Origin of the sequence: Paenalcaligenes niemegkensis (genome assembly GCF_022230885.1) — a bacterium.
GTDB classification, from domain to species: Bacteria; Pseudomonadota; Gammaproteobacteria; order Burkholderiales; family Burkholderiaceae_B; genus Paenalcaligenes; species Paenalcaligenes niemegkensis.
In genome coordinates this window covers 57672-173014 of sequence record NZ_JAKGCT010000002.1, presented here as the reverse complement: position 1 = coordinate 173014, position 115343 = coordinate 57672, and the positions used below count along the sequence as shown (strand labels likewise).

Here is a 115343-nt window from a genome sequence, read left to right as displayed (position 1 = left end):
TACAATAATGCGAAATACATTTCTGGAGTTTGAGCAGCCACTAGCGGAACTCGAAAATAAAATCGAAGAGCTACGCTATGTTCAAACCGACTCTGCTGTCGATATCTCAGAAGAGGTCAATCGTTTACAGCAAAAAAGCCAGACCCTGGCAAGAAGCATCTATTCGAAGCTAACTCCGTGGCAAACGGCGTTAGTGGCCCGCCATCCCCAGCGCCCCTACACCTTCGATTACATCAGGGAAATCTTCACCGACTTCCACGAGCTGCACGGTGATCGCATGTACGCGGACGATCTGGCCATTGTTGGCGGACTGGCGCGCTTTAATGGCGTTCCTTGTATGGTTATCGGGCATCAAAAAGGCCGTGATACCAAAGAGCGCGCCAAGCGTAATTTTGGTATGCCACGTCCAGAGGGATATCGTAAGGCCTTGCGCCTGATGCGTTTGGCCGAAAAGTTCAATGTGCCGGTTTTTACTTTTGTCGACACACCGGGAGCCTATCCGGGCATAGGTGCCGAAGAGCGGGGCCAGTCAGAAGCCATTGGTCATAATCTCTACGCCATGTCCGAGCTTAAAGTGCCTATTATCAGCACGATTATTGGCGAAGGCGGTTCGGGCGGCGCATTGGCCATTGCTGTCGCGGACAGCGTACTGATGCTGCAATATGCTACCTATGCCGTAATTTCCCCCGAGGGATGCGCATCCATCTTATGGCGTAGCGCGGACAAAGCTTCGACTGCGGCAGAGGCACTTGCCATCACAGCAGACCGTCTAAAAGACTTTGGTCTCATCGACCGCGTCGTCAACGAACCTGTCGGAGGCGCACATCGTGACCCCACTACCATGGCGCGTCAATTAAGTCGTGCATTAGCTGATTCATTGCGTCAATTATCCGGGCTCAGCGTGGAACAGCTTCGGGCACAGCGGCTCGAGCGCCTGTTATCTTATGGACGATATCAAGAAGCCAAAGCCTGATTGTCCTGTGGTTCAGGCGGATAATTCGTTGCTGTCTGGCCTGTGTGATGCTGGCCTGCTTCAACTGATTCACGATCATTATCAAAATTTAGGCTCCTCTCCTGCCCAAGTGGCGGTAGCCCTAAGCGGCGGGGTAGACTCTGCCGTATTAGCCCTGCATCTCTCGGTATGGGCCAGGCAGCACAAGGTATTGCTGCATTGCTTTCACGTTCATCACGGGTTGCAGGCTGTTGCTGATACTTGGCAGTCGCATGTGCATGCCTTGGCCTCTTTGTTAGGTACGCAGAGCCACAGCCTGCAAGTCGATGTTGATTTGGGGCAGGGCGATGGTATGGAGTCTGCAGCGCGCAATGCGCGCTACTCCGCCTTTAAACAGATGGCCGGGCAGACCGGCGTCGAGCACATCTTCTTAGGCCATCATCAAGATGATCAGGCCGAAACGGTACTGCTACGGTTGTTGCGTGGGGCGGGGCCTACAGGCCTGGGGGCAATGGCACCGCAGAGTCAGCGCGATGGCATCGTATACCTGCGGCCCTGGCTCCAGGTGGCACGCTCCCGGCTGCTTGCTGTAGGCGAACAAATGGGCCGACGGCTACATTGGCATGCGGTCAGTGACGCCACCAACTACAGCGACGATTACACCCGCGGGGCTGTGCGGGAGCGTCTAACACCGCAGCTCAATGAGCGTTGGGTGGGATGGCAAAAGGTATTGGTGCGCCATGCGCAATTAAGCCGTGAGGCTGGCGAGGTATTGGCTGAGGCCGCCCAGAGTGATTTGTCCACGCTTGATTACTGCGTTACTGATACGAGTTTTAGCTTAAAGCATTGGCGCGAACTATCCACGGCGAGGCAGGCACTTGTTATTCGATACTGGCTGGGGCAGGCCGGCTTGAAGATGCCTACAGAGGCACGACTGAATGATTTGATGCGGCAGATGCGTCAATTACACGCCTTGGGCTTTGACCGAAAAATGAAGGTCAAGCACGGTAGTCATTTTGTGGTTTGCACGCGCGGACGTGTGTATTTGCAGCATCATAATGAAACTGTTTCTGCATCCCGCCAAACCTAAACTCAGAAAATCGTTAGAATAGTGTGTTTTCCTTCGGGTTCAGACACCATTCCTTTTGATATTTGAGTAATAAGATGTCCCTGATCGTACAGAAATATGGCGGCACGTCGATGGGCTCTGTCGAGCGCATTCGCAACGTGGCGCAACGCGTGGCCAAGTGGCATGCTGCCGGTCACCAGGTTGTCGTAGTGCCTTCTGCAATGTCAGGAGAAACTAATCGGCTCTTGGGTTTGGCCAAAGAAATCACTCCCCACCCCGATTCGCGCGAGCAAGATATGCTGGCTGCAACTGGCGAGCAGGCCAGCAGTGCCTTGCTGGCCATGACCTTAATAGCCAAGGGCGTACCAGCCCGTAGCTATACAGGCTGGCAGGTTCCGGTTCGCACTGACTCCGCCTTTACCAAAGCCCGCATCAAATCCATTGACGACGAACGCATACGTAACGATTTAGATGCTGGACGGGTTGTTATCGTCACGGGTTTTCAGGGTATAGACGAAGAGGGCAACATTACGACGCTTGGTCGTGGTGGCTCTGATACGTCGGCTGTAGCGGTAGCTGCTGCCATGAAGGCAGACGAATGTCTGATCTTCACCGATGTCGACGGCGTATACACTACTGATCCACGTGTGGTTCCCGAGGCGCGCCGCATGGGCGTAGTTTCTTTCGAGGAAATGCTCGAGCTGGCTTCGCTAGGTTCAAAAATTTTGCAGATTCGCTCTGTTGAGTTTGCAGGTAAGTATCAAGTACCTGTGCGTGTGCTTTCTTCGCTTACCGACCCCTTCATTCCGCTCGAAGAAGAAATGGCTTCGGGCACGCTGATTACATTCGAGGAAGATCATAAAATGGAAGCCGCTGTAGTTTCAGGCATTGCCTTCAGTCGTGATGAGGCTAAATTCACGTTACGTGCCGTTCCGGATACTCCAGGTGTGGCTTACTCGATTTTAGGCCCCATTGCGGCTGCCAATATCGATGTAGACATGATCCTTCAGAACTTGTCTGTTCAGGGTACAACCGACTTTTCATTTACGGTTAATCGTAATGACGCTGATCGCACCAACGAATTGCTCAGCAAGCAAATTGGGCCGGCGGTCGGAGCGGGCGAAATCGTATACGACAGCAAAGTTGCCAAGGTGTCTATTGTGGGCATTGGCATGCGTAGCCATGCGGGTGTGGCGAGCACGATGTTCCGTGCATTATCGCAAGAAGGCATTAATATTCAAATGATTAGCACCAGCGAAATCAAGACCTCCGTCATTATTGATGACAAGTACATGGAACTCGCGGTTCGCTCTTTGCATAAGGCCTTTGAACTTGATCAAGATAAAACGCAAAGTGCTGGCTAGTTTCTAAAATTCTATGCTAGAATAACGCTTTGCTTTTGGGGACGTGGCCGAGAGGTTGAAGGTACTCCCCTGCTAAGGGAGCATGCGGCTTATACCCGCATCGAGGGTTCGAATCCCTCCGTCCCCGCCAAAAGCATAGTAAACAACTAAGCCCTTGATTATTCAAGGGCTTTTTTGTTGGTGAGCCGATAAGCCCCCTAACCTACTGTTGGATGGTGATCGAGATTTTTACGGTGGTTCCATTAGGGACCACCGTTTTCTTTTTGTGGGTCTGGCAAACAGGGGAAAACCGAGGAGATGCTAATCAGCACGAGCTGTACCTCGTCTCAGAGTCAGGTCTACATTAGGGATTGCACGGATGTATATACAATTAAGTTCGAGTAAAGTGAACGCGTAACAAAGATCATAAAAACGCCGTAGAGAAGAAGTTGTTGAGCGCTGCTATCCCGTTTTACTGTATGCAATCAATCCCGGCATTTTCTGAACAGAAAATCCAAAATGTTTTTGGAGGTGTAACATGACGATCATTGATCGCTGGCGGGTATCCGATACCGACGTCGAGACGTTTCAACGAGATGGTGTTGTGGTTTTACGTAACGTTTTTACGGATTGGGTGGAACCGTTACGCGAAGGCATCAGGAAGTTAATGACTGACCCAAGCCCAATGGAGCGCTCAGTAGTACCGCAGGACGGATCCGCTCCGTTTTTTCAGGATTTATGCAACTGGCAGCGTATCCCGGAATTTACTCAATTTGTTTTGCACTCAAACGCAGGGGCGCTGGGAGCTGGGCTCATGCGTTCGAACAGCGCCCGTTTTTTTCATGACCATGTTTTGGTAAAGCAGCCCGGAGGCACCACCGTAACTCCCTGGCACCAAGATCAGCCCTATTATTGTGTGGATGGAAAACAGAGCGTCAGTTTCTGGATTCCGCTTGACCCGGTCGCTCGAAATGTGGTGATGGAATGCGTCCGGGGTTCCCACCTGTGGGGCGAGGATTTCCGTCCGATGCGTTTTGATGGGACCCCTTTATACGAGAACGACAATTACGAGGGCTTGCCGGATATCAACGCCCACCGCGATGAGTTCGATATCGCGGGCTGGGATATGCAGCCAGGCGACGCCATTGCGTTTAATTTTCGCACTGTGCACGGGGCTCCAGGCAACCCTTCCAATATAGCTCGCCGAGTATTCTCTGCCCGTTGGGTTGGGGATGATGCTGTCTATGTGGATCGCGACGGCAAAGGATCTCCACCTATTAAAGGCCTGCCCCTTCGTGATGGCGAAGCCTTCGATGCACCCATTTTTCCGGTTGTCTGGCGTGATGGCGCTCAAGTTTCATAATGCTGTAGCTCTCGATTGAGCATCGCTAAGGCGGTGCTCCTTAAACTCTTCTTAGGTGTTAGCAGTTTAAAACAGGATTCAGCCATGACCATAATGAAACATACCCTAATTAGCCTTTCTCTCGCCATTGGCCTGGCCGGAACCGCTCAGGCGCAGGAGACCAAGGTAGCCATTGGAATATCGGGCTGGACAGGATACGCTCCTCTGGTGCTAGCCCTGGAAACAGGAATTTTCAAACAGAACGGACTGGATGTTTCGATTCGCAAGATTCCCCAAAAGGAACGCCATCTGGCCATTGCTTCGGGTGATATTCAATGTGCAGCGACATCGACGGAAACCTGGATTGTCTGGAATGCGAACGGCGTTCCCACAATTCAGATCTTCAAGATGGATCAGGGTATGGGGGCCGACGGCATTGTGGCCCGGCCTGGCATTGAAAAAGTTACAGACCTGAAAGGAAAAACGGTGGGTGTTTCGGCGCCGGGTACCAATCCTTATTTTTCTCTTGCCTGGATTCTGAAGAAAAACGGCTTATCGCTCAAAGACGTAAAAACTGTCACGCTGGAACCCGCCCAAGCAGCCAATACCTTTATTACGGGAAGGAGCGGCCTGGATGCCGCCGTTACTTACGAGCCATACCTTGGGATGGTGCGCCAGAAGCCGGATGCTGGCAAGCTTATCGCCGATTCCGAAGAGTACAAGATGGTGTTTGATACTTTCGGCTGTACCCCTGAGTTTCTCAAGGAACACCCTGAGGCTGCCAAGGGTCTTACAGAAAGTTTTTTCCAGGCGCTGGAGCTTATGGAAACAGACAAGACACGCGCGTTCACCATTATGGGCAAGGACGTGAAACAAACTGCTGAGCAGTTCGAAGAGTCGCAGTCCAAGATCAAATGGGCTGATCGTGAGGATAATCGGAAGTTCTTTAATGGTGAACTCCAGGCTTTCAATAAAGAAGCCGCCGTATTGCTGCACGAAGTCGGCGTGATCCGGGCAATACCAAACGACTTGGATAGTCTGTATGACGGACAGTTTCTGGAGGACTAAGCCATGCAAGCTGGCCGCACAGTTACTTCTAAGAGGGTGGTAGCGCCGCCTATCGAAAATCGCGACAGGAGACGTCGAAAAATGAAGCTTCTGCAGCCCATCGATTCAAGATTGCGCATTGCCTTGGGGGTGTCCTTCTTTGCCTTGTTTCTTGCGTTCTGGACAATTCTGACGGTTACCGGCATGGTCTCGCCGTACTTTCTCGCGTCGCCTGTGCAAACCATCAAGGCCGGCTGGATTCTATTCGCTGAATTCGATTTTATTCATGATGTAGGAATGACTGTGTGGCGAGTGTTAGGGGGCTTTTTTATTGCTTCTGTCATTGCTGTGCCCTTAGGCATTCTGATGGGCGCCTATAAGCCAATCGAAGCAGTTTTCGAACCATTTGTTTCCTTTGCCCGTTACTTGCCCGCCTCTGCTTTTATTCCCTTGCTTATCGTGTGGGTGGGTATAGGAGAAGCACAAAAACTGTCAATTATTTTTCTTGGCTGCTTTTTTCAGCTGACCTTGATGGTGATGATGATTGTTAGCAATGCCCGACGGGATTTGGTCGAGGCAGCCTACACGCTCGGTTCCACCGATTCAGGAGTGGTGCGCCGGGTTTTGCTGCCTGGAGCAGCTCCCGAGATAGCAGAGGCACTGCGTCAAGTACTCGGACTAGGATGGACCTATGTGGTGGTGGCCGAATTAATCGCGGCGGCGTCTGGCATAGGCCACATGATTATGGACAGCCAGGCGCTGATGGCAACAGATAATATCATTGCTGGTATTGTGCTAATTGGGATTATCGGTCTGACATCCGATGTACTTTTTAAAAAGCTCAACCAGACCTTGTTTCCGTGGAGTTTGATGCGATGAGCCATTTATCTATCCGAAGCGTAACGAAAATTTTCGCTGGCACTCGCGGCGCACAACCAACGACGGCATTGCAGCCAACGAGCCTGGAAGTCGCCGAACAAGACTTTATTACTGTCCTGGGTCCGTCGGGGTGCGGCAAATCTACCCTGTTGCGCTTGGTGGCAGGTCTGGAAACTCCGACTGAAGGTGAAATTTTGCTCGATGGTGCACGCGTTGAAGGGCCGGGGGCTGATCGTGGGGTGGTATTTCAGAACTACACGCTGTTTCCCTGGTTGACCGTACGGCAAAACATTTGCTTTGGCTTACGTGAAAAAGGCTTATCCGCCACTGAGCAGAAAGAAATCAGCGAGAGCTATATAGAAAGTGTTGGTCTGAGGGGTTTTGAATCGCATTATCCCAAGCAGTTGTCAGGCGGTATGCAACAGCGAGTCGCCATCGCGCGGGCGATGGCTAATGATCCAAAAATCTTGCTGCTGGATGAGCCCTTTGGGGCACTGGATAACCAAACCAGAGTCATCATGCAGGAGTTGTTGCTTGGGGTATGGGAGAAACACCGTAAGACGGTTATTTTCGTGACGCATGACATAGACGAATCGATCTTCATGGCCAACCGGGTAGCCGTCTTTACGGCGCGCCCAGGGCGTATCAAAGCTGATATTGCCGTCGAATTACCTTATCCCCGCCATTACACCGTTAAGACATCGCCTGAATTCACAGAGTTGAAGGCGCGGCTGACAGAGGAAATACGAGCAGAGTCGCTGGCTGCTGCTGCGTATTGAGGTTACATCCTTTGGTATCCCAGCATAAACTTAGCGCCTGATATCAAGGCGCTTTTTTTGCGGCGGAGCTGATAGGCGTATGCGCTGAGAATGTTATAGACGAGGTATGGGTGACTTTGCCAGTACAATCAAGGCAGAGAGTCTTGCCATCCGGATTTCCTGATGGATAGCTTTAGTGCAACAGAGTGTTTGCGCCGTAATTTGTAGGGGACTGCCATGCGTATTGTTTTATTTTTGATTGGGGCCATTGCCGCCACTTATCTTATTGTAAAAGGCTTCAGGCAAGTACTGGAAGAAAGCAGGCAACAGCGCGAAAATGAACAAGGCACGACGATTGAGCACGACTCTGACCAGGACGATGACCGACGCTAAGCGGAGCGGTTCAAAAATATGACGCATTGTTATGGCATAGTAAGGATACTCATTCTGGAGCACAGACTTTTTGAGAAATGGCTCCGCAGCAGGAGATCTACTGTATGACATTGTTAGATATCAATATCCCAGGGCAACGCGTAATTCAGTTTACAGGCGTCACTAATTTTCGGGATATAGGCGGTTACGCAGCCGCTGACAACAGCCAGGTGAAGTGGGAGCAGGTATACCGTTCAGCCCATTTATGCGAACTTGATTCGGACGATCTGCAAAAGCTTCACGAACTTGGCGTGCGACAGTCTATTGATTTACGGGGCAAGCGGGAAAGCCAGCGTAATGCCTACACTTATGATTTTATCGAACGCCAGGTTTGCATGATCGAGCCCGAGGTTGCGCGGCTGGTCAACGAGACCATCAGCACGAAAGGCGCTATCAGTGTGAGTGATGCCCATCGCTTTATGCAAGATATGTACCGCACATTTTATTCCACCTATGTGAATCAGTTTGCGTCATTCTTCAGGCATGTTATTGACGCATCTACTCCTGTCGTTGTGCACTGCACTGCGGGGAAAGATCGCACCGGTTTTGCTTGCGCCATGCTGCTTGCTTCGCTGGGGGTGCATAACGACGATATATACGATGACTATCTGTTAACCCAACAGTGTTACAGCGTTGATTTACAGCCGCGCGAAGGCGTGGATTTAGCGGCCATGAAAGTGCTGTGGGGGGTTAGTGCCGAGTATCTGGCTACGACACTGGAAGAAATTAGCCATGAATTTGGAAGCATTCCCCGGTTTCTAGATCGGGCCTTGGGCATAGACTCCACTCAGGTCGCGTTGCTACGCGGTAAATTGCTGGCATAAAGCAGCGATTGGCGTGTAGCAATGGCTACTGTGTGTAAGTCCCTGGAAGCGGGGCTTTTCTTTCGCCGGGCGCAGTTCACGAGGCTCATTGGCTGCTTAGGCATAAGCCAATGAGCCTCTTATTTTCATGGATATATTTCCTGCGTGGCTTTCTTGTCGTGCTGCTTAGATAAAACTGGTAACAGGGCGGCGTCGCAAAAGTTATATTCTGGGCTTTCCAGGTAAACCCAGGAGAACATCATGGGCACGTCATGGTTAAGCGCAGAACAGTCAAATCGCAAGTTAATGGTGGCTCTGCCCACGCGTGAGCTTGCCGAGCACACGCAATCGCAGTTGGTTCAGCTATTTGGGCAGGGGGCGGCAGCGTTTCCCTGATTGAGCCGGATGATCCCAAGATCGACAGAAAGCTAGAGCCAGAGCCGCGGCGTATTGCGTTGACCGCTTTGAGGTCACACGGAGTGCTGGGCGCAACAGGCGTTATTGTGGGGCTGCTGATCTGGGGAGTTTCTTACTTTGCCGGGCTGGCGCTTATTGTCAGTTCGCCCCTGGTTTCGGGCATAGCTATCGTCCTGATTACTACGCTGTTGGGTTTGTTGGCTGGCGGAGTGATTACTTTTCGTCCGGATCATAACGCGGTGATCATGCCAGCTAAAGACGCCAGTGCCACAGGGAAATGGGTAGTGGTGGCGCATCCTACCACTTCTGCAGAAGCACAAAGTGCTGAAGATTATTTACGGCGTGTAGACGAAGAGACTTTTGCTCAAACCTTGGGGTGAATCGTTTGACACGGGGCTCAATGCCTATTGGTGGGCTTGAGCTTTAACCCGCTGATTAGCGGGTAACCCGTGATAGCTTCATCAGACGTGCGCCACGATCAATAACCACGGTTAATAAGATCATTACAATTAAGTAAGTGCCTGCACGCTCAAATCGAAACCATTCAAAGTTAAAGCTGAACTGGAAGCCTAGCCCGCCCACGCCAATCAAACCCAGTACTACGGCAGCACGTACATTACTTTCAAACTGAAAGAAGGCGTAGGTCATCCAGTCGCGCCAGACCAGTGGCACGGCAATAACGGCATAGGTTACTGGACGTGATGCTCCACAAGTGGGTTCGAAGCGCTGAAGCGGCTGGTTATCGACGGCTTCGCCGAACACGCGTGTCATTACCCCTAAAGTATGCACAGCAATAGCTAAGGTGCCGGCCACCAGCCCTGGTCCGAAGAAGGCAATGAATAAAAAGGCCCACATAACTTCCGGGATGCCTCGGGATATCATGGCAGTTAGCCGAGCTGTGGTTAATTGTAGAGTTCGCCACGCCCGGCACCAGCATGATGGCGTTTCACCGCTGAAGCGCTCTGAGCGCAACTGAAAAGTGGACGAATGGGCGTAGGTTAATAGAATGGTAGCCACTACACCTAGCGTCGTGCCGACAATAGCGATGGCTAAGGGGATTGCGGCTGACTCTATCGCCCGCCATACAAATGCGGGTTCAAGCTCAGGCGATAGCAAACGACTAAAGAACTCTAAGTTATTCCAGGCTTTGCCAGTTAATAGTTCAGCGGCAGGGGCTAAATGGTTACGAGGTGCCCCACCTTCTCCGGCCTGGTTTCCCCAGCCCATAAACCAGACTGACCAAACGAGCACGACAGTGATGAAGGCGGCTGCATACCAGGGCCTTAGGGGCGGGCGTGTAACGGGGGCCGCCCTGGAATGGCATTGTCTTTTTGTGATAGACGACTGGTGGCACAGCTCGCATCGTTGCCTAATAGGCCTCGGATGTAATTGCTGGCTAAGTCAGCTGTTAATGTGAGTAGCAGAGTGAACAAAATCAGCGTGCTGACCTTATCCCATGCACCAAAACGAATTTGATACCAGATTTCAGAGCCCAGACCTCCACCACCTACCGCTCCGATGACCGCGGCATTGCGGATGGCGCATTCGGCCCTCATCAAGGTAAATGACAGAATATTGCGCGAAGCTAAGGGCCGAATCCCATAGAAGAACGTGGCCAGGCGCCCGCCACCTAAACTGCTGACTTGCGCATAGCGCGATTCGTCTACACCGTCCCATAGCTCGCTGTAAACTTTTCCTAATATTCCGGTGATATTCAAGGCGAGAGCCAATGCGCCGGTTAATGGACCAAGCCCAATCATGGCGACGAGAATAATTGCCCATACGAAATCAGGCACAGCTCGCAAGATGTCTTGTAGCAGGCGACAGAGAGCGCACAAAAGAGCGGTAGGTGAGCGCAGCGGAAAGTAACGCCAGACGCCACGAGAAAAGCGGCTGGATTCCTCACCTACGCATATTGCCCGGCTTGCTCCCATTGCCAAGGGCCAGGCCAGTATGATTGCAATGGCCGTACCTAACATTGCGGCAGAGAGCGTTTGTAGTGTCAGATCCCAGGCATGCCAAAGAAACTCGACTGACAGATCTGGCCTTAAAAAGGCGATTAGCCACCTGCCCATTCTTGTCGCTGCCTGGTCTCGCCGTTCTGCATCGACCAGTGCGGCCCAATCCCAATCGACGGCAAAGCAAGCAGCCAGTAGTGCCAAGATTAAAGCCAGCAGGGCAGCAACGTGTTTTAGAGGACGCCGAGTCAGTTGTGTGGCGGGTAGATGCACCCGTGTCATGTCGGTAATTCTATTTCTTCTAAGTGCAGAGCACGATATTCAGCCCCATACAGTTCGCGCAATAGTTGCTGATTGATCTCTGCCGGTATGCCTTGCCAGAATAGTTGGCCTGAGCGCAGGGCAATGACACGATCAAAGTTTCCCTGAAGCAGGTCAAGCGTGTGAAGGTTGACGAGCAGGGTTACGCTATCGCGTATGGCAAGTTCGGACAGTAGAGCGATAATTTCTTGTCCCAAACGTAGATCTAGCGCACTGACTGGTTCATCTGCCAGCACCAGGCGAGGCTGTTGCACCATTAACCTGGCAATAGCAACACGCTGTTGTTGACCGCCAGATAGCTCATCAGGAAGCGCCCAAAGCCTCTCAGCCAGCTCAACCCGAGATAATGCCGTTGCTGCAAGCTGCAGTTCTTGAGGCCATAGCAACGACCACACTGCGCGAGGCAAGCACCAGTGGCCTAACCTTCCCATTAATACGTTATGGGCCACTCGTAATTGAGGAATTAAATTGTCTTGCTGGTGCAGGAAGCCAACTTCTCGACGCAGTTTTGCCAAACGTCTGCCAGACAGTTTTGACGTATCGTGGCCCAGCGTTATGACGCTGCCCTCTATGGGTTTGATTAAGCCAGCCAGTAAGCGAAAGAGGGTGCTTTTACCTGCTCCGGATGGGCCGATGACAGCAACTCGTTCACCTGCCCGCACTGAGAGATTGATCTGTGTCAGGACTCGGTGATGGTTATAGGCGACCGCAGCTTGTTCCACAAAAACAGTAGCTGGCGCTGATCCCAAATTACCTTGATTCATCTAGACTTATCCGCGAAGTATTACCAGGGCTGCCGTACTGAGCATACGGCAGTGAGCACAGCAGGCATATCAGCCGCCGATGTCTATACCCGACTGCAGCAGATCTACGTAGCCTTGCCACTCGGAAATATTCGCGTCGACAAATTTTTCAGCTTTTAGGTACTGCAGTATTTGGGCGCCATTTTCGTTACTTGTGTCCACAGCCAATAACGCGGTACTTAACTGGTCTAGCAGCTCGGGACCGAGGTCGGTTCGCGCTGTGAGAGCATAGTTAGTGTAGGGTGGGGTTTTGTAAATGACAGGTGCCTGACTCTGCAAATCCTCGGGGGCTTTATCCCAAGAGGCGTAGTTGAGTGCACCTATATCGTGGGTGCCATTAGCGACCATTTGCATGACCACATCATGACTACCAGAGTAGGCGACGGTACGGAACACTTTTTCGGGTGTGGTGCCGCTTTGATCCATGAAATACTTGCGCGGCATCAGGTGGCCAGAGGTGCTGCTTTTACTTCCAAAAGTGAAGGTCCAGGACTGTTCTTCAGCATTTTTAGCAAGTTCTGCCAGGTCAGAGACTGTGTCTAAGCCAGTTGACGGATTCGTGATGAAGTAGCTGACGAAACCTTTATCTATGTCGCGAGAACCCAGAACGGTGATAGCTTCACCCATTTGCATACGAGCTTGAGCCGTCGTTACTGCGCCAAGCCAAGCGATGTGTGCACGACCCGTTGCCAAGGCTGTTACGCTGGCGGCATAGTTTTCTACGTGCATGTATTCCACTGGGATACCCACAGCCTCGCCCAGATAAGTGGCGAGAGCACCGAAGTTCTCACGCATGCGGTCGGCGTCGCCATCATCAGGGATGGCAGTGATAATAAGTTTGCTTGGGGTGTTTTGTGCTGTGGCGGGGGAGCCAAGAAAAAGAGTAGAGCTTAGGGATAGAGTCAGGGCTGTAAAAGCCAGTAGATACTTCCTGCGCACGGCAGAGAATGTATTCATGATTGTCTTCCAAGGAGGGATGAAGGTGAAGTGACATCGAGGCAGGTAGTGGCCTATCCCGACGGACAGTCGCCCTGATGCTAGCATCAGAGCTACGGCACTGTCGAGCCTTTGGCGGATGCCTTTGCTCTACGACTAACGATTTTGACATTGGCGGGGTGCGTGTGCGCCCGTAGTCCTTGCTGGTTTCAATTATCAGCATCAATAACCGTATAAATTTTTGTTTTGCTCGTCTAAATTCGGTATATAAAGGCTAAGAGCTACAGATATCCAGAAAGAAAAATAGTTATCAGGTCGCTTTGGTGTGCAGTCCAGAAAATAAAATCCGGAGGCTACAAAACAGATGACTTTTCAGCAGCTTGAGGCCGTATATTGGGTAAGTAGTCTAGGCAGTTTTTCAGCGGCATCGGATCGTTTGTTCGTAACGCAGTCTACTATTTCCATGCGAATCCGAAAGCTGGAGAAAGAGTTGGGTGTCGATTTGTTCGACCGTTCCAGCAATACAATTCAGCTTACCCTCAGTGGTCTCGAGTTTATGCAGTACGCACGGCGTATTCTCGACTTGCGTACAGAGCTTGTACAGAATGTGGCTTCCTCTGATGCCTTCTCGGGTCAGGTCCGGTTAGGCGTGGCCGAGGTGGTGTCGTCTACTTGGTTGCCTAAGCTGATCGAGTCGATTTCCGCACAGTATCCCAAAGTACGGCTTGAAATAGAGATGGCATTAACTGAAGAGTTAGTTGAAGCCTTGAAGCGGGGCACCTTAGATCTCATATTGGCACCGGGAAAGGTACCCACAACCGGACTCACCACTGTTACGCTGGGTGCGGTCGAGTTTTCATGGATGGCCAGTCCGGTACTTGGCCTGGGACACGTTATGCGTACTGCTCGCGAGCTGGCGCAATGGCCGCTTGTGGGGCTGAGCCAGCAGTCCTATCACCATGCTGTCATCGAGCATTGGTTTAGACGCAGTAACGTTCGATGCCATTACCAGATACGCTGCAAAAGTATTGCCGTTGCGGCATCCATGGTGGTGGCCGGCGCCGGAATTGCCTATTTACCCATACGTTGTTTCCAACGTGAGCTGGACGCCGGCCAGCTCGAACTTGTTGAAACATCGGCAATTAAAAATGTTGAGTTTATGGCGGCTATGACGGCTGATGAAATTAATCCCCTTTCTATGCGTATTTCGGATCTGGCAAGACAGGTTAGCGATTTTCAGCAGATCGACTGGCACTGATACGGGTTTATAAGTACATCGTCAATGCCATCGTCAGACCAAAAATGATCATCCCTACAAACATCACAATGACGGTGTAGCCGAGCACATCTTTAGCTTTTAAACCGGTCAGCCCCAACAAGGGAAGCGCCCAGAAAGGCTGGATCATGTTGGTAACCTGATCCCCGTACTGGTGAGCCATGATCGTCACCCCTACAGGCACATCCAGTGCTCTGCCTGCCTCCAGCAGAATCGGGCCCTGAATCGCCCATTGTCCGCCGGCTGAGGGAACAAACAGATTAACAATGGCAGCGCTGATAAAAGCGAGAAAAGGAAAGGTGTATTGCGTGGACATCATGATCATCCCGTTAGCCAGGACTTCGATTAGCCCTGATAAGCTCATCATGCCAAGAATGCCGGCATAAAAAGGAAATTGCAGGATGATGCCGCTTGCCGATGCCGCTGCCTTTCCCATGGCTTTGACATAGGCTCCGGGCGTTTTATATAAAAACATCCCGGCGATCAAAAATATGAAGTTGATGAAGTTGATATTGAGGTCAAAGCCCCGAGTCGAGAAGAAGTAGACGATATAAATGACTCCCGGCACCACGACCAGAGCCATTAGTATCACGCTGTTCTCAAGGCGCTGAGCAAGGGGAACTTTACCATCGGTATAGCCCAATATCTCAGCGTCATTGCTAACTTCCGCTTCGCTGTCCAGCTCCTCTTTTAAATGAATTTCCTGCACGTTTTCATCTGAAGGGTGCATGGCTTTAATGACAAAAGGCACAACAATAAGATAGACAGCAACAGCGATAAGGTTCCAGGGCTGCAATACTGTGTCGGCAAAAGGTATGCGCCCGATCATATCGAAAAGAAAATGATCATCGGTATTGGATATCAGTGGAGCCGTTGAGGAAAATCCAGCGGAGTGAATGCTCAAGCCCAGATAGCCTGCTGCTGCGGCCAAGGGGAAGTGAAGTTTTATTCCTCTTGATTTCAAGTCTCTGGCCACTGTGATGGCCATAACAGCACCCACAACCAGACCGAGACCCCAGTTGATGAAACCCGCTACCAAGGTAACAGCGGAAATAAGCAGCAGCCCCTGACCGGCATTTTTTGGAGCTTTGGCCATTCTGTTCATACATCGACGGGCCGGTCCTGACTGAGCCAGTACATAGCCTGTAAGCAAAATGAATACCATCTGCATTGAGAAGCCGAGAAAATTCCAGAATCCATCGTACCAATGGAAAATCATGTCAAGTGGGCCGCTGGGTGTTAACCAGATTCCCATAAAATAACAGATAACGCTAAGAATAATAGCGAAAATAAAAGCATCGGGAATAAGGTGAACAGCACACTTTTGCGTGAACTCGCCTATTTTTTTAGCATTTTTGTCTCCTGTGGACGTGTTTTTTTCACGCCTGTTTGGATATTTATTTTTTAATATAAATATAGTTTGATACTAAATAAAATCTATATCGAGTTTTGCTGCCATTTTTTTAAGTAAGCATAAAACCTCCTTTTTATAATATTCAAGGGAATGGTTTAGCTGTTTTTAATTTTTAATAATGGTATTTTTGAATGGCTGTTTTTATTTAATGCGTTCCGGTTTGTTTTTATTTGTCTATGTTTAATAAAATCTACTTTCTGTTATTTGCAATCGATTTTGCTTCCAGCCAGTATTTCTGTACTCGCTGCCTGAAATCAGGCGTCGCAACAGAGGTTGCCAGCAGGCCCATATCTGTTACGCCCTGTTGACGATCAAGCTGAAGGATGCTGGCCATCGTTTCTGGTGATACGCCACTCACTTTTTTACATAGCGCTGAGATCAGTTCTTCTTGCTGCTTCGGGTCGATCAGCGTATGAATAAACCCGCAGGCAATGGCTTCATTGAGTTCCAGTTTCTGCTGTTCCAAAAGGATGGCATACGCTTTCTGACTAATAATGTCGCGCAGGCGATTGGTGCCTAGCAGCACGCCAAACCTGACCCCCGGAAACCGGAAGGTGGCGTCAGAGATGACGACGCGCTTTTTGCATGCGGCGACCAGATCTGCACCGGCACCAGTGACGGCGCCGTGTGCCAATGCCAAAGTGTAAATAGGTGCATAGTGAACTTTTTGTAATAACAGTTCCAGACGCAGAAAACGGTAGGCCAATGTCGCATCGGTTTCAGATTCAATCTCCCTCAGGTCAAAGCCGCCACAGAAGCTATTGCCAGAACCTTTAAAAACGATTAAACGGGCAGGGCTGTTAAAGGCCTCATCAAGAGCCGTAATCAGTGACTCAACCAAGTCGGAATTTAATGCGTTGGCATAACGTGGACGGTCTAAGCTGATACAGACGATAGAGCCGTCAGCAGTGCGAGTTGTTTGTACTAGCATTGGTTTTACCTTTTTTAATTTTCTGAATGCACGACATTGTTTTCTGCCCACTCGGCTACGACTTCTTCATTATGCTCACCCAACCTTGGTGGCCTGTAACGTATTTCAAATTCATAGTCACTGATCTTTATTGGAAAGGCGGTGGTCTGGGTTTTTACTCCGTTTGCTAAACAAAGGTCTTTTACAATACCCATATGTCCTACATGTTCATCAATGACGACGTCGGAGTAATCATTAATGGGGCTGGCAGGAACGCCCCTCCTGTTAAACTCGGTCAACCAATAGGCAGCGGTTTCTTTAGCGAAATAAGCCTCCAGCGTCTCAGCTAACTGCTTTTGGTTCTTTGCTCGGGACGACTGTTCTATATAGTCTGGATGCTCAGCCAGCGAGGCTTGCCCAACGGCCTCACAGACTTCGCGCCACAGTTTGTCAGTTCCGGCTGCGATTACAAAATAGCCATCTTTGGCCTTAAAGGCCTGATAAGGTGCATTACGTGGATGAGCAGAGCCCAGACGTCCCCCGAGGCGCCGGTACCGAAGTACTCGCTGGTCTGCAAAGCCGATACGCCAATCAGACTGCCTAGCATCGAACAATCGATGTAGGCTCCCGTTCCTGTTCTTTGCCGCCGTAAAACAGCCGCCAGAATGCTGTAGGCGGCGTAGAGTCCGGCACTGAAGTCGCCAATAGGTACACCACACTTAACCGGGCCGCTGGCTGCCTCACCGGTCACGCTCATCAATCCGCTCATGGCTTGAACAGTGACGTCGAAGGCGCCGCGACTTGCATAAGGGCCAGTCTGTCCGTAGCCACTAATTGAGCACATGATCAGTCTCGGGTTTAGGGCTCTTAAGGCTTCATAACCTAAATCAAGTCGCGCTAAGACACCTGGCCTATAGTTTTCGATAAGGATATCCGCTGATGCACATAATGTTTTTAATGTTTGTATATCGTCCGGGTCTTTGAGGTTCAAGCTGACGCTGCGTTTATTGCGATTCAGTGATGCAAAGTTTTCGCTATAGGCATCTTGTCCCGTTTCAGTTTTTGTTAATGGCGGCCATTGACGCATACCGTCGCCGTTATTGGGGTTTTCAATTTTGACGACGTCGGCACCCAGGTCGGCCAGAAGCGACCCTGTAAAAGGGCCTGCAGCAATTTGCCCCAATTCAAGCACTCGCAGGCCGTCCAATGGACTTTGATCAGTCATGGTTAAACTCCTCTCTTTACTAGGCAGAAAACACTGGACGATTGGAACGGCACACAGCGGTATGCCGTTCGAGGGTAGGGGAAGCAAGCGGCCTCGTGCTTAGGCAACTGCTTTGTCGAGTGATTCGTGCTGAGCTTCGGGGGCTTTGCGTTCTTCCCGTTGCATGGCCATCATGATTTGCCGCGCACGTCGTAATGCCATGTCTGAAGTCAGAAATAACTCCGAATAACCGTCATCAGGATAGGCGAACATTTTCTGCTGCCGTTCGAGTGCCCATTCGTCCTCTGCAACAACGGCGGGGAACATTTCGGCAATGACTTCCGGTGTGGAGCGGGTGGCATCATTAAGCGGTGTATGGCCTTTTTTACAGGAAATTGCTATGCGCCAGACTAGATTTTCTTTATCGACGGGATAGTGCAAATGCAATAGGGTATAACCGCGTTCTGCCTCGGTGCCGAGTTCTCCGGGTGGGGCGACACGCATGACTACACGGGTAAGCCCGGGCGTCACCATGGCGTGAGTGTGAACCCTATCGATAATTTCATAGTGAAACCATTCACGCAGGAATGGCGGCTGCTGGTAGTTTTGTACCTCTCGAATGGTTTTTACATAGGCAAAACCATCCACTTCGCCTTCTTCCAGTTGCACGGGAATTTCACTGTTAGCTTTATCGCCAATGTTTCCGTCGTGCAGAGGATAGAAATGACTGATATCCAGCAGGTTTTCGATAAGTAGTAAGTAGTTTGAAGGCGACTTAACTATTTGGGGAAGTGGCACCGATGTGAGGTCTTCGTCAACAATTTCCGACGTTCTGGGTGGCTTTACTCCTGTAGCCTTTTCAATGTCACCTGGCCATAGCCATACCATGCCGTCCTGCTCACAGACCGGGATTCCATGTAAACGAGCCTTTTCAGGAATAGGGCGATCAGGCTGGGATGGGATTTCTACGCATTTTCCGGTCGAGTCATACTGCAGACCATGGTAGGCGCACTCGACGTTACCGCTATCGAGCATTTTGCTTTGGGAGATAGGGAAACGCTTGTGACAGCAACGATCGTCAAAGGCCACGACCTCACCTTCTTCGGTTCTCCATACTACAATTGGTTTATCCACTATTTTTAAACCGTTTAGCTTTTTCTTTTCGAATTCTTTTGAAAAGCCAATTGGATACCAACAATTTTTTATATACTCGAATTCTAGCATTAGCTCTCTCCGGTTTTATGTAATGATTTTGTATTTAAATCTATTTTTGAGATTTATATAAAAAGTAATAGAAATATAAAACTCAATTTTTCACAGCTACTGGTTTGAATAATGGATAGATGGTTAAACGAAATTGATTTCGATTTAAATAATTAATATCTGACTTTTTTATAGATCTAATACCAAAGTTTCTCCTTCAGACCTGGCACAGCAAGCCATCAAATAGTTTTTACGCCCAGCGTCATCCAGCACGCTATCCCTGTGTTCTGGAGTGCCTTCTAAGTAACGAGTCATGCAGGTTCCGCAATAGCCTTCCGTACAGGAAACGTCGATGACAATGCCGTTGCGTTTTAGTGTTTCAACAATGGTTTCGTCCGCGCCCACGGTATAGGTTTGACCGCTACGGGCCAGCTGGATTTGAAAGGAGCTGTTTACAGTCGGTCCAGTTGTGGCCGCATCGGCAACAGGTGCATTGAAGCGCTCGTATTGAACGGTGCCTGCAGGCCAGTGTGCGGTGGCACGGTCCATCGCATCCATAAAGCCGGCGGGACCGCAGTAGTAAATATGTTCGCCGGATTTTACGGTTTCAAACAGGAGGTCCAGAGAAGGACAAGTGCCTTCGCTATCGTAATAAATGCTTGCCTTACCGGCCTCGATTACAGGACGCAATTGATCGATAAAAGCGCCACGCTCTGGCGAACGTACGAAATAGTGCAAATGAAAGTCGTCACTACGCCATTGGGCTTCTCGGAGCATTGACATCAAAGGAGTAATTCCTATACCCCCGCCCACAAAATTGTGTTTTTTTGCTTTATTGTTCAGCGGAAAGAAGTTTCTGGGAGACGAAATGAGTAACTCGCTTCCCTCTGTAATTTGATCATGTATATATTGTGATCCACCTCTGCCATTTACCTCACGTAATATAGCAATTACATATCTATTTTTTTCATGAGGATCATTGCATAAAGAGTACTGACGTATTAGGTCTTCCTGTATATGCACGTCAATATGAGATCCTGCACTAAAAGGAGGCAAACCTTCTGCCACAAGCTCATAGCTTTTAATACCATTGGCCAACACCTTAATGGTGCGTACCGATACAGAAAGTAGACCTTTAGCTTGTGCGATGGCGGCTGGTTCCATTGTCACGGTTTCCATGGTTGCTCCTTACGATGCAGTTCTATTTCATATTTTTATTTTTTATATTTGTTTTCAATTGCAGTATAGGGAGCAGAAATTCTAAGCCTCAAGCAATATATTTTAGAGTCGGCCATCAAAATAATTGATATCCAATATAAAACAATGACTTATGCTGAGTTGTCATGGATGCGCAGACTAGAAAGTCAGGGGTTTTCTTGATGAGTGAAGGGGCGAGCAGGAAGCAGGAAGTAGTCGCTCTTTGTTTTTTATGTTTTTGAGCGACGTTGATTTTTTCCGCAACGAAAGGCTGCCAGCACATTGACCCGAGCTAGAGCTGAGGGCCCGCTACCGGTCAGTCTCCGGCTCAGAAAGCGTCTGTCAGGCTTTTTAAACTGCCAGCTATTAGCCCCAAACCGATGAGCACCAAGGTGAGAAAAGTAATACGGCGCATAGTGGTTGCGCTAATGGCAGGGGGTGGCGCTGTGCCCAGAGGGTAACGAGGGCAACACACGGTATGGCCATTGCAGAAATGACCAGGGTGTCTCTGGCGAGTCCAACCGTGATTACTTCATAAAAAGTGCGTGAAAAAGCGGTACAGGCAAACATCAACAGCAACATGTTCCGTATCACAGGAATTTCCATGGGCTGCCTGTACATAAGGAAAATGATCGGAGGGCCGGGCATCCCGAACAAACCTCCGCATAAGCCTGAAATAAAGCCGACCATAAAAAAGGTTCTCAGGCTTGATTCTGCTGAACGTTGCTTGGGCCGCAATGCAAAACTGATACCGCTATACACGATAACGGCCCCCAGTAAAAACTCCAGAATACTCGTGGCCTGACTATTAAGAAAATTTAGTAGCACTACCCCAATAATGCTGGATGGCACGATCCCCAACAAGGTTGTATTTGCAATACGCCAGTCTATGTGATGAAGATGCCGAGGCAGGGCCACGGCGCTATTGACCAAACTGATCAGGCTAACCACTGTTGCAATAAACGGTACGCTGGTTAGTTCCATACCACTACTGATACCGATCACGATCATGGCCAGACCGAAACCCGTGACCGTCTGAAAGTAGGTACCTATTGCAATAACGGCAATCAATAAGGCAATTGTGCTAAAGCTCATGAACGGTGCCTGGTCTGAGCCTGCAATGAGGTGATGGCAATAACGTAAAAAACATCTTCTGTGCTGCAACCTCTGGACAGATCATTAGCGGGTTTATCAAGGCCTTGCAGTAACGGACCAATGGCTGTGACGCCACCGAGCCGTTCGGCTATTTTATAGCCAATATTGCCAGCTTCCAGGTTGGGGAAGATAAATACATTTGCCAGCCCATTAACGGCTGAGTTCTTCAGTTTCCTGGCTGCAATCTCAGGAATGATCGCAGCATCAAACTGTACGTCTTCGTCAATTGCCAAGGTGGGAATGGCCGCTTTGACTCGTTGTGCAGCACGCACTACCTTGGTTACAGCAGGGTGTGTTGCGCTGTTCGAGGTGGAAAAGCTGAGCATGGCAACGCGAGGCTCCGTCTGTAATAGCAAGCGTGCGCTTTGCACGGCCGCTATAGCAATGGCAGCAAGCTCTTCTTCCGAGGGGTCGACAACCAGGCCGCAGTCGCTGAATATAATGCCTTTTTGTATAGGATGATGTTCTTTATTCAGGAGCATGAGAAAAAAGCTGGACACCAAGGTAACGCCGGGCGCTTTTCCTATGAGCTGTAACGCAGATCGTACTACATCGGCCGTGCTATAGACGGCACCAGCAACAGAGCCGTCGGCATATTCGCAATGAACCAGCATGGTAGCGAAGCATAGGGGATCATTAAGAGCTGCCTGGGCTTTTTCTTCGTTCATGCCTTTTGAAGCTCGTCTCTTTACTAAAGCTCTGGCTAGCTCTGGCCTTTTTTCAGATAGCGCCGGGTCTTCAATACTGAGATCATGTATATCTAATTGCAGGCGCCTGGCGGTTTCCTGGATGCGGGACGTGTCGCCCACCAGAATCATTTTGGCGATACCTTGCTGATTTGCCAGATGAGCGGCAGCCAGAATACGGGCATCGTCAGCCTCACAGACTACAATACGCGCAGGAGATTTTTTAACCAGGTCAATCAGTTGATCAAGTAGTTGCATGAACCACATCCTAATATGTCTCGTTTATCGATATTTATAGTTTCGTTTATTGTTATTTATCCAATTTAACGATAATTTATCTCTTGGTCAATGATTTGACACGTTTTTTGGTATCATTGATTTTAAATAATGGATTTATTGGTGGCGTAAATGAATGAGAAACAGAGTTTGGCCGACGATGGACTGATCAAGATTGCGGGTGACACCCCCACCATGCGGCTTTTTAGTCTTTTGGAATTAATAGCTACGCAAGACAAGCAGTTTTCCTTGCAGGATCTGGTCGACAGTACCGATCTTCCTAAGCCGACCGTACACAGAATGCTGCAGCAGCTTGAAAGTTCAGATATGTTGATCCGCGACACAGACGGACGTCATTACTGTGTCGGAGGGCGGTTACGCCGTTTAGCCGAGGACTTGCTGTTTAACGATACAAAATATGGCGCACGCCATGCGGTATTACGCGCTCTTGGCAATGAGCTAGGAGAAAGCTGCAACCTCACAGCCCTGTCAGGAAACGAGGTTCTGTATTTGGATCGTGTCGAAACTGAGGCTCCTTTGCGTTTTTATTTACGCCCTGGCTCTAAGGTTCCCGTTCATTGCTCAGCAAGCGGCAAAGTTCTGTTAGCGCAGATGCCTCCTGCCCAGCGCAGGCGGTTATTGGAAAACGTGTCGTTTGAAATTTACACCAAAAACACGATTCAAACGCTTGAGGAGCTCGAGCTTGAGTTAGAAAAAGTGCGTGAGCAAGGCTATGCGTTTGATAACGAAGAATTCCTGCCTGGCCTGTTCTGTGTTGCCGTTCTCGTTCCCCGAACAACGGCAGGGCGTTCGAACATGGCGGTGGCAACACAGGCTCCTATTATGCGGATGACAGCCGATAAGGCACTTGCTGCCTTACCTGCCTTGCGCAGGGCGGCGCAGGCTCTGACTAAAATCGAATCGCAGCTTAATACAAATTAGCGCCGACGAACATGAAGGCTCTTGATGAAGTCATTAATAAAGTGGTTATCCAGTCCTTTATGTAAATCCGCTAGAAGTGAGTGCGGGTATAGCAGGCTCAAATCAAGGTTAATGCCGACGCCCCATATTTCTATGCCCTGTCTCTCGTATTGCAATAAAACCTGTTGCAAGTGAGACGTCAGGTAATTGTCATCGTTAGCCAGGTTTGTAGCGCTATCCATAGGGCTACCGTCGGAAATCACATATAGCAGCTTGCGTTGGGTGGGTTGCTCAAGCAGGCGGTGGCATGCCCATTGCACTGCTTCGCCATCAACGCCTTCTCGGTAAAGGTCCAGCTTCAGCAGAGCCATTATCGATTGGCTGGCCTGCCTCCAGGGTGTATGCGCATCCTTGAAAATGCGATGGTCTGTTTCGTTGAGCCGTCCGGGATGAGACTGTCGGCCTTTATTCACCCAGCGACGATAGGGACGTCCTCCATTCCAGGCGTGCGTGGAAAAGCCCAGTACCTCCGTAGTGGCTCCGCTGTGTTCAAGTGCCCGGCTTAACAAATCCACCATCATCGTTACGGTCTCCGCACTTTCCTTCATTGAGCCCGAGCAATCAATAAGAAAAGAAACACTGCTTTGGTTGATGTGCTGTGGTGTGGGGTAAGTAAATAGATGCCTGTCCATGGGGGAACTGATAAGTTGACTAAGGCGGCTACCATCGATCAGACCTTCCTCTTGATTTCCTATCCACTGCTCTGTCACCGAATTGTTGAGCGCCTGTCTTATACGATGCACAAGCAAGTTGAAGCTTAAATTCTGTGCCGCAATACGCTTATTGATTTGTTCGCGAAAGGAAATCAGCAATTCAGGACGAACTTGTTCCGCGATATGGCTCTGCGTGTCGAACTGAGTGTCAAAAATCTGATAGCGCTGATGTAAGGCTTCAAAGGTTTTGCTGAACTCCGACTGGGCTGCAGTAATCGTGCCTTCCTGTCCTGTATCCAGATCCAGGAGCAATGCGAAGGCATCCAGGGCCTTGTCGTCATCGTCAGGCTGAGTGTCGCGTTGTTCTTCTGCAGCATGCGTGATGCTTTCGCTAAGAAGCTCTGCGAGCTCGGCTGCGTAAGGCGCATAGCGGCGCTGCTCAGTGCGATGGCGGCGCAGAGCCGCCACCAGATGGCCGAGCTGAGTGCCAATGGATGCGCGTGTCCCTTCAATCAGATCTTCGGTCTCTTCATATACCGGCATACCGTTCAATCGGCTCCAGCACATTTGCACGGCTGTATACAGCAAAATGCCCAGCGCCGAATGGGTGTGGCCCGCTTGATGAAAGCCGGCTGACCAATGGTAAAACCGTCGATGCAGGTTTGCTTTAACACCTGGCAAGAAAGCAGGGGCAAGCGACTCTGTGCGCAGGCTTTCCAGCCAGTCGAAAACAAGACGGGCTATAGGCTGTTCAGGCAAAAGGGCCTGGTGCAATACGGCGTCGCTGTATAGCAGTCGCAAAGCCAGGCTGTCAGCGACTCCACGCAAGAACTCCAGCTTTTCTTCTTCATGTAAGCGCAAGTGTGGAGCGTAATTGGCAAGAGACTGGTTAGCCCTGAAAAATGCTGCTGACGTATGTGCACACTACGGTCGTTTGCCAAAGCCCGCGTTACTGATGCGCTGAGCTCTCGCAATAATCGCTGCTTGCGTAATAAATCTGAAGGTTCAGACATTTCTCACCTTAGTAGTAAAGTGCCAGTTGCCCGAGGGAGGCTTAGAGCGCAAGTTCTTCGTTAAAGCAGCGCTGGTAAAGTTCCGCGACGATCATGTGCTCAGACTCGTCGCATTTGTTCAGGAAAGAGACAACGAAAGCACGTTGCCTGTTTTTGAATATGGTGCAGTTTTCCGCCCAGGTGATGACAGTGCGTGGGGACATAAGCGTTGAAATGTCACCTGCAGCAAAGGCATTGCGCGTCAGGTTGGCCAACGCTACCATCGCCGCGATATCTTGGCGGCCTTGCCCGGTGTCTTTGGACGGAACCCGGCCCAGCACGATGGAAAGCTCCTGTGCTGGCTCCATGTAGTTAAGATTTGCCACGATATTCCAGCGATCCATCTGGGCGTGATTGAGGTGATGGGTGCCGCGGTAGAGTCCAGTACTGTCGCCCAGCCCCACTGTATTGGACGTGGCGAAAAGACGGAAGTAGGGATGAGGGGTCAGCACCCTGTTCTGGTCGAGCATTGTAAACCGCCCGTCCTGTTCCAGAATTTGCTGGATGACAAACATTACGTCAGGACGACCAGCATCATACTCATCAAAAATCAGAGCGATTGGCCGCTGCAGAGCCCAAGGGATTACACCCTCCTGGAAAGCAGTGACTTGCAAGCCATCTTTAAGCCGGATCGTATCTTTACCAACAAGGTCAAGTCGACTGATGTGGCCATCCAGGTTCACCCTCATGCATGGCCAATTCAGTCTGGCAGCGACTTGTTCTATGTGGGTGGATTTCCCCGTTCCGTGTCGTCCCTGAACCAGCACCCGCCGATTATTGTTGAAACCAGCCAACAGCGAAAGCGTGACGTCAGGGTCAAATTTATAGGCGTGGTCAATTTTGGGCACATAGTCAGTCGGCTCTGCAAAGGCCAGAGTTTCATGGCTGCTGTCAAAGCCGAAGGTTTCTTTAATTGAAACTTTACGTTCTGGAATTATGAGGTTATTCTCCATTTCCGGCTCCTAAATATGTTTTTCATGAGGATTTTTATAGGGGTTTACCTTGATTCTTTGGTTTTGAGTTAGGGTTAATCATATATTATTCATGAAAACGACACAAATCATATCGTTTTTTGTGTTAATTTAGTGCAAAGGCTGATTTTATCTCGAAAAGACTGTTGGAAAGTCTTGAAAAGATGGTTTTAGCAAGTGTGGCATGTATGCCAGTTCATATTTGGAGAATTAAGTCGATGAGCCAGGTAGCAGATAATCGCAAGGTTGTAACGGGGTTAACCACCATGACGCCCTCTGAGGCGTTTGTAGAGACGATGGTAGCCAATGGCGTTACCGATATCTTTGGCATTATGGGATCGGCATTTATGGATGCCATGGACATTTTTGCTCCTGCTGGCATTCGGCTGATCCCGGTTGTGCATGAGCAGGGCGCAGCGCATATGGCTGATGGCTATGCCCGCGTTTCGGGCCGCCACGGTATGGTTATTGGTCAAAACGGTCCGGGTATCAGCAACTGCGTGACAGGAATTGCGGCTGCCTACTGGGCTCATAGCCCAGTTGTGATTATCACGCCTGAGGCAGGTACCAACACGATAGGCTTGGGCGGCTTTCAAGAGTGCCAGCAACTCCCCATGTTCCAGGAGTTCACCAAGTATCAGGGGCATGTCACTAATCCGGCTCGTATGGCCGAATACACGGCGCGTTGTTTTGATCGTGCAATGAGTGAAATGGGACCCACTCAACTAAATATTCCACGTGATTATTTCTACGGCGAAATTACATGTGAAATCCCCGAACCACAAAAACTGGATCGTGGTCATGGTGGTGAGCGATCGCTAAATGAAGCAGTCGAACTGCTTCGTCATGCCAAGTTTCCTGTCATTATTTCAGGGGGCGGTGTGGTTATGGGGGATGCCGTGCAGGAATGCATTGAACTCGCCGAGCGCCTGGGCGCCCCGGTCGTGAACAGCTACCAGCATAACGATTCCTTTCCGGCAAGCCACCCCCAATGGTGCGGTCCTTTAGGCTATCAGGGCTCGAAGGCCGGAATGAAACTCATTGCCCAGGCTGATGTTGTTATTGCTTTGGGATCGCGCTTAGGCCCTTTTGGTACGTTGCCGCAATATGGTATGGATTACTGGCCTACGAAGGCCAAGATTATCCAGATCGATGCTGATAATAAAGCCCTGGGGCTGGTGAAGAAAATTTCTGTGGGTATTTGCGGTGATGCTAAGGCAGTGGCAGTAGAACTGAGCAAACGTTTGGCCGCAGAAGATCTCGCATGCGACGCTACAAAAGACGCGCGAGCCAAAACCATTGCTGATGAAAAGGCGGCGTGGGAAGAAGAACTGAATAACTGGACGCACGAAAAAGATGCATACAGTCTGGATGTGATTGCAGAAAACGCCAAAGAGAAAACCTTTAATGGCGGCGAGTATTTGCATCCTCGTCAGGTATTGCGTGAGCTGGAAAAAGCGATGCCTGAAGATGTGATGGTTTCCACAGATATTGGAAATATCAACTCGGTTGCTCACAGCTACCTGCGTTTTGAAAAGCCGCGGAGTTTCTTTGCTCCGATGAGCTTCGGTAACTGCGGCTATGCACTACCCACTATTATCGGGGCCAAAGCGGCTGCTCCTGGGCGTCCGGCGATTGCCTATGCGGGTGATGGGGCGTGGGCAATGAGCATGATGGAAATTATGACGGCTGTTCGTCATGACATTCCAGTGACGGCCATTGTGTTCCACAACCGCCAGTGGGGCGCGGAGAAGAAAAACCAGGTGGAGTTTTACAACCGTCGTTTTGTAGCAGGTGAGCTGGAAAGTCCATCTTTTGCTGACATCGCCAAATCCATGGGTGCTGAAGGCATTGTGGTGGATCGGCTTGAGGATGTGGGTCCGGCATTGAAACGTGCGGTCGATATGCAAATGAATGAAGGCAAAACTTGCGTGATTGAAATCATGTGCACACGCGAACTGGGCGACCCTTTCCGTCGCGATGCCTTGCGCAAACCCGTGCGTACGCTCGACAAGTATAAAGACTACGTTTAAACAACCTGGTCGAAGCATCAATCAGGGTGTGGTGGGGCGTGCCCCACCACAAGGCGAGCTAGAGGTAGTAGCAAAATGACAGCAGATTCTTTTACGTTAGCAGGTAAGACATATCAGTCCCGATTGCTTGTAGGTACCGGCAAGTACAAGGACTTTGAACAAACTCGTGCCGCCATTATCGAGAGCGGGGCAGAGATTGTCACCGTAGCGATTCGCCGCACCAATATCGGACAATCGCCAGATGAGGCTAGCTTGCTGGATTACGTCTCACCCAAGGAGTTTACGTATTTACCCAATACAGCCGGATGCTTTAGCGCCGTCGATGCTGTGCGCACATCCAGACTTGCCCGCGAGTTACTGGATGGACATGCGCTAGTCAAGCTGGAAATTTTTGGTAGTCCCACTAACTTGTATCCCAATATGCCTGAAACCTTGATCGCCGCTAAAGAGCTGGTGGCCGATGGCTTCGATGTCATGGTGTATTGTGCTGATGACCCTGTACAGGCACGGATGCTGGAAGACATCGGATGCATTGCTGTGATGCCTCTGGCCTCAATTATTGGCTCTGGCATGGGAGTTCTGAACCCCTGGAATGTACGGCTTATCGTCGATCAGATCTCTGTACCCGTATTGCTGGATGCAGGGGTAGGAACGGCTTCAGATGCAACGATTGCAATGGAGCTTGGGTGCGAGGCAGTATTAATGAATTCTGCTTTGGCCTACGCTGACGATCCTGTCCGGATGGCCCGGGCAATGCGCAGGGCGGTGCAGGCGGGGCGTGATGCCTACTTAGCCGGCCGCATGGCAAAAAAACACTATTTAGCCGAAGCTTCTTCGCCTACTGCCGGACTCATACACACCGAGTCGGCTCCGGCAGCACATTAAGATTTATTCAGAGGACATAATAATGAGCGATAGCAAACTGACAATTCTTAAGGCCTATACCCAAGCCTGGAATGACCATGATATTGACATCATCATGAGCATGATGGCAGATCAGTGCACTTTCTTTACGATAGCTGGGCCGGACGTCATGGGCACTGAACACACTGGTCGCGAGAAGGTACGCACCGCTTTTGAGGCTGCCTGGCAAAACTTCCCCGACGCGGCCTGGCTAGACGGCGAGTTTTATGTACTCAATGAAAATCAGGCGATGTCTACTTCGCGTTTCGAAGGAACAGACTTGAATGGCGCGAGGCATGAAGCGCAAATGGTTGATCTGTTTACTTTTGAGGGTGACAAAATTTCGGTAAAGAACGCTTTTCGTAAAAATCGCCCTGCTGTTAGTGGGAGCTGATGTCATGACGATAGCAGTAGAAGCAGCAGCCAGTCCTATTGAAGACACGTCAGACAAGATGGCAACGCCTGCTCAGCGTACTTATGATCCTGCCTATGATCCGCTCGTCGCTAAAAACCCGGGTATGGGAACTGACTATGCACCTACCTACTGGTTGGGAACGGCGGGCGAACCGCCTGCTGACGATGGCCCGATCACCCACGACATTGAAGTGGATGTAGCCATTATCGGTTCCGGCTTTACAGGCTTGACCACTGCTATTTATCTTGCCCAGGAACATGGCATTAAAGCGACTGTGCTTGAGGCCAATCGTACCGCTTGGGGCTGCAGTACGCGAAATGGAGGCCAGGCGCAATGTGCTTCCGGACGTTTGAAGCGTTCACAATGGATACAGCGCTGGGGTGTTGATGTAGCGCTGAAGATGCATCGCGAATGCGTGGAGGGCATGGAAAACTTTAAGGAACTTATTAAAGATATAGCTTGCGAACCGCAACCCGGAGGTCATCTATACATTGCTCATCGCAAGAGTGTCATGCCGGCCCTCGAGAAAGAGGCAGAGCTACTGCGCAACACCTTTGGCTATAACGCACGGATTCTGGATGCCGGGACGGTACGTAATGAATGGGTTAATGACCATGAGGCGCAGGGGGCAATGCATGAGCCTGAGGGAATCGGCATTCATGCTGGGAAACTGGCTTTTGGCTATCTGAAAAAAGCACGTGCACTAGGTGCAACAGTACATCCATCAAGTCCGGTACAAGGGTGGGAAACCCGCAATGGCTACCACTATTTGCGTACCCCCAGCGGCGTTGTCAAGGCGAAGTCGGTGGGTGTCGCCACGGGCGGCTACACCTCAAATGGGTTGCATAAAGAGTTTAGAAATCGATTGCTTCCTATTTTGTCCAATTCGGTGGTTACCCGGCCACTGACTGCCGATGAAATTCAGGCGTGTAAGTTCTATACCCATCAGGTGCTCACCGATACTCGCATATTGCGCAACTATTACCGCTTGCTACCCGATAATCGCCTGCAGATAGGAAGTCGAAGCGCTATCACGGGCAAGCATGCACCTGAAAAGAAATACGAGGATTTTCTTCGTATGGCATTACATCGAAAATTTCCTGAACTCACAGGTATCCAGCTGGATTATTCCTGGTGGGGGTGGGTTGATGTCAGCCATGACATGATGCCGCGCATTGTTCAGCCAGATCCTGCGCAACGTATTTTTTATGCCATGGGCTACGGTGGCAACGGTGTGATGTATTCGGCTCAGGCAGGAAAACGGATGGCTCAGTGGATTGCAGGCCAGGGGCAAGAGCTGGACCTGCCCATTTTCAAAGATCGTTTGCCTCATCCTAATGTTAAAGAGATGGTAGAGTCCGAAGCTTTCGCACCATTCAGACGCTTTGGTCAACGGTTCCTCTATCGTTGGTATCACTTGAAAGACGAGGTGCTGTAAAGCAGACAGGCATCAGTTTGTTGTCGTCTGGTATTTGTTAGGTCAATAACTAAACCTCTTAAAGAGGGTGGAGACTAGAAATGAAACTTAAAACCTTACTCAAGGGTTCCGTGGTGTTGGCAGCCAGTTTATTTGTTGCGGGGGTGGTAAGCGCAACCACATTTAAAGTCGCAATTGGCGATGCCGCTGGCGGCACGCAGCATGAACTGGGCAAAGCGTTCGCAGCGAGTCTGAACAAGAAAACAGACGGTAACGTGAAAGTAGACTTGTTTCCCAACAGCCAGCTAGGTGATGAGCAGGACACGGTAAATGACGCCGCAATGGGCTTGTTGGACTTTTCTATTTTAGCGATCAACAACGTCACGCCTTTTTCGCCCAGCGTGGCGGTGCTGACACTTCCTTATGTGATTCAAAGTGCAGAAGAAGCCAAGCAACTGACGCTGGGAGAAGTGGGTAAAGAGCTAACCGAAAATACGATACGTGATGCAGGCGTACGAATTGTCGGCTGGTCATACTCGGGTTTTCGTGTGCTGACAAATTCCAAGCGTCCCGTAAAGACATTGGCCGACTTAAAGGGCTTGGTGATTCGCGTGCCCAGAAATGAGCTGATGATTGCGACCTATAACTCTTGGGGTCTTAATCCGAGTCCTTTGGCGTGGACTGAAACATTTACGGCGCTGCAACAGCAAGTAGCGGATGGGCAAGACAACCCTTACATCACTATTTCCGCGATGAAATTTGAGGAGGTGCAGAAATACGTCACCAATATTCGTTATTTATTTTCTTTAGAGCCACTTGTTGTTAGCGAGTCGATTTTTCAACAGCAAACGCCAGAGTTACAGCAAGCCATTCTCGATGCGGGCATGGAGGCAACTGAGCACAGCTACGCCTATTTGGCGGAGACTGAAAATCGAATTAAAGATGAGTTAGTGGCTGCTGGAATGGAAATCAGTGACCCTGCAGACGATGAGAAAGAGTGGATAGAAGCCGCAACTGCCAAAGTCTGGCCTGCGTTCTACGATGCTATTGGTGGTAAAGAAAGGCTGGATAAAATCTTGGCTTCTTTAGGCCGTTAATCTTTCAACACCTGTTTTCCTCTGTCTGACTCTTGCCCGAGGCAGGAGTCAGAGAGGAGATATGACGCTCGTCTGGCAAATGTTTGCGGAGGCCTCTATGTCAATCAAAAAGGTGTTGTTGCACCTGCTTAATCATATTGAAGAGTATGTATGTGGTTTGCTACTTAGCTCCTTTGTTATTTTGTTATTTGCACAAATTATAGTGCGGCAATTTTTCTCCTATTCAATTCCTTGGGGAGATGAAGTTGCTACCTATATGTTTGTGTGGTTCGCCTATTTAGGAGCCGTAGTTGCAGCGAAGATGTCTGCTCATAATCGGGTTACTTTTCAGTTTGGTTTTTTTCCGCCTATTGTAAAAAAAGTCTCAGAAACATTTGCTGATCTTGTTTGGGTGATCTTTAACCTTTATTTTTCTTGGTTAAGTTACGATTTTGTTTTTAATCGTATGAATTTGTTTTGGAAATCTCAGACTACAGGCATTCCAATGAAATACTTTTTTATGGTTTTGCCTATTTCATTTTTTCTCATGTCATTGAGAATCTTATGGAATAACTATCTGATTTGGTTTAAATCCGTTGAAATTATTGATCCTGAAAGTCTGGAGCTGGAAAAAATAAAAAAAACAACCAAAATAATAAAAACCAGTATGGCTAAAGGAGCATAAAAATGGAACAGCAAATAGTCGGTCTGTTATTTGGCGGTTTTATTATATTGCTCTTGATCGGAGCGCCTATTACGGTGTCACTTGCTGGTGCCGCCATGGCTGCTTTTCTGGTGTTAGGCAAGAACCCAATTTCTTTTGTACAAATTGCCTTTACGTCGGTGGGAAGTTTTCCACTGATGGCGCTACCAGCCTTTATTTTGGCAGGTGCTCTTATGGAGGCAGCAGGGATCTCCAGGCGACTGGTAGATATTGCTGAAAGCCTGGCAGGTCCTATCACGGGGGAATGGGTGCAGCGACGATTCTGGCTTGCCTGTTTTTTAGCGCAATATCAGGTTCTGGTCCAGCGACAACGGCGGCGGTCGGAATGCTGATGATTCCGGCAATGACTAAGCGTAATTATGATCTTAGTTATGCGTCGGCAGTGACTGCATCGGCGGGTGGGCTAGGGATCATTACACCACCCTCAATTCCCTTGGTTATCTTTGGGATATCTGCTCTAGGGCTAAGACCGCCGCCCGAAGCGATCAGCATGCATGGGCCATTTTCCTCGGTTTCCATATCGAAGCTGTTTATTGCAGGCGTCATTCCCGGGTGTATTGTGGCCGGAAGCCTACTGGTAATGAACTATATTATTTCCAAGAAAAAGAATTACAAAGGTATGGAAGACGGGTGGAATAAAAGCCTGGTCTGGGTATCAGTGCGTCGTGGGTTTTGGTCAATTCTGGCACCAGTACTGATTTTAGGCGGTATTTATGCTGGATTTTTTACGCCTACCGAGTCGGCCGTGGTAGCTATTTTCTATACTCTATTTATAGGCATATTTGTACATAGAGAATTAAACTTCAAGAAAATCTTCTTTTCTTTGAGAACGACCACTTGGCTTTCTGGACGAGTACTGCTAATTCTATTCGCTGCTACTGTCTTTGGCCGTTTGCTGGTCGAGCAACGCATACCAGCGATGCTGGCAGAATCAATCATTAGCTGGACGGATAATATTTACATTATCTGGACAATTCTGATTTTATTCCTTTTGTTCGTCGGCATGTTCATGGAAACTCTAGCTGCCATTATGATTCTGGTGCCCGTTCTGTTACCTATAACTTATATGCTGGGCATAGATCCAACGCATGTAGGTATTGTAGTTATTTGTACCTTATCCGTTGGTTTCATTACACCGCCTTTGGGAGAAAATATATTTGTTGCGTCGGGAATCGGTGGAGCAACGGTTGAGCAAATTGTGATGAAATCGTTGCCGTTTGTATTGATCTTGGTATCGGCAATTTTCATCATCGCATTTTTCCCAGGCTTAGCATTGTGGCTGCCTGAGTTAATGGGATATTAATTATGCAAAATACAAGAAAAAATACGCGCAGATTGTATTCCGGCTTATTGGCGCGTGGCTTGGTTTTCGGTCTATTGAGTTCCGCTCTTTTGGCCGGCGGGGTTTCTGCTGGCGAAAGTCAAGCCAGGAACCAGCAAAGAGACACTGTTCTCAGTGACACTTTGGCAATAGAGAAGCGCGTACATAGCTTGCTTGATACCGCGGTAGAGCATATACAGAAAAACGGAATCACTGGGGTCAACGATTTCAATAGCGATCCCGGCTTTACTGACAATGAGTTGTATTTGTTTAGTCTGAGTCGCGGCGGTGTGCTGTTATCAAGCGGAGGGTGGTCAGCGGCATTGATTGGGCAAAATGTTTTGGATCTGACTGATGAAGAAGGTCATCCATTTTTCAAGCAGATGCTGGATAGTGCAAAAACGGCGAACGAGGGAAAGGTAGAGTATCTTTGGTTTAATCCAGCCGACGCAGGGGCGGACTCCAAGATTAGCTATTTTCGTGTGGTTGATAATATAGTCATTGCAGCAGGGTATTTTCCTGGATTCTCAACTGAGGAAAGTGCAAAGGACCTGCTGGACGTCGCGGTCAGTGAGTACTTTAAAAATCCGGTGTTGGCTTTACGCAAGTTCCGCAATAAGCAAAGCGGCTTTAGAAATCCTGACCAATACGTCTTTGTTCTGGATAAGGCCGAGCGAACTGTGCTCTGGACGCCTGTGACTCCAAGCTTAAATGACCAGCCGCTGGACCATGTCACCGATATTCAGGGCAAGCCTTTTTTGGCCGAAATACTCGATACAGCCAGTCCGAATAATATTCAGCAAATCGATTATCAATGGTTTAGCCCCGTTACAAAGCGCGTAGAGTCACGACGAGCTTTTTACCAGCAAGTTGGCGACAGTGTGCTTGCTGTCGGCACATTTGTTTTATCCGGCACCAATGGCTCTTAGCAATAAGGTGCCTTAAAAAACCTGACGGGTACTCAATCAAGGCAGGATTAGGGGAAGCACTGACCACGCGGTTTCTCCCTTCAGCCTTGACCTGGTAGAGCAGCCTGTCAGCGCTTAGCAGGGCGTCAGCGATAGGGGTCGCACTGTTAAATGTGGCAGCGCCCAGACTAATGGTGCATTTGAGGTCTATTTGGTCTTCAAGGAAAATAAACTCCTCGAAGTTTTTGCGCAGTCGCTCAGCCACCCTGTGGCCATCTTCCAGCGAGGTATCCGGCAAGAAAATAGCGAACTCTTCGCCTCCGATACGACCTGAAACGTCACCCGGTCTTATGCTTTTTTTAATTACGGCTGCGGTTTCAATCAGGACGGCATCGCCGATGGCATGTCCATAGCTATCGTTAACCGCCTTGAAACGATCAATATCGGCGGCAAGAATAGTGTAGTAATCGACACTGCTTGTCATACGCGCAGCGGTGTCGAAAAACCCTCGTCGGTTACGCAGGCCGGTCAAAGAGTCAGTCTCGCTTAAAACCCTGTGGGTAATAATGCGTTTTTGCATGATCGTCAGAATCAGGGAAAGGCCAAAGGCAATCGCAAAAACATAGATGGATAGTTGGGTGATCAGCCAGTAACTACTTGAGTCAAAGCCATAGCTGTGAGCCGGACGTGTGAGTGCTAGCAAGGTGCGTGGCGTATTGCTTAACGCCAACAGCAGAAATGATAAATAAAGCACTTTTTCGGAAGAACGGCCTTTGAGCAAATGACGAGCCAGGACCGAGCCATGAAGAAGAATCATAGTGACAGCAGCATGTAGCAGATAAAAGCGCAGCTGGGTATTATCGTCAAACAGTACAAAATAGAGTCGGCTTACCAGCATCAGGCTGACAACCACGATCGGAAACCAATAAGGGTAGGGGCGCCCTGATAGCGCAATTAACCCATGAGTAAGCAGAATCACAGCCACCATGTACAGGGGCCCGGTGAGCATTACATTGATTGCCTGTATGGATGGAATACCGGTTATCTGCAAAGTTACTGCTACGCTGTAGGCCAGATAGGCAACGCCAAGATAAAGCATATAACGGGGACGGCTTATATCGCTGTACCAGATGAGCAGGAGGGCGCTGCCCAGTAGCGCAACAACCAAGGGGTGGCTTAATGCCAGCCAGATCTCAGCGTTAGGCATGAGCGCTAATCTCCAGTGCGCTGACGCATCGGCTTGCCGTGCCAAATAGTGTTTTTTGCAATTATTTTGTTACTCGCCTGCTTAAAGAACCTTAGAGCTTAACCTTAAAAGACTATTGGACATTGTTGTGTTTTGTTAAGTCTAAAAGACACATACTTAGGCGTGTTTTTTCCGTTTGCCTCAGAGTCTTAGCGATAAGCCCGGCGAAGCGTAGTGGCAAAGCCGCCTTCTATTCGAGAAAAGGGTCGGGCGCTGGTGGTCACGCGAGGCAGGGCTGTCCAGGCAATAGAGGCGCCAGAATGTACGAGCTTATCGACCAGGGCCTGGTCTTCGCTGCATGCCAAAGCTTCAAAGCCTCCTATCTGCTCATAGACCGTAGCGTCTATGCCCAGATTAGCGCCATGCACGTGTCGATGGCCGTCCGCGTCTGTGTATTGAGCCAGAAATGAATTGCGTGCCAGTTCGGCTTGATCGCCATGGCAGGACCAGTCACTGACCTCTACGGTGCCGCATACCACCTGGGCACGCAGGGAGAGCTGGTGGAAAAGCCAGGCTTCGGAGACCACCGTATCCGCATCCGTAAACGCCAGCCATCGCGCTCCGGCCTGAATCAGGTACCGGGCGCCTGCAGCACGCGCCAATCCTACGTTGTGATAGGCAACGCTAAGGTTAATTACCGGCCAGGCTTGTGTATACAGTGCTGTACCATCTGTGCAGGCGTCATGAACCACAACAGTAAGCACCGTTTCTTTGGCAAGTGCTTCGCAGTTAGCCGCCTTCATGACAGAGGCGAGGCATAGGTTGATATAGCGCTCTTCGTTATGGGCAGGAATACATATGCCGATCATGCTTCACCTCGTTCGAGTTTTCTCCAGATATCCAGCCTGAAGCTGGCATCGCCATGTGAAACAAGATGATGTAAGCCGGGAAGCTCATCAACCCTATTGTGCATTTTTTCGGTATTCTGGCGGCGGTCATGAAATTGCTCAGTGTAGTGGCACATCAGCCAGTCTCCACCAGGTATCAGCGTTTGCAGACAGCGAGCCAGAAGTTTGTCGAGCTCCAAATCGCAAAAGTAGTAGAAGAGTTCGGAGGCTACAATCAGATCAGCCTGTTCAGTGAGTTCAGGCCAGGACGATGGAATGTGCATCATCTGTACATTCGCATTTGATATATGATCGCTGGCCAGGCGTTCGAGACACTGGCCTACTGCTGTTTCTGACGTATCCACCGCACAGACAGCATTACATCTGCTTGCCAGGAGCGTGGTGATGTCGCCTGTGCCACAGCCCAGTTCGAGCGCATAGCGATAACGCTCTCGGGGCAGACAGGCCATCAGCAACGAGCGTTTACGCCGCTCATACCAAGCCGTTTTCACTGACCACGGGTCGGGGGTCTGCCTGTAAAGGGTTTCAAAATCGGTCATCGTAATAGCACCTCGTAAGGACGTAGCAGTCTGGCCAATGCATAGTCCGGCAAAATAGCCGGTTTACCGGTTTCATGATCAGGTTGCAATTGACTCTGAAATGCCTGTATCGCCTTATATTTGACGCGTTGTTCTTCGGGGGTGAGCATAATGGCGACTGCACGATGCAAGGGGAAGTTGCCCATATATGGGTCGGCCCAGTGCCACCCCCATATCGGAATCTCCAGGAAACGGCATTGTCTCAGATCGGCTGCTCGCCGGCTGGCCCGTGAGACGGCTTCATGATCCGGATGCCCATCCAGATCCCAGGGGGCGAATACGATATCGCCCGGATTGAACGAGGCAGCCAATATAGAACCTAGTTCGTCTTCATACCGTGTGACGGCTCCATCCGGAATAGCCAATCGAGTGCGGCGGTATGCAGAACAGAGCATTGCCAAGGCCTGTTCACTCTCCTTTGTTCGCACCTTGGCCAGCACTTCTTTTGTCCAGCTTGGCGATTCCGCATGACTGGCTTCACCATCTGTGACTGCCCAGATGTAGACCGCACACCCCGATCGGCTTATTTGCTGGATGATTCCCGCACATCCCAGTACTTCGTCATCTGGGTGGGGGCGACGATATGAGCGGTGCTACCGCCGCCGACCACGCCAAGCAGGTCCTGCTGTCGCAGGGAGTTTTGTCCGAACCAGTTTTGCCAGTGCTGTTCAGAAGTTCCGCTGCCTTGAATCATTCGCGGCGGGGTTAGAGAGTCCATAGCCTTTCTTCCTCTAAGTGCAGAAGTCTGTGCCCATGAGCCGCCTGGTCGCGCTCGGCATGGCTTTGACGGATGAATACAGGAAGATCGGCTAGCTGCTGCGCCAAATGGCGATCTTTGCACATGGGACCCGCGCCTAGTGCTCTGGGCGTACGGTAAAGCACAGTTTCTGCGGCCGACTCTACCGCCAATCGCGTTCGTCTGACGACCAGTTCGCATGAGTCTTCGGGGTTTTTGTCTATTTCGGCTGCAGCGGCTCTAAGAAGGCAGGCTGCTTGAGAAAGGACGACATCCATTGCGCCCAGGTGAGCCGTGGCATGCTCGTTTTTGGACTGCTGCTTAAGGCGCTGATGGACATGCGAAGCAATGGATTGGGCTGCCCCGTACCAGCATGCGGCAATGCCAGCTGCGCCGTGATGAAATCCGGGTCTGGCTACATAACTGCCGGAAGTACCGACAACTGTCCCGATTGCTGCATTGAACTCAACGTCCACGCTGGCGGTAGCCGCCATACCCACTGCGTTCCACCCATCGTTGGTCACCCTGATTTCAGCCTGACTCATGTCGGCGGCTACCAGGCAGGGCTTGTTGTTAGTATCCCATGCACTCAGCAGGGCACGGTCGACTAGAGATGCGCCAGAACACCAGGCTTTTGTCCCATCGATCTGTACCATGGAGCCTGGTAGGGCAGGCGCAGAAATATGAACTTTTCGATTAGGGGGCTCAGCGCACCACACAGCCCAAATATCCTTGTCAGAGACCAGATGAGAATGACCCAGTTCACGCAGTATCGCCAAAGCGTCAGCGTGACTTTCATAGAATTTAGCGCAGCTGAGGTCGTATCCCGCAATATTAGCCAGGGCGCGCCAACGCTCTAGTGTGAATCCGGAACCCGGTAAGGGCAGGGGGGCGAGATCAATCAGTTGAAGCAGCAGGGTACGGGGACAACGAGCTTCCTCTTGCTGGATTGCTTTAGATAACAAAGCAGCAGACTCGTAGCAGAACGATGTGGACTGTGGGGCGTTCACGTGCATGGCCTCCCGATACTTTAATTTATTATCGCTGCGTATTTGGCGAGGGAGGCGTCGTTGAGATTCAACCATGGTGCGCCTTCAGTCTTAGAGCATATCTCCATGTTTAGACGCCGGAATTCGTTGTTACTATTGCACGGCAGGCCTGTTTGATCAAGGTCGGGGACTCACAGAAGAGTGTCCAATAGCAACTAAAGACTTCCTGTCCGCTTACAGTATGCAAGGCTTTCGACGATGGTCTTGCATCTGCAATGTGTTAAATTATGTGATCAGCGTACACATCTCAGGACTCAACTCTTTATCAAGCCCCTTTTTAAAGGAGGGCCTCATTATGGCCATTTTGATTTTCGGTCTCATTGTGTTTTTGGGGGTTCATTCGGTTCAGATTGCCATTCCAGGCATTCGTGCGCGGACGATCAAAAAAGGTGGGGGTGTCGGGGCATGGATGTGGCCTTATACTGGGCTTGCGATAATTGGACTCTTTTTGATTATCCTTGGTTACAGTCTGGCAAGGCATGAAGCCCCGGCTCTTTATTATCCCTCGACGACCATGCGGCATTTGGCGCTCCTAGTCATGCTTCCGGTGTTTCCTCTACTGCTGGCCACCTATATTAAAGGGCGGATTAAACAGCTGTTAGGCCATCCGATGCTTATAGCTACTATCCTTTGGGCGGTTGCCCATTTGCTGGCGAACGGTAGCCTCGCAGATCTTCTTTTGTTTGGAAGCTTTCTGGTGTGGGCTGTGCTGGACTGGCAGTCGCTTCTTAAGCGCGAGGGAACCACGACCTCAAAAAATGCGGTGCAGTGGTCCCGCACTGATGCAGCCGCCATTATGGGTGGCTTGTTGGTGTATGGGGTTTTTATTTCAGGACTTCATATGTGGCTGTTTGGTGTGTCGCCACTGTGAAAATAGTTGAGTTCGACACGAAATATTGATTCACCTGGTTTCCCATTGTCGGGAAGCTCCGTATGGTGACTACTTTTAATCGCCTAAAAGTTGGTAATCCATGGTTTTTAGAGTGGCGACTATTTTCATCAGCCGGCTTTCCTGATGTTCAATTTTGACCAATAGATAGTCGAGACTTGGGGCCACATAAAGTCGTGTTTGACGGCTTTTGTTTTCGCGTTCGCGCTCCACTACCAATGCCTCAAACTGGCCTAAACCGGTTTCAATCATTTCTGTACCTACTACTTTATAGCTGTGGGTTCTTTTTTTCCCTTATGTATTAGTGGGTAGGTAAATTCTGTCTGTCCCGCCATCAGGTCACAACGCGCTTCAAAAAAGAAACTGAGCGGGTCATATAAGGGAGAGTCTAAGTCGAAGATTTTTTGCTCACCTTCGCTGCTGTATTCGGCTTTTTTATGATCCCGGTCAAACGTCAATGTCTGGATGGTCTCATTTTTTAAGGGGCGCTTATTGGTGGAAATATATGAAATGGGGTGTACCTGGCATTGATCCATTTCAAAGGTGGCTTTTTGGCCGGAGGATAATAACCAGTGATCCAGCTCAAAATTAACCTCATATCGATTATGAGCTTGTTGAATCATTAAGCGGCTTTCGCCCTGAGTTGACTGGTTATTGTACTCTACGGAGAAGCTGGCATCGACATAGTCGATGTTTTGAGCTTGTACAGCATCAAAGCAGAATAATGCTGCACATAGCAAAGCATACTTCTTCAAAAATAGCTTTCGCGAACGTTGTTGACGCTGATTAAGAAAAGGTACGGTTATCAGGGAACGTAGCTGGTAAGTCATCGCGTTAAAACCTTGTTTTTTCCAAGAAAAGTGAATTCTGCACAATAAATAATAAGATAATTGTCGTACCCGTTCTGGGCATATGGTTTTCAGCGGACGGCTGCATATGGCTTTTCAGCAATAGCACTATTCATCTTTCTTAAGCAGTTTATTTCGCTCATATAGATCTTTGACTGCCACCAAGAGAGTCAGGAGCATGACAAAGGAGATCACACTGAAGCCCACCATTACGGCAGTTGCCCATGATGATGAGGCGTCAAGAGACGCAAAGGTGGCGGCGGTAATCATAGCGATGCCTATCGAGGTTCCGATACGCTGGCCAGTCTGCATAATGGCACCAGAGCTTCCCGCATAATCCAGCGGTACATCCGCCAGCGTCAGTGTTTGATTTGGGCTAATCACCGATCCTTGTGCCAGGCCAATGAATGACAGCGTCAGCATCAGCCACCAAACACTGACCATGCCTTTTTCGTACAGAAACGCAACCAGCATACTTAAAGCCAGGCCCAGCAGCGCAAGCAAAAGGCCACAGATGACGATTTTTCTGCCGTAGCGCATGACCCGTTTACCGGCCCAGGCAGCAGCATAAGCTGAAAGCAGTGCTGCGGGGATACCGAACAGCCCCGCTTCGAATGCCGTCTTGCCGGTGCCCATCTGTACGTATAGCGCCACCAGAACCCAGATGCTGGTCATGCCAAAAAAGTACAGGGTCATGATCAGGGTTCCGTTGGTGAAACTTGAGATAGAGAAAATACCCAAATCGACCATGGGACTACCTCCGTGGCGTGCGTAGCGACGCTCCCATTTGATCCATATATAGATCAGTGCAAGGCCTGCTGGCAATAATAGCCACAACAAGGGCGAGCTACGGGACTCCATGAAAGGAAAAAGCACAGCTAAGACCGCCAGACCGAGCAGAAGCGAGCCCACCGGGTCCAGCGAGCGCACAATACGATTTTTACGGCTTGACAGGGATTGACCAGGGCTTTCGGCATAGGCGATGAGGGGACGCGGAAACCAGAGCAAGCCCAAAACAATCGTCAGAAGTCCGATGGGAACGTTAACGAGAAAAGTCAGCCGCCAGCCGATGTCCGCTCCGCCCAGCTTGATCAGAAGCCCACCGAGCACTGGCCCGATTGCAACTGAGAAGCCTACCACCGTGCCTAGGTGGCCAAATGCCCGACCTCGTTCGGCACCTCGAAAATACTGTTGGATCATGCCGATACTCTGGGGGCTTAAGAGTCCCGACCCTAGTCCTTGCAAGAAACGGGCAACATTGAGCCAAGTGGCGTCCGAAGCCACACCTGCTGCAATTGAGGCAGCAGTAAAAATGCCGGTTCCTATAAGAAAGAGGCCCCCGCGTCCCAGGAGATCACCTGCTCGTCCGGCGCTGACCAAAACAATGCCAAAGGTCAGCGCATATCCCGAAAGTACCCATTGAATATCCGATTGTGATGCGTGGAGCCCATTTTGAATAGATGGAAGGGCGACATTCACGATGCTCACGCCAACGAGAGACATGAAAAGCGATGCCAACAGAACGATCAGGATCCGCCAGCGCGCTGGTTCCTGTTTATGGTTATTGTCTGAACTTTTCTTTGGAACAGTGGCAAGGTCTGCAGGTCGAGTCATTGATTGAATCCCGGTACATGATTTTTATGGGGCATTTGGCACCAGCCTGGCCCTTGGTTTAGCTTAAGCATAACTGTCTTTAAATATAAGCAGCTAATCAGTGGGATAAACGAGTGATGTCGTCCTGCGATTACTCTCCAGTATTCGGCGCTCCTTAAGAGGCTCACACAGGAGGAGTTAAGTTTGCCGCGTTCGTAAAAAGAAGTGAGCCGCCAAGCACGATCAGAGATACCCCGATGGCTCGATCAACAGCTCGCTGTTGTTTGATGATTAAGCGGCGCAATATATGATTTGAGAAAAACAGGGCAACCAAACTGAACCAGACCCAGTGTGCAAACGACATGAATGCGCCATATGACATATTGAGTACAAGTGAATTGTCAGGTTTCACTACTTGAGTAAAGGTGGCCACAACAAATAACATGGTTTTGGGATTAAATGCGTTGGTCAGAAACCCCATGCCGAAGGCTTGAAGTGCTGTGGGCTGGTTGTCAGCCGCCTCTTGCAGCGTGAGTGCCTTGGTGTTGAAGAATGATTGAATGCCTAGATAAATTAGATACATGGCTCCAGCCACTTTCATGATCAAAAATAACAAGAGTGATTGGGTAACGAGTAAAGCGACGCCGAACACGGCATAGAGCACGTGTACTTGCACGCCTACGGCAATGCCAAGCGCCGATACCATTCCTACACCTCTGCCAAAAGAATAGCTGTTACGCGTAACCATAGCGAAATCCGGGCCAGGGCTAATAACAGCCAAGATGGTGATGATCGCAAGAGCTAGAAGTTCATGCATTGTGTTTCTCGTAGTAACGGATAGTGTTAGTTTTTTCGGAAGGTGATGACAAGCATGTCACGATGACCTGGAAGCTCAGGATTCACCCAAAGAATGGGGGTGACTCCATGCATGATGTGGCGGTCATTCACAATTGCCGCTTCACCAGGGTGAGTGAATGTGTGGCTGCTTAGAATTTTCTTGTCCAGATCATAGATACGAGTCTCTCCATTAAGCACGTTGACGCGATTAATAAGCATCATGAAGACAAAGCACACACCATCCTGATGTATCCCTTCAGGTGTCGGTGACGCCCCATCGTCTTGTGCGTAAATACGAAACTGGTGAGCTTCGATGTGCCATCGATAAAAAGGAGCAAGGCTGCCAAAGATGCGAGCACATAGAGAAAGGGTAGCTAGAAATGCCTCGTTATTCAGTGTTGATTCTTCAAGGTGTGAAAAGCATCTGGCAATGCCGCCGTTCAAGGTGTTGTAGTCCAAGCTCTGGTAGTGCGGTTGAGCAGCTTCCAGCTTTGGTGGTGCAAACGGCTCTGCACTGAAGGTTGCATGGCGTCGAAAGCGGTACGTACCGCCGTCTTTCATAAACATGTCTAGCTCTAAGCGATCCCAGCTATTTTGAAATTGCTTCCACTCGTCCTCTGTGACATCAAGAAGGTTTCTTGTTTTTTGTTGTGTGAGCAGATGGAAATTCATCTGTGCAATATGTTTGCACAGATTGATGAGCTTATTCTTGTGTAAGCTATATGGAACATATTCTTTGCTAAACTTTTCATCATTGTGATTGCGGGTCATATCATTCTCCATTGAGTAAGGTATTTCGGCCCGTATCGAATGCATGTTCAATTATTATTGATGCAATCACCATGTATTAAAAGTGATGTTTAGTAGCATTTATCTGTGAGTATTCATTGAGGATAAAAATGAAGATTCCAACGCTTGCGGCGTTTCGATATTTTGATGTCGCGGCGCAGACTGAGAGTTTTGTAAAAACCGGTGGACGGCTTCATGTTACGCACAGTGCTGTCAGCCGACAGGTACGGGCGCTGGAGGAGGCGTTGGGGGTTAAACTGTTTGAGCGACGAAATCGAGCCGTGTTTCTGACGCCAGAGGGCAAGAAACTGCGCGTGGTCACAGCCTCTGTTTTTGAACAGTTGGAGAGTGTTGTGTACCGATTGCAGCGAGAAGCGCGGTCGAATGCGCTGGTTGTGTCGTGCGAGCCGACGATTGCCATGCGTTGGTTAATACCACGGTTAGGGAAGTTTTACGAGCGACATCCAGAGATTATGGTTCATCTGATGGCAGCAGGTGGCCCCATTGATTTCACTAAAACAGGGGTGGATTTAGCAATACGTCGCGATGATTTTCATTGGTCTGATACGGTCTATGGCAAGAAAATCTGCGACGAGTGGGTAGGGGCAGTTGGGCTTGCCGGGCACAAAATCAATGAAACTTCGTTATCTGGTACGAGACTGCTTCATACTATTTCGCGTCCTACTGCCTGGAAAAGATGGGCAAAACGTGCAGGTATCTCTATCGAAGGATGTGAGCGGCTGGATTATGAGCATTTTTATCTTTGTATCCAGGCAGCGTTAGCTGGCCTGGGTATGACGGTTTCTTCATATCTCATGGTCGAGACCGAGGTGGTGACCGGGCAGTTGGTGGCGCCGTACTCCTTCAGCAAGGACGGTTCTAGCTACTTTCTTTTATCACCTTATCCAATTGAAAGCGATATCCGTGCTACCAAGTTCCATGAATGGCTTTCGATCGAGGCAAATGCCTGTATCAGTGCATTGGTTTAGAGGTTATCGCAAAAAAACGCTGCTATTAATTAAAATCGTTGTGTCACTCTTCATTCTTTCAGGTTTGAGTTGGGTGATTAGAAGTATAGTTCCTGGCGAGTGGCGGCCTGCCGATTAAAAAACTCTTGACCATGTGCGGTTGACCGCGTGCCTCCCGACCTGCTAGAAGTCGATCGACCGTTACTATGGCTGTGGCGAATTCAGTCCTTGCAGAGCGTGGACCTCAGCGCATTCGCTTCAAATGGCTGGGTTATAGTGGGGCTCGGGCTTAGCCAGGCCGGCTTTACCAAGCTGCTTGGTAGCGTCTACCCGATGGTGGGTGTAGTGGGGCTGATACTGATCACTGCTATCGCCATTAACTGGCTGCGTACGCGCAAACCCACGGAACAGGAACTACTTACTGAGGCTAAAGATCGTATCAGGAAATAAAAATGGCAATGGACGCGATTTACGTCATCGCTTTGGGTGCGATGGTGGCAGGCTTTGTACAAGGACTTTCGGGATTTGCTTTCGGCATGGTTGCCATGTCATTTTGGGCCTGGGCCTTAGATCCTCGCTTAGCTGCTACGTTGGCAGTTTTTGGGGCTCTTACCGGTCAGATCATTGCGGCATTCTCTGTCCGTCGCGGTTTTGATATGCGTTTGCTATGGCCTTTTATCGCTGGCGGCCTGCTTGGTATCCCTATAGGGGTAGCAGTTCTGCCCCACTTGGACATGGATTTATTCAAGGCGGTGCTTGGAGGTCTGTTGGTGCTGTGGTGCCCGGCCATGTTATTTTCCAGACAGCTCCCCCGGGTTACGGCAGGAGGCCGCGTCGCCGATGCTATTGTGGGCGTGACTGGGGGGTGATGGGCGGCATAGGGGGATTCACGGGAACCTTGCCCACGCTTTGGTGTACGTTGCGGGGCTATGACAGACACGTTCAGCGCGCTGTGATTCAGAATTTTAATCTTTCAATGCTGCTCGTAACGATGGGAGCTTATCTGGCTACCGGTATTGTTACCCTGGAAGTGCTGCCAATGTTTGCCATCGTCCTTCCCGCCATGCTGCTGCCCACAGTACTCGGAACCCGTTTTTACAAGAAAATAAATGACGTAACCTTCCGCAAAATCGTGCTGACGCTTTTGACTGCTTCGGGAATTGCGCTTTTGATATCCTCAGTACCACGATTGGTGGAGCGTTTTTTCTAATTCTAAATTTTTTATAATTCTAAGTATGAAACGCTTGAAACCCAATAAAAAAGCCACTTCCGAAGAAGTGGCTTTTTTAAGAATAGTGGCGCGGCTGGCAGGATTCGAACCCACGACCCCTTGGTTCGTAGCCAAGTACTCTATCCAACTGAGCTACAGCCGCGCTAAAGAAGAAGAACTATAGCACGTTAATTTTGATGTTGTCAACAATTAAGTGCTGATTCATTCACTATTTGTTTTTAAAACAAAAAATTTCAAACATTGATTTGCTTAAAATCAGTGTGTTTAAAACAAGTGAATTCGTCTTCTGTGCTGCAAAGAACGGTATTCTAGCACCTTCCCAGAGAAAAGGGGAAAGTATTTAATTAAATACTATAACCAAGCATAGAATTTTATCGCTGATTGTGTCAGATACGTCGTAAAATCGGTGTTTGCTTGCCTTCGCAATATGATCTTGTTAGCTGCTTGGCAGCAAAACTCGAGTCCCGTGTTCATAACTTCGGGCCAAGGTCTGCGGGCGAAGTGCCTTTACGCTTTAGAGCTTGTAGAATACGTGCTTGCGTTGTTGCATGCACAACAGGAGATGCAGTGTGGAAGATTTATCAAAAGTAACGTGTACAGCTGATTTTCAGAAGCTTGCACGCAGACGCGTGCCGCGTATGTTTTATGATTACGCCGATTCCGGTTCGTGGACTGAGTCAACATACCGCTCGAATGAAAGTGATTTTCAACGTTTGCTCTTTAGACAGCGTGTAGCGGTAAATATTGAAAGCCGTAATTTGCAAACCACCATGCTGGGTGAGCCAGTGCGCATGCCGGTAGCCATTGCTCCCACGGGTTTAACAGGCATGCAGCACGCTGACGGAGAAATTCTCGCTGCTCGTGCTGCCCATAATTTTGGCGTGCCGTTTACCTTGTCCACCATGAGCGTGTGTTCATTAGAGGACATTGCGGAGCACACTAAGGCTCCGTTCTGGTTTCAGTTATATGTTATGCGCGACCGTGAATACATTGCAGCGCTTATCGAACGTGCCCGTGCGGCCAATTGCTCGGCTTTAGTGATTACGCTTGATCTGCAAGTGTTAGGTCAACGTCATAAAGATATTAAAAATGGCCTTTCTACGCCTCCTAAGCCTACATTGATGAACTTGCTCAACCTGGCTACAAAGCCGCGCTGGTGCAATGCAATGCGTAAGACCTCACGCCGCAGTTTTGGAAACATCGTGGGCCATGCCAAAGGCGTAAGCGACTTAACATCATTATCCACCTGGACTGCAGAGCAGTTTGACCCTAGCCTGTCCTGGGATGATCTCGAGTGGATTAAAGAGCGTTGGGGCGGCAAGATTATCCTGAAAGGCATTATGGAGGCCGATGATGCTCGTCGAGCTGTAGATGTGGGCGCGGATGCCATTATTGTGTCCAACCACGGTGGGCGACAGCTAGACGGTGCGCCATCTTCTATTTCTGCTGTTCCGCATATTGTGGATGCCGTGGGGAATCAGACAGAAGTATGGATGGATGGCGGCGTCCGTTCTGGCCAGGATATCTTGCGCGCAGTAGCGCTGGGGGCTCAGTCTACGTTTATTGGCCGCACCTTCCTGTATGCACTTGGCGCTGCTGGCGAGGCGGGCGTTACCCGGGCATTGCAGTTGTTGGAAAACGAATTGAGTATATCGATGGGCTTTTGTGGCCGTAGTGATATCAATAATGTTGATCGCAGCGTGCTGATTAATCCGGGTATTTTTGATCGATAACTGCTAAGTGCACGCACCGTGTCGCAGGATGGTACGCATCCTATAGACACAAGGTTCGTGTCTATTACATTGAGCTGACCCCAATAAGTTGGACATCAATCCAACCTTTTGGGGTTTTTTCTATGGCTAAGGAATCAAATTAATTTTGCTTTAGCCAAATAGCTTGATTGCGACTTCTGCAATATGCTGGCCTTGAAAGCGAGCGCCGTCGAGCTCGTTGGCGCTGGGCCGTCTGGACCCATCGCCTCCGGCAATAGTGGTTGCACCGTAGGGGCTGCCGCCCGTAACTTCATCGAGCCGGTTTTGCCCTTGAAAACTATAGGGTAGGCCCACCACAACCATACCGAAGTGCAATAGATTGGTTATGGCACTGAACAGCGTGGTTTCTTGTCCGCCGTGTTGCGTTGCAGTCGAGGTAAAGGCACCACCGACTTTACCATTCAGCGCCCCTTTAGCCCATAGGCCACCAGCCTGATCTAAAAAATTACCCATCTGAGACGCAATTCGGCCGAAGCGGGTACCTGTGCCAATAATAATGGCGTCATAATTCGCCAGTTCATCAATTTTGGCAATCGGTGCGGGCTGGTCCATTTTGTAATGTGCGGCAATGGCCACTGACTCGGGCACCAGTTCGGGCACCCGTTTAATATCAACCTGCGCTCCTGCCTTTTTTGCGCCTTCGGCCACGGCTTTGGCCATGGACTCTATGTGACCATACGACGAGTAATACAAGACAAGCACTTTAGCCATGGTTAATCTCCTGAAAAGCTAGGTAGCTGTGAAGAGTGAGTTCATAACCGCTGTAATGTTGATACTGCGAGGCGATTCAAATTATCTGTGAGCCTAAAGTAAAGCATAGGTGGTGCTGGCGTGCGCAACAATGTTGTCGTCGCTATCGTATAAAAAGATCTCACCAAAGGCGATAGATCGGCCTCGCCGCAAGACGGTGGCCACGACGCGCACATCGCCGGCACTGACAGGCCTGATGAAGTTAGTATTGAGGGAAATGGTGGTCATGGGTTTGAATTCGCCCAACACGTTACTAAGAGCGAGGACCATGGCCGTGTCGGCTGCCGCCATATAGACCTGCCCGCAAACTACACCAGCAACATGGGTAAGGTGTTCGCTAAATGGCAGGGTAAGTGTGACCGAGTCATTGTCCGCATGACTCACCTCAAGCTTGAGTTCACGAATCCAAGGCGCGAAAAGGGTAGTCAGGCACTGCTGAAGTTCTGCTGTTGTCATGGTTACCCACAATAGATATTGGCAATGCTGGCTGATTCGTCTAGTCGGATGTTGAGACGATTAGGGTCGTAATCGGTGGTGTAATGAGCATTATGCTTTAATACACGGCTACTTTGAGCGCCGGAGCGTTTCAGCAGGCTGCTGATCGTCGAGTCGTCGCCGGATTTGCCAATTGAGGTTTTTAAAGTGTCAGCATTGCAGCTTGTTGAGCCGCCTGAAGCCGAGTAGTCACGTGAGGGCGGCGAGCTGCCGTCGGTCGCGCTGCATGCACTTAAGCTTAGGACTGCTAAGATGGCAAATAAACAGCGTCTAAGGTGATGAAAGCTCATGATTTCAATCCTTTGTATATCAGCTTATTACTGCCTACATAGTACGTGCTGCACTTCTGAATGCAAAGCTTGCGATGCATAAACAGCACATCCATACCTTAGGTTCTTATCAGCCGGTAAATGGCGTGCTTCTCTTGGGAAGGGGCTTAGAGACATAAGTGTTGGGGCTAAGCAGAAAGCGTAGGGGTTTACTGGCCCAGTCGCCGGCGGAATCTACTCCGATGCGGGGCGCTCGCTGTATAGATTCGCTTGCGCGCAAGGCACTATCCGGGGAAGGGCAAAGGTAGAGATTCCCATCGCACAGGTCTTGGGTATTATGCATCAGGTTCAGGGATAAAGCCTTGCACAGACGCCCTGGTCCTGAAGCGTTCAGATCGAGATTGTGTACCGGTTCCAGTGCACGTATTAATACTGCCGTACCACTTCCTTCAGGTTCAGTGACTACGTTAAAGCAATGATACATACCGTAAATCAGGTAGACATAGGCATGCCCCGGAGGCCCAAACATTACCTGGGTTCGAGGTGTCACCCCGCGAGAGCTGTGGGCGGCCAAATCAATGGGACCTAAATAGGCTTCGGTCTCTACGACTCTTCCTACCTGAGTACAAGCAGGATGCTCAACAACTAAGTAACTGCCCAGCAGCGACTGCGCAACAGCGGTCGTTTCCTGTGCATAAAAATCGCGGCTATATCGAGGTAATAAGTTCATGGCGTTTTTTGTGTTAGCAGTTGATTGGCTACATTAATAGAAATGCAGAGCTGTCAGGCCGCCTGATGCGCTCTGACGAGTGACATCGCTACCCGGGGTTAGTTGGTGCTTGCCTGCTCTAGACGCGATAGCAGCGGAGCTTGCTCTGTTGGAGATAAAAATGAAGCTTCGATGCTGTTACGCGCCAAGGTGACGAGCTCGTCTTTGCTGAGGTTCAAGGCATGGGCACTCGCCAGATAGTTATCGAGTAAATATCCGCCAAAGTAAGAAGGGTCATCCGAGTTAAGGGTGATTCTCATGTCCTGGCGCAGCAAACGGGCAAGATTGTGCGTGCCCAGGTCATCAACCACACGAAGCTTCAGATTCGATAGAGGACAGACAGTCAGGGCGATTTTTTCGTCGATAAGGCGTTTGACCAGCTCAGGATCCTCTTCGCTGCGTACGCCATGATCGATACGTTCAACTTGAAGTATATCCAGCGCGCCTCTGACGTACTGAGCCGGGCCTTCTTCACCCGCGTGGGCTACGAGTCTGAACTCCAGTTCTTTGCATCGAGCATACACGCGCGCAAATTTCTCGGGCGGATTGCCGTTTTCGGCCGAGTCCAGACCAATGGCAATCCATAGGTCACTGTATTTGTTGCGAAGCGGCAGTGCAGCCTCAAGGGTCGCAAAGGCCTCAGCTTCGCTTAAATGTCGAAGGAAACTTAGAATCAGGTAGCTGCTGATTCCGAGCTGTATTCGAGCGTCACGACAGGCGCCGGCAATGCCCGCAAAGACAGTCTCTATGCTTATGCCGCGAGAAGTGTGCGTTTGCGGGTCAAACATGATTTCGGTATGAACAACGCCATCAGCGTGAATGCGCTTGAAGTAGGCCATTGTCATGGAGTAGAAGTCGGACTCAGTCACCAGTACCTGGGCCCCGGCATAGTACAGGTCTAAAAAGGACTGTAGGTCGGTGAACTCGTACGCGGCGCGTAATGCGTCGACTGAAGGGTAATCCAGCGCGATTTGATTGCGTTTGGCCAGTTCGAAAATAAGTTCTGGCTCAAGAGTGCCTTCAATGTGCAAATGCAGTTCGGCCTTTGGGAGCTGCTGAATAAAGCTTTTTAATGGGTGTGCGTGGTAGGGCAACGTGTCCTCCATGAAAGAGTTAGGCCAAGCCCTGCAGCCTTTAAATCAGCAGAGCTTGGCTTCGTTATTATTGTGATGCTGCTACTACGTGGATAGTAGCGCTGGATCATCTTGTCTTGGGGCGAGATAAAGCGGCAATCGTTACCAGCCCCCAGCCCGCTATCAACAATACACCACCTATAGGCGTGATGATGCCTATCCATGTAGTGTTAGTGAGTACTAAAGCGTACAGGCTAAAGCTGAATAGCAGCGTACCGAGCAATAAGGCGGGGCCCGCAAGGCGCGTACAACGGGGTTGCAGCAAGGGCGTAACAGCAGCCAGTGCCAGCAGACCCAAGCCGTGGATGAGCTGATACAGCACCGCAGTGTGCCAGACTGCCAGCATATTGATGTTCACAATATTGCGTAGTGCGTGCGAGCCGAACGCCCCCGCTGCCACACCTAGCATCAGTAATATTGCTGCGGCTCCGCATAATAGTCGAGGATGCATGATTTTTTGATCTGAAGAGTAAACCCCTACTTTAACAGCGGTCGGCCTAATTTATGCTGTAGTTACTGGATAGTGCTCACCTCATTTTTCTGAACCTGTAAAGCAGTCAGTCATGGAGGAAATCGCATGCAAGGCTATACATTGAATCAGGTGGAAGATCTTGAAGGCTACAACTTGTATAACACTGATCCCGTATTGAGGGAGGCGGTGCAGAAGTGGTCGTCCCCGCAGGCAGCCGGGCGGCTTGAGGCCTATGGGAAAACCTTGGGCACTGCCGAGGTGCTGAACTGGGGAAGTCTGGCGAATCGTCATCCGCCGCAACTGCAGCGTTACACGCGTCTGGGCGCTGAAAGCAATAGAGTGGATTTTCATGAGTCATGGCACAGCCTGATGAGAATGGCCATGCGTAACGGTTTGCACAGTCGGGCATGGCTGTCTGATCAAGACGGTGCACAGGTAGAGCGCGCTGCTGCCTTCTTTATGCACGGACAGGTGGAGGCAGGCAGCTTGTGCCCGTTGACGATGACCTCGGCAGCGCTGCCTGTGTTGATGCGCGAGTCGTGGTTCGCAAGCCTGGAGCCACATCTTCGTAGTCAGGAATACGATTCCCGGAATCTGCCTATACACCAAAAAAACGCTATTCTGATCGGTATGGGGCTGACAGAGCGCCAAGGTGGTTCAGACCTGCGCAATACACAGACGGTTGCCGAGGCTTTTACACACGGTGGACAGCTTGCCGGATACAAGCTGACCGGCGAAAAATGGTTTTACTCTGTTCCAACGGCTGATGCGCATCTGGTGTTAGCTCGCAGCTCCGCCGGATTATCGTGTTTTTTGTTCCTCGCATCAACGCCAGCGGGCAAGCCAATGCCATACATATACGCCGGCTTAAAGACAAGCTGGGCAATCGTTCAAGTGCCAGCGCAGAGGTCGAGTTTCATCAGGCAGAGGGAGTACTGGTCGGAGAAGAAGGGCGGGGCCTCGCTACGCTGATGCGCATGGCGGGCTTTACACGGCTTGACTGCGTGCTCGGCAGTGCGGCATTAATGCGCCAGGCGCTGGTGCAAGCCTTGCATCATGCGCAACGCCGTACTGCCTTTAATAAGCATCTGATTGAACACCCTCTGATGATGTCGGTTCTGGTGGCCATGGCTTTAGAAAGCGAGGCGGCTACCTTGTTGTCCATGCGGCTGGCTCATGCCCTGGAGCAAGCTCACCACTCACAAGCTCGGGATGCTGAGAAAAAGGCCAGTCTGGACGCCGCCCTTGTACGTGTGGTAATCCCGGCGGCCAAGTTTTGGGTGTGCAAGCGTGCCCAGCAAATAACGGCAGAATGCCTGGAGGTATGGGGCGGTAACGGATACATCGAAGATAGCGTGATGCCACGTCTTTATCGCGAAGCACCCGTGAATTCCATATGGGAAGGCTCGGCTAATATCATGTGCCTGGAGTCAATCAAGGCCATCGGGCGGGAGCCAGAGATGGGACGCAGACTTCTGGAGTATCTGGGCAGTAAATTCAGTCAGTCGGATGCGGCCGGCCAGGCTCTTGAACAGCTCCAGCAAATGATGACTGCCGATGAAATCGTGCCTGACTCAGGAGCCAGACGTTTTGCCCAGTTGCTGGTATTGCTGGTGCAAGCCGCTTTATTGCGAGAGAGCGCTCCTGAACTGGTTTCTCAAGGCTTCGAGGATGAGTTTTTTCGGTTATCAGGACAAGGCGCCTTTGGCTTAGCTGAGCTTAATCCACACGGCAATTTGATTCTCGAACGTTATTGGCCATATTAGGCTTCCCACTGCTAGACATCAGCCGTGCAAAACTTATAATCAACAAGCATTTTGAAATTCTTCGTACTGGATACTTGCTGATGTCTAAACGTCCCACGATTTTTCGCAACAACTCGAAATTAAGGCAGTATCTCACTATAGGCGTGTTTGTTGTTCTTGCCGTCAGTTCAGTATGGAAAAACAGCCAGGAAGGCCAGAGCAATAACAGCCCAGGAGCTTCAGGCGATTATGTGTTGTCAGCTCAGGTCCAGAAGGTCTCTGATGGAGATACATTTAATTTGCAGATTGACGGAAAGACGCATCGCATCCGCATGGCAAGCATTGATGCCCCTGAAACGCACAAAAGTGCCAGGCAGCCAGGCCAGCCACATGCACAGGCGTCACGTGACTTTCTGTCTTCATTGATTGCAGGAAAGCAGGTTGAGCTTCAGTGTTTCGAGCAAGATCTTCATGGTCGGGACGTCTGTGATGTTTATTTATCAGATGGTATGAAAGCCAACGAAGAGATGGTAGCGGCGGGCTATGCGTGGGCCAATACTGAAAAGAAAGGGCTTTTCTTGCGAGATAAACAATTGCTTGATATTCAGCAGCGCGCCCGTTCCGAGAAACGCGGCCTTTGGCAAGATGCCAGTGCTACAGAACCTTGGGTATGGCGGTATGAATGTTGGCAACAAGGGAAATGCTAATGCCTAGGTTATGGCGCTTGGCCGCAATGCTGATGGTGGTCGTTGTGGTAGCAGGTTGCGGCGAACGTCCAGTGAATAGCCCCTACCCCAAGGACGAAATAGCAGAGAATGTGTTTTACACTGCATTTACGCAGCGTTCTCCTAAATATCTGGATCCGGCCAGCAGTTACTCTACCGACGAAACGCCGTTCACCTACTCTATCTACGAGCCGCTGTACGGCTATCACTATCTGGCCCGGCCCTACACCTTGATTCCTCGTGTCGCCGAGCGACTGGTCGAACCGTATTACCTGGACGCACAGGGTAATCGTCTGCCTGACGACGTGGAGGGGGCCGACGTGGTCACCAGTGTCTACGATATCCCCATTAAAAAAGGTGTGTTGTTTCAACCGCATCCTGCTTTTGCCAGCAATGAAAAAATGAATACCGTTACTGGCCTATTTCGGCGAGCGATTTAGCAGGAAAATACGTATTAGGTGATTTCGAGCAGATTGATACGCGAGAATTGACTGCTGAGGATTACGTATATGCTTTCAGGCGCCTTGCAAGCCCGCGGGTGATATCGCCCATTTTTGCCACGATGTCCCAGCACGTGGAGGGCTTGCGTGAACTCGGCGATGCTCTGCGAGAAGCCGATGCAGACACAGATCGCGAGCAATGGCTAGATCTACGAGATATCGAATTCACGGGCGTTCAGGCGCTCGATGACCACACCTTGCGCATTCGGGTGATAGGAAAATACCCTCAGTTCAAATATTGGTTGGCTATGACCTTTGTCGCGCCCATTCCCTGGGAGGCTGAGCGTTTTTATCACCAGCCTGGCATGGCTGAGCAAGGCTTGAGTTTAAATACATGGCCCGTGGGCACTGGCCCTTATATGCTGACCGAGTCCATTCCTAATCGACGCCACGTCTTGACACGAAATCCAAACTTCAGAGGTGAACCGTATCCTTGTGAAGGAGAAGATGGTGACGCGGAGCAGGGCTTATTGGCCGATTGTGGCAAGACTACCCCCTTCATTGATCGTGCCGTGTTTAGCCTGGAAAAAGAAAGTGTGCCGTTGATGGGCAAGTTCCTGCAGGGCTATTACGACATTCCGCAAGTTGAGCGCGGTGAGTATGGCGTTGCCATGATTGTGGCGGCCGAGGACTCTGTCGAGAAAGCTGAACTGTACGAAGCGAGGGGCCTGCAGTTAAGCACATCTACGGAAGCACAGCTTTTTTATCTGGGTTTTAACTGGCTGGATCCTGTCGTCGGGCAGGGGGACTCGCCAGAGCAGGAACAGAAAAATCGCTACTTGCGACAGGCTGTCAGTATTGCCTTTAACTGGGAACAGTATGTTTCCATCTTTCAAAACGACCAGGCCGAGGTCGCTCATAGCCCCTTGCCCCCTGGTGTCAGTGGTTATCTGCCTCTGCCCGAGGGCGCGAACCCTACCGTGTATAACGTGAACGAGGGCAGGGTCGAGCGTAAGTCTCTGGAAGAAGCCAGGGCCTTGCTCGCCAAGGCAGGGTACCCCGACGGCAGGGACGAAAAAACGGGCGCGCCCCTTATCTTGCATTACGACTCGGCAGGGGGTATGGGTTCAAGCGCCATGCTGGACTGGATGCGCCGTCAACTCAGAGCTATTGGTGTGCAACTTGAAATACGCGCTACGGATTACAACCGTTTTCAGGACAAAATGAGACGAGGTTCGGCGCAACTCTTTATGTGGGGGTGGGTTGCTGACTATCCCGACGCCGAGAACTTTCTGTTTCTGCTGTATGGTCCGCGGGCTCAGGCACTGACCAGCGGTGAAAATGCCTCGAATTATCAAAATGATGAATATGATCGACTCTTTGAAGAAATGCGTTTTCTTGACGATGGCCCGGAAAAAGAAGCTGTTGTTCAGAAAATGATGCGTATTGTCCAGGAAGACGCGCCCTGGATGTTTGGATATTTTCCCAAAGCCGGAGGCGCCTACCATTCATGGGTGCATAATGCGAAACCAACACAAATGGTACGTAATACCCTGCAGTACCTGAGGGTCGAGCCTGACCAGCGCGTTGCTCTGCAAAAACAATGGAACGGGCCGCACTGGTGGCCTCTTTGGCTGGTGCTGGCCTTCATGTTGGCAGTGGCGGTCTATGTGTGGCGAAGTGCGGCCGCTCGCGAGAAGCAAACTGCCCGGGCGCAAAGCATGCACTCCGATAAGGAACAGCCATGATTCGATATATATTCCGGCGGCTGGCTTATGGAGTTTTAATTTTGCTGGGGGTTAACTTCTTAACCTTTGTGCTATTTTTTGCGGTCAATACTCCTGACGATATGGCGCACCTGGCCATTGGAAGTCAGCGTGTCAGCGTAGAAGCCATTGAGCAGTGGAAGCACGAACGAGGCTACGACAAGCCGTTGTTTTACAACGCTGAACAATCGGGAAGCCAGGCTTTTAGCGAAACGATATTCTTTGATCGGTCTATACCGCTATTACGTTTTGACTTCGGTTTCTCTGATTCAGGTCACGACATCACCCACGAAATCCGTAATCGGATGGGGCCCAGTCTGGCTTTGGCGCTCCCCACCTTCATTTTAGGCTTGGGCGTGTCAGTCGCTTTTGCCTTGCTGCTGACTTTTTTCAGAGGCACCCGCCTGGATTTCGCAGGGGTGGTGCTGTGTGTGGTTCTGCTGTCTATTTCAGGCTTGTTCTATATTATTGCGGGCCAGTGGCTCTTTGCCAAGGTATTGCGCTGGGTTCCTTATTCAGGATGGATAGACGGCTTTAGTAGCGTCAAGTTCTTGTTGCTGCCTGTGCTGGTGGGAATTATTTCCAGGTTGGGTGCCGAAAGCCGCTTCTACCGCAGTTTATTCCTTGAAGAAGTCAGCAAAGATTACATCCGTACAGCACGGGCTAAAGGCGTGTCAGAAAGGCTGGTACTGTTCAGGCATTTATTGCCCAATGCAATGCTTCCTATATTAACGGGAACCGTCTCGGCCATCCCTTTGCTGTTTATGGGAAGCCTGATCTCAGAGTCTTTTTTGGTATTCCAGGTCTGGGCAGCTACACCATCGATGCGATTAATGCACAAGATCTTTCTATTGTTCGCGCGATGGTTTTTCTGGGGTCGGCACTTTATATTGTTGGGCTGATTTTGGCTGATATCTCTTACACACTGGTGGATCCGCGTGTACGTTTTGACTGACGCACAAGCTTTATGCTTAAAAACACCCTTAAACTATTTTTTGCTGTGTGACGATCATGCCTAAGTTTGCTGTGCTTTGGACAGATGTTTTTATATGGCTCGCCGTCTTGGGAGGGATATTCTATGTGTGGCATGTGAGCCGGAACACAGCACTTAAAAATGCCTGGTCCAGTGTTTGGCGTACACCATCGGCTGCAGCAGCCGGCGTGATCTTAGGTGCTTTTTTGGTAGTGGGGCTGCTCGACTCCATTCATTATCGTCCCCAATTACCACCCTTGAACGGGAATGAACAGTCCGAGCCCAGATATGCACCAATTTCTCGCTCGGTGTTAGACGATGTATTAGTGGGCACAGGTCTGGCAAAGGTCGAGCGTACTTACTCATCGCCGCTGGCATTGCACTTGTTTTTCAAAGAATCGCAGATTATCGATGGTCAAGCCGTGCGTGATTTTCCGCCCCTTGAGCATGCTGCCTCAGGCATCGAGAACACAGAGCAACGCAGCGCCGACATTACCCGTCTTGTAGGTTATACGCTGTTGGCCGTCGTGGTGTGGACAGCGCTATCAGTAGGACTGCTGAATGTGCTGGCTCTGCGGCGTTTAAAAGCACAGGGCACTGCGGTAGGCTGGAGCACAGTCAGGCGGCATTGGTGGGCACGCGACAGTGAACTCTACGCCTGGAAAGCCGCCTGGTTTGCTGCCACGGCATTGGTGGCGTGCGGCAGTATTATTTTTGCCTTGAGCGGCAATTATTATGTGCTCGGAACGGATCGCTCGGGAAATGACGTAATCGCGCTTTCGTTAAAAAGCGTCAGGACGGCGCTGGTGATCGGTACCTTGACTACTTTTGCGATGTTACCACCCGCTTTGGGCTTTGGCATCGCGGCTGGCTATTTCAAGGGCTGGGTCGACGATATCATTCAATATATCTACACCACACTGACATCAATACCGGGGGTGTTGTTGATCGCTGCATGCGTATTAATGATGCAAGTCTATATAGACAATCATCCTAATCTGTTCGAGACGGTTGCTGCGCGAGCTGACTTGCGCTTATTCCTGTTATGCCTGATCTTAGGCTTTACAGGCTGGTCTGGTCTTTGCCGTTTACTGCGTGCCGAAACCCTGAAGCTGCGAGAGCTTGAATATGTTCAGGCAGCCAAAGCCTTTGGTGTCAGCCACTTTCGCATCATGCTTAAGCATATTTTGCCTAATCTCATGCATATTGTGCTGATTACGATGGTTCTGGAGTTTTCGGGCCTGGTGCTGTATGAGGCAGTGCTTTCCTATCTGGGTATAGGAGTCGATCCCAGCATGCCATCTTTTGGCACGATGATCGATGCCGCGCGTATCGAGATGTCGAGAGACCCCATGATCTGGTGGAACTTAAGTGCCGCGTTCGTATTTTTGCTGGCTTTGGTTCTATCGGCCAATATATTTGCCGACGCCGTGCAGCGAGCCTTTGATCCCAGAGTCCGACGTCTGCATATTCTGGTTCCACGTTTAAAAACAACGAAACTGGTGGCAAAAACCACCAAGGGCGAGTCGCTATGACTTCGATGCAAACGGCTTCCAAACTACTCTATGTAAATGGATTATCGGTTGATATTGCCTCAGAGAGCGGTATTAACCATGCAGTCAGGGCATTGAGCTTTAGTGTGATAAAAGGGCAGACGTTCGCTTTGGTCGGTGAGTCAGGCTCCGGCAAAAGTATGACGGCCCAGGCAATTTTACGCTTACTACCCGATGCAGCCTGGATCAGCCAAGGTAGTGCCACTATCGACGGTACCGAGGTCTTCGATCTTTCTGAAAGAGATATGCGTGGTCTTCGAGGTGGCAGGGTTGGTATTATCTTCCAGGAGCCTTCGACTAGCCTGAATCCTGTCATGACGGTGGGGCAGCAGGTTGCGGAAACATTGCGGCTCCATACGACGTATAGAGGACAGCTGCTTAACGAGCGCGTTATCGCTTGGTTAAGCCGGGTAGGTATCCCGGATGCTGAAAACCGTATTCATGATTATCCCTTTCAGTTCTCTGGCGGTCAGCGTCAGCGCATCATGATCGCCATGGCACTTGCTGCCGAGCCTCACTTGCTGATCGCAGACGAACCCACCACCGCACTGGATGTTACGGTACAGGCGCAGATTCTCGATTTGCTCGCTGACATTCAAGAGGAAATGGGCTTGGGTATTTTACTTATTACCCATGATCTGGCGGTGGTCCGGCGCATTGCCCATCATGTGGCCCTGATGCGGCACGGCGAAATAGTTGAAATCGCAGACGCTGATCAGTTTTTTGCCAAGCCTGATCACCCCTATGCGAAAGAGCTTTTGGCTGCTGTTCCCACTTATGAGCGCCGGGGTAAGCCGCTTAGTCCAGCTTCTGTTGACGATGGGCAGAACACTCCGGTCATTATCGCCCAGGGACCATCACAGGGGCAGCCCCAAACCTCGAGTCCGGAAAAGTCTCCAGCCGGGGCGTTAACGCTAGAGCTTAGCGGACTTTCGGTGGCGTATTCCCAGTCACGCGGGGTGTTTCGTGCTGCTGAGTTATTGCCTGTGGTCAAAAATGTCTCTTTCAACTTGCATCGTGGTGAAACCTTGGCGCTGTTAGGTGCTTCCGGTTGCGGCAAAAGCACAATTGCTAAAGCCTTGATGCGCTTGCTCGACGGGCAGGCCCAAGTTAGCGGCGTGGCCTTGCTTGAGGGGCGCAGCCTGCTTGATGCCAGACGCTCTACCTTGCACGAGCTGCGCCGCCGCATACAAATTGTGTTTCAGGATCCATTTGCGTCATTAAATCCACGCATGCTGGTAGGCGAGATACTGCATGAGGGTATGAAAGCGCTTAGACCTAATATGCCTAAAGTGCAGCGCGACGCAGATATTTTGCGTTTATTGGATCAGACTGGCTTGCCTAAAAACAGCGCCACGCGTTATCCACATGAGTTTTCAGGCGGCCAGCGCCAGCGAGTCGCTATTGCACGAGCCTTGGCAGTTGAGCCTGCTGTTCTTATTTGCGACGAACCCACCTCGGCCTTGGATGTATCAGTTCAGGCACAAATTCTAGACTTGCTAAATGAATTGCAGCGTGAAAGTGGGATGGCGTATTTATTTATTACGCATAATTTCGGCGTCGTCGAATATTTAGCCGACACTGTCGCTGTAATGCACGACGGAGCGATCGCCGAAATCGGCAGCGCTGAACAGGTGTTGCGGCATCCTCAGCACTCACAAACGCAAAGCCTGCTGGCGTCAGTGCCGCGTTTATAGGACAGACCGGACGCATTAAGCTCTAGGTCTATAATGGTTGAAACTGAGGTTGGCTAACTGAGCGGTCTTGTTTTATATCAGATTGCCCTCATTTGGAATAGTATGGGATTAAAAGTATTCGATTTGCAGTGTGATAACGGCCATATATTTGAAGGCTGGTTCAAATCACACGAAAACTATGAAGAGCAGCGTGGCTCCGGACTGTTGCGCTGTCCTGTGTGCGATTCCGCCGAGCTAAATAAAAAGCTCTCGGCCCCTCGCCTGAACATCAGTCATTTAAAAAACGAAAGTGGCTCTTCTGCGCCTGTCACGTCGCAAGAAAGCAGCAGCTCGGGTTCGGCAGCAGTGGCTGCTCCCGGTTCCGCAGACCTGGCCAAACTGCAGGCAGAGATGCTTCACAAGTTCAGGGACATCTTGCGTAAATCAGATGATGTGGGTGTACGCTTTGCCGACGAAGCCCGACGCATGCATAACGGCGAAGTCGAGGAGCGCTCCATTCGGGGCAGTGCTACACCTGATGAGTACGCTGAACTGGCAGAAGAAGGCATTGCGGTTATGCCCATCCCCGAGTTCCTGGATGACGACCGCTTGCAGTAAAGGGATGATGGCAACTTAAAAACAGCATCAAACCATATAAATACCAAAAAAAGCCCACCAATATATTTGGTGGGCTTTTTGCTTAGTGCTTTGACAGATAGCTGCTGCCTGCGGTTATTATTAATTAACGCGGCTGCGGTATTCGTTGGTACGGGTGTCAATTTCGATGTTGTCGCCAATTTCGCAAAATAGCGGAACAGGAATGCTGAAACCTGTGCTGATGGTTGCAGGCTTAAGCACTTTTCCAGATGTGTCGCCACGAACAGCGGGTTCAGTGTAAGTGATTTCGCGAACCACTACTGTTGGCAATTCTAGAGAAATCGCACGGCCGTCATAAAATACAACGTCGATGGCCATAGCATCTTCGAGGTAGTTCAAGGCATCACCCATGCTGTCTGCCTCGATTTCGTACTGATTGTATTCCTGGTCCATAAAGACGTACATAGGATCTGCGAAGTAGGAATACGTACACTCTTTTTTCTCGAGCAATACGACTTCAAACTTTTCGTCAGCTTTATGCACAGCTTCGCTGGGGCTACCAGTTAACAGATTTTTGAATTTGAGTTTGACGACGGCTGAGTTGCGGCCTGATTTGTTGTATTCAGTTTTTGAACAACTAAAGGCGCGCCGCCGATCATTACGACGTTACCGACGCGTACCTCTTGAGCGGTTTTCATAGATAGAAGAACTCCGATTAAGGATGGCTCCGCGCACATCGTTGTTAGCGGAGGTCTAAAAGAGTTATTTTAGCGCGATCGTAGCTCTTGAGTACAGAAGGCAATGAGACGTGTGCAGAGATCGCTCTGTTCGGCCAGTTGCGACTGCCATGCCCGGGCTTTTTGCGCCACTGCAGCCACTCTTTGGGCTGTCTGCAGTGTAAGTATTGCTCTGTAAATTTTGTCCCGTCGCCCGAAGCCCAATATAGCCACAATTTATGTATTGCGGTATCAAGAGGGCTAGAGTCGAGCAAGGCCTGAAGCTTGACCAGGTGCAGGTTCTCGTCTTGCACATAGGGTTGCCAGATCATTGGCTTGTCCGCCCACAGGGCGCGAAGCAAAGAGTCTTCGCCGCGCACAATATTAAGATCACTTACCCAGAGCAGGCGATCGAACTCTTGCTGATCAACAAAGTCAAAAGTATGCAGCACAACGTGCTCGCTAGCGAGAGCATATTGTGCGGGTGTGAATGCGTTGGGGCTAAGCACTAAGGCTGGCTGTTCTTCTTGCTGCAAGGCCAGAAGCAGGCTTTCTACAGGCGCGTCAGCGTAGTTGAACATCAGAATTTGCTGGCGGCGCGCATCAGCCAGTTCGGCCTGAATCTTAGGCGACAGGCCAATCTTCGTCCACAATGATCTGGGGTTTGCTGCCTGCGACTTCCAGGCAAGGCGCTGCTCAGGCAGCTTGTGTTCGCGTAGCAATCCCCCGGTTCGTTCATTGAAGCCCGGGAAATAAAAAACTTGTTTTGGCCTTCAGGCTGAGGCGAGCCCAGGCCATGAAACTCGTCGACCCAGGATTCTGCACTAAGGTATTCAAGATTTATCCAGACATGCAACGGCGTTATTTGTTTGGAGACGGACGCCGGCAGTTCGCAGGCAAAGGCCTCGATTACGATATCGTAGGGCGCAGGATAATCGCTGGCGTTCTCCACCCATTGACGCACATCGACATTGAATACGCTTTGCTGTGCTAGCGAAGGCTGCACACTTGGCTCAATCTTGCGAAAACTGTATAAGTCATCAACCCACAGCCGAACGAGGGCGTTGTTTGGGAAGGTGGCTAGCTGGCGTGCCAGTCGCCAGCACACCCCAATGTCGCCATAGTTATCAATGACGCGGCAAAAAATGTCAAAATGCAACACAATAACTTAATGCAGTTGAAGTGGATCCAGATTAATTTCTTCGGGAAGATCAGGGTGAACCAGTTCGCCTGCGCTGTTTGGAAACGAGGGGGCGCCGCAGTCGTCGCAAGTTTCAGGTAAATATATACCTGGTAAAAGGCGAATTTCATCCACGCCCAGCTCTTTTAGCAACGAGGCGATTTCACTGGGAGCATCCAGATATTCGGGGCTGTTGCTATCGATTTCTTCGGGGCTTAATATCGGCCAGATAGCGCCATAAATAACGCTGCTGTCCTTTTGCGTGTTAAAGCCGATGCGATATTCTTCTACCTGATCATCACCGCACTGGGCAATGATGGCGATAAGGTCAGAGGCAGGTATTTGAGCGGCTGTTTGCAACCATGTTACTGCGGCCTTAATGGTGAGGGGCCGCATGTGTTTGTCGGCTTCACGGTTATTGGCATAAAAGGCGTTTGGAAGCCAGTAGTTTGCCTGGCAGCCAGTGAACGCTTTGCCGAGTATTTGACTGCAAAGGTCTTGCCATACGTTCACTATCTGTACCTGCGTCTCGAACGGGTCGCTACCATCGAGTTGCCAGCTAAAGATGGCGTCGCCCTTGGGAACCATGACAGCCGCCAGAATAAAACGGGCATCTGCGAGCAGACCAAAGGACTCCTGATCTGATTTGGGCTTGATTTCGGCAAGCGATGTGCCTAGTTCGATCTTTAGCAAGTGATCAAGGAAGCTGCGAGTTTCTCCGAAGTTTGCCGGAAGCTGATCGAAGCTTAACAGATGGCCGAATAATGAAACTCTGGCCTCTGGATTCAATACATTTTCAAATAGGGCTTTCTTGATGGCATTGCTCTGAGCCGGATCAAGGGCACCGTGAGGCAGTTGGTAACGCGTCCAGGCGGTGATCGGCAGGCTGATCAGCAGCGCTTCATACTCTTGACCACTATGATCAAACTGCAGTGACTCGGCCATGCCTTCGACCATGCTCACCAGTATTTCGTAATGGGCATGCAGCTGTTGTTGACCTAAAAATTCGAATAACAGCTCTAGCGAACCTTGTTCTTTGCTGGTCAGGACTTTGTCGACAAGTCTGACCAGCCGGGCTTCCCAGAAGTCGTCTTCGGCTTTAGAGCCGGAGCGAGTCAGGGCATCCGCATAACGCAGTAAGTATTGAGTATCGCGATGTAGGTGCTGATGATCGGGTAGCGATTGTGCGGACATAGGAAGCTTATGTGTAGTAGGGGTGAATAGATCAAGTTTAACCTTGAAGCGGGGGCAGGTGGGCTTGATCTGAGACCTTGAGGTCTATTGGCGCAAATAGCAATAAAAAAGCCGAACTGCGTTAATGCAGTTCGGCTGTGGTTCATGTGCCTGACAGCTTAATAGAACTGGCGCTTGGTGACACGCCAGCATAAAAAGTTGCTTTAGACGCCTACGGAGTCAGCGATTTCCTTGAACTCTTCAATTTGGTCAAAGTTCATGTAACGGTAAATATTATCGCTGTCACTCTGCAAAACACCCATATCAGCAAGGTATTCTTCCTTGGTGGGAATACGCCCCAGACGTGAGCAAATAGCGGCAAGCTCGGCAGACCCCAGAAAGACGTTGGCGTTTTTGCCTAAGCGGTTCGGGAAATTCCGGGTACTGGTGGACATAACCGTGGCGCCTTCGCGCACCTGGGCCTGATTGCCCATGCACAGCGAGCAGCCCGGCATTTCCATGCGGGCTCCGGCTACACCGAGAACACCATAGTGGCCTTCCTGGCTCAGCTGGTCCTGGTCCATTTTGGTGGGAGGTGCCACCCATAGACGGGTAGGAATGTCTCGTTTGCCTTCGAGCAGCTTGGATGCAGCACGGAAGTGACCAATATTGGTCATGCAGCTACCGATAAAGACTTCATCAATGACGGTACCCGATACCTCGGACAAAGTTTTGACGTCATCAGGATCGTTAGGGCAGGCAACGATAGGTTCGTGAATATCAGCCAGATCAATTTCGATGATCTCAGCGTACTCGGCGTCTGCGTCAGGTTCAAGCAGATGGGGGTTGGCCAGCCACTCTTCCATACCCTGGATACGGCGGGTAAGTGTGCGCTCATCTTCGTAGCCGTTGGCAATCATCCACTTCATGAGTGTGATGTTGCTATTCAGATATTCAATAATAGGCTCTTTGTTCAAACGAACTGTACAAGCCGCGGCAGAGCGCTCGGCGGAGGCGTCTGAAAGTTCGAAAGCCTGTTCGATCTTCAGGTTTGGCAGCCCTTCAATCTCCAGGATACGACCTGAAAATGCGTTGATTTTTCCGGCTTTTTCGACGGTTAGCAGGCCTTGCTTAATGGCATATAGCGGAATGGCGTTGACCAGATCGCGTAGCGTGACGCCTGGCTGCATTTCACCTTTAAAGCGTACCAATACTGACTCGGGCATATCCAGGGGCATGACACCGGTTGCGGCCGCAAAAGCCACTAAACCGGAACCTGCCGGAAAGCTGATGCCAATGGGGAAGCGTGTGTGTGAGTCCCCACCGGTGCCCACAGTGTCGGGCAATAGCAGGCGGTTTAACCACGAGTGGATAATACCGTCGCCAGGGCGCAGGGAGACACCGCCTCGGGTGCTGATGAAATCAGGCAGCTCGTGGTGTGTCAGGACATCGACGGGTTTAGGGTAGGCAGCCGTGTGGCAGAATGACTGCATGACCAGATCTGAAGAAAAGCCAAGGCAGGCCAGATCTTTAAGTTCGTCGCGTGTCATGGGGCCGGTGGTGTCCTGGCTACCCACTGTTGTCATCCGCGGTTCGCAGTAAGTGCCTGGGCGCACGCCTTCGCCTTCGGGCAGGCCGCATGCGCGACCTACCATTTTTTGTGCGAGTGTGTAGCCTTTTCCGGAATCAATAGGAGACTTGGGTAAACGGAACAAGGTAGTCAGCGGCAATCCGAGAGCTTCACGAGCACGTGCAGTCAGACCACGCCCGATTATCAGCGGGATACGCCCGCCAGCGCGAACCTCGTCAAACAGTACATCAGATTTCACGCTGAATTCGGCCACGACTTCGCCGTTTTTTAGCGCTTTGCCTTCGTATGGACGCAGTTCGATAACGTCGCCCATATTCATTTGTGTGACATCAAGTTCGATAGGCAAGGCACCTGCATCTTCCATCGTGTTGTAGAAGATAGGGGCAATTTTGCTGCCTAAACACACACCGCCGAAGCGTTTGTTGGGCACGTAAGGAATGTCGTCACCGGTGAACCAAAGCACAGAGTTGGTGGCCGACTTGCGGGATGAACCCGTACCTACCACGTCGCCCACATAGGCGATCTGGTGGCCTTTGGCTTTTAGTGATTGTATGAATTTTATAGGGCCGGTCTTTCCTGGCTCGTCGGGTTCAATGCCATCACGCGGGTTTTTAAGCATCGCTAACGCGTGCAAGGGGATATCAGGCCGGCTCCAGGCGTCTGGTGCAGGTGATAAGTCGTCAGTGTTAGTCTCGCCAGTGACCTTGAATACCGTTACGGTCAGGCTTTCTGGTACTTCTGGACGACTGGTAAACCACTCGCCATCGGCCCAGCTTTGCAAGATTTCCTTGGCATAGCTGTTGCCTTGATCGGCTTTCTCTTTTACATCATGAAAAGAGTCAAACATCAGCAAGGTGTACTTCAGCGCCTTCGCGGCTACAGGAGCGAGTTCAGCGTCGTCGAGCAGTTGCAGCAACGGCGAAATGTTGTAGCCGCCGAGCATGGTGCCCAGCAATTCACAGGCTCGTGTGCGGTCAAACAGAGGGTTTGTTTCTGTGCCTAAAGCGACAGCAGCCAGATATGACGCTTTGACTTTAGCTGCATCGTCAACGCCAGCCGGTACGCGGTGAGTAAGAAGCTCTAGCAGAAACTCTTCTTCGCCAGCGGGAGGGTTTTTGATCAGTTCGATCAGATCAGCAGTTTGCTTCGCTGTCAGGGGTAAAGCAGGGATGCCTAACGCGGCGCGCTCGGCCACGTGTTGGCGATATGAATCCAGCATGTTGCAGGCCTATTAAGTAAATGTGAAATTAAAAAGGCGTATCTATTGCCTGTAATTGTATGTGTAAGCGCGTCGCTAAGCAAGAGTCTTATATCTTATATAAGACTTGGGGGTCTATTGTATTTACGTAGCTGTTTTTACGCCACCAGGTTTTTGTGTTCGGGGTGACGATTAATGTAGGCGGCGGTGTAACTACACTGCGGAATCACTTTAAGGTTATGGTTTTTTACGTATTCCAGTGCAGCGGCGGTCAAGTCCGCTGCAACTCCACGTCCGCCCACCACCTGCGGCACTCCGGTGTGGGTGACTGTTAAAACATTGTTGCTCAGGCGATAGTCGAGTACGCAAGTGACGTTATCTTCAAGTATTTCAAAGCGCTGCTGGTCTACGTTGTGGTGCACTGTTCGTGACATGGCTGTTCCTGAGAGTTAGATCACATAGAGGTCCATATATTCATTGACGGGCATATTATGCAAGACGACGGAATTCAGCGAGGCGTCGAGGATCTGCTCTTGCTGTTTTTCTGGAAATTGTCGTGCTAGGTTGATTTTAAACTTCTCGACCAGCAAGGGGATCCCTTCTTTACGGCGGCGGCGATGCCCCACTGGATAATGAACAACAACTTCATCCAGAACCGTGCCATCCCGAAGCGTAACGGTTAAACCGTTGGCGATAGAGCGTTTTTCAGGGTCGTGATAATCGGTCGTGAACTCCGGATCTTCTATGCAATTAATTTTGCTTCGTAGTAAGTCGATACGCATGTCAGCAGCTATGCTGTCTTCATAATCAGCGGCTGTCAGGCGTCCGAAAATCAAGGGGACGGCCACCATGTACTGTATGCAGTGATCACGGTCCGCCGGGTTATGCAGTGGGCCTTTTTTATCAATGATGCGGATGCAGGCTTCGTGGGTGCGCACGACGACTGATTCGATGTCATCGCTGGTTTTGCCCATGAGTTTCAGGGTGTTATGCAATGTCATTGCCGCTTCTACAGCAGTTTGTGAGTGAAACTCAGCGGGAAAGGAGATCTTGAATAGAATGTTCTCCATGACATAGCTTCCATAAGGGCGTTGAAAGCTAAATTCGCGCCCTTTGAATAGCACGTCATAAAAACCCCAGCGTTCCGCTGTTAACGCTGAGGCATAACCCATTTCTCCTGTCCGGCTAATCAGTGCCAGGCGTACAGCCCGGCTCGTGGCGTCGCCCGCAGCCCAGCTTTTGCGGCTTCCTGTATTCGGGCTATGCCGGTAGGTGCGCAACGAGTGCCCGTCCAGCCATGCTTGTGACAGTGCGCTAATCGTTTCGTCTTTGCTTAAATCTAATAGTTGGGCCGCTACCGCAGTAGAAGCAATTTTGACCAAAATGACGTGATCCAGCCCGACTTGGTTGAATGAGTTCTCAAGCGCCAGGCAGCCTTGAATCTCGTGGGCTTTTATCATGGCGTTTAATACATCTTTCATGAGCAGGGGCGGCTTGCCCGTCGCTATGGCCTCGCGTGACACCCAGTCAGCGATAGCTAAAATGGCCCCCAGGTTATCTGAGGGATGGCCCCATTCAGCAGCTAGCCAGGTGTCGTTAAAGTCTAGCCAGCGCACCATGGTGCCGATATTGAAGGCTGCCTGCACCGGGTCGAGCTGGTGTTGGGTGCCGGGCACGCGAGCTCCGTTTGTTAAGGTGGCGCCGGGCACCACAGGACCCAGCAACTTGGTGCAGGCAGGGTACTGCAGTGCTTCCAGGCCGCACCCCAGCGTATCGATGAGGCAATATAACGCTGTCTCGTAGGCATCAGCGCTTTTGATTTCGACGTTCAGCACATACTCGGCAATATCTACCAGGACGCGATCAGGTTGAGGGGGCAGATTAATAACGGGGGAAGGCATAGATGGGTTCCTGTGTGGGTAATTATTTACGTCGTCCAAGAGTGACAAACTTGCGTGGTTCCGGGCCAATGTAATTAGCGGTAGGGCGAATAATCTTATTGTCGCTTCGCTGTTCGAGAATATGGGCTGACCATCCTGCTACACGAGCAATCACAAACAGAGGGGTGAACATGCTGGTGGGGATGCCCATGCGGTGATAGGCTACGGCCGAATACCAGTCCAGATTGGGAAACATTTTTTCTCTTCATGCATGACGGTTTCTATTGCTTGGGCTACATCAAACATTTTGCTGCTATCCGCTTGTTTGGAAAGGGAGTGTGCAATGTCTTTGATGACTACATTTCGCGGATCGTGACTGGTGTAGACGGGATGACCAAAACCCATAATGACTTCTTTGCGAGATAGACGTTCGAGTATGTCGCTGCGGGCCTGTCCGGTGTCGGAGTAGCGCTTCTGTATATCAAAAGCGACTTCGTTGGCTCCACCATGTTTAGGGCCGCGCAAGGCACCGATGGCGCCGGTAATGCACGAGTAAATGTCTGAGCCCGTGCCGGCGATTACGCGACTACTGAACGTGGAGGCATTGAACTCATGTTCAGCGTACAGGTTTAAGCTGACGTCCAGCGCGTGCGTCCATGTTTTGGAAGGTTCGGCGCCATGCAATAAGTGCAGGAAATGGCCGGCAATGCTGTCGTCCCCCTGCAGCACATCAATCATTTCACCGTTGTGGCTGTAGTGATACCAATACAGCAGGGCAGAGCCTAAAGAGGCAATCAGGCGGTCTGCTATGTCGCGTGCACCAGCTGCTTCGTGATCGTCTTTTTCGGGCAGCACACAACCCAGTACCGAAACCGCCGTACGCATCACGTCCATTGGGTGACTGGCAGCGGGCAAGGATTCAAGTGCACGTTGCAAAGATATGGGCAGGCCACGCAATCGGCTTAGCTTGGCTTTGTAGGCAGCCAGTTCGGCTTTGGTGGGTAATTTTCCGTGAATAAGCAAGTGAGCCACTTCCTCGAACTGACAAGCCGGAGCCAAGTCTAATATGTCATAGCCTCGGTAATGCAGTTCGTTTCCAGTCCCTCCTACTGAGCTGAGCGCCGTATTTCCGGCCACAATCCCAGATAAGGCAACTGACTTCTTGGGCACCACCTTGCTTTGTTCTGCTTTGCTTTTAACAGTGCTACTCATCTTGATCTCCTGGCTATAGGGGTTCAAACTGCTTTTACTGTAGCGTGATCAGTCGGTGAATATTGCCGTACCTAGGGCAAACCCTTTGCAGAATGGGTAAATTAAAACGTATATTAAAAAACACCCCCAGTGAAGTGCTGGGGGTGTTTGTATATATCAAGGCCTGCTAGCTAATCAGGCAAGCAGGTCTTTTATGCCTTCGCGCTCTTCGAGCAATTCGTTAAGCGTGAAATCCATACGCTCACGAGAGAACTCGTTGATTTCCAGGTCTTTAATGACCGTGTATTCGCCGTTTTCTGTTGTAACGGGTACGCCGTAAATAATTTCTTCCGGAATGCCATAGGAGCCGTCAGAGGGAACACCCATGGTGACCCATTTTCCATTGGAACCTAATACCCAGTCGCGGATATGATCGATGGCAGCATTGGCGGCAGAAGCAGCGGACGATAAGCCACGAGCTTCGATAATGGCAGCGCCACGTTTACCTACCGTGGGAATGAAGGTGTCACGGTTCCAGTCGTGGTCATTGATTTTTTGCTCGAGCGATTCACCCTTGACTTGAGCAAAGCGAATGTCGGGATACATGGTGGGCGAGTGATTGCCCCACACGACGAGCTTCTCGATATCGGCAACGGCCACGTCAGCTTTGGCGGCCAACTGCGAAAGCGCACGGTTATGATCCAGACGAAGCATTGCCGTAAAGTTCTTGGCGGGCAGGTCGGGCGCCGATTTCATGGCAATGTAGGCATTGGTATTGGCAGGGTTACCTACGACCAGGACTTTTACATCACGGCTGGCAACATCATTAAGCGCACGACCTTGCTCGGTAAAGATTTTTGCATTCACGCTTAACAAGTCTTTACGTTCCATGCCCGGGCCACGTGGGCGCGCCCCAACCAGTAATGCTATATCGGCATCTTTAAAGGCCGTACGTGGATCGCTGTGGGCACTTATAGACTGAAGTAAAGGGAATGCGCAATCGTCCAGTTCCATCATCACGCCTTGAAGCGCTTTTTGCGCTTTTTCATCAGCAATTTCTAGCAGTTGCAGTATAACGGGCTGGTCTTTTCCCAGCATTTCTCCGGAAGCGATGCGGAACAGCAAAGCGTAACCAATTTGGCCGGCTGCACCAGTAACGGCTACGCGCATAGCGGGTTTGGACATGAGAGTTGACTCCAATAGGGTTGGAAAACAAAGTAATTCTTAATACAGTTTAATGCCTTTGGGTGCCGATTTCCGAGCTTATGTTGAGGGATAAAATTCGGTGCTGTCGACGAGAACCAGTGTTGCGAACACTAGACCAATAATTAAAAGGAGTCAAATCTCTTATATCTTATATAAGACAGAAGAGTGTTAGACAGATCCGCCCCATCGTGCGAAAATACTGCCTATATCAAATTACTTATCCAAGGCTGGTTAAGGTAGTGCTATTTGGTCTTTCTTAATCGGTAAATTGGCTTATGACAGAAAACACATCGCCCGAACGCGTGCAGCCGCCTGAGAAATCAGCTGCCAGTGCGGCGTATAGTCCTTTGTATCAGCAAATTAAAGCGTTGTTGCTGCAAAGTCTGGATCGTGGCGAATGGAAACCAGGTGAATCCATTCCCAGCGAACTCGACCTGGCTGCACGTTATCAGGTTAGCCAAGGCACCGTGCGCAAGGCCATTGACGAACTTGCTGCAGAGAATCTGCTCATTCGCCGTCAGGGTAAGGGTACTTTCGTTTCTACCCACCACGAAGCCAATGTCAGATACCGTTTTCTGCGCCTGACACCTGACGATGGGCACCAGCCAGCCACCAGCAGTATGATTATCGAGTGCCTTCGGGTGAAAGCGCCTTCTGATATTGCGGCATTGCTGGCCTTGCGTACAGCCGACATCGTAGTGAACATACGGCGGGTCCTGTCATTTGATGGCCGTCCTACCATCCTGGATGATATCTGGTTGCCCGGGGCAGTGTTTAAAGGCTTAACAGCAGAGACACTCGCCAAAAACAAAGGTCCCATGTACGCCTGGTTTGAAAGTAAGTTTGGGGTAAGCATGGTGCGCGCCGATGAAACGGTTCGCGCTGTTGCCGCCGGTGAGGAGGCCTCCGAACGCCTCGAGGTTGAGTTGGGGTCCCCCTTGCTTCAGGTCGAGCGGATCTCTTATACCTATGGCGACCGCCCCATGGAACTGCGGCGAGGCTTGTATATAACCGACCGTTTCCATTACCGAAACCAACTTAGTTAGACAAAATGTGTGCTTACTGATGCACTGCAGCATTAAATAAGCGAAAATAGTCCAATAGAACAAATTTACTTCGTGTACCCATTTTATTTTTTACTTCGAGGCCATAATGTCTGATACCGCACCTAAGCAGCGTCCGCAGTATCGCAATATCAGCGTGCCGCAGATATTGAGTTACCGCTTACCGCTCGCAGCCAAAACCTCAATTCTTCACCGAATTAGTGGCGCTCTGCTCTTTTTAAGCTTGCCTGTGATTCTGTTGCCATTGCTCTCCATGAGCCTGCAGTCGGAAGCCAGTTTTAATTCGATCAGCAGCGTGGTAGGTCATCCTGTCTGTAAGCTGGTGCTGCTAGCCCTTATCTGGGGCTACCTGCACCACTTCTGTGCCGGTATCCGTTATCTGGCTCTCGATATGGGCAAAGGCAACGACAAGTATGCTGCCAGCAAAACAGCTGCATCAGTATTAGTAGTTAGCCTGGCGCTAACGCTCGTATTTGGCTTGAAATTATTTGGAGCCTGGTAATGGCGAACCCTGAACGAATTGGTACGAAGCGCCTGGTGGTGGGGGCGCATTACGGCACAATGGATTTTATTGTGCAGCGCGTAACTGCCGTCATCATGATTGTGTACACCTTGGTGTTCCTTGGTGGTGTTTTATTTAGCTCTACTCTTGATTATGCTGCCTGGCGCAATTTGTTTGCATTCCAGGTGGGTAACTTTCCGTTAGGGCAATTGTTGGCGACCTTGTTTTTCTTGTCGCTCGCCTGGCATGCCTGGATTGGTGTGCGGGATATCTGGATGGATTACGTACGAGCCACAGGTATCCGCTTATTCCTTCAGGTACTAACCTTGCTTTGGTTAGTGGCTGCCATCGTTTTCTTTGCACAAATTATCTGGAGCCTGTAAGCCGTGGCTGCTATTAAAAAATCTTTACCGCGACGCCAGTTTGATGTGGTGGTCGTTGGTGCCGGCGGTGCCGGTATGCGCTGTTCTTTACAACTTGCCAAAGCAGGGCTGTCTGTTGCCGTGCTGTCTAAAGTCTTTCCTACACGCTCCCATACTGTCGCGGCGCAAGGCGGGGTCAGCGCCTCTTTGGGTAACATGAGTGAAGATCACTGGTATTGGCATATGTACGATACCGTGAAAGGCTCAGACTGGCTGGGTGACCAGGATGCCATCGAGTTTATGTGTCGTGAAGCACCGAATGCGGTGTACGAGCTCGAGCATTACGGCATGCCTTTCGATCGCAATGCCGATGGCACAATTTACCAGCGTCCTTTCGGTGGGCATACTGCTAATTTTGGCGAGAAACCCGTGCAGCGTGCCTGTGCAGCTGCCGACCGTACTGGCCACGCTATGTTGCATACGCTCTATCAGCAAAACGTATCTGCCCGCACCAACTTTTTTGTTGAGTGGATGGCGCTTGATCTCTTACGTAATGAAGCGGGCGATGTGCTTGGCGTAACAGCACTCGAGATGGAAACCGGCGAAATATTTGTGCTTGAAGCCAAACGCACTGTGTTGGCTACAGGCGGTGCGGGTCGCATCTGGGCGGCTTCTACCAACGCCTTCATTAACACAGGCGACGGCCTGGGTATGGCTGCTCGTGCAGATCTGCCATTGCAAGACATGGAGTTCTGGCAGTTTCACCCTACCGGCGTTGCCGGTGCTGGTGTGCTTATCACCGAAGGCGTACGCGGTGAAGGCGGCATCTTGCTTAATAAAGATGGCGAGCGTTTTATGGAGCGCTATGCACCCAACCTTAAAGATTTGGCCCCACGCGACTTTGTCTCCCGGTCAATGGATCAGGAAATCAAAGAGGGCCGTGGGTGTGGCGATGGAAGCTATGTGGTGCTTAAGTTAGACCACCTGGGCGCCGAGACCATTCAGAAGCGTTTGCCTTCCATCCGCGAAATCGCGATGAAGTTTGCCAACGTCGATCCCATTAAAGATCCTATTCCAGTGGTGCCTACCATCCACTATCAAATGGGCGGTATTCCCACCAATTATTACGGACAGGTAGTCAGTCCGGTAAACGGCGAGAATAAAATTGTCAACGGGCTCTACGCCATCGGTGAGTGCGCAGCCACTTCCGTACACGGAGCTAACCGCCTGGGCACTAATTCTCTGCTCGACCTTATTGTATTTGGCCGTGCCGCGGGCAATCATATTGTTGATTCACATCCCGAGAAAACGCATAGCCACCAAGATATTCCACAGGCAGCTATCGACTATTCGCTGGATCGGGTCAATCGTCTGGAAACACGTACTTCCGGCGAGAAGTCCCAGGACGTCGCCGAGAAAATTCGCCAGACCATGCAAGCTCACTGCGGCGTGTTCCGCACAATGGACTTGCTTAAAAAGGGTGAAGACCTTATTGAAAGCCTGGTTCCTGAAGTTGCTGATATTTACTTCCAGGACAAATCAAATGTCTTCAATACCGCCCGGGTTGAAGCGTTGGAAGTCTCCAACATGATCGAGGTCGCACGCGCTACCACACGTTCGGCAGCTAGTCGTACCGAAAGTCGTGGAGCCCACGCTCTAAACGATTTCCCTGAGCGTAATGACGAAGATTGGTTGAAGCACACCTTGTGGTTTGCTGAAGGCAGCCGTCTTGAATACAAAGACGTTCAAATGAAGCCACTTACAGCTGACAGCATTGCGCCGCAAGCTCGTACTTTCTAAGCAGGATAGTGACATGAGTCAAACCCGTACCCTTAAATTTGAAATTTATCGCTACGACCCTGATAAGGACGAGCGGCCCTATATGCAGAAGCTTGAGGTTACGCTTCAGCCTAACGACAAAATGCTGCTGGACGCGCTCGTGCGCATTAAAAATGACGAGGACGATAGCCTGGCTATTCGTCGCTCCTGCCGAGAAGGTGTATGTGGCTCGGATGCCATGAACATCAATGGCAAGAACGGCCTGGCCTGTACTACGAATCTTAACGATTTGAAGCAGCCTATTGTTCTGCGTCCTTTGCCTGGATTGCCAGTAGTGCGTGACCTGATCGTCGATATGACAAATTTCTTCGATCAGTACCACTCCGTCAAGCCGTTCTTGATCAACGACGCGCCTCCTCCAGAGAAGGAGCGCTTGCAAACGCCTGAAGCTCGCGATGAGCTTAATGGTCTTTACGAGTGTATTTTATGCGCATGCTGTTCAACAGCGTGTCCGTCTTTCTGGTGGAATCCAGACAAGTTCGTCGGTCCGGCAGGGTTGCTTCAAGCTTATCGCTTTATTGCTGATTCGCGTGACGAAGCCACAGGTGAGCGATTGGATAATCTGGAAGATCCGTACCGTTTATTCCGGTGTCACACCATCATGAACTGTACTGATGTGTGTCCTAAAGGTTTAAATCCATCGCATGCTATCGGCAAAATCAAAGAGATGCTGGTTCGCCGTAGCATTTAAGTAGGCAGTGAAATGAGAACGTTGACACAGTTAGAACGCGCGAGATTACGCTGGAGAGCCCGTCGGGGCATGCTCGAAAACGATCTCATGGTTACCCGTTTTTTGGATGAGTATGAGGTGGGTTTAACTGACGTTGACGTCTCCGCCTTAACTTGCCTGTTTGAAATGGACGATACGGAATTGCTCGACGTATTACTTGCCACCAAAGAAGTTGAGGGCAAATACGATACGCCGGACATTCGACGTCTGGTCGCTCTTATGCGAGCGTTGTAATTTTTAGGAAGATTTGTGATGGAACTGTCAGATAAGAAAGCCACACTTGCGTTTTCCGATGGAAGTCCTTCGGTTGAATTCCCAGTGTACAAAGGCACAGTTGGCCCTGATGTCATTGATATCCGTAAGCTATACGGTCAGACTGATATGTTTACCTACGACCCGGGCTTCATGGCTACAGCGTCGTGCGAATCGTCGATTACTTACATCGATGGCGATAAGGGACAGTTGCTTTACCGTGGCTACCCCATTGATCAGCTAGCACAGAACTGTAACTTCATGGAAGTGAGCTATTTGCTTCTTAATGGCGAACTACCCGAGGCGCAGCAGAAGGCTGACTTCGAGCAGCTTATCACGCAGCACACCATGGTTCAGGAACAAATGCAGTTTTTCCTGCGTGGCTTTCGTGCTGATGCCCATCCTATGGCAATCTTGACAGGCCTGGTGGGCGGAATGTCGGCTTTCTATCACGACTCAACCGACGTCGCCAACCCCGAGCACCGTCGTATTTCAGCGATTCGACTGATTGCCAAAATGCCAACGCTGGTGGCCATGGCGCATAAGCATTCCGTTGGACAGCCGCTGATGTATCCGCAGAACGACCTAAGCTACACAGGCAACTTTTTGCGCATGATGTTCGGCACTCCTTGCGAAGATTACAAGGTCAACGATGTTGTAGAGCGCGCGCTGGACCGTATCTTTATTCTGCACGCTGACCATGAGCAGAATGCGTCTACCTCTACTGTTCGTCTGTGCGGTTCATCCGGCACGAACCCTTACGCAGCAATTGCCGCCGGGGTAGCATGTCTGTGGGGACCAGCCCATGGCGGGGCTAATGAAGCTTGCCTGAATATGCTTGAGCACCTGCAGGCTAATGGTGGAGTAGAGAAAGTTGGCGAGTTCATGGAGAAGGTCAAAGACAAGAGTTCTGGCGTTCGCCTGATGGGCTTCGGTCATCGTGTTTATAAGAACTACGATCCGCGTGCCAAGCTGATGCAAGAGACATGCAAAGAGGTTCTTGCAGCGCTAGGCCTAGAGAATGATCCGTTGTTTAAACTGGCAATGGAACTAGAGCGTATTGCTTTGGAAGATCCCTATTTTGTCGAGCGTAAACTCTACCCGAACGTAGACTTCTACTCGGGTATTGTTCAGCGGGCAATTGGTATTCCTACTTCGTTGTTTACCGCTATTTTTGCTTTGGCACGTACGGTGGGCTGGATTGCTCAGTGGGATGAAATGCTATCCGATCCCGATTATAAAATCGGTCGTCCGCGTCAGTTGTACACGGGTTATACCGAGCGCGACATCGCCGAGTAATGTAGTGCTCTGCAGTATTGACTGATTCAAGCTGGCTTAGGCCAGCTTTTTTGTGCTTACCGCCAAGGTTAATGCGAATGTCCGTCTTAAAGGCTGCTATGAAACTAGGCTGCTCTGAAAGTGGATAAAAAAATCGGGTTCCGATAGCCATTGGAACCCGATTTTTTGGTGCCTGGATTTACATGAGTAAATCAGGACATAGCTAGCTTAGGCATTTTTCTTTTGTTCGACTTGTGCATCGACTACTGCAATAGCTGTCATATTCACGATTCGACGTACGGTCGCGCTCGTGGTCAATACGTGAACCGGACGTGCTGCGCCCAGCAGAATCGGTCCCATCGCCACGCCGTTGCTGCCTGTCATCTTGAGCATATTGTAGGTAATGTTACCCGCGTCAAGGTTGGGAGTGATGAGCAGGTTGGCAGGTGCACGTAAAGTTGTGTCAGGAAAAGCCTTGAAGCGGATTTTGTCAGACAATGCCGAGTCAGCGTGCATTTCACCATCGACTTCCAGCTCGGGTGCCAGTTCGGCCAGCAATTGACGGGCTTTAGCCATCTTGCGTGAGGAAGCTGTAGAGCGGCTACCAAAGTTCGAGTGCGAAAGCAGTGCAACACGTGGCTCGACGCCAAAGCTGCGTACTTCTTCAGCTGCCAGGATGGTCATATTGGCAACTTGTTCAGCGGTAGGGTCTTCATTCACATGCGTGTCGCACACGAATAAGGTCTGGCTGGGCAGCATCAAGACGTTCATGGCGGCAAATGTGGTCGCACCTTTGCGCAGACCAATCACTTCTTCAATGTGCTTGAGCTGATTGTCGAAGTTGCTGGCCACACCACATATCATCGCATCGGCGTCGCCACGCTGAAGCAGCATGACACCTATAAGCGTGTTGTGCTTGCGTACCATAGCCTTGGCAATGTCAGGCGTGATGCCTTCACGTGCGCGAAGCTTGTAGTAATCGCTCCAGGTTTGGTTAAAGCGTTCGTCGTCTTCAGGATCGACTACTTCAACATCAACACCGGGGGACAGGCGCAGACCGAACCTTTGGATACGCATTTCGATGACCGATGGACGTCCGATCAGGATCGGCTTAGCCAGGCTTTCGTCTATGGCTGTTTGGACGGCACGTAATACACGCTCATCTTCACCGTCGGCGTAGATGACGCGCTTGGGATCCGCTTTGGCCTGTTCATACAACGGGCGCATTAACGGACCTGAGTGGTAGGTCATGGCAATCAGCTTTTGGCGGTAGGCTTCCATGTCCTGGATGGGACGGGCTGCCACACCGGAATCCATGGCTGCCTGTGCAACGGCTGGTGCAATTTTTACGATTAGACGCGGATCAAAAGGACGAGGAATAATATACTCAGGGCCGAAACCTACATCAGCTTCGCCTTGTTTGCTGCTAACGTCGTCGTACTGTTCGGCCTGGGCCAGTTCGGCGATTGCTTTTACGCAAGCCAGCTTCATTTCCTCGTTGATAACCGTAGCGCCACAATCAAGGGCTCCGCGGAAAATGAAGGGGAAGCACAGTACGTTATTGACCTGGTTGGGATAGTCGGAGCGACCTGTAGCAATAACGCAGTCAGGACGGGTAGCTTTAGCCACTTCAGGGCGGATCTCAGGCTCAGGGTTGGCCAAAGCCAGAATCAGCGGCTTGTCGGCCATGGTTTTGAGCATTTCCGGTGTCAGCACACCGGGTGCCGAGCAGCCCAGGAAAATATCAGCCCCATTTGTGGCATCAGCCAATGTACGGAAGCTGGTTTCTTGCGCATACTGGGCCTTGCTGGGCTCCATGTTTTCTTCGCGGCCTTTCCAGATAATACCTCGGGAATCAGAGACAAAAATGTGCTCGTGAGGCATACCCATGCTGACCAGTAAATTCAGGCAGGCGATGGCAGCTGCGCCAGCGCCCGAGCATACCAGTTTGACCTGAGTGATATCTTTGCCCACCACTTTCAGGCCGTTCAGGATGGCAGCTGCCGAAATAATGGCCGTACCGTGCTGATCGTCATGGAAGACCGGGATCTTCATGCGCTTGCGTAATTCTTGCTCGATATAAAAACACTCGGGAGCCTTGATGTCTTCGAGGTTGATACCGCCAAGGGTAGGCTCCATGGCCGCGATGATGTCGACCAGTTTCTTAGGATCGTTTTCGGCTAATTCGATGTCAAATACATCGATTCCGGCAAACTTCTTGAATAGGCAGCCCTTGCCTTCCATTACGGGTTTGGAAGCGAGGGGGCCGATATTGCCTAAACCTAATACAGCCGTACCATTGGTAATGACACCGACGAGGTTGGCTCGGGAGGTGTACTTTGCGGCTGCTTCGTTATCTCCGTCTTCACCTGCGTTGTAAATGGCCATGCAAGCCGATGCGACGCCCGGTGAATACGCCAAGGATAAGTCATCTTGGTTAGCCAGGGTTTTGGTAGGTACAACTGAAATCTTTCCAGGTGTGGGGTAAGCGTGATAATCAAGCGCTAATTTAGCCAGATCGGCATTGGCGTCCATCGTGGATGTGCTCCTGTTGGTATCTTGTGATTGCTAGGTTATTTAAAAATCTACGTTCATTTTAGGCGAAACTCACGCATCTAATAGTTATAGCGTGAATAGTGCATTCAATGCATGCCGCATTGCAGCATTTTAAAAGCGTAGTAAATGCTGTCGTTTAAAGTAGCTATGTGATTTTTAAACGCTATTTTTCTAATGCTCATATTGAGCATCTTTGAATAGATTGTCGACAATTAATGTTCATTAGAAATATGTGTCAGGTATTGCCAACAAACGGCCGCAAGGCTAATGTTTTCGGGGGTGTGAAGTGCGTGCTTGCGTCCCGGGGGTATACTAAATTGTATACGGCTTGTAAAAGGCGTCCAACGTTGCCTTCTGCTCTGCTATCCGCTAACCGGCGTGGCCGTGTCGCGGAAGGTTTTCCTGCATCTCATAACGGGTGAAACACCCGGATAGGTGAAGCGCATAATGTCATCTTCGCAAACTGAACTGCTATCCACATCTTATCTATTTGGCAGTAATGCTGCCTATGTAGAAGATCTCTACGAGATCTATCTGAATAATCCAACGGCCGTGCCAGACGAGTGGCGCAGCTACTTTGATCAGCTGCAGCATTTACCTGCTACTGACGGCCGTGAAAGTACACGCGATCAGGCGCATGCGCCTATCGTCGAGTCATTTGCACAGCGCGCCAAGGCGAACGCGTTAATCACGCGCGTGCCTGCGGTCGATCTTGCTCTGGCATCCAAACAGGTATCGGTGCAGTCTTTAATCGCTGCTTACCGCTCGCTAGGCGCGCGCCTGGCATCCCTCGACCCGCTCAAGCGCAGCGAACGTCCCAGTTACGCAGAGCTTGATCCTGCTTTCTACGGTCTTACCGAAGCCGACCTCGATCAGGTTTACTCCGCTACCAATACGTATTTCACGAAAAATGAAACCATGAGCCTGCGTGACTTGCTCAAGGCCTTGCGTGATACCTATTGTCAAAATATTGGTGCAGAATTCATGCACATCTCCGATCCGGTTGCCAAGCGCTGGATTCAGGAGCGCCTGGAATCGGTACACGGAACATTTGAATTTTCGGCTGATCAGAAGCGTAATATCTTGCAGCAGCTGACCGAAGCCGAAGGCATTGAACGTTTTCTGCATACCAAGTATGTAGGCCAGAAACGTTTCTCGCTTGAAGGCGGCGAAAGCTTTATTGCCTCAATGGACGAAGTCGTCAACCACGCAAGTGAAAGCGGCGTCCAGGAAATCGTAGTCGGTATGGCTCATCGTGGCCGTCTGAATATGCTGGTCAACATCATGGGCAAAATGCCTGCTGATCTGTTTGCCGAATTCGAAGGCTATCACGCTGAAGGTCTGACCGACGGCGACGTGAAATACCATAACGGTTTTTCCAGCGACTTGTCCGCCCGTGGCGGTCCAGTACATCTGTCGCTCGCCTTTAATCCCTCACATCTTGAAATCGTTAATCCCGTTGTCGAAGGCAGCGTACGCGCTCGCCAAGACCGTCGCGGTGACAGCGAAGGTGCTCAGGTGCTGCCAGTACTGGTGCATGGTGATGCCGCCTTTGCCGGACAAGGTGTGGTCATGGAGACCCTTAACCTGGCGCAGACACGTGGCTACGGTACCGGTGGTACCTTGCACATTGTCATTAATAACCAGATTGGTTTCACTACGTCCGACCCTCGCGATACACGCTCAACGCTGTATTGCACCGATGTGGTCAAGATGATTGAAGCGCCTGTGTTCCACGTTAACGGTGATGATCCCGAAGCTGTGGTTTTTGTCACAAAGCTGGCTCTTGATTACCGCCAGAAATTCCGCCACGACGTCGTTATCGATATCGTTTGCTTCCGTAAGCTCGGCCATAACGAACAAGATACGCCATCACTGACGCAGCCGCTAATGTATAAAACCATTGGTCAGCATACCGGTACACGCAAGCTTTACGCCGACAAGCTGATCACTCAGGGCGTGCTTGGGGAGAACGAGCCCGATGACATGGTCAAGGCCTATCGTCAGCTCATGGAGGATGGAAAGCGCACTGTCGAGCCTGTGCTTACCGATTACAAAAACAAGTACGCTACCGATTGGACACCGTTCCTTGAGGCTAAATGGACTGACCAGGGCGATACAGCCTTGCCGCTTTCCGAGCTGCAACGTTTAGGTGAGCGCATCACGACCGTACCTGATGACTTCACCGTGCATTCCCTGGTGAACCGTTTGCTTAAAGACCGCCGTGCCATGATCAAGGGCGAGCTCAACGTCGACTGGGGCATGGGCGAACATCTGGCGTTTGCCTCACTGGTCGAGAACGGCTATGCCATCCGCATTACCGGTCAAGACTCCGGACGCGGTACTTTTAGCCATCGCCATGCTGTCTGGCATGATCAAAAGCGCGAGCGCTGGGATGATGGCACCTATGTACCACTGCAGAATGTCTCTGAAAAGCAGGCTCCTTTCAGTGTGATCGACTCGGTACTGTCTGAAGAGGCTGTGCTGGCATTCGAGTACGGCTATGCTTCGGCCGAACCGAATATTCTGACTATCTGGGAGGCGCAGTTCGGCGATTTCGTGAACGGTGCCCAAGTGGTTATCGATCAGTTCATCACCTCAGGCGAAGCCAAGTGGGGTCGCCATTGCGGCCTGACCATGATGCTTCCTCATGGCTACGAAGGCCAGGGGCCGGAACACTCATCAGCTCGAATCGAACGATTCCTGCAATTGTGTGCTGATAACAATATCCAGGTTATCCAGCCTACCAACGGCGCGCAGATTTTCCATGTATTGCGTCGCCAGATGATTCGTCCTTTCCGTAAGCCTTTGGTGTTGCTGACTCCTAAGTCACTGTTGCGTCACAAAGCTGCGACCTCGCCGTTAACTGATCTGTCGGAAGGGCATTTTATGCCTGTGATTGGTGAAACTGATTCGGCTATCAAGGCCAGCGACGTCACACGCCTGCTAGTGTGCTCCGGCAGGGTTTATTACGACATTGTTGCTGCCCGTGATGAACAGAAGCGCAGCGATGTAGCCATCGTGCGCGTCGAGCAGCTTTACCCGTTTGCACACAAAGCTTTCCAGTCAGAACTTCAAAAATACGAGAATCTGCGTGAAGTGGTGTGGGTGCAAGACGAGCCCCAGAACCAGGGACCATGGTTCTATGTTCAGCATCACCTGTTCGAAAACATGGCAGAAGGCCAGAAACTCAGCTATGCCGGTCGTGCCGCTTCAGCTTCGCCCGCGGTGGGCTATCTGGCTAAGCACCAAGAGCAGCAAAAGGCGTTGCTTGAGCAGGCTTTTGCTCCCCGAATCAAAGGTTTTTCGCTGACTAAGTAATTTGCGCAATCAGACAGATCACTAAATTTACGGAATAAAATATTATGGCTATTACCGAAGTACTCGTTCCTCAACTATCCGAATCCGTTTCAGAAGCCACTTTGCTCGAATGGAAAAAACAGCCCGGTGAAGCGGTTACTGCAGATGAAATCCTCATCGAAGTGGAAACTGATAAGGTGGTGCTTGAAGTTCCGGCTCCAGCCTCAGGCGTCTTGACGGAAATTGTAAAAGCTGATGGTTCTACCGTTTACGCGGGCGAGGTCCTGGCGCGTATCGACAGCTCGGCTACGGCTACTGCTGCAGCCCCGTCGTCTGAAGCAAAAGAAGAGGCTCCTGCAGCCTCAGCAGCCCCAGCTGAAAAATCCTCTACAGTTGCAGCAGCATCTCCGGCTGCGTCGAAGATTCTGGCAGAGAAAGGCGTTGAAGTCGAAAGCGTGACAGGTTCCGGCCGTGGCGGTCGTGTGACTAAAGAAGACGCAAACCGCGCTCAGGCCGGCACAGCCAAGGCTGCTGCTCCTGCCGCACCTGCCAGCTTATCGCTGGATGGCCGTCCTGAGCAGCGTGTGCCCATGAGCCGCTTGCGCGCTCGTGTTGCAGAGCGCCTGTTGCAGTCGCAACAGGAAAATGCCATATTAACTACGTTCAACGAAGTCAATATGCAAGCCATTCTTGACCTGCGCAAACAGTACAAGGATCAGTTCGAGAAAGAACACGGCGTTAAGCTGGGCTTCACTTCTTTCTTTGTTAAGGCAGCCGTTGCCGCACTTAAGAAATACCCGGTTGTCAACGCCTCGGTTGATGGCAAAGACATTATCTACCACGGTTACTTTGATATCGGTATTGCAGTTGGAAGCCCGCGTGGTCTGGTCGTGCCTATCTTACGCAATGCAGACCAGCTTTCGATTGCTGAAATCGAGCAGCAAATTGCTGATTTCGGCGCACGTGCGCGCGACGGCAAGCTAACCCTTGAAGAACTGACTGGCGGAACCTTCTCTATCTCGAACGGTGGTGTCTTTGGTTCAATGCTGTCCACCCCGATCATCAATCCTCCGCAGTCTGCAATCTTGGGCATCCATGCCACTAAAGAGCGCCCTGTAGTAGAAAACGGTCAAATTGTTATTCGTCCTATGAACTACCTGGCGATGTCATATGATCACCGCATCATTGATGGTCGTGAGGCTGTGCTGGCCCTGGTGGCCATGAAAGAAGCGCTGGAAGATCCGCAACGTTTGTTGTTGAACATCTAGGTCGGTCCGGTACTCTGGCTATATTTTCGTAATATCGGCCGGATGCATATGCGTCTGGCCGATGTTGTTTAGGTAGGTAGCGTGGCAGGTAGCCGCGTCGAATAGGCGCTTGTGCGACACCTCAGCTACATACGCTGAAAAGGTAGAAACAAAATGGCAAAACAGTTTGATTTAGTAGTTATTGGTGCAGGTCCAGGCGGGTATATTGCAGCGATTCGTGCTGCACAGCTGGGCATGTCTGTGGCGTGCGTTGATGCATGGTCGGGTGCCGATGGTAAGGCCGCTCCAGGCGGCACATGTACCAACGTAGGTTGCATACCTTCCAAAGCATTGCTGCAGTCATCTGAGCATTACGAGCAGGCAGGTCATCACTTTGCCGAGCATGGTATCGAAGTTAAAGGTCTGGGCCTGAAGCTCGATACGCTGCTGGGCCGTAAAGACACTGTAGTAAAGCAAAACAATCAAGGCATTCTGTATCTGTTCAAGAAAAACAAAGTGTCATTCTTCCACGGTACTGCAGCATTTAACGCTAAGGTTGATGCGGGCTGGTCGATTCAGGTAGAAGGCCCGAATGCTGAAGAACTCATTGCTAAAAACGTAGTGGTGGCAACCGGGTCTACGGCTCGTCAGTTGGCCGATGTCCCATTCGATGAAGATAAGATCCTGTCCAACGATGGCGCATTGCGTCTTGGCAGCGTGCCTAAAAAGCTGGGCGTTATCGGTGCTGGTGTCATTGGTCTGGAACTAGGCAGCGTATGGCGTCGCCTGGGCGCTGAAGTCAATGTACTCGAAGGTGCAGCCGACTTCTTGTCAGCGGTTGATCGCGATGTAGCCAAAGAAGCTCTTAAAGAATTCACCAAGCAAGGGTTGGCGATTCAGACCAATGTTAAGGTTGGCGAGATCAAAAGCACCGCTAAAGGTGTTAGCGTTGAGTACGTCGACGCAGAGGGCAAAGAGCAAAAGCTTGATGTTGACCGTCTGATCGTTTCCATTGGTCGGGTTCCTAATACCGCTAGCCTTGGGGCTGATACAGTCGGCCTGAAGCTCGACGAGCGTGGTTTCGTTGCCGTTGATGACGATTGCCGTACCAATCTGCCTGGTGTATGGGCTGTAGGTGACGTGGTACGCGGCCCGATGCTGGCTCATAAGGCCGAAGAAGAGGGCGTTGCTGTTGCCGAGCGTATTGCCGGTCAGCAGCCACATGTTAACTTCGACACAGTACCTTGGGTTATTTACACTTCACCCGAGATTGCCTGGGTAGGCAAAACCGAGCAGCAGCTCAAGAAAGACGGCCGCGACTATCGTTCTGGCAGCTTTCCCTTTATGGCAAATGGCCGCGCACGCGCTTTGGGTAATACCGCTGGTTTCGTTAAAGTGCTGGCTGATGCCAAAACTGACGAGGTGCTGGGCGTACATATTGTTGGCCCAACAGCTTCAGAGTTAATAGCAGAAGCCGTCGTCATTATGGAATTCCGCGGAGCAGCTGAAGACATCGCTCGTATTTGTCATGCTCACCCAACGCTTTCCGAAGCGATGAAAGAAGCGGCATTAGCTGTAGATAAGCGCGCACTGAACTTCTAAATCGTTTGTGCTCGCTTTTTAAAAGGGCAGGCTTGCACAGCCTGCCTTTTTTATGCGTTGTCTTTGCGTTATTGCCAGCAAGGCCTATGACTTTGCTATTGTCTTAAGCTTTGGCTATAGCTAAAGCCTATACTGTAGAACTTCATCCCGTAAAATTATCACCGACCACAACATGGCTGTTACCCAGTACTACCAAAAGGCGCTCGCTGAACGCGGTTATAAAGCCGATGCGGCACAGCAGCTTGCTATCGCTCGCTTACAAAAATTTTCTGACGAACTGGTGGCTTACGACAAGTCGCAGCGATCCGTATTGCGTCGCTGGTTTTCTAAGGAGATGCCCCCTGAAGGCGTCTATTTATGGGGTGGGGTAGGTCGGGGAAAAAGCTTTCTTATGGACGCTTTTTATCAGAGCGTTCCGATAAAACGTAAGGCGAGGCTGCATTTTCATGAGTTTATGCGCGGTGTGCATCAGCAACTGAACACCTTGCGAGGCCAGGCTGATCCCCTGGACAGCGTCGCGGAAACCATTGCACAGCGCTATCAGGTAATTTGTTTCGACGAGTTCCATGTTTCTGACATCGCTGATGCCATGATTTTGTACAAGTTGCTTCTAGGGCTTTTCGAGCGTGGTACTTGCTTTGTAATGACTTCAAATTATCAGCCACACTTATTGTATCCGGATGGCCTGCATCGTGATCGTATTCTACCCGCCATACGTTTGATCGAAGAGCGCATGGATGTGCTGTCGGTAGATGCGGGTATTGATTATCGTCGCCGTAGCCTTGAACAGGTGCCTATGTATCTGACGCCCTTGAATGAGCAGACCGGGGCACAACTGGAAGCTGCCTTTAATCGGTTATCCGATTCGGCTCCGTTAGAGCCGGTGCTTGTAATTGAAAATCGGGAATTAAAAACGGTAGCACGCAGCGGTAGCGTGGTGTGGTTTGACTTCGAGACCTTGTGCCAGGGGCCACGTTCACAAAATGATTATTTAGAGCTTGCCAGTCTTTTCCAAACGGTAATCTTATCTGATGTCCCCAAGATGAAGGCACGTGATGCATCGGCTGCCAGACGTTTTACCTGGCTTGTCGATGTGCTCTATGATCATAATGTTAAGTTAATTATTTCGGCAGAGTGCCTGCCCGACGAACTCTACACGGAAGGACCTATGAGCACTGAGTTCCATCGTACGATTTCCCGTCTGATGGAGATGCAGTCCAAAGAGTATCTTGAGTCCGAACGTCGTAGTGCTGCCACCTTATAATCTGTGCTTTCACAGCAATTTTTGCACCGTTAAATTTAAATGACTACTCGTATACTTACCGGAATTACCACGTCGGGAATCCCTCACTTAGGCAATTACGCCGGGGCAATTCGGCCTGCCATTCAAGCCAGTACAGTCGAAGGCAATGATGCGTTTTTCTTTATGGCCGATTATCACGCATTAATTAAGTGTGATGACCCTGAGAGAGTGGCGCAATCCCGGCTGGCTATTGCCGCGACCTGGATAGCAGCAGGGCTGGACACCGATAAAGTCACTTTTTATCGTCAGTCTGACGTACCGGAAATTCCCGAGCTCAATTGGGTGCTAAGCTGCGTGACTGCCAAGGGCCTGATGAATAGGGCACATGCCTACAAGGCTTCACAAGATCAAAATGTGGCTCGAGGCATTGATCCCGACGATGGGGTCACCATGGGCTTATATTGCTATCCGGTTTTAATGGCCGCTGACATTCTGCTGTTTAATGCGAACAGAGTACCAGTGGGGCGTGATCAGATTCAGCATATTGAAATGGCCCGTGACATCGCCCAGCGCTTTAATCACTTATACGCCAGCGTGTTTACCTTGCCCGAGGTCTTGATCGATGACAGCGTCGCTACCTTGCCTGGGCTGGACGGTCGTAAGATGTCCAAAAGCTACGACAATACTATCCCGCTGTTCGAAGGCGGGGCGGCGAGTCTGAAAGCCGCCGTGATGCGAATCGTGACCGATTCTAAAATGCCCGGCGAAGCAAAAGATGCCGAATCTTCAATGGTGTATCCCCTGTACAAAGCGTTTGCCACCTCTGCTCAGGCAGATGCCTTCAAGGCTGATTTGGAAGGCGGCTTGGGCTGGGGGAAGCAAAAGGCCAATTGTATGACTTGCTCGAAAATTTGCTTGCGCCCATGCGTGAACGCTATAACGATTTGATGTCGAAGCCGGATTACATTGAAGATATTTTGCTTGAAGGTGCGAGCAAGGCCCGCGCAGAAGCATTACCGGTTATTAGACAGGTTCGCGAGGCCATTGGGCTGCGCGCGGCCAAAAGCGTTGCGGTGGCCGCTGGCGCAGCCAGCCAGCGCAAGGGACGTTTTGTCAGCTTCCGTGACGAGGGGGCTTCAGGTTCCGCCTGATAGACGCAGACGGCAAAGAGCTAGTGTTATCCGAGCTCTTTGCCGACCCAAGGGCTGCCGGGCTATCTCAAAGGGCATTTGCTGCTTTTACTGATGTTTCGCAGTTTGAGGTTAATGGTGATCAGGCTTCTGTTTCGACTGAAAAAGGGCTTGTCGCTCACCTTAAGTCTAGCGACATCCCTGCCATTTTAGGAACCTTGGCTGGCATGCGAGATTAATTGGGACATCAGGCGCATACCTGGGCGTGAATATCCAGACTTAGGCAAAGATTCAGAACCGCGTCAAGATTTTCACGTTTTACCAGGGCCAATTGAAACTCGTGGTTGTAATGTTGTGAGAATTCGATCAGGGCGTAGTTGGCGTGGTGAGCCAGCAGTTCAGTATTTGCCCATTCATAAAAACCTTCCACGTCTGAAAAGGGCATATCGTCGTAGGGAAACTCTGCCAGTTGCGGAGTTTCGAAACAGTCTATGGTTTCTTCCCATAGTTCATCAACGGTATCGGCAACGATCAGATGATCCTCAAGTTCGACCCCCAGAATAAAGGCGACTACGTCGGTGGGGTGACGCTCGGCCATCCGCGCCGCGTCACTTCCGTAAAGCCGCTTCACCACGGCTTCCGGATGAGCCTGTGCCTCAAGTGCGATATCAACGATGGCATTGATTTCGGCTGCGTCCAGGCTTGCATCGCTTAGATGAACAATGAGTTCACGCAATTTTTCTTTGATATCTGGGGAGTCTTGCGACATTTCAGTCTCACTTTTTCAATTTGGCAAATGCAGCAGCCATGGCGCCGTTTGCGGGCGTGCTGTCACGCGCGGAACGCGAATCCCGTTGTTGTCGCGGTTGGGATGGACGGCCGGCATTAGTTTTACGCTCAGATGATTTGGCACTGCTGGGCGTATCGTCGTTAAGACGCATCGTTAGTCCGATGCGTTTGCGGGCTACATCGACCTCTACGACTTTAACCTTAACGGTTTGACCTACCCGCACAACATCCCTGGGGTCGCTGACAAACTGGTTCGAGAGGGCCGAGATATGAACAAGTCCGTCCTGATGAACGCCTACATCGACAAAAGCGCCAAAGTTGGCAACGTTGGTGACTACACCTTCGAGTATCATTCCCGGTATCAAGTCTGATACTTTAGTGACGCCTTCCATGAATTGTGCCGTCGTGAATTCCGGACGTGGGTCGCGTCCGGGCTTCTCGATTTCAGCAAAAATATCCTGCACGGTAGGCAAGCCAAAGCGTTCGTCAGTAAATTCGGACGGTGAAAGGCCTTTTAATGCGCCTGACTTGCCCATTACCTCAGTGGCTTCTGACTGAATTTTATCGAGAATCCGCTGCGCAACTGAATAGGCTTCAGGATGAACGGCAGAAGCATCCAGTGGATTCTGTGCACCAGGAATACGTAAGAATCCGGCCGCCTGCTCGAAGGCTTTAGGGCCGAATCGGGGCACGTCCAGTAGCTGACGACGGGTCTCGAAAGCGCCTTTGCTGTTTCGCCATTCGACAATGTTCTTGGCAAGGGTGGCATTTAAGCCGGATACGCGCATGAGCAAGGGAGTGGAGGCGGTGTTGATATCCACGCCAACGGCGTTTACGCAATCCTCTACGACGGCTTCAAGAGATCGGGCCAGTTCGCGCTGGTTTACATCGTGCTGGTACTGTCCTACGCCTATGGCCTTGGCCTCGATTTTTACCAGCTCGGCGAGGGGGTCCTGAAGTCGCCGAGCAATAGATACAGCGCCTCGTAGGCTGACATCAAGATCTGGAAACTCTTTGGAAGCGAGCTCTGAGGCTGAGTAGACAGAAGCTCCGGCTTCAGACACCGTGACACGGGTAAAGGCAAGGTCGGGATGAGCGCTTTGCAGATCGGTGACGAGCTTCTCGGTTTCACGGGAAGCCGTGCCATTACCGATAGCGACCAATTCGATGTTGTGTTTTTTTGCCAGAGCGTAGAGGGTTTTCAGGCTGCCGTTACGATCGCGTCTAGGCTCAAATGGATAGACCGTAGCGGTGTCAAGCACTTTGCCGGTAGCGTCAATGGCAGCGACTTTAACGCCTGTTCTGATGCCAGGATCCAGGCCCAATACCGATTTGTTTCCAGCGGGAGCGGCTAACAGCAAATCGCGAAGATTGGCTGCAAAAACGCGTGTGGCCTCTTGTTCGGCGGTCTCGCGCAGACGTGTGATCAGCTCACTTTCGAAGGCAGTCAGCAGCTTTACCCGCCATGTCCACCGGCATACTTCGGCGAGCCAGACCTCTTGCAGGGTGGCGTCGGCATCAAAGCGTGCGCCGCAACCGAGGAAATCAGCTATGCGCTCAACGCAAGGATGAGGCAGCAGTTCTTCCTGTTCAGGACTTAGGCCCAAACGTAGCGTTAATACCCCTTGCTGACGGCCGCGCAAGAGCGCCAGGATGCGGTGTGAAGGAAGGGTACGCAGTGATTCGCTAAAATCAAACCAGTCGCGAAATTTATCGCCCTCGTTTTCTTTGCCTTCGATTACTTTTGCGTAAAGCAGGCCTGTAGACCACAAATGCTCGCGCATGTTGGCGAGCAGGTCAGCATTTTCGGCGTATTGTTCAGAAAGTATATCGCGGGCACCTTCCAGCGCCGCTTTGGCGTTATCAAAAGGAGCATCGCTCAGGTAGCTTGCAGCTACAATAGAAGGGTCATCGTTGGGAGCGTCGAGAATAGCCTGTACCAAAGCCTCCAGGCCGGCCTCACGAGCTATCTGGGCACGCGTGCGACGCTTGGGCTTATAAGGGGCATAAAGATCCTCGAGACGCTGTTTAGTCTCAGCTGACTCAATTTCAGCGCTTAATTCTGGGCTAAGCTTACCTTGTTGTTCGATCGACTCTAAAATAGCAATGCGCCGGGTTTCCAGTTCGCGTATATACAACAGCCGAACTTCTAATTCGCGCAGCACGCTATCGTCCAGTCCGCCAGTCGCTTCTTTACGATAACGGGCTATGAAAGGTACCGTGGCACCATTATCCAGTAGCTCCACAGCGGCTGCGGCCTGTGTAGGGCGTACGTTAAGTTCACTTGCCAGTAGCTGCAAGATACGAGCTTCATCGACGGTACGGGCGGTTGTTTCTATAGTGGTATCGGTCATTGATTCAACATCGGTAAAAAGACTAGACGCGGCAATTTTGCCATACAAAAGCACCATCACAGGGTTACGCTGTGTGACTAACGCATCTTATAAGGCTCGGCGGCTCCGATTATAGAGCCGGGCTGATTTATTTAAAGACATATCAACATGCTAACGCAGGAACTTGACGATATTTTTTCCGAAGGCGGCCCTTTGGCGGAATCGGTAAGCCATTATCATTTACGCCATGGGCAGCTCGAGTTAGCTCGTTCTATCTCCAAAGCGATCACGGACCATGAAATCCTTATTGCCGAAGCGGGCACCGGCACCGGCAAGACCTGGGCCTATTTGGTGCCGGTTTTCCTAAGTGGTGGAAAGGTTCTGGTTTCAACAGGTACGCGTACGCTGCAAGATCAGCTATTCAGGCGCGACTTACCGCATCTGCGTAAAGCCTTGGCCTTGTCCATACAAATTGCACTGCTTAAAGGGCGCAGCAATTACGTCTGTCACTACCATCTCGAGCGAACTGAGCAAGATGGCAGAGGATATAGCTCCAGGCGCGAGGCGGGCTATCTCCAAGAAATTGGACGTTTTATTAAAATCAGCTCAAGTGGCGATAAAGCCGATTTATCAGAAGTGCCTGAAGATGCCGACATATGGTCCAGGGTGACCTCGACCCGTGAAAACTGTTTAGGCCAGGACTGTCCTTTTGTGTCCGACTGTTTTGTGCTTAAAGCACGCCGCAAGGCACAAGAGGCCGATGTGGTTGTGGTTAACCATGCCTTGTTCATGGCTGATCTGGCCTTACGCGAAGAAGGTATCACCGATTTGTTGCCTGCTGTTGATACCGTGGTGTTCGATGAGGCGCATCAGCTGCCCGACATTGCGACCCGCTTTTTGGGTACGTCAGTGTCATTGCATAATCTTCAGGATTTGGCGCGTCAGACCGAAGTTGCCGGTTTGGCACATGCTCGTGGAGTGGTCGACTGGAGCGCTGTGTCGGGTGCACTAGAACAGGCATGCAGAGATCTACGCTTAAGCGCGGCCGCAATCAGTCAGATGCCCGGTGGCCGGGCGACGTTTAACGCTATTCCTGATGCAGAGCAGTTCGATGAGTCCCTGGAAAATCTGCTTGAAAAGCTGGATAAAATAATCAAGCTGCTTGAGATGCTGGCCGAGAAGCATCCTGATATCAGTGCGGCCTATAAGCTCGCCATCACGCTGCGAGCAAAGTTATTTGTCTGGAGCCAGCCTGACCGCTACGGCCGGCACGCCTTGATGCCTGATGCCACCTCTGAAGAGCTTAAAGCAGCCAGCGCGGAAGAAGCCGTGCGGTGGGTAGAGCATGGCCAGCACTTTTTCAGGTTCCACAGTGCTCCGCTATCAGTGGCGAAGATATTTTCCCGCTATCGGGAGCCGCATCAATCATGGGTGCTGACTTCCGCGACCTTGTCTGTACACGGTAACTTTGCGCATTTTGTACACCAGCTTGGTCTCTGGGAGGCACGCACCGAGGTCTGGCCATCTCCGTTTAACTACGCCGAGCAAGCCTTGCTGTTTGTGCCGAACACCTTGCCTATACCTAATTCGGCCAATTTCAATACTGAATTCGTAGAGCTTTTGCTACCTCTGATCAAGCAAGCTACGGGTGGCGTTCTTGTGTTGTGCACCACATTACGCGCCGTAGACCGTATCGCCGATTTACTACGCGATCGTTTTGATGAAGAGTTCATCGACAGGCCATTGCTCAGGCAGGGAGAGCGTTCGCGTCGAGTGCTGCTCGAAGAGTTTAGAAATGGAAGCAATATGGTGCTGGTAGGAAGCGCAAGCTTCTGGGAGGGCATCGATGTACCTGGCGATGCGCTTACGCTGGTGGCCATTGACAAGCTGCCCTTTGCGCCGCCAGATGACCCTGTGCTTGAAGCACGTATGACAGCCTGCAGGGATCGCGGTGGGAACCCCTTTATGGAGTATCAATTGCCTGAGGCAGCGATTGCCTTAAAGCAGGGGGCAGGCCGTTTAATACGCACCGAACGAGACTGGGGAGTGCTTGTGGTTGGGGATGCACGCATAGTAGACAAACCCTACGGGCGTCTGCTGTGGCGCGGCCTGCCGGCCTTTACCCGTACGCGCGACCCGAAGCGGGCCTTAGAGTTTTTTAAACAGCACCAGCTAGAAGACTGATGCTAAAAACCCCAAGGTTTGCTAAGAAACTTTGGGGTTTTGCTTATGGTGATGTGTTAAGCGCTTAAAACCAGTTGATCGGGTTCAGGCGGTTTTTAGGCGTCTTGAGCCCTTGATCCCAGTAGGCGCTGTTGGGAAAGTTCTCTTCCAGCACGCGTTTTGTATCATCACGCAAGTCGGTTTTGCCCAGCTTGTCGTAGGATAAGTACATAAGATAGAGAGCCTTTTCCGCAATTTCCACGCCTTCAAAGTCAGTAATTACGCGCTGAGCACGGTTTATAGAGGCCACATATGCGCCTCGCGAATAGTAATATTCGGCGACATGAACCTCGTTTTCGGCGATAGTGCTTACCAGCCATGTAAGACGTTGTTTGGCATCGGCAGCATAACGGCTGTCCGGATAGTTGTTGATGAGATCGTTAAAGGCCTCGTAAGACTCGCGTAGTCCTTTGGGATCGCGTTCGCTGGGGTCTTGCCTGGTGACTTTGGATAACGCGGCACTAGGAGGCGTAAAGCTGATCAGACCTTTTAAATACAACATGTAATCACTGCCCGGGTGATTCGGGTACTGCTTTTGAAAGCGGTCGATGGCTGCCAGTGCCTGTTCGGGCTCTTCGTCTTTCCAGTTGATGTAGGCTTGGTCGATTAGCGATTGCTGAGCGAAGGTACCAAAGGGATACCTTGCTTCAATCGACTCCAGCCGAGTACGGGCACCGTTCCAGTTGCCGACATTCATTTCGGTTTTGGCGTCTTGGTACAGGCGTTCGGCCGTCCATCCCGCGGTCTCGTCGACTACAGGTTTCACTGAACCGCAGCCAGCAATGATGACGGCGGCTGTAACAATTGATGTAGCACGGGCCAAGCGTTTAGCGTTGGGAATTCGGGATAGAAAGTAATCTAGACGAGTCACAAAAGCATCCTTGGTGTTAGCATTGCAGACTTGAATTATATGGGTTTGTCGACATGCCTGACACAAATACTGATAAAAAATTAAGCGCCGAACTCGCTGGGAGTCGTGCCGAGGCACGGGTCTTTAAGTTACCTATCTCTGCCGAACCCGAACGTCTGGATAAAACGCTGGCGCGTTTGATTCCCGAGCATTCGCGTAGCCGCTTGCAATCGTGGATTGAAGGTGGGCATGTACAGGTAAATAATGAAGCGGTTCGATCTCGTCAAACAGTGTATCCCGGTGATGTTATCACCGTATGGGAGCAAGCTGCACCTGAAGAAACAGCTTATGAGCCGGAAAACATCGATTTTCCAGTCGTGAAAGAAACCGATCACTGGATTATCGTGAATAAACCTGCGGGTCTGGTCACCCACCCAGGAGCTGGAAACTGGAGCGGAACATTATTAAATGGGCTGCTTTTTCGCTATCCGGAATTGAAGGGAGTGGCTCGGGCCGGTATTGTGCATCGCCTCGATAAGGACACCTCCGGCTTGATGGTGGTGGCACGCACCGATATTGCCCAGACGCACTTGGTTCGTCAGTTGCAAGAGCGCAGCGTAAAGCGTGAATATCTTGCATTGGTGCATGGCTTCCCAGACGCAGCCGGAGTAATTAACGCGCCAGTAGGCAGAGACGCGAGGGTACCGGTTCGGATGACTACGGTAAATGGCATTGCAGCCCGCGAGGCGATTACTCATTTTGAATGCATCCGCAAGGGGCTGGCCGGGCGTGGTGTGGCGGTCAGTGAGGTGATTTGTCGCTTGCAGACGGGTAGAACTCATCAGATACGAGTGCATATGGCCAGTCTTAAACATCCACTGCTAGGTGACGAAATCTATGGTGGCAAGCCAATTCTGGATGCCTCCAGACAGATGTTGCATGCCCGTGCCCTGGCTTTTATTGATCCGCACTCCGAGCGGCTAGTTGAGTTTGAGTCTGAATTACCTGAAGATTTCGAGGCCGTTCGCCAGCAGATCCAGTGGAAAAAATAATGACGATCGGTAGCATGACTGGAATTGACTGGGCTGGCTGCTCCTATTTCAGCACTTTGCGTGAAGGTGGGGTTAGCCTCGGTGCGTGGGATGGCTTGAATTTAGGGGCCCATTGCCACGACCAGGCAGCAGCAGTTGCAGAGAATCGCGCGCGGCTGCGGCTTGACTTGCCGGCAGATCCTTTCTGGCTGACACAAGTTCACGGCGTGCGAGTGGTAGATGCTGATGTGGCGTCAAGCGCAGCGCCTGAGGCGGATGCCGCGGTCAGCACTGCGGTTAATCGTGTGCTTGCTATTCTCACTGCTGACTGTCTGCCTGTGGTAATTAGCGATTACCGGGGATCGGTATTAGGCGTGGCACATGCAGGGTGGCGTGGATTGGCTGCCGGAGTGCTTGAGGCTACCCTTGATTCCATGCAGGCCAAGCGTCCCGACCATGGGCGATTGCGGGCGTGGATCGGTCCGGCGATTAGCCAGCGTCATTTTGAGGTAGGCGCTGAAGTGCTTGAGGCCATGTTGGCGAAAGATGCAGATGCTGCCATCTATTTTGTGCCAGCCGATATACCAGGTAAATATCATGCCGATTTGGCTGGCCTGGCACGCCTGTTCCTTACGAGAAACTCTCCTAAGGGCATTGATGTCATGCTTAGTGGCGAGTGTACCTTTGAGCGTAATGACAGATATTATTCTTATCGAAGGCACGCTATTACCGGTCGTTTGGCGACTGTTGCGTGGTTGTTGCCCCCACGCCATTCTGCTTAAGTTCGGCTCTGAAGCCGCTTAGCTTAAGCTGATACCCCCATTGACATCCACGACTCGTATCGCTGATTATAAAGTGGTTACACAGTTACATACTTTCTTTATTAAGGGCAAGTTACGTGAGTGTAAAGTCTACAGCACAGCCGTTTCCGTCGTTACTTAGCTCTGAAGCGCAAGCCAGTATTCAAAATGAATTCAAGTCTAAGTGGCAGAGTTTACTTAGCCTGGCGGCACGATCCGATTTGAAGCCTCCGCGAAGTCGCCGGTTCAAAAATGAAGCGTGGTTACGTAAACCTGAAGCGCTATTAAGTGCGCATGCCTGGGAGCTATACACAGAAACGCTGCAGTCGATGGTCAGCAATGCCAACTTGCAACCCGATGTGCAGCAGAGGCTTTCATTCCTTGTCATGCAGTGGGCAGAGGCTGCTTGTCCGGCTAATTTTCTAGTGAGCAATCCAGAGGCTCAGCAGAAGCTGCTCGAAACACAAGGCGCTAGCCTCATGGCTGGTTTGACGAATTTTTGCGCTGATCTGCAAAAAGGCAGATTGACGCAAACGGATGAAAGCCAGTTTGGGGTAGGAAAAAATATTGCTATCACGCCAGGCGCTGTGGTTTTACGCAATACGCTGTTCGAGCTGATTCACTACCAGCCTGTAACGGCTCATGTGCGGGCTATCCCTTTATTGATTGTTCCTCCTTGCATCAATAAATACTACATTCTCGATTTGCAAGAGCGAAACTCCTTTGTGAAATACGCGGTAGATCAAGGCTTTCAGGTTTTTCTGATGTCATGGCGTAACCCGCTTTCCGAGGATAGCGACGGGATTCACCAAGCCACATGGGGCGATTACCTGGATCATGGCGTGCTTGAGGCGGTCGAGGCCGTAAAAGCCATCTCCCGGCAAGGCACGATTAATACGCTGGGCTTTTGTGTGGGTGGAACATTACTGTCATCAGCTTTGGCGCTGGCGCAGGCTCGTGGCGAGCAGCCGTGTAATGCGCTGACACTGCTGACCACGATGCTCGATTTTCACGATGTAGGTCCACTTCAGGTTTTTGTTGACGAAGCTTTGGCCTTGCTTCGTGAATGGCAACTGGGGGCGGGCGGCCTATTATCTGCCGGCGATCTGTCTTCCGCTTTTGCCTTTTTACGTCCTAGTGAATTGGTCTGGAATTACGTGACCGACAATTATCTCAAAGGGGAAACCCCGGCCGCTTTTGATCTGCTTTACTGGAATGCAGACGGCACCAACCTGCCTGGACCATTCTTCACCTGGTATTTCCGCAACACCTACCTGCAAAACAAGCTTAAAGAAGTTGATGGGGTTCGCATTAATGGACACGACCTCGACTTTCGCCGGCTCACTATGCCGGCCTACGTATACGGGTCTAAAGAAGACCACATTGTTCCGTGGAAAAGCTCTTTTCAGAGCGCGCAGCTACTTAGCGGCGATGTTCGCTTTGTGCTCGGTGCGTCGGGGCATATAGCCGGTGTGATTAACCCGCCAGTGGATAACCGGCGACATTACTGGGTGGCTGACCCTGCACAGGGCGGCTTGGCAGATTCGCCTGATGAATGGTTTGCGCAGGGGCGGCAATGCGCGGGTAGCTGGTGGAAACATTGGGCATCTTGGCTAGAGGAAAATAGCGGTGAACATGTTGACGCACCCTCGCAACTAGGGGGCAGCACTATCCGGCCCTGGATCCTGCACCTGGTACGTACGTGCACGTGCGAGCTCTCTAGCCGATGTTGCCTAATAACGGCTTCAAACTGTAGCCATAAATTTAGCGTATGTTATAGAAATTCTGAGCTGTCTGCAGCACAGCTGCTGTTTTAACTTATCAGGAGAGACTTATGTCTACCAAGCTGGCTTATGTAACCGGGGGAATGGGCGGTATAGGCACATCAATATGCCAGCGTTTGGCCAACGATGGCTTCAAAGTGATTGCTGGATGCGGCCCAAGCCGCAACCACGAAAAATGGCTGGATGAACAGCGCGAACTGGGCTTCGAGTTTCATGCCTCGGTCGGGAATGTCGCCGACTGGGAATCTACTCGCGCTGCGTTCGAGGCTGTGGCAGATACCCACGGAAATATCGATGTGCTAGTCAATAATGCAGGGATTACTCGTGATGGTCAGTTCAGGAAAATGAGCTTTGATGACTGGCAGGCTGTGATCAATACCAATCTGAACAGCTTGTTTAACGTCACTAAGCAAGTGATTGAACCTATGCTGCAAAACGAGTGGGGGCGTATTATTAACATTAGTTCGGTCAATGGGCAGCGAGGGCAGTTCGGACAAACCAATTACTCAACGGCGAAGGCGGGTATACACGGTTTCACGATGGCGCTTGCTCTTGAAGTGGCCAGTAAAGGTGTTACTGTTAATACCGTATCACCGGGTTATATTGGAACCGATATGGTTAAAGCCGTTCGTCCTGATGTACTTGAAAAAATTGTCGCTACCATTCCTATACGGCGTTTAGGTGAGCCCACCGAGATTGCGTCCATTGTCAGCTGGCTGGCCTCAGACGAGTCCGGGTTTTCCACTGGGGCCGACTTCTCGGTTAACGGCGGTTTGCATATGGGCTGACTTTTTTGAGGTAATTGCCTCATACTACGACTATGATTTGCTTACTATGACACAAACCACTGCATCCGATTCCGCGCGCTTAATCAAGAAGTATCCTAATCGCAGGCTTTACGATACTCATACCAGCGCTTACATCACTTTAGTTGATATTAAGCAGTTAGTGATGGCCAGCGAAAGCTTCACCGTCGTTGACGTAAAAACCAACGAAGACATCACCCGAAGCATCTTGCTGCAGATTATTCTCGAAGAGGAAAGCGCGAACGTGCCTATGTTTTCCGCCAGTGCTCTGGAGCATATCATCCGTTTTTATGGCAGCGCCATGCAAGGGGTAATGGGCACGTACCTCGAGAAAAACATACAGGCCTTTATTGACATCCAGGACAAAATGGCAGAGCAGTCTCAAGACGTCTATGGCAGACAGATGGGGCCAGAAGCTTGGGCGCAGTTTATGTCGGTACAGGCGCCTGTCATGCAAAGTGCAATGAACATGTATATGGATCAGAGCCAAAAACTATTTATGCAGATGCAAGATCAGGTACAGGGACAGGCATACAATTTGTTTAACGCCTTTCCCTTTGTCCAGAAGCCTAAAGACAAGCCTTAGGGTCTATGGCAATCTTGTGAGCGCCGTAGGAAAACAGGCGAGTCTTATGCCCCAGAGCTAAGTATGCCATCTGGGGCATTTTTGTGGGCTATGCCTTAAAGGGCAGGCTGTTCTTAAGTTCGGCCTTGTAGCTTCTCACAGCTTCTTTCTCGCGAAGAACAAAGTCGGCAATAGCATTTTTAAAGTCAGGGTCTGCAATCCAGTGCGCAGAGTAGGTGGTTACGGGCTCCAGGCCCCTCGACAATTTATGTTCCCCTTGCGCACCCCCTTCAAAGGTTTGTATGGAATTCTCTATGCAATAGCGGATCGACTGTATATAACAGGTCTCAAAGTGCAGGCCGGGCATCTCTTGTACAGATCCCCAATATCGCCCATACAGGGTGTTCCCCGAGCGTAGGCTTAGGGCGCTTGCTACAGGCCGGCCTTCGTGCATAGCAATAATCAACACCAGTGCTTCAGGCATGGTGTGCAAGAGCTTATGAAAGAAATCGAGATTTAAGTAGGGCAGCTGGCCTCGTACAAGATAGGTGTTTCTATAGCACTCATAAAAGAAGGCCAGGTCTTTCTGCGAAATACCATCGCCGCTTAGGTGCTGGAAGAGCACCCCCGCCTCTGCAACCTTGCGACTATCCTGACGAAGCTTTTTTCTGTATTTTTGTCGTAAAGCATCCAGAAAATCGTCAAAGTCACGGTAATCTCGGTTTTTCCAATGAAACTGTATAGCTTCACGTACGAGCAGGCCTGCATCCTCCATTAAACGAGCCTGCGCTATATTTGGAAATAGCAGGTGTAGCGTAGGCACCTTATTGCGGATACTGATTTCCAGCGCCTTCTGCAGCAGAGATTCTTGTGCCTCGACACTAGTCGCAAGCAGTCGGTCTCCTCCCACGGGTGTATACGGAACAGCACTGATCAGGCGTGGATAGTAGGCATGCCCGTGCTGGTGGTAAGCGTTAGCCCAGCCTTGATCAAACACATACTCGCCTCGAGAATGATTTTTTAAATACAGGGGCAAAATGCCAACGACAGCATGCTGATCGCGGGCTATCAGGTGATGGGCCATCCAGCCAGTCTCGGCGCAAGCATTCGGAGAAGTCTCTAATGCACTGAAGAAAGCGTGGCTAAGAAGCTGCTCGCCTTGGGCAAGTTTATCCCACTCGGAGGCATGAATGGCGTCAGCGCTATGTATTAGAGAATAAGTAATGGACACGGTTATACGTAGGGAAGGCAAAAAATAAAACAAGGATGTAGCATTTCGGCAACTTGGCGCAGAGTAAGTTGCGGATTAGGGCTGCGTCACCTAAATGGCCGCGACTATTGACAATGATTTCTTGCAAAGCCGCCGGTACGATGGTGTAATAATATTAATCGCCAGTCGGCGCGAATTACACATTGCATTAGAAATTAGCAGAGCAATGTCACTTACTCCGACAGCTGCCCCATTATAGCTGTCGTTATATTCGCCCACCTTTATTCTGGTTGCGTCTTTATGGTTTCAAAAGCCGCCGCATAATTATATTTACGTAATATTTTGCTTGCTTCACGTGTGTGTTGCGCATTAGTGCACACCTGTATGCGGGTCGTTATGCTCGAATCACTGTCGCTGTTAGGCTCTTTTAGTCAGAGTCAGGCCACCAACCCTTTTGGTGTTTAGTCAGTATTTATTATTTATTCATGCTCGTTTTGCTTTCATTATTGCATCGCTACGTATTGCGCTTGCCAGGTATGGCATATCAATCGTCGTATTTGATTATTCGGCTCAGTGGCAGCCGACCGAGCGGGCTTGCGTCGTTCTTGACCGTGACTTTAACGGTTTGAGTATTTGTTGAATGTCCTTTAATTGGGCGATGGCCATTTTTATTTTATTTCTTTTCGTTGTAGCGACTACGTTGCCTGGTGCTGATCAGGCCGAGGTTTTGCGTTTGACGTGGGGCACCGTAATGCTATGCATAGCATGTGTTGCTCTTGTTAACGCCGACAGCCACAGCCATGTGTACGGTCTTGATTTGAATTCGGTTCAGGGCCACAGTCAAATAGTGAAAAACAACAGTGGTTTTGTGCTTGGCCTGATGAACATGGCTGCTTCGGCTTTCTGGGCTGTGTTGGTTGTGATGTGGGCTTACGCTTTTTCAGGCCTTCGTTCAGTTTTTTGTCTGAACACTTTTGCAGAACGAAAAAATGGGCCGATTTCGTTAAGAAATCGACCCATTTGAATCTTGGTTGCGGGGGCAGGATTTGAACCTACGACCTTCGGGTTATGAGCCCGACGAGCTACCAAACTGCTCCACCCCGCGACAGAAGAACAATATTAACCCCACTGAAATAATAATGCAAGCATTCTTTGGTAATGGCCCACAATATGACAGAAAATGAGGTCTTAAAAGTGCTTGAGGCTGCATTGTTGTGTGCCGATGAGCCCTTAAATATCTCGCAGCTGAGACAATTGTTTGGCGTTTATGACATTTCTAATGATCAAATGCGTCATCATTTGGCTATGTTGCAGCTTGATTGGAAAGAGCGAGGCCTTGAGCTTTTGCCTCTTGCTACGGGTTGGCGCTTTCAAAGCCGTCCCGAAATGCAGCCTTTTCTAGCTCGAATGAGCGCCGGACGGCCCCCTAAGTATTCACGCGCGGTCATGGAAACATTGGCCATTATTGCTTGGCGCCAGCCTGTAACCCGCGGCGACATAGAAGATGTGCGCGGCGTGGGGGTATCAACTCAAATTATTCGCACCCTCGAGGATCGTGGGTGGATTGAAGTGCTGGGGTACAGAGACGCGCCGGGCAGGCCCGCTCTATTGGGCACAACAAAACAGTTTTTAGATGATTTAGGTCTACGTTCTTTACAAGATTTACCGTCCTTGGATGATATCGACGCTGTTGAGGCGCTGACCGACCTGCAATTATCTCAGGCATCCGAGAGCCAAATACAAACAACTGAGAAGGAGGCTGCCGACATGAGGGCCAACTCTCAACGAGAAGACACAAAAATTGAAGGAGTCTCTTAATCAATGACTGATAACAACGATCAGCCCAAGGCAACTGCTACCGGGTCTTCCGAGGGCGTTGGCGATACTGTTTCGCCAACCACGCGAGGTAAAGGAAGGAAGCTGCGTACGCCATTTCGGCGTCGTCGCGGTGATGCTGGAGCCAATAGCAATAACGGCGGTGCTGAAACAGCGCCGCGTGGCAGGACGCCCAAGGAGGCCGCCCCAGCTCAGTCCGAAGCGACAGTTGCGGCAGGAGCCAAGCCGGCTGAGCCCCGTTCACCGAATCGCAGGCGAAGTCCTGTAGGCAGGCGCTCGGGTGCCAGAAAAAACACACCCGCAGCGGCACCGGCAGCATCAACGCGAGGGGATGCAACTGAATTTAATGAGCAGGAGGCTGATCAGGCTCTTTCGTATCTGGATAAATCTGCAAAAATGTCTCAACGATTGGGACGCTATCTGACAAGCGACGCCATTCAGCCCAAGCTGCACAAGGTGCTGGCAGATGCGGGTGTAGGTTCCAGGCGTGACATGGAAGAACTGATTATTTCAGGCCGTGTTTCCGTTAACGGTGAACCCGCTCATATAGGGCAGCGCGTGGGCCAGGATGACAAGGTACGTATTAATGGACGATTGATTGCACGCCCTAATGCCAATAAGCCGCCACGCATTATTCTCTACCACAAGCCGGCGGGCGAGATTGTTAGCCATGATGACCCCAGCGGTCGAGATACTGTTTTTTCGCGTCTGCCACGTTTGAAAGTGGGTAAGTGGCTGTCTGTAGGCCGCCTCGATCTTAATACCGAGGGGTTATTGATCTTCACTACATCAGGTGAGCTTGCAAATCGGATGATGCACCCCGCTATGGCGCTGAGCGTGAATATGCCGTACGCGTGCTGGGCGAGCTTGGTCCAGAGCAGACTAAACGTCTGACTGCGGGGATTGAGCTTGAAGATGGTGTAGCAAAATTTGGCGAGCTCGAGTTCATTGGCGGGGAAGGGAGCAATCGCTGGTACAGGGTTACGATTCATGAGGGGCGCAATCGCGAAGTGCGTCGTATGTTTGAGGCTGCTGGCGTAACAGTCAGCCGGCTTATTCGTACCCGTTTCGGGGAAGTGGTTCTGCCCCGGAAGCTGCGTCGCGGACGCTGGGAAGAGCTTGAGCCAAATATGGCGACCGCCTTGATGCTACGCCTGGGCCTAGCTCGTGAGGTTACCGGCGATTCCGATTCAGATAGTCGGGGCCGCAGGGGTCAGCCGCTGAGTCACGATAGTGCGTTGCCTCCCGGCTTCGGCACAATGGAACAAAATGGTAGCAGCGGTGCGCGTCTGAACCGTCGCGGTAACCTTCGAGGGGCTTCACGTAGTGGGAACGTAATCGATCCAACGGCAACTACCGGTCTTCTGATTAGTGGGGGTTGGCTAATGGACACCCGGAAGCCGGGCGTGGCCAGTCAGCCAGGAATCCGAATCAGCGAAGCCGTGCTGCGCGTCCATCATCAGGTCCTCGTGGGCCTCGTCGCAGCCCTGATGGCCGGGGTGAGAGGGCGGCTGCCGATAAGTCGCCGGCGACCAATCGCCGTACTAACCCTAGGGCAGCTAAATCGTCAGCCGGAAACGCTGACACGTCCGCACGGGCTTCGGCTCCTCGTCGCAACACGGGGGCGTACCCGCGGAGATGACTGGCAGCCTAGTGGTTCTAATGCGCACGAATCCAAGCTGGCAAGAATCGGTTCTGGTCGTCGTTAATACACCACAACTTAAGTCGGCACGCTAAAGTTGACGTTGGCTTGGCGTGTCTTGACGGCTTTTATTGCTCTAAGCTTCAGAAATAGCAGGATTTTTTATTGGATTCTGTTAGAATATGGGGCTTAGCACGGTATCACCGTTATTAGTTGTAATGTCAGATACTTACCGAGTCTTAATAAGCTCAGGTGTTGGCAACAGCATGACAACAGCACGAAACAACAGCAAGCGGCTTAACGGCAGCAAAATGGCAAGTGGGTTTGTGGTGGCTTATGTTTTAAATATGCAATGCCATATTTAACAACGAAGCTCCTGACCCGGTGTTGTTCTTGAAGCTTATTAGGGTTACACAATAGTAATGCGTCAGTTGGTTTACGCTTCTATCTCTCTATAGAGGAAGGGTAAGCCACACTGGTACGGTAGCAGTGGGCTGACATACAGCCCATTTTTTTGGATTTTATGGCAGATATTTTCGCTTTGACACTAGAGGCCTTAACAGGCAGCGATATCGAACTGGTCGATGTCGAGCGCGCCCCTATGGGCGTGTTGCGCGTGGTTATCGATCACCCTGAAGGGGTGTCTATCGAGAATTGCGAGTGGGTCTCTAAGCAGTTGTCGCGTGTCTTCGAGGTAGAGAGCGTTGACTACAGCCGGCTCGAGGTTTCCTCGCCAGGTGTAGATCGCCCGCTTAAGCAGATTGCTGATTTTGTGCGGTTTGCAGGGCAGCGTGTTGAGGTCAAGTTTCGCGAGGCTATCGAGAACCGCAAGGTTTTTGTCGGTGTGCTAATTGCCCCTGAGGGCGTTAGCGCCGAGTCCGCGACACCAGACACGCAGTTCTTGCTCGAACTTGAAGACGCTTCGGGTGGTGTCAGGGATCTCAGCTTTACCTTTGACGAGGTAGATCGTGCCAAATTAGATCCCGTTCTTGATTTCAAGGGTAGAAAGCGATGAGTCGCGAAATTCTTTTGCTGGTCGATGCACTAGCTCGTGAAAAAGGCGTTGAGCCGGAAGTTGTATTTGGTGCTCTCGAGGGTGCGCTAGCTTCCGCTATGAAAAAACGCTTTACTGAAGATGCTGATATACGAGTATCGGTTAATCGTACCGATGGTGAGCACGAGGGCTTTCGCCGCTGGTTGGTGGTGCCCGACGAGGCAGGCCTGCAAGAGCCTGACCGTCAAGAGCTCTACAGCGAGGCACTCGAGTTCGCTCCCGATATCGAGGTAGGCGACTTCATCGAAGAAGCGCTGGAGCCTCTGGAGTTCGGTCGAATTGGGGCGCAAGCTGCCAAGCAGGCCATTCTCCAGCGAATTCGCGACGCCGAGCGAGAGCAGGTACTTAACGATTTCCTCGATCGTGGTGAAACCATCGTTTCGGGCACCGTCAAACGCATGGATAAAGGCGATGCCATTATCGAAATGGGTAAGATCGAGGCCCGTTTGCCCCGTAGCGAAATGATCCCCAAAGAAAATATACGTATGGGTGATCGTGTTCGTGCCTGGGTACAGCGCATTGACCGAACAGCTCGGGGGCAGCAGGTATTGCTGTCTCGTACAGCACCCGAATTTATTCGCGAACTTTTTGAAAATGAAGTTCCTGAAATTGAACAGGGGCTGCTTGAAATCAAGGCAGCCGCTCGCGATGCCGGAGTACGCGCTAAAATCGCCGTTATTGCTTATGACCAGCGCATCGACCCTATCGGGACATGCGTAGGTATGCGTGGTTCACGCGTAACGGCGGTACGTAACGAGTTGGGCGGTGAGCAAGTTGATATCGTGCTGTGGGCCGAAGATCCCGCTGAGTTCGTTATCGGTGCCTTGGCACCTGCAAATGTTCAATCTATATTGGTAGACGAAGACAAGCACGCTATGGATGTGGTTGTCGATGAGGAAAACCTGCCTAAAGCTATTGGCGCACGCGGTCAAAACGTGCGTCTTGCTTCCGAGCTTACTGGCTGGCAAATTAACATCATGACTCCTGAGGAAAATCAGAACCGTCAGGAAGAAGAGCGCCAGGTATTGCGTGATGTCTTCATGCAACGTCTTGATGTTGATTCGGAAGTCGCCAATATTCTTATTGATGAGGGCTTTACTGGCCTTGAAGAAGTGGCTTATGTGCCAATGCAAGAGCTTCTTGAAATCGAAGCTTTCGACGAGGAAACGGTGAACGAACTCCGTGCTCGTGCTCGTAATGCATTGTTGTCCGAAGCCATTGCCAAAGAAGAGCTGGTGCAAACCGCAGCTAAAGATCTTCAAGAAATCGAGGGTATGACCCCAGATATCATAGCTAAGCTAGCCGAAAAAGAGATCGTCGATTTGGACGACCTGGCTGAGCTGGCAACCGATGAGTTGTCCGAGATCACTGGTCTCGATAGCGAAGAAGCAAGCGAAATGATCATGCGCGCACGAGCCCATTGGTTCGACGGCGATGAATAAATTGCTTAGAAACTGGCCTCTAAAGGGCCAGTTTATGGGGTTGTATTTATTAGAATAAGTAGTCGTAAGCAAGAGAGAGTCGAATGCCGAGTAACACAGTCGCCCAGTTCGCTCAAGAACTGAAAATGCCCGCCGATACGCTGCTGGAACAATTGCGTACAGCAGGTGTTGAGCTCAAATCGGTAGACGATTCCGTCACCGAAGCAGATAAGGCGAAGCTGCTGGAATCGTTGCGCCGCGCCCACGGAGGTAACGAGGGGAATAAAATCACCTTAACCCGTCGTAAAACTTCTGAAATACGCCAGGCTGATGGTTCCGGTCGTTCTCGTACCATTCAGGTCGAGACACGTAAGCGGCGCGTATTTGTTAAACGTGACCCGGCCGAGCTCCTTGCTGATGCCGCAAAAACAGCTGATGAAGCTCCGGCAGAGACGGTCGCGCAATCCGTGCCGGTTCCCGAGGCGCAAGTTTCTACACCCAAGCCCGAAGTCACTCAAGCTACTGTCCCAAGTCCGGTGGACAGTCCTGAAGACTCTAAAGTCAATGCTCCTGAACCTGTTGTCAATGATAAAGCTGTTGTTGACGAACCGGCTCCAGAGGCTAAACAAGATACACCGCCAGTAGTCGAATCGAAGCCGATGAAGACCGAAGAAGCTGGTGCCGAGAAAACAGTTCAGTCCGAGCCTACTATCAAAACTGAAGCCGAACCCGTTCAGGTGCCGGTTGCCGAAGTGAAGCCGTCTGAAGATAAAGTGCCTGAGCTTAAAGACCAGGCCAAAGAGGTAACGCCTGCCGTGGCAGAACAAACAAAAGAGCTGGAAAACGTGGCCGTAAAAAATAAGCCCGCTAAAGAAACATCTAACGCTAAAACCGATTCGCAGCCCAAAGCTGCGAAGCAGTCAGGTGCTCCGCGTCCAGCGGGGCCTGCTCGCGCTACTAAAGGGCCTGCTCGTACAGCAGCGCCAGCAAGTGGTCAGCGCCGTGCTGCCTCAGCAAAAGCCGCCGATCCCGAGGCTGACGCCGATCGCGATCGTGCCCGTTTAGCTGCTGCTGCAGAAGCGGCAGCCATTAGCGAAATGCTTAGCCGTCCGCGTAAAGTGTTGCGCGCTCCTGAACCTCAGGCCGAGGGTCGCAAAGGTGCTGTGAAGACAGTTGCCAAGAAAGAAGACAAAGGCACTGAGGTTAAGAAAGGTACTGCTAAGCCTCCAGTGAAAGGTGAAGCAGGCTGGGTAAGTGATTCTACTCGCCGCAAAACGCCGTCCAAGGCCGAGGTTGCTTCTGCAGCTGTGGGCCGTGAAGGCTGGCGCGCCAATACGCGTGGATCAGGTGGCCGCCGTGGCCGTGGCCGTGGCCAGCCAGAGCAGCAGCCACAGACAGTCGAGTTCATTGCGCGCGAGATCCCGGTACCAGAGACCATCACTGTCGGCGATTTAGCCCACAAGATGTCCATCAAGGCTGCCGAGGTCATCAAGCACCTTATGAAACTTGGCCAGATGGTAACGATTAACCAGGTTCTGGATCAGGAAACAGCAATGATTCTGGTTGAAGAGCTGGGCCATATCGCCGTTGCTGCAAAACTTGATGATCCTGAGTCCTTCCTTGAGGATGTGTTTGTCGGTGAAATCGACGAACAGCCCCGTGCACCTGTTGTTACTGTAATGGGTCACGTCGATCACGGTAAAACATCGCTTCTGGATTACATCCGCCGTACCAAGATCGCTTCGGGTGAGGCAGGTGGTATTACCCAGCACATTGGTGCCTACAACGTTAAGGTTGATTCCGGTAACGTCACGTTCCTTGATACTCCCGGACACGAAGCTTTTACGGCAATGCGTGCTCGTGGAACCAAGGCTACCGACGTGGTTATCCTGGTAGTGGCCTCAGACGATGGTGTTATGCCGCAAACTCGCGAGGCTATTCACCACGCACGAGCTGCTGAAGTACCGCTAGTGGTTGCCATTACTAAAATCGATAAACCTGAAGCTAATCCTGATCGTGTGAAGCAAGAGCTGTTGGTTGAAGAAGTCATCTCCGAAGAGTTCGGTGGTGACGTACCCTTCGTACCTGTGTCAGCGCGCACGGGCCAGGGCATAGACGAACTTCTAGAGCAGGTGTTGCTGCAGGCAGAAATGCTTGAACTGACTGCAGCAGTGAACACGCCGGCCAAAGGCACTGTCATCGAGGCTCGCCTCGATCGTGGTCGCGGTCCGGTGGCGACAATTCTTGTGCAAAGCGGTACTCTGAATCGCGGCGATACGGTATTGGTCGGCGCCAGCTTCGGTCGTGTGCGTGCCATGGTAAACGAGTCCGGAAAAACCCTGCCTTCTGCCGGGCCTTCCATACCTGTTGAAATCCAGGGCTTAACCGAGGTTCCGGCTGCAGGTGACGAGCTGGTTGCTATGGTTGACGAACGCAAGGCTCGTGAAATAGCGCTGTTCCGCCAAGGTAAATTCCGTGATGTGAAACTAGCGCGTCAGCAGGCTGCGAAGCTTGACTCACTCTTCGAGAATATCGGTGATGGCGTGCAAACCCTATCGCTCATCATTAAAACTGATGTGCAGGGTTCACAGGAAGCATTGGTTTCTTCGTTGATGAAACTGGCTACGGACGAGGTCAAGGTCGAAGTCGTTCATGCCGCAGTCGGTGGTATCTCTGAAAGCGACGTTAACCTGGCGATTGCCTCTAACGCCGTTGTTATCGGCTTTAATGTACGTGCAGAGCAAACGGCCCGTAAACATGCCGAGCTAAACGATGTCGATATCCGTTACTACAACATTATTTACGATGCCGTCGATGATGTTAAAGCCGCACTATCGGGTATGCTGACACCTGAGCAGCGTGAAGAAGTAATAGGAATGGTTGAGATTCGCGAGGTCTATCATATTTCTCGCATTGGTAGCGTGGCCGGTTGTATGGTTACCGAAGGTTTGGTCAAGCGTGATTCGCAGGTTCGTCTGTTGCGCAACAACGTTGTTCACTGGACGGGTTATCTAGAGTCTTTGCGTCGCTTCAAAGATGACGTGCGGGAAGTTCGCCAAGGTTTCGACTGCGGTATTACTCTGCGCGGCAACAACGATCTCGAAGTGGGCGACCAGCTTGAAATCTTCGAAATCAAGGAAATCGCTAGAACACTGTAATTTATGGCAAGACATAAAGCGAAACTAGGAAGCGGGCGTAACGTCCGCTTGGCTGATCAAATCCAAAAAGATCTGGCCATTTTGATTCAGCGCGAGATAGATATGTCTCGTGCTGGGTTAATCACTCTCACTGCGGTCGAGTTGTCGGCTGATTACGCCCACGCAAAAGTACACTTTACGGTATTGGGCGCCGAGCCAGAGGTTGCTGCCGAGGTGCTTAATGCCAAGGCAGGATGGTTTCACTCTCAGCTCTACAAGATGTTTCACATCCATACAGTCCCTACTTTACGTTTCTTCTACGATGATCATGTAATTCGTGGTATAGCCATGAGTAAACTAATCGAAGAGGCAAACCGTCCTACTACCTATGGTGCCGATCCGGTTCCAGACGACCCCGACGACAAGCCCTAAGTCGGGCTGTCGTTATCTTACGGAAATTTATACGATGGCAAGCCGACGACGCGGACGGTTGCTAGATGGTGTCCTGTTGCTGGACAAACCCGAAGGCCTGTCCAGTAATCATGCCTTGCAACGTGCACGTCGCGCGATGGATGCACGCAAGGCTGGTCACACCGGTACTTTAGACCCCTTTGCAACAGGCTTGCTGGTTTGTTGTTTTGGTCGGGGAACCAAACTTTCTGGTCAGTTACTTGACTCGGATAAAGGCTACGAGGCTTTAATACAGTTTGGTTCTGAAACCGACTCGGGCGACCTGACGGGCACAGTTGTAGCAACCGCAGAACTGCCCCCTGAAGGCATTGACGCTCAGCGGGTAGAAGCTGTACTTAATGAATTCCGCGGAGAAATCCAACAGATTCCTCCGATGTTTTCAGCCTTGAAACGAGATGGTAAACCACTTTATGAGTACGCGCGTCAGGGTATTGAACTTGAACGGCCGCCTCGTACGGTAACCATCCATGAAATTACGCTTTTAGAGTGTACCGATCAGCAAGCTCGTATTTCGGTTTTGTGCAGTAAAGGAACCTACATACGCACGCTTGCACAGGATATTGGTCGCCTGCTAGGCTGCTATGGGCATTTAACTGCATTACGTCGTACACGGGTGGGACCTTTCCATTTAGACGCGGCGATCGAGTTAGAAGCGCTTCAGGCCATGCCTGAGCCTGAGACTACCCTGATCGAGCTCGCAGACCTGCCGGCAGGGTTACAACCTGCCAACCTCAACCTGAAGGAACAGTTATGAGTCGCGCATTGCGCAATGTGGCAATTATTGCCCACGTAGACCACGGTAAAACTACCCTGGTTGATCAGTTATTAAGACAGTCAGGCACGTTCCGTGCTAACGAGCACGTTAGCGATCGAGTCATGGACTCTGGTGATATCGAGAAAGAGCGCGGCATCACCATTTTGGCCAAAAACTGTGCGGCCGAGTTCGAAGGTACGCACATCAATATTATTGACACACCCGGTCACGCCGATTTCGGCGGCGAAGTTGAACGTGTGCTGTCGATGGTTGACGGCGTGTTGTTGCTGGTAGACGCAGTTGAAGGGCCTATGCCCCAAACGCGTTTCGTGACACGCAAGGCTCTTGAGCTTGGCTTAAAGCCTATTGTGGTCGTCAACAAAATCGATCGTCCCGGCGCTCGTCCTGACTTTGCGGTAAACGAAACCTTCGACTTGTTTGATAAGTTGGGCGCCACCGAAGAGCAACTGGATTTCCCTATTGTCTATGCATCCGGTCTGGCTGGTTATGCTGGCCCCACCGATGATATCCGGTCCGGCGATATGAGCCATTTGTTCCGGGCAATTCTGGAACATGTGCCACAGCGCGATGACGATCCAGATGGCCCTTTGCAGCTACAGATCTGTTCGCTGGATTACAGCACGTACGTGGGTAAGATTGGCGTGGGTCGCGTTAACCGTGGCCGCGTCAAGGCAGGTCAAAACGTCATTGTGAAGTTTGGCCCTGAGGGTGAGCCGATCAAAGGCCACATCAACCAGGTGTTGACCTTCAAGGGCGTGGATCGCCAGCAAGTGCCAGAAGCTGAAGCGGGTGATATTGTTTTGATTAACGGTATAGACGAAATTGGTATTGGCTGCACGATCACCGAAGTCGATCATCAGGAAGCGCTGCCTTTACTGCATATCGACGAGCCTACATTAACCATGAACTTCATGGTTAACGCTTCCCCACTGGCAGGTCGTGAAGGCAAGTTTATTACCAGCCGTCAAATTCGTGACCGTTTGGACCTTGAGCTTAAATCAAATGTGGCGTTGCGCGTTAACAGCACTGGCGATGACACCGTATTTGAAGTTTGTGGCCGCGGTGAGCTGCACTTGACGATTTTGCTTGAGAACATGCGACGTGAAGGCTTCGAGCTGGCTGTATCGCGTCCTCAGGTACTGATCAAAGAAGTCGATGGCGTTAAACAAGAGCCTTTCGAACTGCTGACTGTCGATATTGAAGACGGTCATCAGGGTGGCGTTATGGAAGAGCTGGGACGTCGTCGCGGTGATTTGCTGGATATGCAACCCGATGGTCGTGGTCGTACGCGCCTTGAGTACCGTATTCCGGCACGTGGACTGATCGGATTCCAGGGAGACTTCATGACTCTTACACGCGGTACTGGCTTGATGAGTCATATCTTTGACGAATACAAGCCCCTGCGTGAAGGCTCTGTCGGTGAACGCCGTAACGGTGTTCTGATAAGTCAGGACGATGGCGAGGCTGTGGCCTATGCTATCTGGAAGCTGCAAGAGCGCGGAAAAATGTTTGTGTCGCCTAATGATCCTGTATACGAAGGCATGATTATTGGTATTCACAGCCGTGACAACGACTTGATCGTTAATCCGATTCGTGAAAAGAAGCTCACGAATGTCCGCTCTTCCGGTAAAGATGAGCACGTAGATTTGATCACTCCAATTCGTTTAACACTAGAGTATGCTGTTGACTTTATTGATGACGACGAACTGGTTGAAGTGACACCTAAGTCTATACGCCTGCGTAAGCGTTACCTGAAAGAGCACGAGCGCCGCCGCAGTCTACGCGATTGATGCCTGGCTAATAGCTCTTAAGCTGGAAAACGAAAAAGCTCCTGATTTTATCAGGAGCTTTTTTTGGCAGGTTGGATTTTTGTGGCGAAGTGAAGCTGTGTGACTATTTCAGCCGGCTGGAGCCTATTGTGGCAGGGCAGGCTCGCAGTCGGGCTGTACGGAAAACTGCGAGCAGCATTCATTCATAACTTTCATGACTTCGCCCAAGTCATCAGTAATAGTCAGCAGGTTGAGGTCATCAGGCGAGATTAGCTGGTTCGTTACAAGTTGGGCTTTGATCCAGTCGATTAAGCCACCCCAGAACTCGGTTCCCATCAGTACAATAGGTGCGGGCGGTAATTTTCGAGTTTGTACCAAAGTCATGACTTCAAACAGCTCGTCTAACGTACCAAAGCCGCCTGGCAAAGCAATATACGCCGAGCTGTGCATAAAGAACGTCGCTTTTCTAGAGTAAAAGTACTCGAATTGCAGACTGTGGGTTTGATATTGGTTGTTGCTGGTCTCGCGGGGTAGGCGAATATTTAATCCTACGCTGCGCCCACCAGACTCGAAGGCGCCTTTGTTGGCAGCTTCCATCAGGCCAGGGCCACCCCGGCGATCAACATAAGACCGGCTTCGGCTAATCGCTTACCTAAATCTTGTGCTAGCTTGTAATATTTATGATTTGGCGGAATTCGGGCACTACCAAATACGCTGATACCAAAGCCTACTTCTTGCAGGGTATCTGCTGCGTGTTGTAGTTCAGCCGATATTGTCGGAATTTGTTCCGAAGCCGGTAAACGAATAATTTTATTGTTAGACATGAAAAAAACCTTGTTGCTAGTTGATGGATCCAGCTACTTGTATCGAGCGTATCACGCTATGCCAGATCTACGAAATGCTCGTGGAGAACCTACTGGCGCCCTTTATGGCGTAATCTCGATGATGCGCAAAATACTGCAGGACTATTCGCCCGACTACATGGCTTGTGTATTTGATGCCAAGGGGAGACTTTCAGAGACGAGCTCTTTAGTGACTATAAAGCTAACCGGGCTTCGATGCCAACTGATCTCGCGTCACAAATAGTACCTATACACCAGGCGGTAAAGGCCCTTGGCTGGCCCGTCATCTGCACGCCGGGTGTCGAGGCCGATGATATTATCGGCACACTCGCGGTGCGGGCTACCGGGCATGGTGTGCACACCATTGTTTCCACTGGCGATAAAGATCTGGCACAACTGGTCAATGAGCACGTTGAACTCATCAACACCATGAATAACGAGCGCCAGGATGTCCAGGGTGTGATCGATCGCTATGGGGTGCGGCCGGATCAAATTATTGATTATCTGATGCTGATCGGGGATACCTCTGACAATATTCCAGGTGTACCGAAAGTTGGCCCTAAAACAGCAGCAAAATGGTTAACAGAATATGGAACCTTGGCCGAGCTAATTCTTAATGCCGATAAGATCAAAGGTGTGGCGGGTCAGAACTTGCGTGATTTTATTCCGCGATTTGATCTCACACGGCAGTTGGTCACCGTGAAGCTGGACTGCGAAATTGATGACCTGATTCCCGGGCTGGACTCGCTTAAACCACTGGCTCTGGATTCCGATACCCTGATCAAGCTGTATGACGATTACGGTTTTCGTTCGTGGCTGCGAGAACTTAGCGGCGACCCTGACCGCATTCCGCAGCAAGATTCGCGTGCGGTAAAACCCGGTTCCACCGTCGGCAGCAGTCCCAATACAGAGACGGTATCCACTTCTTCTTATGGGCCTGCAGCCCCTCAGCCAATGGCTGTTGTGTCACCAGAGCTGATTCACTATGAAAGCGTAACCACTTGGGAAGCGCTTGATAAATGGATAGATAAAATCCAGGCGGCAGAGCTCACTGCCCTTGATACCGAGACCACTTCCCTTGATCCTTTGCAAGCCAGCCTGGTGGGTTTGTCACTTTGTGTAGAGGCAGGGCAGGCCTGCTATATTCCCCTGGCGCATCGTGGTTACGATGTGGGGCCTCAGC

The 115343-nt window shown here is 50.8% G+C and carries 92 protein-coding genes, 3 tRNA genes and 14 pseudogenes (1 of these 109 only partly in view); 63 read left to right on the top strand and 46 right to left on the bottom strand.

What is annotated here, in order from left to right:
• Positions 1 to 7 precede the first annotated feature (7 nt).
• From L1889_RS02575 to L1889_RS02525, 12 genes are all read left to right on the top strand, one after another.
• Positions 8 to 973, top strand: coding sequence for an acetyl-CoA carboxylase carboxyltransferase subunit alpha (locus L1889_RS02575; protein ID WP_238663750.1), 966 nt, complete (start codon positions 8 to 10; stop codon positions 971 to 973).
• Positions 945 to 2042, top strand: coding sequence for a tRNA lysidine(34) synthetase TilS (tilS, locus tag L1889_RS02570; RefSeq protein ID WP_238663749.1), 1098 nt, complete (start codon positions 945 to 947; stop codon positions 2040 to 2042). The genes L1889_RS02575 and tilS overlap by 29 nt, the downstream gene beginning before the upstream one ends.
• Positions 2043 to 2116: 74 nt before the next feature.
• Positions 2117 to 3385, top strand: coding sequence for an aspartate kinase (locus tag L1889_RS02565; protein ID WP_238663748.1), 1269 nt, complete (start codon positions 2117 to 2119; stop codon positions 3383 to 3385).
• A gap of 37 nt (positions 3386 to 3422) precedes the next feature.
• Positions 3423 to 3515 (top strand) — tRNA-Ser (locus L1889_RS02560).
• A 387-nt stretch (positions 3516 to 3902) separates the two neighbouring features.
• Complete coding sequence (locus L1889_RS02555; protein ID WP_238663747.1) at positions 3903 to 4727, top strand: phytanoyl-CoA dioxygenase family protein; 825 nt, start codon at positions 3903 to 3905, stop codon at positions 4725 to 4727.
• Between the two features lie 84 nt (positions 4728 to 4811).
• Positions 4812 to 5774, top strand: coding sequence for an ABC transporter substrate-binding protein (locus L1889_RS02550; RefSeq protein WP_238663884.1), 963 nt, complete (start codon positions 4812 to 4814; stop codon positions 5772 to 5774).
• A gap of 81 nt (positions 5775 to 5855) precedes the next feature.
• Complete coding sequence (locus tag L1889_RS02545; protein WP_238663746.1) at positions 5856 to 6632, top strand: ABC transporter permease; 777 nt, start codon at positions 5856 to 5858, stop codon at positions 6630 to 6632.
• Positions 6629 to 7411, top strand: coding sequence for an ABC transporter ATP-binding protein (locus tag L1889_RS02540; RefSeq protein ID WP_238663745.1), 783 nt, complete (start codon positions 6629 to 6631; stop codon positions 7409 to 7411). The genes L1889_RS02545 and L1889_RS02540 overlap by 4 nt, the downstream gene beginning before the upstream one ends.
• Before the next feature lie 216 nt (positions 7412 to 7627).
• Positions 7628 to 7783, top strand: a complete 156-nt coding sequence (locus L1889_RS02535) for a hypothetical protein (RefSeq protein ID WP_238663744.1) — start codon at positions 7628 to 7630, stop codon at positions 7781 to 7783.
• A gap of 104 nt (positions 7784 to 7887) precedes the next feature.
• Positions 7888 to 8646, top strand: a complete 759-nt coding sequence (locus L1889_RS02530; RefSeq protein ID WP_238663743.1) for a tyrosine-protein phosphatase — start codon at positions 7888 to 7890, stop codon at positions 8644 to 8646.
• Positions 8647 to 8886: 240 nt separating this feature from the next.
• Positions 8887 to 9021, top strand: coding sequence for a hypothetical protein (locus tag L1889_RS18320; protein WP_257793829.1), 135 nt, complete (start codon positions 8887 to 8889; stop codon positions 9019 to 9021).
• 59 nt (positions 9022 to 9080) lie between these two features.
• Positions 9081 to 9422: a hypothetical protein gene (locus L1889_RS02525; protein WP_238663742.1), complete on the top strand. Its 342-nt coding sequence runs from the start codon at positions 9081 to 9083 to the stop codon at positions 9420 to 9422.
• 55 nt (positions 9423 to 9477) lie between these two features.
• On the opposite strand, the gene L1889_RS18675 is transcribed toward L1889_RS02525, so the two are convergent.
• The 4 genes from L1889_RS18675 to phnD form a co-directional block, all read right to left on the bottom strand.
• Entirely contained in the window at positions 9478 to 10293 is an 816-nt protein-coding gene (locus L1889_RS18675) for a PhnE/PtxC family ABC transporter permease (RefSeq protein ID WP_238663741.1), read from the bottom strand.
• Between the two features lie 32 nt (positions 10294 to 10325).
• Complete coding sequence (locus tag L1889_RS02515; protein WP_238663740.1) at positions 10326 to 11282, bottom strand: PhnE/PtxC family ABC transporter permease; 957 nt, start codon at positions 11280 to 11282, stop codon at positions 10326 to 10328.
• Positions 11279 to 12085 (bottom strand): phosphonate ABC transporter ATP-binding protein, encoded by an 807-nt coding sequence (locus L1889_RS02510; RefSeq protein ID WP_238663739.1) that lies wholly within the window; start codon positions 12083 to 12085, stop codon positions 11279 to 11281. Before L1889_RS02510 ends, L1889_RS02515 begins: the two co-directional genes overlap by 4 nt.
• Before the next feature lie 69 nt (positions 12086 to 12154).
• Positions 12155 to 13081, bottom strand: a complete 927-nt coding sequence (gene phnD, locus L1889_RS02505) for a phosphate/phosphite/phosphonate ABC transporter substrate-binding protein (RefSeq protein WP_238663738.1) — start codon at positions 13079 to 13081, stop codon at positions 12155 to 12157.
• Positions 13082 to 13424: 343 nt separating this feature from the next.
• Here phnD and L1889_RS02500 point away from each other — a divergent pair, with 343 nt between their 5' ends.
• Positions 13425 to 14318 (top strand): LysR family transcriptional regulator, encoded by an 894-nt coding sequence (locus tag L1889_RS02500; RefSeq protein WP_238663737.1) that lies wholly within the window; start codon positions 13425 to 13427, stop codon positions 14316 to 14318.
• A 7-nt stretch (positions 14319 to 14325) separates the two neighbouring features.
• Here L1889_RS02500 and L1889_RS02495 read toward each other — a convergent pair whose 3' ends face one another.
• The 7 genes and pseudogenes from L1889_RS02495 to pta all read right to left on the bottom strand — a co-directional run bounded on the left by L1889_RS02495 (position 14326) and on the right by pta (position 22363).
• Positions 14326 to 15678 carry a short-chain fatty acid transporter gene (locus L1889_RS02495; protein ID WP_308217589.1) on the bottom strand — a complete coding sequence of 451 codons (1353 nt, stop codon included), beginning with the start codon at positions 15676 to 15678 and terminating at the stop codon, positions 14326 to 14328.
• Between the two features lie 262 nt (positions 15679 to 15940).
• Positions 15941 to 16681: an enoyl-CoA hydratase/isomerase family protein gene (locus L1889_RS02490; RefSeq protein ID WP_238663736.1), complete on the bottom strand. Its 741-nt coding sequence runs from the start codon at positions 16679 to 16681 to the stop codon at positions 15941 to 15943.
• Positions 16682 to 16695: 14 nt separating this feature from the next.
• Positions 16696 to 17885: pseudogene (locus L1889_RS02485) on the bottom strand (CaiB/BaiF CoA transferase family protein).
• 99 nt (positions 17886 to 17984) lie between these two features.
• Complete coding sequence (locus L1889_RS02480) at positions 17985 to 19088, bottom strand: Rieske 2Fe-2S domain-containing protein (protein WP_257793828.1); 1104 nt, start codon at positions 19086 to 19088, stop codon at positions 17985 to 17987.
• Between the two features lie 168 nt (positions 19089 to 19256).
• Complete coding sequence (locus tag L1889_RS02475) at positions 19257 to 20246, bottom strand: PDR/VanB family oxidoreductase (protein ID WP_238663734.1); 990 nt, start codon at positions 20244 to 20246, stop codon at positions 19257 to 19259.
• A gap of 384 nt (positions 20247 to 20630) precedes the next feature.
• Positions 20631 to 21359 carry a sulfite exporter TauE/SafE family protein gene (locus L1889_RS02470; protein WP_238663733.1) on the bottom strand — a complete coding sequence of 243 codons (729 nt, stop codon included), beginning with the start codon at positions 21357 to 21359 and terminating at the stop codon, positions 20631 to 20633.
• Positions 21356 to 22363, bottom strand: a complete 1008-nt coding sequence (gene pta / locus L1889_RS02465; RefSeq protein ID WP_238663732.1) for a phosphate acetyltransferase — start codon at positions 22361 to 22363, stop codon at positions 21356 to 21358. Before pta ends, L1889_RS02470 begins: the two co-directional genes overlap by 4 nt.
• A gap of 150 nt (positions 22364 to 22513) precedes the next feature.
• On the opposite strand from pta, the gene L1889_RS02460 reads away from it, so the two are divergent.
• A complete protein-coding gene (locus L1889_RS02460; protein ID WP_238663731.1) occupies positions 22514 to 23323 on the top strand; it encodes an IclR family transcriptional regulator in 810 nt (269 codons plus the stop codon).
• Here L1889_RS02460 and L1889_RS02455 read toward each other — a convergent pair.
• Both L1889_RS02455 and L1889_RS02450 read right to left on the bottom strand, forming a co-directional pair.
• On the bottom strand, positions 23320 to 24876 hold the full coding sequence (locus L1889_RS02455; RefSeq protein WP_238663730.1) for a cobaltochelatase CobT-related protein: 1557 nt from the start codon (positions 24874 to 24876) through the stop codon (positions 23320 to 23322). The genes L1889_RS02460 and L1889_RS02455 overlap by 4 nt on opposite strands.
• Positions 24877 to 25069: 193 nt before the next feature.
• The gene (locus L1889_RS02450; protein WP_238663729.1) at positions 25070 to 26020 is read right to left on the bottom strand and encodes an AAA family ATPase; all 951 of its coding nucleotides are present in this window, start codon (positions 26018 to 26020) and stop codon (positions 25070 to 25072) included.
• A 236-nt stretch (positions 26021 to 26256) separates the two neighbouring features.
• Between L1889_RS02450 and xsc the strand changes: the two genes are divergently transcribed.
• The 8 genes and pseudogenes from xsc to L1889_RS02405 all read left to right on the top strand — a co-directional run bounded on the left by xsc (position 26257) and on the right by L1889_RS02405 (position 34856).
• The gene (gene xsc / locus L1889_RS02445; RefSeq protein WP_238663728.1) at positions 26257 to 28071 is read left to right on the top strand and encodes a sulfoacetaldehyde acetyltransferase; all 1815 of its coding nucleotides are present in this window, start codon (positions 26257 to 26259) and stop codon (positions 28069 to 28071) included.
• Positions 28072 to 28146: 75 nt separating this feature from the next.
• Positions 28147 to 28956, top strand: coding sequence for a thiazole synthase (locus tag L1889_RS02440; protein WP_238663727.1), 810 nt, complete (start codon positions 28147 to 28149; stop codon positions 28954 to 28956).
• Positions 28957 to 28978: 22 nt separating this feature from the next.
• Positions 28979 to 29368, top strand: coding sequence for a nuclear transport factor 2 family protein (locus L1889_RS02435; protein ID WP_238663726.1), 390 nt, complete (start codon positions 28979 to 28981; stop codon positions 29366 to 29368).
• Positions 29369 to 29426: 58 nt separating this feature from the next.
• Positions 29427 to 30827, top strand: coding sequence for an NAD(P)/FAD-dependent oxidoreductase (locus L1889_RS02430; RefSeq protein ID WP_238663882.1), 1401 nt, complete (start codon positions 29427 to 29429; stop codon positions 30825 to 30827).
• An 80-nt stretch (positions 30828 to 30907) separates the two neighbouring features.
• Positions 30908 to 31903: a TRAP transporter substrate-binding protein gene (locus tag L1889_RS02425; protein ID WP_238663725.1), complete on the top strand. Its 996-nt coding sequence runs from the start codon at positions 30908 to 30910 to the stop codon at positions 31901 to 31903.
• Between the two features lie 61 nt (positions 31904 to 31964).
• Complete coding sequence (locus tag L1889_RS02420) at positions 31965 to 32567, top strand: TRAP transporter small permease (RefSeq protein ID WP_238663724.1); 603 nt, start codon at positions 31965 to 31967, stop codon at positions 32565 to 32567.
• A gap of 2 nt (positions 32568 to 32569) precedes the next feature.
• Positions 32570 to 33909, top strand: a pseudogene (locus L1889_RS02410) (TRAP transporter large permease).
• A 2-nt stretch (positions 33910 to 33911) separates the two neighbouring features.
• Positions 33912 to 34856, top strand: a complete 945-nt coding sequence (locus L1889_RS02405) for a cache domain-containing protein (protein ID WP_238663721.1) — start codon at positions 33912 to 33914, stop codon at positions 34854 to 34856.
• Here the strand turns inward: L1889_RS02405 and L1889_RS02400 are convergent.
• The 6 genes from L1889_RS02400 to L1889_RS02375 all read right to left on the bottom strand — a co-directional run bounded on the left by L1889_RS02400 (position 34756) and on the right by L1889_RS02375 (position 39328).
• Positions 34756 to 36042, bottom strand: a complete 1287-nt coding sequence (locus L1889_RS02400; RefSeq protein WP_238663720.1) for a GGDEF domain-containing protein — start codon at positions 36040 to 36042, stop codon at positions 34756 to 34758. The two genes, L1889_RS02405 and L1889_RS02400, sit on opposite strands and share 101 nt — an antisense overlap.
• 188 nt (positions 36043 to 36230) lie before the next feature.
• Entirely contained in the window at positions 36231 to 36890 is a 660-nt protein-coding gene (locus tag L1889_RS02395; RefSeq protein ID WP_238663719.1) for a glycosyltransferase family 2 protein, read from the bottom strand.
• Complete coding sequence (locus tag L1889_RS02390) at positions 36887 to 37468, bottom strand: class I SAM-dependent DNA methyltransferase (protein ID WP_238663718.1); 582 nt, start codon at positions 37466 to 37468, stop codon at positions 36887 to 36889. Before L1889_RS02390 ends, L1889_RS02395 begins: the two co-directional genes overlap by 4 nt.
• Positions 37465 to 38034, bottom strand: a complete 570-nt coding sequence (locus L1889_RS02385; RefSeq protein WP_238663881.1) for a PIG-L deacetylase family protein — start codon at positions 38032 to 38034, stop codon at positions 37465 to 37467. Before L1889_RS02385 ends, L1889_RS02390 begins: the two co-directional genes overlap by 4 nt.
• Positions 38031 to 38225 carry a hypothetical protein gene (locus tag L1889_RS02380; protein ID WP_238663717.1) on the bottom strand — a complete coding sequence of 65 codons (195 nt, stop codon included), beginning with the start codon at positions 38223 to 38225 and terminating at the stop codon, positions 38031 to 38033. Before L1889_RS02380 ends, L1889_RS02385 begins: the two co-directional genes overlap by 4 nt.
• A complete protein-coding gene (locus tag L1889_RS02375; protein WP_238663716.1) occupies positions 38213 to 39328 on the bottom strand; it encodes an acyl-CoA dehydrogenase in 1116 nt (371 codons plus the stop codon). Before L1889_RS02375 ends, L1889_RS02380 begins: the two co-directional genes overlap by 13 nt.
• A gap of 193 nt (positions 39329 to 39521) precedes the next feature.
• On the opposite strand from L1889_RS02375, the gene L1889_RS02370 reads away from it, so the two are divergent.
• Positions 39522 to 40163 (top strand): NnrU family protein, encoded by a 642-nt coding sequence (locus L1889_RS02370; RefSeq protein ID WP_238663715.1) that lies wholly within the window; start codon positions 39522 to 39524, stop codon positions 40161 to 40163.
• Positions 40164 to 40238: 75 nt separating this feature from the next.
• Here the strand turns inward: L1889_RS02370 and L1889_RS02365 are convergent, their stop codons facing one another.
• The 5 genes from L1889_RS02365 to L1889_RS02345 form a co-directional block, all read right to left on the bottom strand.
• Positions 40239 to 40433, bottom strand: coding sequence for a hypothetical protein (locus tag L1889_RS02365; RefSeq protein ID WP_238663714.1), 195 nt, complete (start codon positions 40431 to 40433; stop codon positions 40239 to 40241).
• 11 nt (positions 40434 to 40444) lie between these two features.
• Entirely contained in the window at positions 40445 to 41011 is a 567-nt protein-coding gene (locus tag L1889_RS02360) for a DUF3108 domain-containing protein (RefSeq protein WP_238663713.1), read from the bottom strand.
• Between the two features lie 126 nt (positions 41012 to 41137).
• Positions 41138 to 42643: an MFS transporter gene (locus tag L1889_RS02355; protein WP_238663712.1), complete on the bottom strand. Its 1506-nt coding sequence runs from the start codon at positions 42641 to 42643 to the stop codon at positions 41138 to 41140.
• Between the two features lie 163 nt (positions 42644 to 42806).
• Positions 42807 to 43439 (bottom strand): LysE family translocator, encoded by a 633-nt coding sequence (locus L1889_RS02350; RefSeq protein ID WP_238663711.1) that lies wholly within the window; start codon positions 43437 to 43439, stop codon positions 42807 to 42809.
• 26 nt (positions 43440 to 43465) lie between these two features.
• Positions 43466 to 44230 (bottom strand): 2OG-Fe dioxygenase family protein, encoded by a 765-nt coding sequence (locus L1889_RS02345; protein WP_238663710.1) that lies wholly within the window; start codon positions 44228 to 44230, stop codon positions 43466 to 43468.
• A 128-nt stretch (positions 44231 to 44358) separates the two neighbouring features.
• Between L1889_RS02345 and L1889_RS02340 the strand changes: the two genes are divergently transcribed.
• The 3 genes and pseudogenes from L1889_RS02340 (at position 44359) to L1889_RS02330 (ending at position 46426) form a co-directional block, all read left to right on the top strand.
• Positions 44359 to 45237 carry a LysR family transcriptional regulator gene (locus tag L1889_RS02340; RefSeq protein WP_238663709.1) on the top strand — a complete coding sequence of 293 codons (879 nt, stop codon included), beginning with the start codon at positions 44359 to 44361 and terminating at the stop codon, positions 45235 to 45237.
• A 147-nt stretch (positions 45238 to 45384) separates the two neighbouring features.
• Positions 45385 to 45666 (top strand): hypothetical protein, encoded by a 282-nt coding sequence (locus L1889_RS02335; protein WP_238663708.1) that lies wholly within the window; start codon positions 45385 to 45387, stop codon positions 45664 to 45666.
• A gap of 8 nt (positions 45667 to 45674) precedes the next feature.
• A pseudogene (locus L1889_RS02330) lies at positions 45675 to 46426 on the top strand (sulfite exporter TauE/SafE family protein).
• 86 nt (positions 46427 to 46512) lie between these two features.
• Here L1889_RS02330 and L1889_RS02325 read toward each other — a convergent pair.
• Positions 46513 to 46589 (bottom strand) — tRNA-Arg (locus tag L1889_RS02325).
• 427 nt (positions 46590 to 47016) lie between these two features.
• Here L1889_RS02325 and L1889_RS02320 point away from each other — a divergent pair.
• Entirely contained in the window at positions 47017 to 48180 is a 1164-nt protein-coding gene (locus L1889_RS02320) for an alpha-hydroxy acid oxidase (protein WP_308217581.1), read from the top strand.
• Between the two features lie 150 nt (positions 48181 to 48330).
• Here L1889_RS02320 and wrbA read toward each other — a convergent pair whose 3' ends face one another.
• The 6 genes from wrbA to L1889_RS02290 form a co-directional block, all read right to left on the bottom strand.
• Positions 48331 to 48930: an NAD(P)H:quinone oxidoreductase gene (wrbA, locus tag L1889_RS02315; protein WP_238663706.1), complete on the bottom strand. Its 600-nt coding sequence runs from the start codon at positions 48928 to 48930 to the stop codon at positions 48331 to 48333.
• A 93-nt stretch (positions 48931 to 49023) separates the two neighbouring features.
• Complete coding sequence (locus L1889_RS02310) at positions 49024 to 49425, bottom strand: PaaI family thioesterase (protein ID WP_238663705.1); 402 nt, start codon at positions 49423 to 49425, stop codon at positions 49024 to 49026.
• A gap of 2 nt (positions 49426 to 49427) precedes the next feature.
• Positions 49428 to 49754, bottom strand: a complete 327-nt coding sequence (locus L1889_RS02305) for an I78 family peptidase inhibitor (RefSeq protein ID WP_238663704.1) — start codon at positions 49752 to 49754, stop codon at positions 49428 to 49430.
• Positions 49755 to 49863: 109 nt separating this feature from the next.
• Positions 49864 to 50463: a DNA-3-methyladenine glycosylase gene (locus L1889_RS02300; protein WP_238663703.1), complete on the bottom strand. Its 600-nt coding sequence runs from the start codon at positions 50461 to 50463 to the stop codon at positions 49864 to 49866.
• 98 nt (positions 50464 to 50561) lie between these two features.
• Positions 50562 to 51608, bottom strand: a complete 1047-nt coding sequence (locus L1889_RS02295; protein WP_238663702.1) for an adenosine deaminase — start codon at positions 51606 to 51608, stop codon at positions 50562 to 50564.
• 94 nt (positions 51609 to 51702) lie between these two features.
• The gene (locus tag L1889_RS02290; protein ID WP_238663701.1) at positions 51703 to 52086 is read right to left on the bottom strand and encodes a DUF423 domain-containing protein; all 384 of its coding nucleotides are present in this window, start codon (positions 52084 to 52086) and stop codon (positions 51703 to 51705) included.
• A gap of 126 nt (positions 52087 to 52212) precedes the next feature.
• On the opposite strand from L1889_RS02290, the gene L1889_RS02285 reads away from it, so the two are divergent.
• From L1889_RS02285 to L1889_RS02250, 8 genes and pseudogenes are all read left to right on the top strand, one after another.
• Complete coding sequence (locus tag L1889_RS02285; protein WP_238663700.1) at positions 52213 to 53079, top strand: acyl-CoA dehydrogenase family protein; 867 nt, start codon at positions 52213 to 52215, stop codon at positions 53077 to 53079.
• Positions 53079 to 53873, top strand: coding sequence for an acyl-CoA dehydrogenase family protein (locus L1889_RS02280; RefSeq protein WP_308217588.1), 795 nt, complete (start codon positions 53079 to 53081; stop codon positions 53871 to 53873). The genes L1889_RS02285 and L1889_RS02280 overlap by 1 nt, the downstream gene beginning before the upstream one ends.
• Positions 53874 to 53953: 80 nt before the next feature.
• Positions 53954 to 54559, top strand: a complete 606-nt coding sequence (locus L1889_RS02275) for a thermonuclease family protein (protein ID WP_238663699.1) — start codon at positions 53954 to 53956, stop codon at positions 54557 to 54559.
• Positions 54553 to 56765: pseudogene (locus L1889_RS02270) on the top strand (ABC transporter substrate-binding protein). Before L1889_RS02275 ends, L1889_RS02270 begins: the two are co-directional and overlap by 7 nt.
• A pseudogene (locus tag L1889_RS02265) lies at positions 56762 to 57738 on the top strand (ABC transporter permease). The pseudogenes L1889_RS02270 and L1889_RS02265 overlap by 4 nt, the downstream one beginning before the upstream one ends.
• A gap of 56 nt (positions 57739 to 57794) precedes the next feature.
• Positions 57795 to 59291 carry an ABC transporter permease gene (locus tag L1889_RS02260; RefSeq protein WP_238663698.1) on the top strand — a complete coding sequence of 499 codons (1497 nt, stop codon included), beginning with the start codon at positions 57795 to 57797 and terminating at the stop codon, positions 59289 to 59291.
• Positions 59292 to 59296: 5 nt separating this feature from the next.
• Positions 59297 to 61006, top strand: coding sequence for an ABC transporter ATP-binding protein (locus L1889_RS02255; protein ID WP_238663879.1), 1710 nt, complete (start codon positions 59297 to 59299; stop codon positions 61004 to 61006).
• A gap of 102 nt (positions 61007 to 61108) precedes the next feature.
• Positions 61109 to 61603: a DUF1178 family protein gene (locus L1889_RS02250; protein ID WP_238663697.1), complete on the top strand. Its 495-nt coding sequence runs from the start codon at positions 61109 to 61111 to the stop codon at positions 61601 to 61603.
• Positions 61604 to 61723: 120 nt separating this feature from the next.
• On the opposite strand, the pseudogene efp reads toward L1889_RS02250, so the two are convergent.
• The 8 genes and pseudogenes from efp to L1889_RS02210 all read right to left on the bottom strand — a co-directional run bounded on the left by efp (position 61724) and on the right by L1889_RS02210 (position 71696).
• Positions 61724 to 62280, bottom strand: a pseudogene (efp, locus tag L1889_RS02245) (elongation factor P).
• Positions 62281 to 62324: 44 nt separating this feature from the next.
• Positions 62325 to 63406 (bottom strand): annotated as a pseudogene (gene earP, locus L1889_RS02240) (elongation factor P maturation arginine rhamnosyltransferase EarP).
• Between the two features lie 60 nt (positions 63407 to 63466).
• Positions 63467 to 64672, bottom strand: a complete 1206-nt coding sequence (locus L1889_RS02235; protein ID WP_238663696.1) for a DUF2863 family protein — start codon at positions 64670 to 64672, stop codon at positions 63467 to 63469.
• 203 nt (positions 64673 to 64875) lie between these two features.
• Positions 64876 to 67461, bottom strand: coding sequence for a bifunctional aconitate hydratase 2/2-methylisocitrate dehydratase (gene acnB / locus L1889_RS02230; protein WP_238663695.1), 2586 nt, complete (start codon positions 67459 to 67461; stop codon positions 64876 to 64878).
• Between the two features lie 137 nt (positions 67462 to 67598).
• Positions 67599 to 67874, bottom strand: a complete 276-nt coding sequence (locus tag L1889_RS02225) for a GNAT family N-acetyltransferase (protein WP_238663694.1) — start codon at positions 67872 to 67874, stop codon at positions 67599 to 67601.
• Positions 67875 to 67889: 15 nt separating this feature from the next.
• A complete protein-coding gene (locus L1889_RS02220) occupies positions 67890 to 69341 on the bottom strand; it encodes a bifunctional 2-methylcitrate dehydratase/aconitate hydratase (protein ID WP_238663693.1) in 1452 nt (483 codons plus the stop codon).
• 22 nt (positions 69342 to 69363) lie between these two features.
• A pseudogene (prpC, locus tag L1889_RS02215) lies at positions 69364 to 70532 on the bottom strand (bifunctional 2-methylcitrate synthase/citrate synthase).
• A 174-nt stretch (positions 70533 to 70706) separates the two neighbouring features.
• On the bottom strand, positions 70707 to 71696 hold the full coding sequence (locus L1889_RS02210) for a malate dehydrogenase (RefSeq protein ID WP_238663692.1): 990 nt from the start codon (positions 71694 to 71696) through the stop codon (positions 70707 to 70709).
• Positions 71697 to 71992: 296 nt separating this feature from the next.
• Between L1889_RS02210 and L1889_RS02205 the strand changes: the two genes are divergently transcribed.
• The 7 genes from L1889_RS02205 to L1889_RS02175 all read left to right on the top strand — a co-directional run bounded on the left by L1889_RS02205 (position 71993) and on the right by L1889_RS02175 (position 77765).
• Complete coding sequence (locus tag L1889_RS02205) at positions 71993 to 72763, top strand: GntR family transcriptional regulator (RefSeq protein ID WP_238663691.1); 771 nt, start codon at positions 71993 to 71995, stop codon at positions 72761 to 72763.
• 106 nt (positions 72764 to 72869) lie between these two features.
• Positions 72870 to 73283: a succinate dehydrogenase, cytochrome b556 subunit gene (sdhC, locus tag L1889_RS02200; protein ID WP_238663690.1), complete on the top strand. Its 414-nt coding sequence runs from the start codon at positions 72870 to 72872 to the stop codon at positions 73281 to 73283.
• Complete coding sequence (sdhD, locus tag L1889_RS02195; protein WP_238663689.1) at positions 73283 to 73666, top strand: succinate dehydrogenase, hydrophobic membrane anchor protein; 384 nt, start codon at positions 73283 to 73285, stop codon at positions 73664 to 73666. Before sdhC ends, sdhD begins: the two co-directional genes overlap by 1 nt.
• Before the next feature lie 3 nt (positions 73667 to 73669).
• The gene (sdhA, locus tag L1889_RS02190; protein WP_238663688.1) at positions 73670 to 75445 is read left to right on the top strand and encodes a succinate dehydrogenase flavoprotein subunit; all 1776 of its coding nucleotides are present in this window, start codon (positions 73670 to 73672) and stop codon (positions 75443 to 75445) included.
• Between the two features lie 13 nt (positions 75446 to 75458).
• Positions 75459 to 76175 carry a succinate dehydrogenase iron-sulfur subunit gene (locus L1889_RS02185; protein WP_238663687.1) on the top strand — a complete coding sequence of 239 codons (717 nt, stop codon included), beginning with the start codon at positions 75459 to 75461 and terminating at the stop codon, positions 76173 to 76175.
• A gap of 12 nt (positions 76176 to 76187) precedes the next feature.
• Entirely contained in the window at positions 76188 to 76448 is a 261-nt protein-coding gene (locus L1889_RS02180) for an FAD assembly factor SdhE (RefSeq protein WP_238663686.1), read from the top strand.
• Positions 76449 to 76466: 18 nt separating this feature from the next.
• Positions 76467 to 77765: a citrate synthase gene (locus L1889_RS02175; protein WP_238663685.1), complete on the top strand. Its 1299-nt coding sequence runs from the start codon at positions 76467 to 76469 to the stop codon at positions 77763 to 77765.
• A 207-nt stretch (positions 77766 to 77972) separates the two neighbouring features.
• Here L1889_RS02175 and L1889_RS02170 read toward each other — a convergent pair whose 3' ends face one another.
• On the bottom strand, positions 77973 to 80279 hold the full coding sequence (locus L1889_RS02170) for an NADP-dependent malic enzyme (RefSeq protein WP_238663684.1): 2307 nt from the start codon (positions 80277 to 80279) through the stop codon (positions 77973 to 77975).
• Between the two features lie 468 nt (positions 80280 to 80747).
• Here L1889_RS02170 and L1889_RS02165 point away from each other — a divergent pair, with 468 nt between their 5' ends.
• The 5 genes and pseudogenes from L1889_RS02165 to L1889_RS02145 all read left to right on the top strand — a co-directional run bounded on the left by L1889_RS02165 (position 80748) and on the right by L1889_RS02145 (position 89061).
• A complete protein-coding gene (locus L1889_RS02165) occupies positions 80748 to 83621 on the top strand; it encodes a 2-oxoglutarate dehydrogenase E1 component (protein WP_238663683.1) in 2874 nt (957 codons plus the stop codon).
• A 44-nt stretch (positions 83622 to 83665) separates the two neighbouring features.
• Complete coding sequence (gene odhB / locus L1889_RS02160) at positions 83666 to 84868, top strand: 2-oxoglutarate dehydrogenase complex dihydrolipoyllysine-residue succinyltransferase (RefSeq protein WP_238663682.1); 1203 nt, start codon at positions 83666 to 83668, stop codon at positions 84866 to 84868.
• Positions 84869 to 85021: 153 nt separating this feature from the next.
• Complete coding sequence (gene lpdA, locus L1889_RS02155; RefSeq protein WP_238663681.1) at positions 85022 to 86449, top strand: dihydrolipoyl dehydrogenase; 1428 nt, start codon at positions 85022 to 85024, stop codon at positions 86447 to 86449.
• Positions 86450 to 86621: 172 nt separating this feature from the next.
• The gene (gene zapE / locus L1889_RS02150; protein WP_238663680.1) at positions 86622 to 87713 is read left to right on the top strand and encodes a cell division protein ZapE; all 1092 of its coding nucleotides are present in this window, start codon (positions 86622 to 86624) and stop codon (positions 87711 to 87713) included.
• A gap of 39 nt (positions 87714 to 87752) precedes the next feature.
• Positions 87753 to 89061: pseudogene (locus L1889_RS02145) on the top strand (tryptophan--tRNA ligase).
• Positions 89062 to 89069: 8 nt separating this feature from the next.
• Here L1889_RS02145 and L1889_RS02140 read toward each other — a convergent pair.
• Entirely contained in the window at positions 89070 to 89591 is a 522-nt protein-coding gene (locus L1889_RS02140; RefSeq protein ID WP_238663679.1) for a hypothetical protein, read from the bottom strand.
• A gap of 7 nt (positions 89592 to 89598) precedes the next feature.
• Complete coding sequence (locus L1889_RS02135; RefSeq protein ID WP_238663678.1) at positions 89599 to 91965, bottom strand: Tex family protein; 2367 nt, start codon at positions 91963 to 91965, stop codon at positions 89599 to 89601.
• Positions 91966 to 92112: 147 nt separating this feature from the next.
• Here L1889_RS02135 and yoaA point away from each other — a divergent pair, with 147 nt between their 5' ends.
• Positions 92113 to 94128 (top strand): DNA repair helicase YoaA, encoded by a 2016-nt coding sequence (gene yoaA / locus L1889_RS02130; protein WP_238663677.1) that lies wholly within the window; start codon positions 92113 to 92115, stop codon positions 94126 to 94128.
• Between the two features lie 64 nt (positions 94129 to 94192).
• Here the strand turns inward: yoaA and L1889_RS02125 are convergent, their stop codons facing one another.
• Entirely contained in the window at positions 94193 to 95038 is an 846-nt protein-coding gene (locus tag L1889_RS02125; RefSeq protein ID WP_372871040.1) for an outer membrane protein assembly factor BamD, read from the bottom strand.
• Between the two features lie 53 nt (positions 95039 to 95091).
• On the opposite strand from L1889_RS02125, the gene L1889_RS02120 reads away from it, so the two are divergent.
• The 5 genes and pseudogenes from L1889_RS02120 to phaR all read left to right on the top strand — a co-directional run bounded on the left by L1889_RS02120 (position 95092) and on the right by phaR (position 100024).
• Positions 95092 to 96069 (top strand): RluA family pseudouridine synthase, encoded by a 978-nt coding sequence (locus L1889_RS02120; RefSeq protein WP_238663676.1) that lies wholly within the window; start codon positions 95092 to 95094, stop codon positions 96067 to 96069.
• On the top strand, positions 96057 to 96830 hold the full coding sequence (gene pgeF / locus L1889_RS02115; protein ID WP_238663675.1) for a peptidoglycan editing factor PgeF: 774 nt from the start codon (positions 96057 to 96059) through the stop codon (positions 96828 to 96830). The genes L1889_RS02120 and pgeF overlap by 13 nt, the downstream gene beginning before the upstream one ends.
• Positions 96831 to 96946: 116 nt before the next feature.
• Positions 96947 to 98571: pseudogene (locus L1889_RS02110) on the top strand (PHA/PHB synthase family protein).
• A 111-nt stretch (positions 98572 to 98682) separates the two neighbouring features.
• Positions 98683 to 99420, top strand: a complete 738-nt coding sequence (gene phbB, locus L1889_RS02105) for an acetoacetyl-CoA reductase (protein ID WP_238663673.1) — start codon at positions 98683 to 98685, stop codon at positions 99418 to 99420.
• A 46-nt stretch (positions 99421 to 99466) separates the two neighbouring features.
• Positions 99467 to 100024 (top strand): polyhydroxyalkanoate synthesis repressor PhaR, encoded by a 558-nt coding sequence (gene phaR / locus L1889_RS02100; protein ID WP_238663672.1) that lies wholly within the window; start codon positions 99467 to 99469, stop codon positions 100022 to 100024.
• 88 nt (positions 100025 to 100112) lie between these two features.
• Here phaR and L1889_RS02095 read toward each other — a convergent pair whose 3' ends face one another.
• On the bottom strand, positions 100113 to 101234 hold the full coding sequence (locus L1889_RS02095; RefSeq protein WP_238663671.1) for a GNAT family N-acetyltransferase: 1122 nt from the start codon (positions 101232 to 101234) through the stop codon (positions 100113 to 100115).
• Between the two features lie 619 nt (positions 101235 to 101853).
• Here L1889_RS02095 and L1889_RS02090 point away from each other — a divergent pair.
• Positions 101854 to 102237: a hypothetical protein gene (locus L1889_RS02090; protein WP_238663670.1), complete on the top strand. Its 384-nt coding sequence runs from the start codon at positions 101854 to 101856 to the stop codon at positions 102235 to 102237.
• 4 nt (positions 102238 to 102241) lie between these two features.
• Here the strand turns inward: L1889_RS02090 and L1889_RS02085 are convergent.
• Positions 102242 to 102318, bottom strand: a tRNA-Met gene (locus tag L1889_RS02085).
• A 65-nt stretch (positions 102319 to 102383) separates the two neighbouring features.
• Here L1889_RS02085 and scpB point away from each other — a divergent pair.
• The 8 genes and pseudogenes from scpB to typA all read left to right on the top strand — a co-directional run.
• Positions 102384 to 102938 (top strand): annotated as a pseudogene (gene scpB, locus L1889_RS02080) (SMC-Scp complex subunit ScpB); the annotation flags it as partial.
• Positions 102939 to 103034: 96 nt separating this feature from the next.
• Positions 103035 to 104514, top strand: a pseudogene (locus L1889_RS02075) (pseudouridine synthase); the annotation flags it as partial.
• Between the two features lie 700 nt (positions 104515 to 105214).
• Positions 105215 to 105706: a ribosome maturation factor RimP gene (gene rimP, locus L1889_RS02070; RefSeq protein WP_238663669.1), complete on the top strand. Its 492-nt coding sequence runs from the start codon at positions 105215 to 105217 to the stop codon at positions 105704 to 105706.
• Positions 105703 to 107187, top strand: a complete 1485-nt coding sequence (nusA, locus tag L1889_RS02065; RefSeq protein WP_238663668.1) for a transcription termination factor NusA — start codon at positions 105703 to 105705, stop codon at positions 107185 to 107187. The genes rimP and nusA overlap by 4 nt, the downstream gene beginning before the upstream one ends.
• Positions 107188 to 107270: 83 nt before the next feature.
• Positions 107271 to 110324 (top strand): translation initiation factor IF-2, encoded by a 3054-nt coding sequence (infB, locus tag L1889_RS02060; protein WP_238663667.1) that lies wholly within the window; start codon positions 107271 to 107273, stop codon positions 110322 to 110324.
• Positions 110325 to 110327: 3 nt separating this feature from the next.
• Positions 110328 to 110735: a 30S ribosome-binding factor RbfA gene (rbfA, locus tag L1889_RS02055; protein ID WP_238663666.1), complete on the top strand. Its 408-nt coding sequence runs from the start codon at positions 110328 to 110330 to the stop codon at positions 110733 to 110735.
• A 34-nt stretch (positions 110736 to 110769) separates the two neighbouring features.
• Complete coding sequence (gene truB, locus L1889_RS02050; RefSeq protein WP_238663665.1) at positions 110770 to 111528, top strand: tRNA pseudouridine(55) synthase TruB; 759 nt, start codon at positions 110770 to 110772, stop codon at positions 111526 to 111528.
• Positions 111525 to 113339, top strand: a complete 1815-nt coding sequence (typA, locus tag L1889_RS02045) for a translational GTPase TypA (protein WP_238663664.1) — start codon at positions 111525 to 111527, stop codon at positions 113337 to 113339. The genes truB and typA overlap by 4 nt, the downstream gene beginning before the upstream one ends.
• Positions 113340 to 113462: 123 nt before the next feature.
• Here the strand turns inward: typA and L1889_RS02040 are convergent.
• Positions 113463 to 114142 (bottom strand): annotated as a pseudogene (locus L1889_RS02040) (LOG family protein).
• Between L1889_RS02040 and polA the strand changes: the two are divergent.
• Positions 114141 to 115343, top strand: a pseudogene (polA, locus tag L1889_RS02035) (DNA polymerase I); it runs 1592 nt beyond the window's last position. The pseudogenes L1889_RS02040 and polA sit on opposite strands and share 2 nt — an antisense overlap.

Excerpts from the sequence above, each read along its gene's own strand:
- L1889_RS02575 (WP_238663750.1), top strand. The coding sequence starts at position 8 with ATGCGAAATACATTTCTGGAGTTTGAGCAGCCACTAGCGGAACTCGAA.
- tilS (WP_238663749.1), top strand. The coding sequence starts at position 945 with ATGGACGATATCAAGAAGCCAAAGCCTGATTGTCCTGTGGTTCAGGCG.
- L1889_RS02565 (WP_238663748.1), top strand. The coding sequence starts at position 2,117 with ATGTCCCTGATCGTACAGAAATATGGCGGCACGTCGATGGGCTCTGTC.
- L1889_RS02555 (WP_238663747.1), top strand. The coding sequence starts at position 3,903 with ATGACGATCATTGATCGCTGGCGGGTATCCGATACCGACGTCGAGACG.
- L1889_RS02550 (WP_238663884.1), top strand. The coding sequence starts at position 4,812 with ATGACCATAATGAAACATACCCTAATTAGCCTTTCTCTCGCCATTGGC.
- L1889_RS02545 (WP_238663746.1), top strand. The coding sequence starts at position 5,856 with ATGAAGCTTCTGCAGCCCATCGATTCAAGATTGCGCATTGCCTTGGGG.
- L1889_RS02540 (WP_238663745.1), top strand. The coding sequence starts at position 6,629 with ATGAGCCATTTATCTATCCGAAGCGTAACGAAAATTTTCGCTGGCACT.
- L1889_RS02535 (WP_238663744.1), top strand. The coding sequence starts at position 7,628 with ATGCGTATTGTTTTATTTTTGATTGGGGCCATTGCCGCCACTTATCTT.
- L1889_RS02530 (WP_238663743.1), top strand. The coding sequence starts at position 7,888 with ATGACATTGTTAGATATCAATATCCCAGGGCAACGCGTAATTCAGTTT.
- L1889_RS18320 (WP_257793829.1), top strand. The coding sequence starts at position 8,887 with ATGGGCACGTCATGGTTAAGCGCAGAACAGTCAAATCGCAAGTTAATG.
- L1889_RS02515 (WP_238663740.1), bottom strand. The coding sequence starts at position 11,282 with ATGACACGGGTGCATCTACCCGCCACACAACTGACTCGGCGTCCTCTA.
- L1889_RS02510 (WP_238663739.1), bottom strand. The coding sequence starts at position 12,085 with ATGAATCAAGGTAATTTGGGATCAGCGCCAGCTACTGTTTTTGTGGAA.
- phnD (WP_238663738.1), bottom strand. The coding sequence starts at position 13,081 with ATGAATACATTCTCTGCCGTGCGCAGGAAGTATCTACTGGCTTTTACA.
- L1889_RS02500 (WP_238663737.1), top strand. The coding sequence starts at position 13,425 with ATGACTTTTCAGCAGCTTGAGGCCGTATATTGGGTAAGTAGTCTAGGC.
- L1889_RS02490 (WP_238663736.1), bottom strand. The coding sequence starts at position 16,681 with ATGCTAGTACAAACAACTCGCACTGCTGACGGCTCTATCGTCTGTATC.
- L1889_RS02480 (WP_257793828.1), bottom strand. The coding sequence starts at position 19,088 with ATGCTAGAATTCGAGTATATAAAAAATTGTTGGTATCCAATTGGCTTT.
- L1889_RS02475 (WP_238663734.1), bottom strand. The coding sequence starts at position 20,246 with ATGGAAACCGTGACAATGGAACCAGCCGCCATCGCACAAGCTAAAGGT.
- L1889_RS02470 (WP_238663733.1), bottom strand. The coding sequence starts at position 21,359 with ATGAGCTTTAGCACAATTGCCTTATTGATTGCCGTTATTGCAATAGGT.
- pta (WP_238663732.1), bottom strand. The coding sequence starts at position 22,363 with ATGCAACTACTTGATCAACTGATTGACCTGGTTAAAAAATCTCCTGCG.
- L1889_RS02460 (WP_238663731.1), top strand. The coding sequence starts at position 22,514 with ATGAATGAGAAACAGAGTTTGGCCGACGATGGACTGATCAAGATTGCG.
- L1889_RS02450 (WP_238663729.1), bottom strand. The coding sequence starts at position 26,020 with ATGGAGAATAACCTCATAATTCCAGAACGTAAAGTTTCAATTAAAGAA.
- xsc (WP_238663728.1), top strand. The coding sequence starts at position 26,257 with ATGAGCCAGGTAGCAGATAATCGCAAGGTTGTAACGGGGTTAACCACC.
- L1889_RS02440 (WP_238663727.1), top strand. The coding sequence starts at position 28,147 with ATGACAGCAGATTCTTTTACGTTAGCAGGTAAGACATATCAGTCCCGA.
- L1889_RS02435 (WP_238663726.1), top strand. The coding sequence starts at position 28,979 with ATGAGCGATAGCAAACTGACAATTCTTAAGGCCTATACCCAAGCCTGG.
- L1889_RS02430 (WP_238663882.1), top strand. The coding sequence starts at position 29,427 with ATGGCAACGCCTGCTCAGCGTACTTATGATCCTGCCTATGATCCGCTC.
- L1889_RS02425 (WP_238663725.1), top strand. The coding sequence starts at position 30,908 with ATGAAACTTAAAACCTTACTCAAGGGTTCCGTGGTGTTGGCAGCCAGT.
- L1889_RS02420 (WP_238663724.1), top strand. The coding sequence starts at position 31,965 with ATGACGCTCGTCTGGCAAATGTTTGCGGAGGCCTCTATGTCAATCAAA.
- L1889_RS02405 (WP_238663721.1), top strand. The coding sequence starts at position 33,912 with ATGCAAAATACAAGAAAAAATACGCGCAGATTGTATTCCGGCTTATTG.
- L1889_RS02400 (WP_238663720.1), bottom strand. The coding sequence starts at position 36,042 with ATGCCTAACGCTGAGATCTGGCTGGCATTAAGCCACCCCTTGGTTGTT.
- L1889_RS02395 (WP_238663719.1), bottom strand. The coding sequence starts at position 36,890 with ATGATCGGCATATGTATTCCTGCCCATAACGAAGAGCGCTATATCAAC.
- L1889_RS02390 (WP_238663718.1), bottom strand. The coding sequence starts at position 37,468 with ATGACCGATTTTGAAACCCTTTACAGGCAGACCCCCGACCCGTGGTCA.
- L1889_RS02380 (WP_238663717.1), bottom strand. The coding sequence starts at position 38,225 with ATGGACTCTCTAACCCCGCCGCGAATGATTCAAGGCAGCGGAACTTCT.
- L1889_RS02375 (WP_238663716.1), bottom strand. The coding sequence starts at position 39,328 with ATGGTTGAATCTCAACGACGCCTCCCTCGCCAAATACGCAGCGATAAT.
- L1889_RS02365 (WP_238663714.1), bottom strand. The coding sequence starts at position 40,433 with ATGATTGAAACCGGTTTAGGCCAGTTTGAGGCATTGGTAGTGGAGCGC.
- L1889_RS02360 (WP_238663713.1), bottom strand. The coding sequence starts at position 41,011 with ATGACTTACCAGCTACGTTCCCTGATAACCGTACCTTTTCTTAATCAG.
- L1889_RS02355 (WP_238663712.1), bottom strand. The coding sequence starts at position 42,643 with ATGACTCGACCTGCAGACCTTGCCACTGTTCCAAAGAAAAGTTCAGAC.
- L1889_RS02350 (WP_238663711.1), bottom strand. The coding sequence starts at position 43,439 with ATGCATGAACTTCTAGCTCTTGCGATCATCACCATCTTGGCTGTTATT.
- L1889_RS02345 (WP_238663710.1), bottom strand. The coding sequence starts at position 44,230 with ATGACCCGCAATCACAATGATGAAAAGTTTAGCAAAGAATATGTTCCA.
- L1889_RS02340 (WP_238663709.1), top strand. The coding sequence starts at position 44,359 with ATGAAGATTCCAACGCTTGCGGCGTTTCGATATTTTGATGTCGCGGCG.
- wrbA (WP_238663706.1), bottom strand. The coding sequence starts at position 48,930 with ATGGCTAAAGTGCTTGTCTTGTATTACTCGTCGTATGGTCACATAGAG.
- L1889_RS02310 (WP_238663705.1), bottom strand. The coding sequence starts at position 49,425 with ATGACAACAGCAGAACTTCAGCAGTGCCTGACTACCCTTTTCGCGCCT.
- L1889_RS02305 (WP_238663704.1), bottom strand. The coding sequence starts at position 49,754 with ATGAGCTTTCATCACCTTAGACGCTGTTTATTTGCCATCTTAGCAGTC.
- L1889_RS02300 (WP_238663703.1), bottom strand. The coding sequence starts at position 50,463 with ATGAACTTATTACCTCGATATAGCCGCGATTTTTATGCACAGGAAACG.
- L1889_RS02295 (WP_238663702.1), bottom strand. The coding sequence starts at position 51,608 with ATGGAGGACACGTTGCCCTACCACGCACACCCATTAAAAAGCTTTATT.
- L1889_RS02290 (WP_238663701.1), bottom strand. The coding sequence starts at position 52,086 with ATGCATCCTCGACTATTATGCGGAGCCGCAGCAATATTACTGATGCTA.
- L1889_RS02285 (WP_238663700.1), top strand. The coding sequence starts at position 52,213 with ATGCAAGGCTATACATTGAATCAGGTGGAAGATCTTGAAGGCTACAAC.
- L1889_RS02280 (WP_308217588.1), top strand. The coding sequence starts at position 53,079 with ATGCGCATGGCGGGCTTTACACGGCTTGACTGCGTGCTCGGCAGTGCG.
- L1889_RS02275 (WP_238663699.1), top strand. The coding sequence starts at position 53,954 with ATGTCTAAACGTCCCACGATTTTTCGCAACAACTCGAAATTAAGGCAG.
- L1889_RS02260 (WP_238663698.1), top strand. The coding sequence starts at position 57,795 with ATGCCTAAGTTTGCTGTGCTTTGGACAGATGTTTTTATATGGCTCGCC.
- L1889_RS02255 (WP_238663879.1), top strand. The coding sequence starts at position 59,297 with ATGCAAACGGCTTCCAAACTACTCTATGTAAATGGATTATCGGTTGAT.
- L1889_RS02250 (WP_238663697.1), top strand. The coding sequence starts at position 61,109 with ATGGGATTAAAAGTATTCGATTTGCAGTGTGATAACGGCCATATATTT.
- L1889_RS02235 (WP_238663696.1), bottom strand. The coding sequence starts at position 64,672 with ATGTCCGCACAATCGCTACCCGATCATCAGCACCTACATCGCGATACT.
- acnB (WP_238663695.1), bottom strand. The coding sequence starts at position 67,461 with ATGCTGGATTCATATCGCCAACACGTGGCCGAGCGCGCCGCGTTAGGC.
- L1889_RS02225 (WP_238663694.1), bottom strand. The coding sequence starts at position 67,874 with ATGTCACGAACAGTGCACCACAACGTAGACCAGCAGCGCTTTGAAATA.
- L1889_RS02220 (WP_238663693.1), bottom strand. The coding sequence starts at position 69,341 with ATGCCTTCCCCCGTTATTAATCTGCCCCCTCAACCTGATCGCGTCCTG.
- L1889_RS02210 (WP_238663692.1), bottom strand. The coding sequence starts at position 71,696 with ATGTCCAAACCCGCTATGCGCGTAGCCGTTACTGGTGCAGCCGGCCAA.
- L1889_RS02205 (WP_238663691.1), top strand. The coding sequence starts at position 71,993 with ATGACAGAAAACACATCGCCCGAACGCGTGCAGCCGCCTGAGAAATCA.
- sdhC (WP_238663690.1), top strand. The coding sequence starts at position 72,870 with ATGTCTGATACCGCACCTAAGCAGCGTCCGCAGTATCGCAATATCAGC.
- sdhD (WP_238663689.1), top strand. The coding sequence starts at position 73,283 with ATGGCGAACCCTGAACGAATTGGTACGAAGCGCCTGGTGGTGGGGGCG.
- L1889_RS02185 (WP_238663687.1), top strand. The coding sequence starts at position 75,459 with ATGAGTCAAACCCGTACCCTTAAATTTGAAATTTATCGCTACGACCCT.
- L1889_RS02180 (WP_238663686.1), top strand. The coding sequence starts at position 76,188 with ATGAGAACGTTGACACAGTTAGAACGCGCGAGATTACGCTGGAGAGCC.
- L1889_RS02175 (WP_238663685.1), top strand. The coding sequence starts at position 76,467 with ATGGAACTGTCAGATAAGAAAGCCACACTTGCGTTTTCCGATGGAAGT.
- L1889_RS02170 (WP_238663684.1), bottom strand. The coding sequence starts at position 80,279 with ATGGACGCCAATGCCGATCTGGCTAAATTAGCGCTTGATTATCACGCT.
- L1889_RS02165 (WP_238663683.1), top strand. The coding sequence starts at position 80,748 with ATGTCATCTTCGCAAACTGAACTGCTATCCACATCTTATCTATTTGGC.
- odhB (WP_238663682.1), top strand. The coding sequence starts at position 83,666 with ATGGCTATTACCGAAGTACTCGTTCCTCAACTATCCGAATCCGTTTCA.
- lpdA (WP_238663681.1), top strand. The coding sequence starts at position 85,022 with ATGGCAAAACAGTTTGATTTAGTAGTTATTGGTGCAGGTCCAGGCGGG.
- zapE (WP_238663680.1), top strand. The coding sequence starts at position 86,622 with ATGGCTGTTACCCAGTACTACCAAAAGGCGCTCGCTGAACGCGGTTAT.
- L1889_RS02140 (WP_238663679.1), bottom strand. The coding sequence starts at position 89,591 with ATGTCGCAAGACTCCCCAGATATCAAAGAAAAATTGCGTGAACTCATT.
- L1889_RS02135 (WP_238663678.1), bottom strand. The coding sequence starts at position 91,965 with ATGACCGATACCACTATAGAAACAACCGCCCGTACCGTCGATGAAGCT.
- yoaA (WP_238663677.1), top strand. The coding sequence starts at position 92,113 with ATGCTAACGCAGGAACTTGACGATATTTTTTCCGAAGGCGGCCCTTTG.
- L1889_RS02120 (WP_238663676.1), top strand. The coding sequence starts at position 95,092 with ATGCCTGACACAAATACTGATAAAAAATTAAGCGCCGAACTCGCTGGG.
- phbB (WP_238663673.1), top strand. The coding sequence starts at position 98,683 with ATGTCTACCAAGCTGGCTTATGTAACCGGGGGAATGGGCGGTATAGGC.
- phaR (WP_238663672.1), top strand. The coding sequence starts at position 99,467 with ATGACACAAACCACTGCATCCGATTCCGCGCGCTTAATCAAGAAGTAT.
- L1889_RS02090 (WP_238663670.1), top strand. The coding sequence starts at position 101,854 with ATGTCCTTTAATTGGGCGATGGCCATTTTTATTTTATTTCTTTTCGTT.
- rimP (WP_238663669.1), top strand. The coding sequence starts at position 105,215 with ATGGCAGATATTTTCGCTTTGACACTAGAGGCCTTAACAGGCAGCGAT.
- nusA (WP_238663668.1), top strand. The coding sequence starts at position 105,703 with ATGAGTCGCGAAATTCTTTTGCTGGTCGATGCACTAGCTCGTGAAAAA.
- infB (WP_238663667.1), top strand. The coding sequence starts at position 107,271 with ATGCCGAGTAACACAGTCGCCCAGTTCGCTCAAGAACTGAAAATGCCC.
- rbfA (WP_238663666.1), top strand. The coding sequence starts at position 110,328 with ATGGCAAGACATAAAGCGAAACTAGGAAGCGGGCGTAACGTCCGCTTG.
- truB (WP_238663665.1), top strand. The coding sequence starts at position 110,770 with ATGGCAAGCCGACGACGCGGACGGTTGCTAGATGGTGTCCTGTTGCTG.
- typA (WP_238663664.1), top strand. The coding sequence starts at position 111,525 with ATGAGTCGCGCATTGCGCAATGTGGCAATTATTGCCCACGTAGACCAC.